This is a genomic window from Roseateles sp. Mitsp63 (assembly GCF_059491535.1).
Window position 1 is genome coordinate 2,248,003 of sequence record NZ_CP168509.1, and the last position, 113,260, is coordinate 2,361,262.

The window sequence follows — 113,260 nt, forward strand, 5'->3', positions numbered from 1 at the left end:
GTCTACGACCACCCCTTCCAGTGGGGAAGCAAGCGCACGGGGCCGGACCTGGCGCGTGTCGGCGGCAAGTACAGCGATGAATGGCACCGCCTGCATCTGACCAATCCGCGCGACCTCGTGCCCGAGTCCAACATGCCCGCCTACGCGTGGCTGGCCGGCGCGGCGCTCGACCCGAAGGAGCTCGCGCCGAAGATGCGCGCGCTGCGGACCGTCGGCGTGCCCTACACCGATGCGCAGATCGCCGCCGCCGGTGACGAGGTGAAGGGCAGGTCCGAGATGGACGCCGTCATCGCCTACCTGCAGGTGCTGGGCACCGCGCTGAAGAAGTGAGCGGAGGTCGACATGCCCGACATGGATCTGAACCTCCTGCGCGCCGCGGTGACGGTGTGCTCGCTGCTGGTGTTCGTGGGGATCGTGGCCTGGGCCTATGCCCGCCGCAATCGCGAACGTTTCGAAGACCTGGGCGCGCTCGTCCTGATGGACGAGGAGCCGGCGCCCCGAGGAGGTCGTCATGAGTGATTTCGTTTCGAACGGCTGGGCGCTGTTCGTCGCCGCGGCGACGGTGCTCGGCCTGGCGCTGTGCCTGGCGCTGCTGATCATCGCCAGCCGGCGCAAGGTGATGGCGGAGGACAACTCCACCGGCCACGTCTGGGACGAGGACATCCGCGAGCTCAACAACCCGCTGCCGCGCTGGTGGATGGTGCTGTTCGTGCTGACCGTGGTGTTCGCGGGCCTGTATCTCGCGCTCTATCCGGGCCTCGGGAGCTTCGGCGGCACGCTGAAGTGGAGCAGTCTCTCGCAGTACCAGGACGAGCAGGCGAAGGCGCGCCAGGCGACGCAGGCGATCTACGCGCACTTCGATGGCAAGCCGGTGGAGGCGCTGGCTGGGGATCCCCAGGCGAGGGCGATCGGCGAGCGCCTCTTCGCCAACAACTGCGCGACCTGCCACGGCTCCGACGCCAAGGGCTCGAAGGGCTTTCCCAACCTCACCGACAACGACTGGCTGTACGGCGGCAGCGGCGACACCATCGTCGAGACCATCACCAAGGGACGCGAAGGCACGATGCCGCCGATGGCCGCGGCCGTCGGCAACGGCGAGGATGTGCGCAACCTCGCCAACTACGTCCTGAGCCTGTCCGGCAGCCCGCACAACTCGGTGGCGGCGGCGCTCGGCAAGTCCAAGTTCTCGGCCTGCGCCGCCTGCCATGGCATGGACGGCAAGGGCAACCAGGCGCTGGGCGCGCCCAACCTCACCGACAAGATCTGGCTGCACGGATGGGGCGAGGCCGCGATCATCAACATGGTCAACAACGGCAAGCACAGCCACATGCCCGAGCATGGATCGCGCCTGAGCCCCGAGCAGATCCGCGTGCTGGCCGCGTATGTCTGGGGGCTGTCGCATGAGCGGCCCTGAGCTCAAGACGATCTCGCTCTACGCGTCCGAAGCGAAGATCTATCCCCGCGCCGTCCATGGCTGGTTCGCCGTGTGGCGCTGGGTGCTGGTGTGGGCCACGCAGCTGCTGTTCTACGGCCTGCCGTGGCTGTCGTGGAATGGCCGGCAGGCGGTGCTGTTCGATCTCGAGGCCCGGCGCTTCCTGATCTTCGACCTGATCCTGTATCCGCAGGACTTCATCTACCTGACCGCGCTGCTGGTGGTCTCCGCCTTCGGGCTGTTCTTCTTCACGGCCGTGGCGGGCCGGCTGTGGTGCGGGTACGCCTGCCCGCAGACCGTCTACACCGAGATCTTCCTGTGGATCGAGCGTCACACCGAAGGCGATCGCGCCGCGCGGATGCGGCTGGACAAGGCCGGCTGGACGGCGGAGAAGGCCCTGCGCAAGGGTGGCAAGCATGCGGCCTGGCTGGCGGTGTCGCTGTGGACGGGGTTCACCTTCGTCGGCTACTTCGAGCCCATCCGCGCGCTGGGCGCCAGCACCGCGCAATGGACGCTGGGGGGCTGGGAGAGCTTCTGGATCCTGTTCTACGGGCTGGCGACCTACGGCAACGCCGGCTATCTGCGCGAACAGGTCTGCAAGTACATGTGTCCCTATGCGCGGTTCCAGAGCGCGATGATCGACCGGGACACGCTGATCATCAGCTACGACGCCGCGCGCGGGGATCCGCGCGGTCCGCGTTCGAAGAAGGCGGACCCGGCCGCGGCGGGGCTCGGGGCTTGCGTCGACTGCCATCAGTGCGTCCATGTATGTCCCACCGGCATCGACATCCGTCAAGGCTTGCAATACGAATGCATCGGCTGCGCCGCCTGCATCGACGTCTGCAACGACGTGATGGACAAGTTCGGCTATGAGCGCGGTCTGATCCGCTACGCGACGCAGAACGGGATCCAGCAGCAATGGACTTCGGCGCGGCAATGGCGGCGCGTGCTGCGGCCGCGCGTCCTCGTCTATGGCGCGATCCTCCTGGCGGTGTCGACCGCGCTGGTGTGGAGTCTTGCGGTCCGCATGCCGTTCAAGGTGGATGTCGTGCGGGATCGGGCCGCGCTCGCGCGTGAGATCGAGGATGGCGTGGTTGAGAACGTCTACCGCCTCCAGATCATGAATGCCGAGGAATCGAGCCAGCGGTTCGTGCTCGAAGCGCGCGGCCTGGACGGCCTGAGCGTGGCCGCGCCCAGAGCTGGACTGACCCTGGCCCCGGCCGAAGCGCGCTGGGTGACCGTGTCGCTGCGGCTGCCGCCGGACGCGGCGCGCCGGCTCGGCAGTGGCGTGCATCCGATGCAGTTCTCGATCCGCCGCGTTTCACCCGACGGTCATGCGCCGGCGCGGGAACTGGTCGAGCGATCCACCTTCGTCGTGCCGAGATGAATCGTCATCCGGGACCTCAACAGGAGCAGACATGACTTCAACGACGAGCCGCATGGACGGCGACCTGCCTGGCAGCGGTCCCTGGTGGCGGTATCCGATGATGTGGCTGGTGGTCGGCGGGCCCGGCGTCGTCGTGGTCGCGGCGATCGCGACCTTGATGCTTGCCGTGATCCATCCGGATCCGGTGGTGAGCGATGCGAGCGTCTCCGATCGCGCGCGTATCGCGGCCGAGGAGGTGCCCGACCCCGCGATGGCGCCCGCGATGAAGGCGCGCAACCATGCGGCCACCGGCGGCCAGACGCCGTGAGGCCGTGCTAGGACGCGCGCCTCACCAGTTGAAGCAGCAATCGAGGCTTGAGGACGCGGACCTCGCGCGCCCGCACCTCCAGCAGCCCGTCGTCCTGCATCCGCGAGAACGTGCGGCTGACCGTCTCCAGCGTCAGGCCGAGGAAACTGCCGATCTCGTCGCGGGTCATGCGCAGCACGACGCTCGAGGACGAGAAGCCACGCGCTCGCAGCCGCCGCATCAGATTGATGAGGAAGGCGGCGACGCGCTGCTCGGCCCGCATGGCGCCGAGCAGCATCATCACGGATTGGTCGCGCACCAGTTCCCGGCTCATCAGGCGCAGGAACTGACGCCGCAGGCGATCGATCTCGCGGGTCAGGTCCTCCAGCCGGCCGTAGGGCACGACACAGACCTGCGAGTCCTCCAGCGCCACCGCGTCGCAGGCATGGGCCCCGCTGAAGATGCCGTCCATGCCCAGCATCTCGCCCGCCATCTGGAAGCCGGTGACCTGCTCGCGGCCGTCCTCGGCGGAGGCGGAGGTCTTGAAGAAGCCGGTGCGCACGAGGTAGATCGCCTCGAAGGCATCGCCCGCCTTGAACAGCACCGTGTTGCGCGCCACCGGCCGGCGCACGGAGACCATGCGTTCCAGCTGTTCGACGTCGGCGGCCGGGAGTCCCGTGGGCAGGCAGACCTGGCGCAGGGCGCAGGTCGAGCAGGCGACCTTGAAGCCTTCTTGCGGCGGAGGGAGAGGAGCGGGAATCGTCGTTCTCGGCATGAGTTCGGCGGGCATGCGAGGAAGCAGCGGATTCTTTGTCGGGCCATCGACGCCAGCAATGACATCAATCAATGACGCTCTGCCAACAAAGGGTGAGGATCGCGCCCCATGAGCCCTGACCCGACCCCGTGGGACTGCAGCATCCCCGATGCCGATCTGCTGCGCCGGTTCGACATCGCGGGACCGCGCTACACCTCATACCCGACCGCGGACCGCTTCCATGCGGGCTTCGATGCCGAGCGTCACGGCGAGATGCTGGCGCTGCGCGCCTTCGGTCCGGCCGCGCCGCTGCCGATGTCGGTCTATGTGCACATCCCGTTCTGCGAATCGGTCTGCTACTACTGCGCCTGCAACAAGGTCGTCACCCGTCATCACGAGCGCGCCGCCGCCTACGTCGACGCGCTCGAGGTCGAGATGAGCCTGGTGCATCGCCGCCTCGGCGCGCGCGCGCCGGTGTCTCAGCTGCATTTCGGCGGCGGCACGCCGACCTTTCTTTCCGATCGTGAGCTGTCGATGCTGATGGCGCTGTTGCATCGGCATTTCCGCCTGACGGCCGATGCGGAGATCTCGATCGAGGTCGATCCGCGCACCATCGACTTCGGGCGCCTGCGCCACCTGCGCGCGCTGGGCTTCAACCGCCTGAGCTTCGGCGTCCAGGACTTCGACCCCGACGTGCAGCGCGCCGTGCATCGCGAGCAGAGCCTGGACAGCGTCGCCACGCTGATCTCGGCCTCGCGCGATCTCGGGTTCAAGTCGATCAACGTCGACCTGATCCATGGCCTTCCGAGGCAGACGCCGGCCTCGTTCGCGCGCACGGTCGAGCAGGTCGCCGCGCTGAGACCGGACCGCATCGCTCTCTACGGCTATGCGCATCTGCCGCACCGATTCAAACCGCAACGCCGCATCGACGCGTCCGCGCTGCCGCCTGCCGCGGACAAGCTCCGCATGCTGTCGGGCGCGATCGCGGGCTTCATCGCGCGCGGCTACAGCTACATCGGCATGGATCACTTCGCGCTCGCGGACGATCCGTTGGCGGTCGCGAAGCGGGAAGGGCGGCTGCACCGCAATTTCCAGGGCTACAGCACCCAGCCGGACTGCGACCTCGTGGCGCTGGGCGTGTCGGCGATCTCGAAGGTCGGGGCCTCGTTCGCGCAGAACGTGAAGACCCTGCCCGAGTACTACGCCGCCTTGCGCGAGGGCCGCCTGCCGGTCGAACGCGGTCTGGCGCTGGATCAGGACGACCTTGTGCGGCGGGACGCGATCATGGCGTTGATGTGCCAGGGCCGGCTGGCCTTCGATCCGATCGAGCGCTCGCATGGCGTCGTGGTTGCCGACTACTTCGCGCCGGAACTGGAGCGGCTGCGCCGCATGGAGGCCGATGGCCTTGTGACCGTCGAGCCGCGCGCCGTCCAGGTCACGCCGACGGGCTGGTTCTTCGTGCGGGCCGTGGCGATGGTGTTCGACCGCTATCTGAAGCTCGCCGGCGCCGCAACGGCATTGCCGGAAGGCGCGGCGGCCGGCGCGGCCGAAACGCCGATCCGCTTCTCCCGCATCCTGTGAGCCTCGACGGGAATCCGGCATGTTGACCCTCGCGCTGGCCGGCTCCGCCTTCCTGATCGGCATCGCCGGCAGCCTGCACTGCACGGCGATGTGCGTGGCGCCTTGCGCCGCCGTGACCGGCGGGCGGCGGCCGGGCGTGCTCCTCTTTCAGGCCGGACGCGTCCTGGGCTACGCCGCGGGCGGTGCCGCGGTCGCGGCGAGTGTCGGAGGGCTCCTGCGTTGGGAACTCGCGTCGGGAGCGCTCCGGCCCCTGTGGCTCGCGCTGCACCTGTCGGTGCTGGCATTGGGCGTCTTCCTGCTCTGGCGGGCCGAAGCGCCGCGCTGGGTGAGCCGCCTGTGGACGGCGCGCGCGCCCGCCGCGGTCGGCATTCCGGTGGCCGCGCTGGGCGGGAGCGCCGTCGCGCTGACGCCCGCGCGTGCCGCCGCGGCCGGCGTCGCCGGCCTGGCCTGGCTCGCCTGGCCCTGCGGCCTGCTGCAGTCCGCATTGACCGTTGCCGCGCTCGCGGAAGGGCCTTGGCAGGGCGCCGGCGTCATGGCGGCGTTCGCGATCGGCTCGTCGCCGGGCCTGCTCGCGGGTCCCTGGCTGCTGCGCAAGGTGAGCGGCGCGGCCGGCGGAGCCGGTGAAGCGGGCGGGGCAGGCGTGCGATTCGCAACCCGGCTGTCCGGCGCGATGCTGGCGGCGGGCGCGCTCTGGGCGCTCGGCCACGGCCTGTGGGCGCAGATCCGCGCGTACTGCGGCTGAAGCCCCCAGGGCCATGGCTGGGGCATCAGCCGATTGAAAGTTTCGCTGTCATAGAATCGGCGCTTCCGGTTTACCCACCCACCTACGCGATTCGCGGAGACGACTCCATGTACCAGCACATCAAGGTGCCCGAGGGCGGGCAGAAGATCACGGTCAACGCCGACTTCTCGCTCAACGTTCCGAACAACCCGATCATCCCGTACATCGAGGGTGATGGCACCGGCTTCGACATCACTCCCGTGATGATCAAGGTGGTGGACGCGGCCGTGGCGAAGGCCTATGGCGGCGCCAAGAAGATCCACTGGATGGAGATCTACGCCGGCGAGAAGTCGACGAAGGTCTACGGCCCCGACGTGTGGCTGCCCGAGGAGACGCTGCAGGTCCTGAAGGACTACGTCGTGTCGATCAAGGGCCCGCTGACGACGCCCGTGGGCGGCGGCATCCGCTCGCTGAACGTCGCGCTGCGCCAGGAACTGGACCTGTACGTCTGCCTGCGCCCGGTGCGCTGGTTCAAGGGCGTGCCTTCGCCGGTCAAGGAACCCGAGAAGACCGACATGGTCATCTTCCGTGAGAACTCGGAAGACATCTACGCCGGCATCGAGTTCGAAGCCCAGAGCGACAAGGCCAAGAAGCTGATCAAGTTCCTGCAGGAGGAATTCGGCGTCAAGAAGATCCGCTTCCCGGAGACCTCGGGCATCGGCGTCAAGCCGGTGTCCAAGGAAGGCACGGAGCGCCTGGTCCGCAAGGCGATCCAGTACGCGATCGACAACGACAAGCCCAGCGTCACGATCGTGCACAAGGGCAACATCATGAAGTTCACCGAAGGTGGCTTCCGTGACTGGGCCTATGCGCTGGCGCAGAAGGAATTCGGCGCCGAGCTGATCGACGGCGGCCCGTGGTGCAAGTTCAAGAACCCGAAGACCGGCAAGGACATCGTGGTCAAGGACAGCATCGCCGACGCGTTCCTGCAGCAGATCCTGCTGCGCCCGGCCGAGTACTCGGTCGTCGCGACGCTGAACCTGAACGGCGACTACATCTCCGACGCGCTGGCTGCCCAGGTCGGTGGCATCGGCATCGCCCCGGGCGCGAACCTGAGCGACTCCGTCGCGATGTTCGAAGCCACCCATGGCACCGCGCCGAAGTACGCCGGCAAGGATTACGTGAACCCGGGTTCCGAAATCCTGTCGGCTGAAATGATGCTGCGCCACATGGGCTGGACCGAAGCGGCCGACCTGATCATCTCGTCGATCGAGAAGTCGATCCTGTCGAAGAAGGTCACGTACGACTTCGCCCGCCTGCTGGACGGCGCGACGCAAGTGTCGTGCTCGGGCTTCGGTCAGGTGATGATCGAACACATGTGATCGCGCGCCGGCCGAGTGCCGGCTCCGGACACCAGGAACCCCGGCCTCACCCGCCGGGGTTTTTCTTTTCCGGCCGGGGAATCCCCGGGGACTCCAGGGGGGAGGTGCGGCCCCAATGCGAAAGGCCCGCTTGCGCGGGCCTTCCTGAGGGCGGGCCGGATCAGTTGGCGGGCGTCAAGCCGCTGCCTGCTGTCCCGCCTGGGCGTCCACGATCAGCGGCATGCCCACGCCCGCCTGGATCGTGTCGCCGCCGTCCAGCGGACGGATGTCCTGGGCCAGTTGCCCCTTGGGCCCCTGCACCAGCTCGTAGCTCACCCTGGAGCCCTGCTTGAGCGTGCGGAAGCCGTCCATCTGAATGGCCGAGAAGTGGGCGAAAACGTCCCCTCCGCCTTGTTCGGGTTCAATAAAGCCAAACCCCTTGGCATCGTTGAACCACTTGACCGTGCCTGTTGCCATGTTCTTCTCCATCCCGGTGTCTTTTTCGCACCGGGGCGGATTCTCAAATCCGTGTCAAGTCAGTGTCAATTGAGGAACTCCCCGGGGTGTTGCGGCGCGATGGTGACAAACTCGGGGCATTGACAGGCTCTGACCCGTCCCCATGTAGGGTGCTCCCGCTGTTTATAGAATTGGCTCATGCCTTTGTTTGCCCAACAGTCCCCCCCACCGGCGGGTCCGCCTGGCGCTTCGCCGCCGGGCACGGAGGATGGAGGGAACTCCACCACACTGGAGCGTGTCGCTCAGAAGACGGAGCCGCCTCGCCTGTATCAGGTGTTGATGCTCAACGACGACTTCACGCCCATGGAGTTCGTGGTGATGGTCTTGCAGGAATACTTCCGCCATGACCTGGATACGGCCACCCAGATCATGTTGAAGATCCATCACGAGGGCCGCGGCGTCTGCGGTGTTTTCACCAAGGACGTGGCGGCCACCAAGGTCGAAATGGTGTCGGCGGCCGCACGGCGCGCCGGCCACCCCCTGCAGTGCATTATGGAGGCCGCATGATTGCGCAAGAGCTTGAAGTCAGCCTGCACATGGCGTTTGTCGAAGCGCGCCAGCAGCGCCACGAATTCATCACCGTGGAACACCTGCTGATGGCGCTGCTGGACAACCCGTCCGCGGCCGAGGTGCTGCGCGCCTGCGCAGCGAACATCGAGGACCTGCGCAAGTCGCTTGCGCAGTTCATCAAGGAAAACACGCCGACGGTCGGCGGCACCGACGAGGTCGACACGCAGCCCACGCTGGGATTCCAGCGGGTGATCCAGCGCGCGATCATGCATGTGCAGTCCACCGGCAACGGCAAGAAGGAAGTGACCGGCGCGAACGTGCTGGTCGCGATCTTCGGCGAGAAGGACTCGCACGCCGTCTACTACCTGCACCAGCAGGGCGTGACGCGGCTGGACGTCGTCAACTTCATCGCCCACGGCATCAAGAAGAGCGAGCCGCCCGAGCCCCCGAAGGGCCCGGAAGGCAACGGTGCCGAGTCCGAGCGCGAGGAAGGCGAGGGCGGCCAGGGCCAGGGCGGCGGCAAGGGCAGCCCGCTCGAGCAGTTCACCCAGAACCTCAACCAGCATGCCCGCGACGGCAAGATCGATCCGCTGATCGGCCGCGAGCTGGAGGTCGAGCGCGTGGTGCAGGTGCTGTGCCGCCGCCGCAAGAACAACCCGCTGCTGGTGGGCGAGGCCGGCGTGGGCAAGACCGCGATCGCCGAAGGACTGGCCTGGCGCATCACCGAGGGCCAGGTGCCCGACGTGCTGGCCGAGGCGGTGGTCTATTCGCTGGACATGGGCGCGCTGCTGGCGGGCACCAAGTACCGCGGCGACTTCGAGCAGCGCCTCAAGGCGGTGATCAAGCAGCTGAAGGACCAGCCCGGCGCGATCCTGTTCATCGACGAGATCCACACGCTGATCGGCGCCGGCGCGGCGTCGGGCGGCACGCTGGACGCGAGCAACCTGCTGAAGCCGGCGCTGTCGTCGGGCCAGCTCAAGTGCATCGGCGCGACCACCTTCAGCGAGTACCGCGGCATCTTCGAGAAGGACGCGGCGCTGTCGCGGCGCTTCCAGAAGATCGACGTGGTCGAGCCGACCGTGGACCAGACCGTCGAGATCCTGAAGGGCCTGAAGTCGCGTTTCGAGGAGCACCACAGCGTCAAGTACGCGCTGGGCGCGCTGCAGGCGGCGGCGGAGCTGTCGGCCAAGTACATCAATGACCGTCATCTGCCCGACAAGGCGATCGACGTCATCGACGAGGCCGGCGCCGCGCAGCGCGTGCTGCCCAAGAGCAAGCAGAAGAAGACCATCACCCGGGCAGAGGTCGAGGACATCGTCGCCAAGATCGCGCGCATTCCGCCGGCCTCGGTGTCGTCGGACGACCGCGGCAAGCTCAAGAGCCTGGACCGCGATCTCAAGAGCGTGGTCTTCGGCCAGGATCCGGCGATCGACGCGCTGGCCGCGGCCATCAAGATGGCGCGCTCGGGCCTGGGCAAGCCGGACAAGCCGATCGGCTCGTTCCTGTTCAGCGGTCCGACCGGCGTGGGCAAGACCGAAGTCGCCAAGCAGCTCGCCTACATCCTGGGCATCGAGCTGATCCGCTTCGACATGTCCGAGTACATGGAGCGCCACGCGGTCAGCCGCCTGATCGGCGCGCCCCCGGGCTATGTCGGCTTCGACCAGGGCGGGCTGCTGACCGAGGCGATCACGAAGAAGCCGCACGCGGTGCTGCTGCTCGACGAGATCGAGAAGGCGCATCCGGACGTCTTCAACGTGCTGCTGCAGGTGATGGACCACGGCACGCTGACCGACAACAACGGACGCAAGGCCGACTTCCGCAACGTGATCATCATCATGACCACGAACGCGGGCGCGGAGGCGATGAACAAGTCGACGATCGGCTTCACGACCAAGCGCGAGCAGGGCGACGAGATGGCCGACATCAAGCGGCTGTTCACGCCGGAGTTCCGCAACCGGCTGGATGCGATCGTGAACTTCGGCGGCCTGAACGAGGACATCATCCTGCGCGTGGTGGACAAGTTCCTGCTGCAGCTCGAGAGCCAGCTGGCCGAGAAGAAGGTCGAGGTGACGTTCAGCGACGCGCTGCGCAAGCACCTGGCGGCCAAGGGCTTCGATCCGCAGATGGGCGCGCGTCCGATGCAGCGCCTGATCCAGGACACGATCCGGCGCGCGCTGGCGGACGAGCTGCTGTTCGGCCGCCTGGTCGAGGGCGGCCGCCTGAGCGTGGACGTGGACGACAAGGGCGAGGTCCAGCTCGACATCACGCCGACGAAGAAGGACAACAAGCCCAAGGCTGAGCCGGCGACGGCCGACTGACACCCGGACTTGGCCCGACGAACGAAAGCCCGCGAAAGCGGGCTTTCTGCTTTCTGGCCGGGTTCCCGGCGGTCGGTCAGGCGTGCGCCGGATCCTGCAGGAAGAACCCGGCGAGGAGCCGATACAGGCGCGGCTGCTCCGCGAGCAGCTCGCGCGGCGCGACGAAGAAGGCCTCGACCGCGACCGCGAAGAACTCCTCCGGCGCCTCGGCGCCATAGGGGTCGATCAGCGTCGCGGCGCCGGCGTCGACCTGGTCGCAGAACCAGTGCCACTCGGCTTCCATCGTCGCCGACCACTGCAGCCGCAGTGCCGCGTCGGCGATGGCGGGCGCGCCATCGGGCTGCCCATCGCGCATGTCGAGCACATGCGCGAATTCATGGATGACGACGTTGTAGACCGGGTCGTGGCCCTCGACGCGCTCGGTCGCCTCGGGCGCGATCTCGCTCCAGGCGAGCATCAGCGGGCCGCCTTCCATCGCCTCGCCGGCCAGCGTCTCGTCGTACTCGTGGACGACGCCGTCCTCGTCCATCGTCTCGCGCGCGGCGACGACCTCGCCCTCGTGCATCACGATGCCGACGAAGCCGTCGTACCACTCGAGCCCCAGCCGCAGCACCGGCAGGCAGGCCTGCGCGGCGACCGCGACGGCCACCTCGTCGGTGACCTCGAAGCCGCCCGCCCCGTGGAACTCCTTCGACGCCAGGAACAGCGAGCACAGCCGGCGCAGCTCGGCGCGATCGGCCTCGCTGCGGCGCGCGATGAACGGGTACTGCGTCAGCGTCAGCTGCCACAGCGGCTCCGAGATCGCGAAGGCCTCGAGCAGCTTGCGCTCGCGGCGTTCGCGCCAGCGCTGGAGCAGGCCGCCGATCATGGCGACGGGATCGGGGAAGGCGCCGTCATCGGCGCGATGCGGCGCAGGCCGCCGGGCTCGAGCACCAGCACGTCGCCGCGGCCGGGGCCATGGTCATAGTCCCAGTCGGACAGCACCGCGCGCGTGAGTCCGCCGCCCAGGTCATGGGTTGCCGGCCGATGGGTGTGGCCGTGGATCAACGTGTCGCAGCCCGACGCGCGCAGCCAGGCGCGCGCCGCGTCGTCGTCCACGTCGGCCCAGGTGGACGGATCGGATTGATGCTGACGGCTCTTCGCCCGCAGATGGCGTGCCAGCGCGCGCCGCGCGAAGAGCGGCATCGCACGCAGCGCCGCCAGCACGGCGGGCCGGCGCACCACGGCGCGCGCGCGCAGGTAGCCGGCGTCGCCCAGGCAGAGCTGGTCGCCATGGCTCAGCAGCCATGAGCGCCCGAACGCATCCAGCCGCGCCGGATCGCTGAGCAGCGTCATGCCGGCATCGGCCGCCATCGGCTCGCCGAGCGCGAAGTCGCGGTTGCCATGCATGAAGAAGAGGGGTTTGCGCGCGGAGACCTCGCGCAGCAGCCCGAGCGCGAAGTGCTCGAAGGTGCCGGCCTGCCAGCGCGCGTCGTCGCCGATCCAGGCCTCGAAGATGTCGCCGAGCAGGACCACGGCGTCGGCGGGCGTGGCCGCCAGATGGGCGCGAAAGCGCGCCAGCGTCGCCGGCATGTCCGGCGACAGGTGCAGGTCGGACAGCAGGTCGATCCGCCGCCAGCCGGGCGCCGCGCGCAGCGGTGCCAGCGGCACCACCGCCCGGGGCAGCGGGAAGGCGGCGGAACCGGGACTCACTCGACCGCGACGGCGCGCTCGATCACGACGGCCTCGACCGGCACGTCATCATGGAAGCCCGAGCGGCCAGTCTTCACCTTCTCGATCTTGTCGACGATGTCCTGGCCGCCGACGACCTTGCCGAACACCGCGTAGCCCCAGCCCGACGGGCTCTCGCTCTTGAAGTTCAGGAAGTCGTTGTCGACCGTGTTGATGAAGAACTGCGCGCTGGCCGAGTGCGGCGCGTTCGTGCGCGCCATCGCGACCGTGTACTTGTCGTTCTTCAGGCCGTTGTTGGCCTCGTTCTGGATCGGGGCGTCGGTCGGCTTCTGCTTCATGCCGGCCTCGAAGCCGCCGCCCTGGGCCATGAAGCCCTTGATGACGCGGTGGAAGATCGTGCCGTCGTAGTGGCCCTTGGCGACGTACGCCAGGAAGTTCTCGACGGTCTTGGGGGCCTTCGCGTCATCCAGCTCCAGCGTGATCAGACCCTGGTTGGTGTGCAGTTCGACTTTCTTGCTCATGTCGGTGACTCCTTATTTCTCGACGGTGGCCTTGTTGATGAGGATGGGGGTGGCGGGCAGGTTCTGGAACGCGAAGTTCTTCTTCACCGTTTCCGCCGCCTTGATCTTGTCGACGACCTCCATGCCTTCGGTCACGTAGCCGAAGACCGCGTAGCCGCGGCCGTCGGCGGCGTAGCCGGGATCCAGGCCCGGGTTGTCGACGACATTGATGAAGAACTGCGAGGTCGCCGAGTTCGGATCGTTGGTGCGCGCCATCGCGACGCTGCCGCGGATGTTCATCAGGCCGTTGCCGGCCTCCAGCGGGATCGGCGCCTTGGTCGGGCGCTGTTTCAGGTCGGGCGTGTAGCCGCCGGTCTGGATCATGAAGTCGCCGATGACGCGATGGAAGATCAGGCCGTTGTAATGGCCGGCCTTCACGTAGGCGACGAAGTTGGCGACCGTCTTGGGCGCCTTCTCCGCGTCCAGCTGGATCTTGATGTCGCCCGCGGTGGTGCTCAGCTTGACGACCTGCGCCTGCGCGAAGGTGCTGGCCAGGCTCAGCAATGCGGCGCCGGCGGCGAGCAGCAGTGGGGATGTCCTCATGGTCGGATGGCGGTGTGGGGTGGAGGAGGGGCGGCGGGCCGTGGGCGCGCCGGGCAGGAGGCTCAGCGCGCCGGGTTGACCCGGGCGTTGTTGAACGCGGTGACGCGCTGCAGCTTGACCTTCAGCGCCGTGTCGTCGCCCAGCGCCTGCTTGAGCGCGCGCTCGTAGGACTGCTGGGCCAGGCGCATCAGCACGTCGCCCATGTTCTCCTGGGCCTGCGAATGGTCGGGCTGCAGTTCCAGCGCGCGCGTCAGCGCCTGGCGGGCGGCTTCGTACTCGCCGCGCGCGGCGTGGATGACGGCCAGGTTGTTGTAGGGGTCGGCCAGGTCGGGGAAGTCCTCGGTCAGGCTGACGAAGATGGCCCGCGCGCGCTCGAGCTGCTGCTGTTCCATCAGCATCGTGCCGAGCGCGAAGCGCAGGCGGGGGTCGTCGGGCGAGGCCTTCAGGCCCGCCTCGGCGGCCTGGATGGCCTGGTCGCGCTTGCCGGAGGCCCACAGGGCCTGCGCGTCGTCGAGCGCGGCGGCATGCGTCAGGGTCGCGCCGGTCATCGCCAGGGCGATGCAGCAGGCGCGGATCAGGGCGGGGAGTCTTGGCATAAGGGGGGCGGGAGGGGGCCGCTATACTGCCGGGCATTCTAGAGCGAGCTTTCGTCTCCCGCTCGCCTCCCGGCCGGCCTCCCGCCCCACCCGCACCGCACCGTCGAACGCGCCGACGCTCGCGACTCGTCGCCAGCCCGGCGATGGCGGCGTCGGCATGCGCGCGGGGCCCGGCGCGAGGGGCACGCGGCGCGACACACGTATGTCCTCCTTGCGCATCTACAACACGCTGACCCGTCAGCAGCAGCCCTTCCAACCGATCGAGCCGGGCCGTGTCCGCATGTACGTCTGCGGCATCACCGTCTACGACCTGTGTCACATGGGCCACGCACGGATGAACCTCGCGTTCGACGTCGTCTACCGCTGGCTCAAGGCCAGCGGCTACGACGTCACCTTCGTGCGCAACATCACCGACATCGAGGACAAGATCATCCGCCGCGCGCTGGAGCGCGGCCTCACGATCCGCCAGCTGACCGACGAGATGATCGCCGCCATGCACCGCGACTTCGCGGCGCTGGGCATCGCGACGCCGACGCATGAGCCGCGCGCCACCGACTATGTCCCGCAGATGCTGGACATCATCGGCAAGCTCGAGGAGAAGGGCCTGGCCTACCAGGCCGAGGGCGGCGACGTGAACTACGCGGTGCGCAAGTTCGACGGCTACGGCAAGCTGAGCGGCAAGTCGCCGGACCAGCTGCGCGCCGGCGAGCGCGTCGCCGTCGACGACGGCAAGCGCGATCCGCTGGACTTCGTGCTGTGGAAGTCCGCCAAGGCCGGCGAGCCCGTGGAAGCCAAGTGGGCCAGCCCCTGGGGCGAAGGCCGCCCGGGCTGGCACATCGAGTGCTCGGCGATGAGCTGCGCGCTGCTGGGCGAGCGCTTCGACATCCACGGCGGCGGCATGGACCTGCAGTTCCCGCACCATGAGAACGAGATCGCCCAGAGCGAGGGCGCGCTGGGTCATCCGTTCGTGAACACGTGGATGCACAACGGCTTCCTGAACGTCGACGGCGAGAAGATGTCCAAGAGCCTGGGCAACTTCTTCACCATCCAGGAAGTGCTGGAGAAGTTCGACGGCGAGTCGATCCGCTTCTTCATGCTGCGCACGCAGTACCGCAGCCCGTTCAATTTCAGCGACGTCAGCCTGGACGACGCGCGCACCGCGCTGCGCCGTCTCTACACCGCGCTGGACGCGGTGGCGCCGGCGGACGTGGCGATCGACTGGACGCAGGGTCCGGCGGCGGCCTTCAAGGCCGCGATGGACGACGACTTCAACACGCCGGGCGCGCTGGCGGTGCTGTTCGACTTGGCGAACCAGGTCAACCGCGACCGCTCCGCGCAGGACGCTGGCCTGCTGAAGGCACTGGGCGGCGTGCTGGGCGTGCTGCAGCAGGCGCCGAAGGCCTTCCTGCAAGCCGGCGCGGGCCTGGACGAGGCCGCCATCGAGGCCCAGATCGCCGCGCGCGCCGCGGCCAAGGCCGGGCGCGACTTCGCCGAGGCCGACCGCATCCGCAAGGCGCTGGCCGAGCAGGGCATCGAGCTGAAGGACTCCGCGGCCGGCACGACCTGGGTCCGCGCGGCCAAGGCGGGAGAGCAGGCCTGATGGCGCGTGTGGCGACTGCCGGGGTGACCCCGGACTATTGGGATGAAGCCTGCCGTCACCTGGTCAAGCGCGACCGGGTGATGAAGAAGCTGATTCCGCAATTCGGCGAGGCGCGGCTGCAGAGCCGCGGTGACGCGTTCACGACGCTGGCCAGATCGATCGTCGGCCAGCAGATCTCGGTGAAGGCGGCGCAGGGCGTGTGGGACAAGTTCGCCGAACTGACCTCGGGGCCGTCCAACCGCATCAAGCCGGTGGAGGTGCTGGGCCTGGAGAAGGACACGCTGCGCGGCGTGGGCCTGTCGGCCCGCAAGGTCGAGTACCTGAGCGACCTGGCGCAGCATTTCGAATCGGGCCAGGTCCATGTGCGCCAGTGGGCGCAGATGGAGGACGAGGCCATCATCGAGGAGCTGGTCGCGATCCGCGGCATCGGCCGCTGGACGGCGGAGATGTTCCTGATCTTCCACCTGATGCGGCCCAACGTGCTGCCGCTGGACGACCTGGGCCTGCTCAAGGGCATCAGCCAGCACTACTTCAGCGACGAGCCGGTGTCGCGCGCGGAAGCCCGCGAGCTGGGCGAGGGCTGGGCCCCGTACCGCTCGGTGGCCACATGGTACATTTGGCGGAGCCTCGATCCGCTACCCGTGGATTACTGAGAATGAGCAAGAAACACTTCCTCGAATTCGAGCAGCCCATCGCTGAGCTCGAAACCAAGATCGATGAGCTCCGCTACGTGCAGAGCGAGTCCGCGGTCGACATCTCCGAGGAGATCGACCGCCTGGGCAAGAAGAGCCACCAGCTGACCAAGGACATCTACGCGAATGTCCTGCCCTGGCAGGTGTACCAGGTGGCCCGCCACCCGCAGCGTCCGCAGACGCTGGACTACTGCGGCGAAGTCTTCACCGAATTCCAGGAGCTGCACGGCGACCGCCACTTCGCGGACGATGCCGCGATCGTCGGCGGCCTGGCGCGCTTCAACGGTCAGGCCTGCATGGTCATCGGCCACCAGCGCGGCTCGGACGCCAAGGAGCGCACGCTGCGCAACTTCGGCATGCCGCGCCCGGAGGGCTACCGCAAGGCGCTGCGCCTGATGAAGCTGGCCGAGAAGTTCGGCCTCCCGGTCTTCACGTTCATCGACACGATGGGCGCGTACCCCGGCATCGGCGCGGAAGAGCGCGGCCAGTCCGAGGCGATCGGCCGCAACATCTTCGAGATGGCCCAGCTGGAAGTCCCGATCGTCGCGACGGTGATCGGCGAAGGCGGCTCCGGCGGCGCGCTGGCGATCGGCGTGGCCGATCAGGTGCTGATGCTGCAGTTCTCCGCCTACTCGGTGATCTCGCCGGAAGGCTGCGCCTCGATCCTGTGGAAGACCGCCGCGCGCGCGTCCGAGGCGGCCGAGGCGCTGGGCATCACCGCGCACCGCCTGAAGGCGCTGGGCCTGATCGACAAGATCGTCAGCGAGCCGGTGGGCGGCGCGCATCGCGATCCCAAGCAGATGGCCTCCAACCTGAAGCGCGCCCTGGGCGACGCGCTGCGCCAGGTCTCCGACCTGAAGACCAAGGATCTGCTGGAGCGCCGCTACGAGCGCCTGCAGGCCTATGGCCGATTCGGCGACACCAAGAGCCGCTGATCCCGCCGGTTCCGGCGAGTCCTCCTCGCGCCACGTGATCGCGGTCGCCGCCAGCGGCGGCCGGGATTCGACGGCGCTCCTTCACGCCACCGCTGTCGCGGCCCGATCGCTTGGGCTGCGCGTGGTGGCGTTGCACATCCATCACGGACTGAGCGCGCATGCCGACGCGTGGCTGGCGCAGCTGCGGGCGCAGGTCGACGGCTGGGCGGCCGAGGGCCTGCCGGTCGCGCTGGTTCATGAGCGCTTGAGCGGCGCGCCCGGCCCCGGCGACAGCATCGAGGCCTGGGCCCGCGCGGGCCGTCATGCCGCGCTGCAACGCCTGACCCTCGCGGCTGGCGCCGACCTGCTGCTGCTGGCGCATCACCGGCGCGACCAGGCGGAGACCTTCCTGCTGCAGGCGCTGCGAGGCGCGGGAGCCGCCGGACTGTCCGCGATGCCGCGCGCCCAATGGCGTGACGGCGTCTGCTGGGCGCGCCCCTGGCTGGACCATCCGCGCGAGGCGATCGAGGCCTATGTCGCGGCGCATGGCCTGCGTTTCGTCGATGACGACAGCAATGCCGACGCCCGCTATGCCCGCAACCGGCTGCGCCTGGCCCTTTGGCCGGCGCTTGCCGTGCAATCCGCGGGCGCCGAATCCGCGCTCGCGCAGTCGGCCGAGTGGGCGCAGCAGGCCGCCGATCTTCAGCGCGAGATCGCCGACGAAGACCTCGCGCGCTGGAGTGATGCCAGCGGACTCTCGCAGGAGGCGCTGCGGGCGCTCAGTTCAGCCCGCGCCACGAATCTGCTGCGCGCATGGCTGCATCGGGAGACCGGCCGCGCCGCGCCGGCGACGCTGATCCGTCGCCTCCAGTCCGAGGCGCCCGGCGCGTCCTCGGCGCAATGGCCGCTCGGCGGCCACACGCTGCATCTCTATCGCGGACGATTCCTCGTGCGTGGCACGGGCCCCGCGGCAATCGCGCGCGACGCCCCGCTCGCGACCGCGCCGCCATCCCTGTTCGTCGACCTCTCGCGTCCTGGGCGGCACGCGCTGCCGCGGTGGCGTGGCGCTTTCCATGTCGAACCCGTGACCGTGGGAGGCATCGCGCTTTCTGCGCTCAGCAATGTCGAGTTGCGCCGGCGCGAAGGCGGGGAGCAGTTCCAGGCGCACGCGAAGGGGATGCCGCGCGCGCTGAAGAAATGCTGGCAGACGGCGGGAATCCCCGCTGTACAGAGGGAAGGGCCGCTGCTCCACGTCGCCGGGCAGCTGGTGTTCGTGCCCGGACTGGGGATCGACGCGCGCTGGATCGCGCCGGCCGGTGAAGCACAGATGACGCTGCGATGGGTGCCGGATGCATGCGGATCGCGCATGGGCAGCGACGTTGCGGGCAGGGGCGCGTCTTAGAATCGCCCGTCTCCCCCTGCAGTCATCTGACACTCCCATGGCATTGATCGTTCACAAGTACGGCGGCACCTCGATGGGGTCCACCGACCGTATCCGCAATGTGGCCAAGCGCGTCGCCAAGTGGGCGCGGGCGGGTCACCAGATGGTGGTGGTCCCCTCGGCGATGAGCGGCGAGACCAATCGCCTGCTCGGCCTGGCCAAGGACCTGTCGCCCGCGAGTTCGTCGCCGTCGCTGATGCGCGAGCTCGACATGATCGCCTCGACCGGCGAGCAGGTGTCGGTCGGCCTGCTCGCGATCGCGCTGCAGGCCGAGGGCCTGGATGCCGTCAGCTACACCGGCTGGCAGGTCGGCGTGGCGACGGACAGCTCGTACACCAAGGCGCGCATCGAGAGCATCGACGACGCGAAGGTGAAGGCGGATCTCGACGCCGGCCGTGTCGTCGTCATCACCGGCTTCCAGGGCGTGGACGAGGACCGCAACATCACGACGCTGGGGCGCGGTGGTTCGGACACGTCGGCCGTGGCGATCGCCGCGGCGATCAAGGCGGACGAATGCCTGATCTACACCGACGTGGACGGTGTCTACACGACCGATCCGCGCGTGGTGCCCGAGGCGCGCCGCATGAGCACCATCAGCTTCGAGGAGATGCTGGAGATGGCATCGCTGGGCTCGAAGGTGCTGCAGATCCGCTCGGTGGAATTCGCGGGCAAGTACCGTGTGCCGATGCGCGTGCTGAGCAGCTTCACGCCGTGGGACATCGACATCAACGAAGAAGCCAAGTCCGGCACCCTGATCACTTTTGAAGAGGACGAACAAATGGAACAAGCCGTCGTCTCCGGCATTGCATTCAACCGCGACGAGGCCAAGGTGACGCTGCTGGGCGTGCCGGACAAGCCGGGCATCGCGTTCCAGATCCTGGGCCCGGTGGCCGACGCCAACATCGACGTCGACGTGATCATCCAGAACGTGTCGCAGGACGGGAAGACGGACTTCTCGTTCACGGTGCACCGCAACGACTACCAGCGCGCGATGGAGCTGCTGGAGAAGACGGTGGGGCCGGCGGTGCAGGCCGCCAAGGTGACCGGCGACCAGCGCATCTGCAAGGTGTCCATCGTGGGCATCGGCATGCGCTCGCACGTGGGCGTGGCGTCGAAGATGTTCCGCGCGCTGTCGGAAGAGGGCATCAACATCCAGATGATCACGACCAGCGAGATCAAGACCTCGGTGGTGATCGACGAGAAGTACATGGAGCTGGCGGTGCGCGCGCTGCATCGCGCGTTCGACCTGGACCAGGAAATCGAAGCCTGATCGAGAGGGTCAGGCGGCGATTTGGTTGAGGGCTCGGAAAGCCATGCTATAGTCGCTGCTTCTTCGGTTGGAGACGTGACCGAGTGGCCGAAGGTGCTCCCCTGCTAAGGGAGTATGTGGGCAAAACCTGCATCGAGGGTTCGAATCCCTCCGTCTCCGCCAACCAGATGCGAACCCCCGCAGCGAAAGCTGCGGGGGTTTTTGCATTGGGGCGATGACTTTGATGCGACGTATGTGGGCGGCGGCGGTGGCTTATGTTGGCGACGTACGCACCGCAATACGCAGGCCGCGATGGCTTCGCGAAGCGGCGTTACAAGGCGACAACCTACCGTTGCGGACTTGCGAGCGGATGCGCGTGCGAGCCGGAAGGCCATCAGGTCGTTGAAGTTCAGCGGAACGCTGCATGGCTGGGCTTGTGTCATCACTGCCTTCTCACGACAACGGCTGTCGCCCTCGGGCACGAGCCGGTTGATCCGATCACCGTTGCCGAGGCACTTCGCTGGGGTCGAAATGGGTTCAAAGCCCCGAAGGAGTTCCTGGCGATGTCCTTTTCAATCTTTCTTGTTCTCTTGGCAGGCCTGCTTGTCGTGGGACTGCTTCTCGGCGGCATCAAGATGGGTGCTAGCCGTCCAAGGACCACGAACGGAGGCGATCCGATCACGGCCCGCGACCCCCTGACTGCCCGCGAACAGTCCATGTTCTTTCGCCTGCAGACGGCCTTCCCGGAACAGATCGTGTTGGCACAGGTGGCGATGTCGGCGTTGTTGAAGGCGCCGACCGCCCAGAGCAGAGCTACGTTCGACCGCAAAGTCATTGACTTCGTGGTTTGCTCGAAAGCGTTCGTGCCTCTGCTGGTGATCGAACTGGACGATGCCAGCCATGCGAGGAAGGCAGCGAAAGACGCGGCGCGAGATGCGGTGCTGGGGCGGGCCGGATATCGCGTGCTTAGATTCGTGAACATCCCCGACGACAGGGACCTGCGGGCCTCTCTTGAACAGGCGTCGGCGAGCGAAGCTGAGGGGGCTTTTTCATCGGGGCGATGTCGTGAGGCTGGTGGGCTCAGCCGCTCACCTCCATCACCATCATGAGACCGCCACCACCCTGATGCTCGACGTTGTTGTTGGTCGTGTGGTGGGGGATGTGGCAGTGCACCAGCCACTTGCCTGGCCGGCGCGCCTTCCAGATCACGTCGTAGCGCTGACCCGGCCCGACGTTGACCGTGTCCGCGTCGAAACGCGCGCCCGCCGGCAGCGCCATGCCATCGCGCGCCACCACCGTGAACGGCCCGCCGTGCACGTGCATCGGGTGCACGAAGCCGTTGTTGGTGCCGATGAAGCGCAGCTTGATGGTCTCTCCCACCTTCATGCGCACCGTGTCGGTGGCGGGGTAGGCCTTGCCGTTGATGGTGAAGTAGTTCGGCAGCCCGCCCTCCATCGGCATCGCCGGATAGGTCAGCCCCTCGCGCGCCAGCCATTCCTGCAGCTGCAGCACGTACTCGTGGTCGGCCCCCGGCTCGGCGGCCGGGTCCTTGGGATCGATGATCAGCGCCCCGTACAGCCCGAGCGCCTGTTGCCGGTCGGCATGGTCATGGGAGTGATAGAAGAAGGTTCCAGCCTGCTCCGCGGTGAACTCATAGACATGGCTGCCGCCCGGCGGAATCGGCGCCTGGGTGATGTTCGCCGGCCCATCCATCGCGTTGGGCAGGATCAGGCCGTGCCAGTGCACCGTGGTGGACTCCGGCAGCCGGTTCGTCACCTTGATGCGCACGCGGTCCCCTTCGGTGAAGCGCAAGCGCGGCCCCGGGATCTGGCCGTTGAACGCGTAACCCTCGACCCGCTGGTCCGGCAGGATGTGCCATCGCACCACCGCGGTGTCGAGCTCGAACACCTTGACGCCTTGCTCGAGCCGCGGCTGCAGCATCCGGTCGCCCCGCGCGTCGGGCGATGCGACCGCACGCACGTCGCGCGGATGCACGGCCGCCATGTCGCGCATGGCCTCGCCCGGCGTGTCCCATCCCATGATCATTCCCGGCGGCATGATGGCGCCGCCCACCTCCCGCGCGGACAGGCGCATGTTGACGAACAGCGAGGGCATCGTCATGCCGGCCATCAGCATCAACGCGGTGGTGATCGTCACCGCGGCCACCTGCGGGCGGGTGACGTCGGGCCGCATGCCGTGGCCGGCCTGTCCATGATGAGCTCCGTGAGCCTCGTGAGCGCCGTGCGCCCCATGGCCGCGCTGCCCGGCGCGCTCGGTCATCAACCCGTGCTTCATGCCGCGCGACACCATCCAGACGTTGACCGGATAGGCGACGGCGAAGCCGGCGATCACGCCGAAGGACATCACGCCCCAGAACAGCAGTTCCGCGGGGTCCATCGCGCGCATGTCGCGGCCCATCATCAGCAGCGTCATCACCGGCGCCATGCCGGCCATCATCGCGTTCATGCTGATGAACTCGGGCATGAAGGACTGGCGCACGTTCTGCCAGTAGCTGCCGCCCATCATGTTCTTCATGAACAGGGACTGGAAGATGAACAGGCCGAACGCGAAGCCCGCGAGGTACTCGACGATCAGGTCCAGCCACATCGGCAGGCCCAGCGAGGCCGTGACCGCCGCCGCGAGGATGATGCCGGTGGCGTCCCCGGCCACGCAGTGGATGGTCGAGCCGGCGCCTTGCTTCCACAGCGGCTGGATGAACGCCTCGTGTTCGCCGGGGCGAGGCTCCTTGTCGGCCATCACGTACAGCAGCAGCCCGATCGGGCCCATGTATGCGGTGACCAGCACGAAGCCCCATTTCATGACCACCGGTTCCGGGTTGTGGCGGAACTGGTCCCAGGCGACGTAGCCGGTGGAAAGCGCCGCCACCGCGAACCAGGCGACGAGGAAATGGTCGATCGGCTGCACGAGCATCGTCGTTCTCCCTGACGGCAGAAGACGGCACTGTCGACCTTGCCACTGGGGCAAGGTCAATGGCAACGCGCAGCGACCCTGCGTGCCGCGCGGATTTGAGCCGGGCCTTGCTTGCCCTCGGCGGTCAGGAGGCTGGTCGAATCGAAGGCGTCCGAGGTCGGCGCGTGAGGCGCGCGGCGCTCAAGAAGCAGTGCCGGGTTCCGCCCGCGGGCGGGGGACCGCCGCCGCGGGCGGCAAGGCCCTGAGCAGCGCCGCGACGCAGGCGGCATTGAGCGTCGCCCCGGCGTCGTTGGTGTGGGTGTTGGCATCGGCGAAGAGCCGGTCGACCTCGGCCTCGCCGAGCGCCCGGTAGGCCGTGGTGACGGCCCGGGTGAGATCGATGAACAGGCCACCCTCGCGCCGCGTCACCTCCCGGCCCCAGGCACCAACGTCGGCGAAGTCGACGCCGTCCCGCCAGCGGTCGCGGTGCGGCACCGGCGAGACGATGACAGGCACCGCGCCGGCGGCCCGCGCGTCGCGCAGGTACTCCGTGAGATAGGCGCCGAAGCTGCGCACCTGCTCGACGCCGCCTTCGGGCAGCGCTTCCTCCGCGGTCTCGTCACCGATCCCCGGCAGCACGCCGCGCTGCTTGGCGGCGGGATCGCCGACGCGGCCGACGTCGTTGTGGCCGAACTGGATCAGCACCGTGTCGCCCGGCCGCAGCAGCGAGCGCACCGCGGCCCAGCGTCCTTCGCGCAGGAAGCTGCGGCTGCTTCGTCCGGCCATCGCATGATTGGCCACCGCCACCTCGCCGGGATCGAACCATGGCGCGAGCCGCTCGCCCCATCCCCATTGACCGTTGCGGCCGGCGCTTCGCACGGTGGAATCGCCGACGACGAACACCGTGGTCTTGCGATCGGGCGCGATACCCGGCCCGGCGGCGGGTCCGGGCGATCCGCCCGCCAGAAGCGAGCGCCATGACGCCGGCCCCAGCAGCGCCGCCAGCGCCAGCAGGGTCCGCCGCCGCGGCCCGAGGGATCGCGCGCTCATTGGAGGAAGTCGATCGCGTCGACCGCGAACGAGGGGCTCAGATAACCAGTGGCCGAGCCGCCGCCGGCGACGTTGATCGTCAGCGTGTTGGTGCCGGCGACCAGCGCGCTCGCGGGGATCGCGAAGCGGTAGGTGGTGTTGTTGCCGCGATAGGTCCCGACCGTGAGCGTGCGCGTCGTCGGCTGCGTCGAGGCCGCCGGCGTGTCCGAGCTCCAGCTGTTGACGCTGATCGCGGGCCGACCGTTGGCCTTCGCCGTCGTGATGCCGATGCGCAGCGTCGCGTCCTTGAGCTGGGCGCTGGTCAGGTTGAAGCGCACGACCTGGCCGCTGTTCACGTCACGCCAGAGATACGCCGGGAACGCCGTGTCGGCCGAGCCCCCCACGGTGAAGACCCCGGGCGACCAACTCGCCAGCCGCGTATCGGAGGGATGCATCGACGTGACCTTGTCGCCGTTGCGCAGCTCAGTGGGCGCGCCGTCCCAGCGGCCGATGCGCCACACCGCGGCAGCGGCCTGCGGATCGTCGTCGATCGCGATGGTGTTCAGCGAGGCGGTGCTCCCGGCGGCGACCTGCACGCTGGTGCTGTAGACCGCCAGCTCGTTCTTGTAGACGGTGAGCGTGTAGGCGCCGGGCAGCATGCCGGTGGACTTGAAGAAGCCGCGGTTGGCCAGGTCGGCCGAGGTCCAGTACTGCGCCTGGCCGTTGGCGAATCCGACGGTGTAGGCATTGCCCGCGACGGTGCCCGTCAAGCCCACGCCGGCGATGCCGCCGCGGCCGGACGGCGGCACGTAGCCTTGCAGCCCTGCCACGGAGAACCAGCTGGTGTCGGGCGCGGCCGGGGCGCTGCCGTCGGTGAAGATCAGCGTGTAGGCATTGAGCACGCCAAGCCGGAAGGCCTCGGTCTGGCTCTCGCCGTAGTTGACGATGTAGGTCAGCTCGTTGGTGGTGGCGGTGATCTGGTTGAGCAGGCTGCGATAGAACGGGCCGCCCGAGCCGCCTTCCTGGCCGTCGCGGTAGATCCACAGGCCGACGGTGCCGGCGCTGTTGCGGCCGCCGAAGTAGGACCAGTCCTTCAGCCGCTGATTGGCGTAATGCTTGGAGCGCGTCTGGCCCGCCGAGGCGCTGCTCGCGGAGAAGCCGAACACGTCACCGGACTCCACCGTGGTGTCGGTGCCGCGCAGGTCCTGCGGCCACGTGCCGTCGCTGGTCTGCCCGCCCGGAACGCCGGCCGGCGGCCCGCTGGACAGCGCGCCGATGGGCACGCGCACGATGTAGCGCACCATGCCCAGCGTGTCGGGCTCCTCGCTGAAATAGGTGGCCATGTAGACGCGGGGCTCGCCCGCCTTGATCAGGTAGTAGTGCTTGAGCCACCCGCCCTTGCTGCTGTTGCTGGTGACCGTGATCCTGATGTACGCCCCGCCCGTGAGCGTGCCGTCCCGCGCCGTCGAGGCCGGCGTCGGAGCGCCGCTGGCGGACAGCATCTCGGCCGAGACGCTCACCGCCGAGACATTGCTGTACAGCGCGTCGAAGCCCGAGTTGAGCTGGGAGCCGCGCGTCTGGTCCTGGTACTGGACGCCGCGGTAGACGAGGCTGGAGATGTCGCCCGCGGACTGCGTGCTGGCGCCGTTGTCATAGGCCATGACCCGCAGGACCAGGCCGGCATCGGTGTCCACCTCGTACTGCACCTTGGACGCGTTGCCGCTGTCCCAGCGCGTGGTGAGGCTGAACGCGGCCATCGCCGCATGGGGCAGGGCGAGCGCGCTCGCGGCGACGGCGGCGCGCGCCAGCCAGGCGCGCCAGGATCGGGGATTCAACATGCTTGCTCCTTCAGGAAGACGCCTCGGGAAGGGCCTCGCCGATCAGGGCGAGGTTCTGGATCGCGGCCAGCGCCCATTGCGCGGCCTCGTTGGTGCTGAGCCCGGGTGCCTCGACGACCGGCCGCAGCGCGGCGGCCCCGGCGACGCGCCGGGTCTCCAGCGGGCCGCGGCGCGAATCGCCCAGGAACTCGCGCCAGGCGCGCCGGGCCAGCGCCGGATCACGGCGGCGCCAGGCGGCATAGGCGGTCAGGCGCGAGTGCCCCACGCGGAGCGCGCCGCCGCCGCCATGCGGCGCGCCGAGCGCGCGGCGCTGTTCCTCGACCGGCGCGTTGAAGAGCACGCAGTACCGCAGCCACGCGTCCTCGAAGCCCGGCACGTCGACCAGCGCGATCAGGTCGGCGGCCATCTCCGCCAGCCCGAACACCGCGCTCAGGTGGCTCGCGCCGACGCGCCCGCCCGACACGTCGATCAGCGCGCCGGTCTCGAGTTCGTAGCCCGCCGTGGCGGCGCTGAAGAAGCCCTGCGGCATCGCGGCCACGCTGGCCATGCCGCGGCGGATGCGGTCGCGCCAGCGCGGGTCGCCGCTGCGTTCCCATTCGGTGAGCCAGTTGGCCAGCAGCGCGCCCCAGTCGGTGCCCACGCCCAGCAGGCCGTCGCCGGCGTCCACCGGGCGCTTGCCCAGCTTGCGGCCGGGGTCGAGCGTGATCAGCGTGCGATCGGCCTCGCGCAGGGCGTGCAGCACGTCGCCGATGCGCTCGTCGGCGGTGAGGTAGTGGTAGTGGCGCCGGTACGCGGCGGTGCTGATGCGCAGCTGCTTGGCGCTGTCGCTCCAGTGCAGCACGCCGTGCCGCGTGCCCAGGCCCTGGAAGCGGCCGAGGTGGTAGGTGTCGACCTCGCTGGTGTGGCGCACCATCGCCTCGGCGAAGCGGAAGATGTCGGCCCGCCCGCTGCGCAGGAAGGCGTACCAGAGCCACAGGTCGGGCGAGAGCTCCGAGTTGTCCCAGGCGAAGCCGCCCACGTCGTAGCGCCACTCGTGGCGATCCTCGTCGTAGGTGTGGCGGATGTCGCCGTGGTCCCAGAAGCCGGTCCAGCGGCGCTGCTCCGCCTCGCGCCGGTAGAAATCGAAGAGGCTGTCGAGCCGGTCCTCGATCGCGGCCTTGGCCGGCGTGCCGCGGTCGGGCAGGGACCACAGCGGGCCGAAGACCTGCGTGTCCAGGTAGCGGCGCGGGGCGGCGGCCGGTTGCGGCGGCGTCTGCACCAGCCAGGCCAACTGCAGCAGGCGCTCGCGCGCCGGTGTCGCGGCCAGCGCGAAGAGCGTGATCTCGTGGCTGCGGCCCACGCCGACGGCGCTGTCGAAGCCGGGTTCGTAGTCCTCGTAGGTCACCTCCAGGCCCTGGCGCTGCTGCTCGAAGGTGTCCTGGCCGAGGCCATCGTGATACGGCCGCAGGTCCATCGCCGGCGCGTCGGGGCTGTGCCACCACAGCCGCACCTGGGCCACGCCGGTGTGGGCGCCGCGCACCTCCAGCTGGGTGGGATGGCGCTGCCAGAAGTCGCGCAGGCCGAAGGCCAGGCCGCCGCCCGGGCCGCCCACGTAGCCAAGCCCGGCGGCGCGCGCACCGTCGGCGGCATGGATCCAGGTGTGGCCCGGCCGCGTGCGCTTGCGGATCTGGAAGGCATCGGGCGAGCGCTGCGTGAGGCTGAAGTCGCCCCAGGCGGGAATGTGGTCCTGGAGCTCGCGCACCGTCCGCTGCCAGGTGCTGTCGGGCGGACAGGCGCGGCCCTCGAGCTGCGCGGCGCGCACCTCGGCGCCGGGATCGCGGCGCAGGCCGGTGAGGCCGCGCACGGCCTCGGCCCACAGGCCCGCGTCCGGGCCCTCGGCCGCGCCGGCGAAGCGCAGGTGGCGGTCGTGCAGCGGGTCGCGCAGCGGCACGTCGGCGATCAGGCCGAGGCCGCGCGGGAAGTCGCGCTGCGGATCGCCGTCGAAGACCCAGCTGTGCATGATCCGCAGCGCGTCGCCGCCGGCGTGCAGGTAGAGCCGCAGGTCGAAAGGCAGCCACGCGCGCGCGCCGGCATCGGCAGCGGGGTCGGTCTCCGTGGCGGCGTCCGCGAGCGCGCGGTGACGGCCGCGCAGCCGCAGCACCGCGCGGTGCGGCCCGCGCTGCTCGATGTCGACGGTCTCCACCTCGCCGCGGCTGCGCCGCGTGCGGCGCGCCGGTCCTTCGTCATCAGGCGCGTCGTCGGCATCGGCGACCAGGCGCAGCTCGCGCAGGATCTCCACGCCGCCGCGCGTGATCGAGGCCACCAGCGTGTCGCCGCGGCGCGGCACGGTGCAGCGGATGACGCCGGTATCGACGATCACCGCGCCGGCGGTCTCTTCCACGCGCAGCGGCGCGATGGACGAGGGCGCCGTCTGGCCGGGCGGCAGCGCGACGACGCGCCAGGCCTTGGCGGCCTCGCCCGGCGGCCTCAGGGCGGGCGGCAGCGCATGGCCGGACCACTTCACCGTGCCGTCGGGCCACCAGGCCAGCGGCCAGGCCTGCAGGGCGTGGAGCCGGCCTTCGCCGTCGCGCAGCGCGAAGGCCTGGCCGCGCCGGACCTGGCCGCGCGGCCACGGCCAGCCCCAGGCGACGCCGGCGTGCCCGGGCGGCGCCGGGCCGTCCAGCCAGCGCAGCGCCAGGGGATCGAGATCGAGGGGCAAAGGCTCAGACGCGGAGGGCCCCCCCTCGGCGTCCCTGTCGGTGGACGAGCCCCGGGCCGCGGCGAGCTCGGCGGGCGCGGCTGCGGCGCTCGCGGCACTCGCGGCGCTGGACAGCGCCAGCGCGGCGGGCACCTGCAGCAGATGGCGTCGGCGGATCTGCATGGCTCAGCGGAAGGCGTAGCCCAGCGTGACGCCGACGGTGCGCGGATCGCCGACATAGCCGATCACCGTGCTGCCGCCGTTCAGCCGGGTGTAGTACAGCTTGTTGAAGGCGTTCGTGATCCACAGCGCCGCATCCCAGTCGCCGCTGGCGCCAGGGCGCTTCACGCCGAGCGTGAAGGCCGCCAGGCCATAGCCCGGCACGCGCGCGGACGCCGAGTTGTCGACCGAGCCGTAGGTCCAGCCGCGGTAGGTGTAGCGCGCGGAGGCATAGGGCTTGAAATCGCCCTGCGACCAGTTGTAGCGCGCCGACAGCGCGACGACCTGCTTGGGCGCGTTGAAGACGCGCTGGCCGGTGAGGTCGCAGAAGCTGGCGGTGACCTCGGGCGGGCACAGCGCGCGGCGGTAGTCGGTGTAGCGCGCATCGTTGACGATACCGCTCAGCACCACGTCCAGCCGCTCCAGCGGCTGCGCCCGCAGCGCCACTTCCACGCCCTGGCTGCGGTAGTCGCCCGCGTTCATCAGGTAGCTGGTCGCGTTGGCGTCGTCCCAGGCCTGGGTCTGGAAATCGCTCACCTGGGTGCGGAACACGTCGGCCTGCAGCGTCAGCCGGTCCGGCACCAGCGCGCCGATCACGCCGATCTCCAGGTTGCGCGTGGTCTCGGGCTTGAGCAGCAGCGTGTCGAGACCGGCCTTCTTCGCGGCGCCCGCGGACACGTTGATGCCGCCGGCCTTGCGGCCGTAGCCGTAGGACAGATAGCTGCTCCAGTCGTCGTTGATCTGGAGCTTCAGGCTCGCGGACGCCGAGGGCAGCACCTTGTGCACGCGCAGGTCGCCGGAGTCGAAGGCGGCGCGGTTGCGCCGCACGAAGCTCGCGTCCCGATCGCTGTAGGTGGCGCGCGCGCCGAACTGCAGGTCCAGGCGCTCGTTCAGATGGACGGTGGCGCGGCCGTAGGCCGAGCTCATCTCATCCTCCAGGTGGCCGTTGCGGACGATGTCCAGCCCCTTGAAGCCGTTGCCCGCATAGGTGTTGACGATGTCGGTGCTGGCGTAGCGGGTGTGGGCCTCGGTGTCCTGGTTGTCGCGGAAGTAGCTCAGGCCGAGGACGTAGTCGAAGAACTCGCCGCGCGGCGATTCCAGCCGCAGGTCCTGGGTGAAGGTCGAATCGTCCACCGCCGTGCCGCTGTCGGCGTAGATGCGCACGCTCAGCTCGTCGGCGTAATGGGGCACGTAACGGTAGTGGCGCCAGGCGGTGACCGACCGGAGCTTGTAGCCGCCGTCCAGCTTCCAGTTGGCCTCGGCGGACACGCCGCCCTGCTCGGCGGCGGTGGTGGTGACGTCGTCGACGATGGTCTCGCGGCCGCCGGCCACGTAGCTCGCGCCGATCTTGCGCGCCGTCGCCGGGAAGCTGTCCGCCACCGATTTGTAGACGCGGGCCGGCGTGGCCGATTCGGCGCCGTAGTCCGCGGTCAGCTTCAGTTCGAAGCTGGCGCTGGGCCGCAACAGGACCTGCGCGCGCAGGCCCTTGCGCTCGTAGCCATTGATGTGGCCGCCGTCGGCGAGGTTCTTCACCGCGCCGTCGCTGTGCGCGTACAGCGCCGTGACGCGGTAGGCGGCGGTGTCGCTGAGCGGCGCCGACAGCGCGGCGGTCAGCTTGGACGTGTTGCGCTCCGCGTACGAGACGCTGACCGCGCCCTCGCGCTGGAAGGAGGGCCCCTTGGTGTGGATGTCGATCGCGCCGCCGGTCGCGTTCTGGCCGAACACGGTGCCGCTGGGGCCCTTGAACACATCGACGTAGTCGATGTCGGTCAGCGAGCGGATGATGCCCGGCCGCGGGAAGTAGACGTTGTCGACATAGGTCGCGACGCTGCTGGGCATGCCGATGTTCTGGTCGCCGCTGGTCTGGCCGCCGCCGTCGCCCACGCCGCGGATCGTGAGCTGCGTGTCGTTCGAGTCCGTGCTCTGGATGTAGAGGCCGGGCACCACGTACTGCAGGTCCTGGATGTCCTCGACGTGCAGCTCGGCCAGCGACTCGCCGCGCACGCGCGAGACGGCCGTGGCGGGGCGCTGCGGATGCTGTTCCTTCTTGGCGCGGCCGGTGACCTGCACCGCGTCGAGTTCGGTGACGTTGGCGGAGTTGGTCGCCGCGCCGTTGGCGGCGCTGCTGGCGGTGCTGTTGGCGGTGTTGTTGGCGCCGGCCTTGGCGTTGTCATCGGACGCGGCGGCGTGCGCGGCGGGGCCGCCCAGCAGCAGGCCGGCGGCGCAGAGGGCCGCGCCCAGCGGGGGACGCGAAAGGGAGGGGACGGGAATCATCGGTGCCTGGGTTCTTGTTGTGGAAAGGAGAGAAAGGGGAGAAAGGAGAGAGGGGCGACAGCGTTGTCAAAGCGGCGCGAAGAATTCGGGAGGAGGCCGTTCAGAGCCGCAGCACGCGGAAATCCTTGATCCGCAGATGGCTGGCCGTGGTGCGCAGCGCCAGCCAGCCGTGGCGGTATGGCGCGGGATCGGTCCAGGCGAACACCAGCTGGTCATCGGCGAAGACGCGCAGCTCGGCCGTGTGCCCCGGCGACGCGCGCGACTGGATGCGCAGGCGCACCGCCTGGCCATCCTTCAAACGGGCGAAGGCGGGCGGCGCGCCGAGCCGGTCGTCGGCGGTGGCCAGCGACGGTTCGGCATAGCCGGCGACCAGGGGCCGGGCGGCGGTGCCGTCATAGCGGCGCAGCCGCGTGCTGCGGTTGCCGTTGGCGCCGAAGCCGAGGTAGTAGAGATGCAGCGCGTCGTAGGCGCCGAGCGCGCCATCGGCCTGCCGCGCGCCTGGATCGCCGCCCTCGGCGGTGGTGGCGTTCCAGAACAGGTTGAGGTCGGAGAGCCGGTCCGGCAGGCCCGGGAACGACGCCGTGAGCGGCGTCGCGGTGAGTTGGATCTCGTAGTCGCCGGCGAAGGCCTCGCGGTACCAGAGCGTCAGGCCGGCCGGCGCGAGCAGGTCCAGCTCGCCATCAGCGGTCTGGATCCGGGTCTGCGGCGACTGCTGCTCGATGCGCCATGCGCCGGTGCCGTGGCGGAAGTCGTCGGAGGCCAGGACGGTGCCGGGCAGGTCCGCGCCGTGGGCGGCGGTGGCAAGCAGGCCGGACAGGCCGGCCACGACCCCGGCGACGTGGCGCAACAGGCGTTTCGATGGCAGGGCCGCTCGGGGGGGACGGCGGGCGCGCGGGCTCGCGCTCAAGAGGGACATCGGCGGTTCGGGAATCAGCAACACGAGGGTGCCGACTATCGTGGCCGGTCCCGGCCGCGGACAAATGCGGAATCCCGCGAGCCACATGCCGATTTCGCGCTTGCCCCGCACGGCTTTCATCACGCGAACGCCGATGTGGCCTACATTCGGCGGGATGTACACGCCCAAGCACTTCGACCTTCCGGATCTCTCGCACGCACGGCTGATGATCCAGGAACATCCGCTCGCCACGCTGATGCTGATCGACCCGGCGCAGGGGTTGTCGGCCACGCCGGTGCCGATGATCTGGGGCGCGCCGGCCGGCGCCTCCGCCGAGGAGGGCTGGTGGCTGGAGGGCCACCTCGCGCGCGCCAATCCGCATGCGGCGTCGCTGGCGTCGCCGGACCTGGGCGAGGTGCTCGTGCAGTTCAACGGCCCCGGCGCCTACATCTCGCCCAGCCACTACGACACGCCGCTGTCGGTGCCCACGTGGAACTACCTGACGCTGCAGGTCCATGGGCGCGTGCAGGTCGTCGACGACGAGGCCGGCAAGGACGCGCTGCTCAAGCGCCTGATCGCGACGCAGGAGCCGGACTACGCCGCGCAATGGCGCGGCCTGCCCGAGGATTTCCAGCGCAAGCTGCTGGGCGCGATCGTCGGCTTCCGCATCCCGGTCGCGCGCTGGACGATGAAGGCCAAGATCAGCCAGAACCGCAGCCCTGCCGAGCGCGAACGCATCCTCGCGCACCAGGAGCACCATGGCTCGCTCGAGGAGCAGATGCTGGCGCGCTGGGTGAGGGAGCTTTCCCCGCGCTGATCCCGCGCTGATCGCGCGCCGGCTTCACGCCGCGCGCCGCAACGGCGGCGCGCCGTCGCTCACATGCTCACGTAGTTCGGCCCGCCGCCGCCTTCCGGCGTGACCCAGACGATGTTCTGCGTCGGGTCCTTGATGTCGCAGGTCTTGCAGTGCACGCAGTTCTGCGCGTTGATCTGCAGCCGCTCGGTGTTGTCGTCGTTCTTCACGAACTCGTAGACGCCGGCCGGGCAGTAGCGGCTCTCCGGGCCCGCGTACTTGGCCAGGTTCACGTTCACCGGGATGCTCGCGTCCTTGAGCGTCAGATGCGCGGGCTGGTTCTCCTCGTGGTTCGTGTTGGACACGAACACCGACGACAGCCGGTCGAAGGTCAGCTTGCCGTCGGGCTTCGGATAGTCGATCTTCGGCATCTCCGACGCGGGACGCAGGTAGGCGTGATCGGGCTTGTCGCGGTGGACCGTCCACGGCGGGCGCTTCATGCCGAGCTTGGGCAGCAGCCACTGCTCGATGCCGGTCATCAGCGTGCCGACCGCCGTGCCCTTCTTGAACCAGGTCTTGAAGTTGCGCGATTGATCGAGTTCCTCGCGCAGCCAGCTGCGCTCGAAGGCGGCGGGATAGGCGCTCAGCTCGTCGAGCTGGCGGCCCGCGGCGAGCGCCTCGGCGATCGCGTCGGCGCACATCATCCCGGACTTGATCGCCGCATGGCTGCCCTTGATGCGCGCGGCGTTCAGGTAGCCGGCGTCGTCGCCGACCAGCGCGCCGCCCGGGAACACCTGCTTCGGAAGGCTCAGCAGGCCGCCGGCGGTGATCGCGCGGGCGCCGTAGCCCAGCCGCTTGCCGCCCTCGATGTGTTTGCGGATCGCGGGGTGCGTCTTCCAGCGCTGCATCTCCTCGAAGGGCGACAGCCACGGGTTCTTGTAGTCGAGCCCGACCACGAAGCCCAGCGTCACCTTGTTGCCCTCGAGGTGGTACAGGAAGCCGCCGCCGTAGGTCTCGCCGTCCATCGGCCAGCCGGCGGTGTGCACCACCAGGCCGGGCTGCGCCTGGCCGGCCGGCACTTCCCACAGCTCCTTGATGCCGATGCCGTAGGCCTGCGGATCCTTGCCGGCGTCGAGCTGGAACTTCGCGATCAGCTGCTTGCCCAGATGGCCGCGCGCGCCCTCCGCGAAGATCGTGTACTTGCCATGCAGCTCCATGCCGAGCTGGAAGCCCTCATGCGGCTCGCCGTCCTTGCCCAGGCCGACATTGCCGGTGGCCACGCCCTTGACGCGGCCCTGCTCGTCGTAGACCACCTCGGCGGCGGCGAAGCCGGCGAAGATCTCCACGCCCAGCGCCTCGGCCTGCTGCGCCAGCCACTTCGTGACGTTGCCCAGCGAGATGACGTAGTTGCCCTCGTTGTGGAAGCAGTCCGGGATCAGGAACTGCGGCGTGTCGGTGTGCCCGGACTCGCTCAGGAACAGCACCTGGTCGGCGGTGACGGGCTGGCTCAGCGGGGCGCCGAGCTCCTTCCAGTTGGGGAACAGCTCGGTCAGCGCGCGCGGGTCCATGACCGCGCCGGACAGGATGTGGGCGCCGGCCTCCGAGCCCTTCTCGAGCACCACCACCGAGATCTCGTGGCCCTTTTCCGCGGCGATCTGCTTGAGCCGGATCGCGGTCGACAGGCCCGCGGGGCCGCCGCCGACGACCACGACGTCGTATTCCATGCTGTCGCGCGGACCGTACTGGGCAACAAGTTCTTCGGAGGTCATGGTCATCCTTGCTCGTTCTAGTCAGGGGCCTGGCCTCGGCGCGGGGCGGCACGGGGCCGGCTCGCGGTGTGGCTGGGGCGGTTTGCGGCGCATTCTAGCCGTGTGAATCAAAAAAAGAACGGTCGTGCTTTTTATGAAATAGAGAGGGGCGTCGAGGCCGGACGGGCGTGCGCACGGCCGACCCGAAGGGGGCTCCCGCGGGGCTGGCGGGCGCCGTAGGATGGCCCGCGTTCAACGACGAGAGGATTCCCATGAGCATTCACGTGCAACGCGACAAGACCGGCCCGATGCGGCAGACGGTGAGCATCCGCGACCACCGGCTGACGGCGGACCAGCCGGTGGCCGGCGGCGGCGAGGATGCCGGCCCCGATCCGCACGAGCTCTACGACAGCGCGCTGGGCGCGTGCAAGGCGCTGACGGTGCTGTGGTACGCGCAGCGCAAGGGCATGGCGCTGGAGGACGTGCTGGTGGAGGTGGAGCGCGACGGGTCGCAGGAGCGGCAGGGCGTGTACAAGCTCAAGACCTCGCTGACCTTCGTCGGCGACCTGAGCGACGACGAACGGCAGCAGCTGCTGGCGGTGGCGGCGAAATGTCCGGTGCACAAGCTGATGACGCAGGTGACGACGGAGATCGAGACGGTGATGGCCGGCTGAGCCGGCTCAGCCAGCGGGCCCGGCGCGGGGTGGTGCGGGGCGGAGCGGGATGCGAAGGCGCGGGCTTGATCGCGGGCCGGGTCTTGCGTGCTATCGTGGCCGGCACCTTGTCCGGTCACACGAGAAGTTTTGCGAGAGACCTTGCCATGAGCTACAGCATCGATCTGGAGGGCCGCGTGGCCCTCGTCACGGGCGCGTCCAGTGGACTGGGCGCGCAGTTCGCCAGGACGCTGGCCAAGTCGGGCGCCTGCGTGGTGCTGGCGGCCAGACGCGTGGAGCGGCTCAAGGCGCTGCGCGCGGAGATCGAGGCCGGCGGCGGCGACGCGCACGTGGTGCAGATGGACGTCACCGACCTGGAGAGCATCGCGGCCGCGGTGGCGCGGGCGGAGACGGAGGTCGGGACGCTGGACATCCTGATCAACAACTCGGGCGTGAGCACGACGCAGAAGCTGGTCGACGTGTCGCCGGAGGACTTCGACTACGTGATGGACACCAACGTGCGCGGCGCGTTCTTCGTCGCGCAGGAGGTGGGCAAGCGGATGCTGGCGCGGGCGCGGGGCGCGGCGCCGGGGACCTACACCGGCGGGCGCATCGTCAACATCGCGTCGATGGCGGGGCTGCGGGTGCTGTCGCAGATCGGCGTGTACGCGATGAGCAAGGCGGCGGTGGTGCACATGACCAAGGCGATGGCGCTGGAATGGGGCAAGTACGACATCAACGTCAACGCGATCTGCCCGGGCTACATCGACACCGAGATCAACCACCACCACTGGACCACGGACCAGGGCCGCAAGCTGGTGGAACTGCTGCCGCGCAAGCGCGTGGGCACGCCGCAGGACCTGGACACGACGCTGCTGATGCTGTGCGCCAAGGAAAGCCGTTTCATCAACGGCGCGATCATCCAGGCGGACGACGGCTTCGGGGTGTGAGCGCGGCGCGCGGGATTCGACGGATTCGACGGATTCGAGATCAGAGAGAGTAGAGAGACCCGATGGCGGTGAGAGAACTGAGCGCGCTGGAAGCGCGGGTGCTGGCGGTGCTGGTGGAGAAGGAATCCACCGTGCCGGACAGCTATCCGATGTCGCTGAACAGCCTGACGCTGGGCGTGAACCAGAAGACCGCGCGCGATCCGGTGATGAACGCGAGCGAATCGGACGTCGCGGCGGTGCTGGACGAGCTCAAGGCGATGAGCCTGGTGAACAGCGTGAGCGGCAGCCGGGTGGCGCGCTTCGAGCACAACATGCGGCGGGTGCTGGGCATCCCGGGGCAGGCGGAGGCGCTGCTGGCGGTGCTGATGCTGCGCGGGCCGCAGACCTCGGCGGAGCTGCGGATCAACTGCGAGCGTCTGCATCGTTTCGCGGACGTGTCGTCGGTGGAGGGTTTCCTCGACGAGCTGGCGGCGCGCGAGCCGGCGCTGGCGGTGAAGCTGGCGAAGGCGCCGGGCGCGCGCGAGGCGCGTTGGGCCCATCTGCTGAGCGGCGAGCCGGCGCTGCCGGTGGCTGCGGCGTCCACCTCTTCGTCGTCGATGCCGCCGGTGTCGCCGGGCAGCAGTGCGCGCGACGAGGAGATCGCCGCGCTGCGCGCCGAGCTCGAGCAGCTGAAGGCCGCGGTGGCGCGGATCCAGCAGGAGCTCGGCATCGCGTGATCGCCGGCTAGGGCGATGGCGGGGTCATCAGCATCTCGCTGAGCGGGCGCGCGTGGCGCCAGCCGGTCTCCTCGAGCATCGGCTGGTCGTAGAACCGGGGCACGGGCCCCAGGCACAGCAGGCCGAGCGGCTCGGCGCCCGCGGGCAGCGCGAGCGCGCGGGCGAGTTCCGCGGGCTCGAACATCGACACCCATCCCAGGCCGAGGTTCTCGGCGCGTGCCGCGAGCCAGAGGTTCTGGACCGCGCAGGCGGCGGAGCACCAGGCCATCTCGCGCGGCTGGCTCAGCCGGCCGAAGACCGTGCCGTCATCGGGCGCGAGCACCACGCCGAGCAGCTCGGCGCAATCGCGCAGGCCTTCGACCTTCAGGCGCAGGAATTCCGCGCCGCGCTCGCCGAGCGCCTCGGCGGTGCGGCGGCGTTCGGCCTCGACGATGGCGATCAGCCGTTCACGCCAGGCGGGCGTGCTCAGGCGCATGAAGCGCCAGGGTTGCATCAGGCCGACCGAGGGCGCGGCGTGCGCGGCCTGGAGCAGCCGTTCCAGCTGGTCGTCGGGGAGGGGCGGGGAGGGCGTGAAATGCCGCATGTCCCGGCGCAGCGCGATCGCGCGGTAGACGGCGGCGCGTTCGGTGTCGTCGAAGCAATGCTCAGAGGTCGTCATCCCCGCATTGTCGGCGCCGCCTTCAGGTCTTGCGCTTGATCAGTCCCCAGACGAACAGCAGCGCGATGGCGCCGATCACCGAGGCGATGAAGCCCGCCCCTTGCCCGGCGGTGTACCAGCCCATGAACTGGCCCACGTAGGTGGCGATCAGCGACCCGGCGATGCCGATGAGGGTCGTGACGATGAAGCCGGCGGAGTCGTCGCCGGGCTTGAGGGCGCGGGCGATCAGGCCCGCGACGAAGCCGATCAGGATGGTCCAGACGATGCTCATGGAGGCGCCCTCGTGAATGGTCGATCTCGTGGGTGGTCCGCGCCCTGCATGGGCGCGGCGGTCGCGATCGATGATAGGCGCCGGGGTCATGGGCTCAAGGGGGGAACCCCCTGCGTGGGGGAGCCGGGCGTCGTCAGGGCTTCCTGAACTCGTTCTCGACCCACGCGCTGGCGCTGGTCTCGCTGAGCCGGAAGTTGGCGGGCACGCGCACCTGGGCGACCTGCTCGCCGTTCTCGTCCCTGGCGCTCAACAGCGCGTAGGGGTTGTCCTCGTCGGGGACGATGTCGAGCAGGACCTCGAGCCGGCCGGCGGGCGTGTCCAGCTTGAGGCTCTTGTGCAGCTGCGCGTGCAGCTGCTGCTCATGCCGGCGCAGCACCTCGGACGCGGTCTTCACCAGCGTGTGGAAGGCGGCGGCATCCAGCGGCTTGGGGTTCTTCTTGTCGCGGCCCATGGTCCACGGGCCCACGAGCGCGGGTTCGGACTCGCCGGCCAGCGTCATCGCGACGGCCCAGCCGTCGTCGTCCTCGTTCTTGATCACCGTCGCGGTCCAGCGCTCGTCGCGCCACAGGCGCGGCTCTTGAATGATCGTGTGTTCTTCGTCAGGGAAATCGGTGCTCATGCGGATGAAGGTATCACGGCCGGCGGGGGGCGCTCGCGATGGCGATGCCGCCTGCCGCGCCCGGCTGATGGTCCAGCTGATGGTCCGGCTTCAGCGCGCCCGTTCCATCGCCACCCTGATGCCGAGCCCGATCAGCGCGGCGCCGGCGAACTGCTGGAAGCGCTGGAACAGCGACGGCCGGCTGGCCAGCCAGCGCCTGGCGCGGCCGCCGAGCGCGGCCGTGCAGAGATTCACCGCCGTGCCCGACACGATGGAGACGACGCCCAGGATCGCCGCCTGCAGCCCGGCATGCCCTTGCGCCGGATCGATGAACTGCGGCATGACCGCCAGGAAGAAGAGCGCGATCTTCGGGTTGAGCAGATTGGACACGGCGCCCTGCGCGAACGGTGAGGACCATCGGCCGCGGGACACCTGGACATCCAGGGACAAGGGGCTGCGCAGCATCTGCCAGCCGAGCCACGCCAGGTAGGCGGCGCCCACCGCCTTGACGAAGAGGAAGGCCGTGGGCACGGCCGCGAAGAAGGCGGTCAGCCCGAGCGAAGCGGCCGCCACGTGGACCAGCGCCGCGCAGGCGATCCCGGCGCACACGAGCGCGCCGGCGCGCGTGCCGCGCGACACGGCATTGGTCAGGATGCACATCACGTCCGGCCCCGGGATGAGGGCGAAGCTCATGTTGAGCAGCGTGAAGGCCAGCAGCGTGGTCGGCTCGATCATGGGAATCCTTGGCGGCGCGTGGGTGGGGGGAGCACATGCGGATGACGGGCCGCATTCTGGGATGACGCGGCGTCCGGACGTGGCAGCAGACAGGCATCGCATTTGCCAATGCCAACGCATGTTCGATCTACAGGTCAATGGCTGGGAGCTGCTCGCGCGGGCGGCGCTGATCTACTTCGCGCTCTTCGTCATGGTGCGCGTCTCGGGCAAGCGGACGGTCGGGCAGTTCACGCCCTTCGACCTGCTCGTCGTGATGCTGCTGAGCGAGGCCGTCAGCAATGCGCTCAGCGGCGGGGACGATTCGGTGCTCGGGGCCTGGATCCTGGCGGCGGCCCTGATCTTCATGAACGGGCTGCTCGGCTTCATCAGCTCGCGCAGCAAGCGGCTGGAGCGGCTGCTCGAAGGCCACCCGGTGCTGATCGGGCGCGACGGCCAGTGGTTCCCGGAAGTGCTGAGCCGTCATCGCCTGGGGCCGTCCGATGCGGAGAAGGCCTTGCGCGAGGCCGATTGCGCCTTGAGCGAGCTCAAGCTCGCCGTGCTCGAGACGGACGGCAGCATCAGCATCGTCAAGCGGTGACGCGCCGGCGCGGCGCGACGCGCCCCTTGCCTGACGCCGCTGGCTCGATGCGTGCCTTCAAGGTGTCCTTCATCCATTGGAGCGCGGTCTCCTTGCGCTGCGGCGACTCGGCCGCGGTGCAATCGCCGGGCACCCACACGCGGTGGCCGCGCACGTAGGCGTCCATCGCCGTGCACTGGACGCAGTAGTCGGCGGCGAGTCCGGTGATCACGAGGTCCTTGGCCTTGAGCTCGTCGAGCAGCAGCGCCAGCGGCGTCTGATAGAAGCCCGAATGCCGCGGCTTGAGCACGAACAGGTCGCCCTTCGCTGGCGGAAGCAGCCGCGCGAGCTGCGCCGCGTAGCCGCCGGAGCGCCGGCATTCGCGCATCAGCACGGACTCGTCGGAGCGCCACTGGCCGAAGTTGTCGTTGACGTAGACGGTGGTCCAGCCCTCGGCGCGGAACTGGCGCTTGAGCGCGGCGGTGGCGCGCGCGGCCTCGACCGCGGCGGGAGCGAGCGCCTCGGCGCCGTCGAAGCGCAGAGGATTGATGAAGTCCACCAGCAGCAGCACGCGGCGGGAGGTCGCGAGGGTGGACGTGCGGACGCGGTCATTGGCGGCGGTGGTCATGGCGTCACGGAGCAAGCGCCATACCCAGTCAGCGGCCTCGCCCGCTTGCGGGAGAGCAACCGAGTCAAGCGCTGCTGCTTGCCAACTCCCTCGCCCCCGCAACCGGGCGTGGCCGTCCGCACTGGCCTTGCGCAAGAACTCCCTCGCCCCCCGCGAGGGGGGAGAGGGCAGGGGAGAGGGGGCGCTTCGAAGGGCAGCGGCGCTGTGGCACGAGCCCCCTCTCCCCTCCCTCTCCCCGCTGGGGCGAGGGTGTAGGAACGAGCGAGCGCTGCCGGCAAGAACTCCCTCGCCCCCCGCGAGGGGGAGAGGGCAGGGGAGAGGGGGTGCTTCGAAGGGCAGCAGCGCTGTGGCACGAGCCCCCTCTCCCCTCCCTCTCCCCGTTGGGGCGAGGGGGTTTACTACGACGACGTCCGGCTCTTACCCCCTCGCCTGCTTGCGGGAGAGGGGGGCGGGCCAGCGGCGGAGGAAGTACGGAGGCCGTCTTCTCCTCCAGCGACAATCGCGCGATGACCGACGCCTCCTCTCCGCCCCCGGCGCAGCCGCGCAATCCCTTGCACGGACTGACGCTCGAAGCCATCGTCACTGCGCTGGTGGACGAGTACGGCTGGGCGGGCCTGGACGAGCGCATCCCGCTGCGCTGTTTCGCCTTCGAGCCCAGCATCAAGTCCAGCCTGAAGTTCCTGCGCAAGACGCCGTGGGCGCGGGAGAAGGTCGAGGGGCTCTACCTGTTCATGCTGCGCGAGCGGCGGCGCAACGCGGGTGGCTGAGCGCGGCGCGTGGATCAGGCGGGCTTCGCGCCGGTCTTCTTCCTGGCGGCCTTCTTCGTTTTCGTCTTGCCGGTCTTCGTGGTCTTCGCGACCGTCGCGGCCTTCATCGCCTTCATCGCCTTCGGCGCATCGTCCATGACTGCCGTGATCCCGGCGGTCGCGCCCGTCGTCCACGCCTGCGCGCGCGCCTGCAACGTCGGATTGCATCTCGACTTCGCGAGCTTCCGATAGCCTGCCGCCGTCAGGTGTATTTCATTGGCCCAGTCGTTGCTGATGCCGGTCGAGCCCGGGTCGGCGGGCGTGCTGCCGCCGCGCGTGTCCAGCACGACGAAGCCGCCGATGCGCGTCTTCACGCGGTGCTCGAGGAAGTCGAAGAACCAGTCCACCAGCGCGCGCGCGACCGCTGGCCAGTCGCCGTCCGGAATGCCGGCGGCGAGGAAGCTTGGCGCCAGCCACGGTCCTGCCACGCCGTTCACCGCGGGCGCGAAGCGCGGGGTCATGTAGTCGTAGACGTGGGTCACGATGTCCATGCCGGCGAAGTTCTGGTCACGCAGCGCGCCCAGCGCCACGTAGGCCTGGAGCAGCTCGTCGCACAGGCTGGCCCAGCCTGGCTGCGACAGGTAGCGCGTCGGGCCCTGATCGGGCGGGAGCCACTCCTTCGGGAAGCGCAGGATGCGCTGCGCGATGTCGTGGCCTTCGCCGCGGCGGACCCATTCGATGAGGTCGTTGCCGCCGCCGGAGATCAGCATCGCGCGCCAGTCGGGCATGCCGCGCAGCGTCATCGCGAGGTTGAACTTGGAGAACTTGCGCGGATCGGGCAGGTCGCGCAGCTGCTGGCCCGGCATCGCGTAGTTCACGACGGCCACGTCCTTGCCGAAGTCCAGCGCATTGAACAGGCTGCCCGTGATCCACGGCGGCAATGAGCCGAAGGAGCCCCACGAGTCGCCATGGGCGATGACGGGCACGCATTGGTTGAAGTCGGTGCGGTCCTCCATCAGGTCCTGATGGGTGTAGATGGTCGTCGTCATGCGCGCCTCCCGATGCCGCTCACGCGAGCGTTGCAGCGTAGGAGAGGAGCAGGGCAATCGCCATCCCCAGGTTCGAAATCGAAGGCGGCTTGCCGCGGGAGGAAACGCCCTTGGCCCGTTTGCCGGGAAAGGAAGGGGGCGAAGGAGCGTTCACCAGGACTGGCGCACCGGGTGCGCGAGACACGGTGTCACGGAACGGTGTTGAAATCGCTGCCCTGGAGGAAACGACCATGAGCGAACGCAACAAGCAACTGGACGCGATCTACGCCGAGGCGGCGCCCGAGATCGCGGAGTTCTGGAATGGCTGCCGCGAGGCGGGCCTCGAAGCCCACACCGAAGAGGCGACCGGCGCGGTCGATGCGCAGATCCGCGCCTTCTTCGAGCGGCTGAAGGCGCTGCCGGATCCCTCGACCGACGAGCAGGTGCTGACGGAGATGAAGCAGCTCTACGAAGCGCTCGATCGGATCAACGCCGACGCGGAGCATGGCCTGCTCGAGACCGATGAGCGGGAGCTGCTGGTGCCGCTGTTCATCGCCGCGGCCCAGGCCTGCGGGGTGGATCCGGAGGCGTATGACGGGGAGCCGGGCGGGGAGTATCGGGAGTTCTGAGCAGCAAGCCGCCGCCACAGTGAACGAGCGATCCAGGCAGCCCAAGCCGCTGCGAGACATCCGGTACTTCGAGAGCGCCGAGGTCCCGCCTGCGGGGGCGCCGATGCCGCGCTACGCGTCCGAGCTGTTCAAGCTTCCGAAGGAGGCCGTGGCGCTCGGGCAGCGCGTTGCCCGGAAATGCGAAGAGCTCGGGGTCTCGATCGGCAGCGCGGATCACCTGTATGTCTGCTTCACGCCTTCCTTGGAGGAGGGCGCCTTGAGCTTCACGGACCATGCGGTCGAGCCTTGGCACAGATTCGTGCTGTGCGGCCTGGACCGCGGGTTCAACGAACGCAGTGCCCAGGAGCAGCTCCAGGCGGTCTGTGGCGCGACATTCGATGCCATCGCGGCGCTGGCGCAGGCCGGGGCGGATCAGTTGCCTTCGCTGCAGCGGGACGTCGTCGCCAAGGGTGACGCGCTGCGCGTGACCTTGCGGACCAAGCAGACGAAGAAGTATCGAGTCGCCGTCGAGCAGACCGTGCTCGTCCCTCCGTCTCCAAGCCAGGTGTTCGTGCGAGTGGAGGAGATCGGGACTTCGAAGGTGTTGGAAGTCGAAGTTGCGGAAGTGCGGTTTCATGACGATGCACCCGCTTTGGTGGATCGCCTGGCCATCGTTGACGAGGTGCTGGTGATCCACCCGCGGAAGTCCTTCCGCGCGGAGCTGGTCCAGCGCAAGTACGAGGTGCCGTTGCGAGTCAGTCTTCGAGGGCGTTTTGATGCCACGGAGCCGTCGACCTGCCTTTGAGTGTGCTGGAAGCCGCATCTCTCGATCCGCACCCACGCGATCCAGTGGACTGGTCCGTTAACGAAGCAGAGACAATTCGCGCCCATCAGACAAGGACAGCGTAGGGAGAACCGTGATGGACTGGCGGTTGAAAGTGGCGCGGCAGGCCGTTCTGGCGCGTCTCCCGTTTGGATATGGATTGCGCCGGATCAAGCGCAAGGTCTTCGGGTACCAGCCGAATCTGGGCAACCTCAGAGAGACGCTGGCCTGCTGGCGCCAGATGCGCGACGGGCTCGAACGGGCTGGCGGGTCGGTGGCGGGCGCCACGGTGCTTGAGATCGGAACCGGCTGGTTTCCGACGATTCCCGTCATGCAGTGCCTCGCGGGAGCGAAACATGTCTACATGTCGGATCTCAATGTCCATCTGGACGACGTGAGCTTCGCCGCGACCATTGACTTCCTGCGCCGCGAGCTGCCGGATGAACCGCGCCTGCGCGAGATCCAATCCCGCCGTGACGTTCCGGTCAGCTACCTGGCACCGTTCGACGTCAATGCCATCCCTGATGGATCCATCGATATCGTGACCTCGCGCACGGTGCTCGAGCACATTCCCCCCGAGGACCTGATCCAGCTGTTCGCGGCCCTGCGTCCGAAGCTGTCGCCGCGCGCGCGAATGGTCCATCTGGTGGACCACTCGGATCACCTTGAGCATTCGGACAAGTCGATCAGCAAGATCAACTTCCTGACCTGGCCGGAGCACAAGCACGCGTGGATCAATCGGCTGACCCGCGAGGGCGAGAACCGCCTGCGACATCACGAGTACGCAGCCGTCTTCGCCGCCGCTGGATTCGAAGTTCTGATCGACGACGCGCAGGTGCATGAGCCGACGCGCGCATTGGCACAGTCGCTGGCGCTTCAGCCGCACTATGCGGCGATGACGCCGGAGCAACTGGCGACGATGTCGTCGCTGTACGTATGCAAGATGGCGGTTCGCCAAGCAGGCGCGGCCCCTGTCGGCCACCCGGCGACCGGCGCGCGTCAAGGTGTCGGTGCGGGAGCCGTTGAACTCGTCAACGCCGAGTGACCGCGGCGCGGGATTGAACCGGCCTCACATCGCCAACCTCTTCCCCAGCCGATACAGGAATTCCTGGAATTCCTCCAGCGACTTCACCCGCACGTGCTCGTTGAGCCCATGCACGCCGCTGGGTTCCGTCCCCGTGAACGCCCCGACCCCATAGGTCCAGATCCCGGCGTTGTTGAGGAACCGGCCATCCGTCGTCGCCACCAGCATCGTCGGGATCACCGGCACGCCGGGCCAGAACTCCGCGGCGGTCCCTTCCACCGCCTCGATCACCGCCGGCGCCATCGGCGGCTGCGGTGACGCCACCGCCTCGTTGCTCGCCTTGACCGCGATCTTGTCGTCGGCCAGCACGCTCACCAGCGTCTTGCGCACCTCCTCCGCCGGCTGCCCCGGCAGGATGCGGCAGTTCACCGTCGCGCGCGCCCGCTGCGGCAACGCGTTCGTCGCATGCCCGGCCTCGACCATCGTCGCCACGCAGGTCGTCCGCACGCTCGAGTTGTACAGCGGCGACTTCGCCCACAACCGCTCCAGCGCCGCCGTGTCCGTCGGCCTGGCCAGCAGCGCGCGAAGGTCCGCCGCCTCGTCCTTGTTGCCCTCCAGCGCCGCCACCCGCTCGAAATACGCGCGCGTCGTGTCGTTGAACTGGATCGGGAAGTCGAACTTCGCCAGCCGCGCCAGCCCCTCCGCCAGGTGATAGATCGCGTTGTCCCGCACCGGCCGCGCGCTGTGACCGCCCGGATTCGTCACCTCGAGCTCATAGGTGACGAAGACCTTCTCGCCGATCTGCAGGCTGTACGACACCGGCCGGTCCTGCTTGTCGAGCACGCCGCCGCCGCCTTCGTTCAGCGCCAGCTCCGCGTCGATCAGCGGCCGGTGATGCTTGAGCAGGTAGTCCACGCCATCCCACTTCGAGGGGACGATCTCCTCGTCGCAGGTGAGGGCCAGGATGATGTCCCGCTTCGGAAGGAGCTTCTCCTCCTTGTAGCGGATCATGTTGCTCACATGCGAGGCCGCATGCGACTTGTCGTCCAGCGTGCCGCGCCCGTAGTACACGCCGTTCTCCTCGACCAGCTTGAACGGGTCGCGGACCCAGTCCTCCCGCTTGGCCTCCACGACGTCCAGATGCGCCACCAGCAGCAGCGGCCGCTTCTCGCCACTGCCCTTGAGCCGCAGCACCAGGTTGCCCTTGGCGGGTCCGTCCGGCGGCACCACGAGCCGCATGTCGCCCTCGGCGTACCCCGCCTGCCGCAAGCGCCTGGCCATCGCCTCCGCCGCCACGGTGCAACTGCCCGCGGACTGCGTCGTGTTGGTCTCGACCAGCTCCTTGAAGATGTCGTGGAAGCGGCGCAACTCGCGCGGCGGCGTGGCATCCGCGGCGAGCGCCGCGGCATGGGGAACCAGGATCGTCAGCGCGACGGCGAGCGTCGACCAGGCACGGGTCATGGAGGCCTCCCTTGGGGTGTGGCGCCTGCGCTGGCCCAGCGCGGCGCCGAGGGATGCTCCTACGAATGCGCCGGAGCAGCGCTACCGGCAAACCCTGATGACGATCCTGGCCAGGCGATCACTTCGCCGAATCGACGATCGCGCTCACGATCCCCGGATACACCGTCGCGCCGCTGTTGCGGTCGAACAGCCCCATGCTGTGGTTGCTCGACGCCCCGCCCGCGTCCCAGTACACCGGCACCGCGCCATGCGTCCACGCCGAGCGCGCCACATACCGGTCCCACGCCGTCCGGTACGTCTCCGCGCCCGGGAACTCCGTCCGCCGGATCGCGCCGAACTCACCCAGGATCACGGGAATGCCCTGGTCCACGAAGCGCGTCTTCATCTTCTGGAACTGCCCGTCGATGTAGGCCTCGTTCGCCCAGGTCTCCGTGTTGGCCGCGCTCGTCGCCCCCGCGCCCCATTGCCAGATGCTGCTGTTCTCGTTCAGCGTGAAGTTGTACGGGTCGTAGAAGTGCACCTCCATCATCAGCCGCCGGCTCGCCGAATCCGTCGGCATCGTCGCGAAGTTCACCGCGTGATCGATGTTGGTGTTGAAGCCCTGGACCACCAGGTGCCGCGCCAGATTTCCGCCCCCGGTCGCGCGCACCGCGTTCACGAAGGTCTGGTTGAAGCTGTTCTGCACCGTGTAGTACTCGACCGTCGGCGTGCCGTAATCACCATCCACCATCACCTCGTTGGTGCCGGCGAACAGCAGCGTGTCGTCATAGCCCTTGAAGGCGTTGGCGATCTGCGTCCAGAACTTGGTGATGCGCGCGTTCACCGCCGACTGCTGCGCATAGGTCGGCTGCATCCAGCCGCCATCCCAGTGGATGTTGATCATCGTGTACAGGCCGGCGTTGTGCGCGTAGTCCACCACCTGCTTCACCCGCGCCATCCAGGTCGCGCTGATGTTGTCGCTCGCATCGGCGTACTGCTTCCAGGACACCGGGATGCGCACCGTCTTGAAGCCCGCCGCCTTCACCGCGTTGAACATCGATTGCGTCACCGCCGGATTGCCCCACGCGGTCTCTCCTCCGATGGCCTCCAGCGAGTTGCCCAGGTTCCAGCCCGCGCCCATCAGCTGGGACAGCTGCAGGCTGGTCAGGTCCCGCATGCCGGGCACGGTGATCGCGAAGTCCCGCGTCGACTTCGCGCCGCAGCTGTTGGTGTACGTGGCCACCGCCGTGCAGCTCGCCTTGGCGGTCAGCCCCAACTCGCGCGTGCTCGCCGACGCGCCGCAGCCCGACCAGGCCCAGGACCCGCCGCTGGTGGGCTGCGGTCCGAGCGTCAGCGTGCCGCCCGCGGCCACCGTCGCCGACGAGGTGTTGCTCCAGGCGCCGCCGCCGACCTTGACGTAAGGATTGATCGCCGTCGGCGAGCAGCTCTGCGCGCCCGCCTCCAGACCGCTCGTCAGGCCGGTCGCCGCCATCAGCAGCGCGGCCAGGGTTCTTGCCTTCATCGTCTTGTCTCCGTGAGTTGTGGTGGGCATGCGCGCCGTCGCGCGCATGGTCCGGTGAGGACCCTGGAAAACTCGATGGACGGCAGCGCGGCCGGCGCGCCTTCAGACGGTGCCGCGTTGCGCCTCCAGGCGCTCGCGGATCTCGGCCATGCCGCGCTCGGTGAGCTCGAAGCGCGACACCGAGATCAGCGCCAGCAGCAGCCCCAGCACCGGAATGCCGGACAGCAGGATGCGGATCATGAAGATGGCGTGGTCGCTCTGCACCGGCAGCTTCGAATCGAACCCGGTGAACTGCAGGATCCAGCCCGACGCGCCGACGCCCAGCGCGATGCCGACCTTGGAGATCCACGACTGGCAGGCCGCGAACGAGCCCTCGCGGCGCTGGCCGGTCTGCAGTTCGTCGTAGTCGATGACGTCGGCCACCGTCGAGCCATACAGCGTCCAGAAGCCCGCGCCGGTGAAGGCCACGAAGCCGCAGGCCAGCAGCTGCAGCGCCGGACGCTCCGGGTCGTAGAGCCACCAGTCGCCGATGAAGGCGCAGATCGCCAGCGACAGCACCAGCGCCAGCGCCGCGCGCTTGCCATGCCGCCGCGCGACGTAGTTGAAGAACGGGATGCCGATGAAGCCGAACACCATGCCGGCCACGCCCATCGCGGTGTTCCACTTGGTGGCCAGCGCGATGTCGCCCTTGCACACGTAGTAGACGGTGGCGTAGTAGCCCAGCGCCGACACCATCGCCGTGCCGATGCCGTAGGCCAGCATCATCCCCAGGATGTGCCGGAACGGCCGGCAGCGCAGCGTGCGCCACAGCGTGTCGGCGAAGGGGATGTGGGACTGCGAATGCGCGACCAGCTTCTCGTAGTAGCGCTCGCGCACCGTCATGAACATCACGATGGACACGGCCACCATCACCGCGCCCAGCAGCGCGCAGTAGGTCTGCGCGCCGCGCAGGATGTCGGGCTTGCCGTCCGCCCCATGGAACCACGCCAGCGTCGTGAACTGCGCGGCGAAGAACATCGCCAGCTCCGGCGCCTTCTGGATCGCGTTCTTGATGGACATCACGTTGGTGCGCTCGTGATAGTCCGGCGTCATCTCCGAGCCCAGGCTCAGCCACGGCATGTTGAAGCAGCTCATCACCGGCACGTAGATGACCGTGGAGATGACCATGAACACGAAGTACTGCATGTCCGTCCACCCGCGGCCGACGGCGAACATCAGCGGCAGCCCGATGCCCGCCAGGATCCCGCCCACCAGGATGAAGGGCCGGCGCCGACCGTAGCGCGTGCGCGTGTTGTCGGAGATCCAGCCGAAGATCGCGTCGGACGCGGCGTCGACGAAGATCTTGATCATCTGCGCCGTCGAGATCAGCCCCGGCGCGACGCCCAGGAACACGTTGAAGACGTGGAAGGCGAGCGACGCGTAGAGCCAGTGGCCCCACAGGTCGATCATCGAGCCGAGCCCGTAGCCGACCTTCTGCGGCATCGGCACGCGGTCGGCGGGACGGATCACGTGCGGCGCCGGCGCGGCGCCGGAGTCGGAGGAGGTCAGGCTGGTGGCGCTCATGGCGGGCCTCAGAGGATGCGGCGTTCCTGGACGATCCGCGCGTAGTAGCGCGCCGACAGCTTGGGCGTGCGGACCTGCGTGCCGTAGTCGCAATGCACGATGCCGAAGCGCCGCTGGTAGCCGTCCTCCCATTCGAAGTTGTCGATGAAGGACCACAGGAAGTAGCCGTCCACCGGCACGCCGTCGCCGATGGCGCGATGCAGCTCGCGCAGGTGGCCGCGCAGGAAGTCGCGCCGGTGCAGGTCGTGGCACTCGCCGCCGCTGACCGGCTCGTCGTCGTAGCCGCAGCCGTTCTCGGTGATGTAGATCGAGCGGTGGCCGTAGAGCTCGGCCACCATCCGCGGCGCCCAGTACATCGACTGCGGCACCAGGTGCAGCCACGGCGGATCGGCGCGCGGATAGTTCTTCGGCAGCGCCAGCTGCTCATAGCCGGCGTCGTTGCCCGCGGCGCGCACGTAGTGCCCGGTGTAGATGTTCAGCCCGAGGAAATCGGTCGGCTGGCTGATCAGGTCGAAGTCGCCGGGCAGCACGGCCGGCGCGGCGTCGCCGACGCGCTTCAGGTAGGACTCGGGATAGTGGCCCGCGTGGATCGCGCCCAGGATGTGGGCATTGCGGTCGCGGAACCAGGCGGTCGCGGCGGCGATGTCCTCGGGGCTTTCGCTGACCGGCACGCTGACGTCGCAGTTGTCGGTCAGGCCGACCTTCGCTGCCGGTCCGCCGTGCAGGCGCACCGCGCGCACCGCATGGCCGTGGGCGACGATCGCGTGGTGGTAGGTCTGGTTGACGACCGCCTCCGGCTCGCGGCGGCCGGGCGCCTTGGTGCCGAAGCCGTAGGCCAGCATCGTGAAGCAGCGGATCTCGTTGAGCGTGATCCAGTGCTTCACGTCATCGGCGAAGGCCTTCACGACCACCTCGGCGTAACGCGCGAACGCGTCGACCGTCTCGCGCGAGGTCCAGCCGCCGCGCTCCTCCAGCGCCATCGGCAGGTCCCAGTGGAACAGCGTCACCCATGGCGTGATGCCGTGCTTGCGCAGGCTGGCGAAGAGCCGGCGGTAGAAGGCGATGCCTTCCTCGTTCACCGCGCCGGTGCCGTCCGGAATGATGCGCGGCCAGGCGATCGACATCCGGTAGTCCTTCAGGCCCAGCGAGGCCATCAGCGCGAAGTCCTCGTCGAAGCGGTGGTAGTGGTCGACGGCCACGTCCAGGGTGTCGCCGTCGTGCACCGCGCCGGGCTGGCGGCAGAAGCGGTCCCAGTTGGACTCGCCCTTGCCGCCCTCGAAGGCGGCGCCCTCGATCTGCGGCGCGGAGGCGGACACCCCGAACACGAAGGTGTCGGGGAAGGGCGTGGCGTAACCGAACGCCGGCAGCGGCGTGAGGGTCGTCAGCGAGGGCAGGGAGGAGGCGGTGGTGGAACTCAAGGGACTGCTCGTGATGTCAGGGTGGATGGGGGGCGGCGCGTCGGGGCGGGCTGCTCAGCGGGATTCGTCCAGGAGGCGCGTGAGCGCCGGGTGCATCGCTTCCGCCCAGAGGCGGTAGCCACGCTCGTTCGGGTGCAGCCAGTCGGGCATGACCTCGGGCGAGAGCGTGCCGTCGGGGTTCGTCAGCGACGCGCCGATGTCCAGGAAGTGCACGGCCTGCCCGTCGGCGAAGCCGCGGATCAGCGCATTGATCTCGTTGTTGAGGACGCGGCCCCGGCCGTCGGGCCGGGGATCGCGCGGGAAGATCGCCAGCAGCAGGATCTTGCTGGCGGGCTGCCGCATGCGGATCTCGTCGATCAGGCGGCGGATGCCGGCGGCGGTCGCGGCAGGCGCGTCCTGCCGGTCGCCGGTGTTGTTGGTGCCGATCATCAGCACGGTGACCTTGGGCGCGATGCCGTCGATCTCCCCATGCTGCAGGCGCCACAGCACGTTCTCGGTGTGGTCGCCGCCGAAGCCCAGCGCCAGCGCGTCGTAGCGCGCGAAGTGCTCGGCCCAGACCGCCTTGCCGGCGTCTTCCCAGCCCTGGGTGATGGAGTCGCCGATGAAGACGACCTCCGGGTTCCGGCCCGCCGCGCGCATCGCGCGGATCTCCGCCAGCTTCTGCTCGTGGCGCGGCATCCACCAGTCCAGCGACCAGGACTGCAGCAGCGGCGAGGGCGTGACCGGCTCGGTGCGGTAGTCCGCGCAGACCGCGTTGGCCTGCCCGCGCCGCACCACGCGCACGTTGGCGATCGACAGTTCGCCGCGTCCACCGGTCTCGACCGAGAACGGCAGCGTGACGCGGCTGAAGTCGTCGCCATCGCGATGGAAGCACGACAGCGAGAACGACAGCCGCTGCCATCCCTTGCCCTCGAGCGCGCGGCCCGGCATCAGGTAGTTGAGCTTGCGCTCGCACCCGTCGCCGCAGGACAGCTTGAACGAGAGCCCGCCCTGGCTCAGGTCCTTGACGTCGATGTCGAACTCCAGCGTGCCGTGCGCGAGGTAGGGGCGCAGGTCGACGGGCGCGCCGCCGGTCACGCGCAGGCTCGCGTACCAGGTGTCCTGCCAGGTCATCGTGACCGCGTCGCGCGCGCCCTCCTTGCCGCTGCGCCGGGCGGAGATCCGGGTGGTCGCGGCCTGGGGTTTGGGCGCCGGCGGCGCGTCGGCGCGGTCGCCGGTCAGCGGCGCGCTGCGCTCGAAGTCGCCGATCGTCAGCTGGTAGCCCGTCATCGGCTGGCCGGCGAAGACGCGCAACTCGTCGGCGGGCGCGGCCGGTGGCGCATCGGCGGCTCGCGCGCCGCTGGCCACGCAGGACAGGGCGGCGGTGGACGCGGACAGGAGGAGGGGGCTCAACTTCATGGTGTCGGGGGCAAGGGAGTCGGAACGATGGGGCGCCGGAATCATCGGACCCGCCGGAGCCGGGCGTCGAGGCGGCGCGTCTCTCCGGGCTTGAGCTGAAGCGTCGCGCGGTGCGCGCCGGCGCGCACGGTGACGCGCCGCGTGCCATTGAAACCGTCCGCCGATGCCGCCGGCGCGCGCAGCGTGACCGCGGTCAGGCGGCCGGCGGACCAGGCGAGATCGACCTCGATGCCGCCGCGCGCGCGCAGGCCGCTGGCGTGGCCCTCGCGCCAGGCGGCGGGCAGGGCGGGCAGCAGCTGGAGCTCGCCGGCATGGGACTGCAGCAGCATCTCGATGACCGCGGCCGTGTAGCCGAAGTTGCCGTCGATCTGGAACGGCGGATGCGCGTCGAGCAGGTTGGGATAGGTGCCGCCGGCGTTGTTGGACTCGGTGCCCGGGCCCGCCTGCTCGGCGGCGCGCGCGCCGGGCGTGGCCAGCAGGCCGCGCAGCATGCGATAGGCATGGTCGCCGTCGCCCAGCCGCGCCCAGAACGCCATCTTCCAGGCCATCGACCAGCCGGTGCCGGCATCGCCCCGGGCCTCGAGCGTGCGGCGCGCCGCCGCCGCCAGCGCGGGCGTGCGCACCGGCGAGATCTGCCGCCCCGGGAACAGCGCGAACAGATGGGACACGTGGCGGTGCGTGTCGCCCGGCGTATCGAGCACCGGATCGCGTTTCTCGTCCAGCCATTCGAGCAACTGGCCCCAGCTGCCGATCTTCGGACCGGCGAGCCGGTCGCGCAGCGCGGCGACGTGATCGCGCCACGCGCGTTCGTTGCCCACCGCATCGGCCGCCGCGACCGCGTTGTTGAACAGGTCCCACAGGATCTGCTGGTCGTAGCTGACGCCGTCCTCGACCGGGCCGTGCTCCGGCGACCAGCCCAGGGGCGCGACCAGCCGGCCGCCGGGCAGCGGCTTGAGCTGGTCCTCCCAGAAGGCAACGACCTCCTTCATCAGCGGCAGCGTGACCTCGCGCAGGGTGCGCGCGTCACCGCCGAAGGCGTAGTGCTCCCAGAAGTGCTGCAGGTACCAGGCGTTGCCGGTCTTGTTCCAGAGGTAGCCCATGCCGCCGAAGGGATTCGACTCGGTGCGCACGGTCCAGCCGCGCACCGGGCGGCCTTGCGCGGTCAGGAAGCGTTCCTCGGGCGGCCGGGCCTCGCCGGCATTCGCGCCGATGGGGATGGGCTCGCTCGACGCCGCGCCGCTCGCCGCGCCCGAGGCGGCCGTGGCCAGCGCTCGCTGGGCGGTCTCCGCGACCACGCGGCGGTACATCGGGATCTGGCTCTGGACGAAGCCGAGGAAGGGCCGCGCCATCTCCGCCAGGTTGGCCGTTTCCGCCGGCCAGTAGTTCATCTGGACGTTGATGTTGGTGTGGTAGTCCGAGCTCCACGGCGGCGTGAGGCTGTCGTTCCACAGGCCCTGCAGGTTGGCCGGCAGCGAGTCGCGCGAGCTGGCGATCAGCAGGTAGCGGCCGTACTGCGCGTGCAGCGCCTCCAGCTCGGGATCGCCGCCCTCGGCGGTGTAGCGGCGCAGGCGCTCGCCGGTGGGCAGCGCGCGGCGATCGTCGCCGCTGCGGCCCAGGTCCAGCGCCAGCCGCGCGAAGAAGCCTTGATGGTCGGCGAGGTGCTGCGCGCGCAGCGTGGTCCAGGGCTGCGCAGCCGCCGCCTCCACCTGCGCGGCGACGCGCGGCAGCGGATCGATCCCGCTGTCGAAGGCCTTGGCCGCGTCGGGCAGGTAGCTGGTGCCGGCGCCGAGCACCACGGTCAGCGCGTCACAGCCGTCGAAGACGAGGTGATCGCCTTCGGCGCGCACCGAGCCGCCTTCCGCGATCACGCGCGCCTGCGCCGCGTAGCGCATGCCGTTCGGAAGCGCGCCGGCCGACGTCAGGCGCGCGCCGGCCTCGGCCTCGGCGCTGACGCGCGCGCCGTGGCGGTCGCTCAGCGCGAGCGCGCCGCTGTACTGCCCGGGCCGGTCCGCGCTCAAGCGCAGCACGATGGCTTGCGCCGGATGACTCGCGAGGGCCTCGCGCGTGAAGCGGACGCCGCCGCGCGTGTAGCTGACGCGATGGACCGCGTCGCCGATGTCGAGCTCGCGCCGATAGGCGCCGGCCTCGAGCTCGGACCCGGCGTCATGTCCCGGCAGCGTCAGCACCAGGTCGCCGAAGGGCTGATAGGCGCCCATCGTGCGGCTGTCGCCGGTCCACAGCGTGTTCTCGTTGAATTGGACGCGGTCGCGCGCGAGCCCGCCGAACAGCATCGCGCCGAGCCGCCCGTTGCCGATGGGCAGCGCGCGGCGCTCCCAGCCTTCCGGCGTATCGGGCGCGGGCGCGCGCTCGAACAGGCGCAGCTCCGACGCCATCGCCGCCATCGGCGCCATCGGCGCGAGCGCGGCCATGGCCATCGCGGCCACGGCCACCAGCCGCGCGAGCGGCTGGGCGATCCGGCCGATGACGCGCGGTCCGGTCATGTGGCGGTCCTCGGCTTGCCGACCACCACGCCGCGCCCATGCGGCGCGAGGAACACCGTGCCGTGCTCGAGCGGATCGGCGGCCATCGCCAGCAGCCGGCCGTAGCGATGCAGGTCGTCGCCGATGCGCACGAAGCTCTGGCCCGCGTCGTCGCTGCGGAAGAAGCCCTCGGCCGGCGAGGCGCCGCCCACCGACACGCGGCCCCAGACGTAGATCGCGTGGTACGAGGCGCCCGCGGCGGCCTTGCCCAGCGCGATCATCCAGGCCTCGGCGACCGGCTTGGCCGGCTGCATCGGCTGGTCCACGGCCGGCAGGTGGAAGAGGCCGTTGGGCAGCGCGACCCACAGGTCGCGGCCGCGTCCCGGCGCGCACAGCAGCTGCGCGTACTGCCAGTCTCCGACGCGCGGCAGCCCTTCGACGGCCGGCTGGAAACGCTGGCCGCCATCGACGCTCGTCAGCACGCGGCCCTGGGCGCGGTCGAGCACGTAGAACACGCCCTCGATCGCGCGGTCCGCGATGGGGGCCAGCAGCGGGTCGCGATCCTCGGGCCAGCCTTCGCAGCGGACCCAGCTGCGGCCCTTGTCCCTGGACCACATCGCGGGCTGGCGCTCCGGGGCCCACAGCAGGAAGCCGCCCTTGGCGCTGACGGCCACCAGGCCGGTCGGCGCGCGATGGCCTTGCGCGTTCTTCGCGTCCCGCGGCGAGGGGCCGAAGGCGCGCCAGTTCACGCCGCCATCGACCGACACGTAGCCGCCGGTGGGCACGTGATCGGAGGTGCGCGCCAGCACGCGCGGCTCCAGCTCCGCCGCGTCGATGGAGCGGTTGGTCTCGTTGCTCGGCGAGAAGAGGCCGGCCGACGGGTTCTTCGCCAGGTCGTCCCACGCGGCGCCGGACACGTCGCCCATGGCCGCCAGCAGCGTCGCGCCGCCGGACGGGCTCTTGATCTCCAGCGTCGCGGTCTCCTCGAGGTTCTCGACCTCGAAGCGCCAGGCGACGGTGCCGGCCGGCGCGCTCGTCGCCGCGGCCAGCGTGTCGGTCATCCACACGCCGTAGCCGGTGCCGTAGACCGCGCGGCCGCCGTCGTGCGGATCGAGCTTCACGTCGGCGATCCAGTGGCCCATCGGATCGGGCCGGCGCGTCGCGCGCGTGTAGTTGGCGAGCCAGGGACGCGACGCGACGTCGTGCCTGGAGCGCGCGCCGATCGCCGTCCAGGTCGCGCCGGCGTCCTCGCTGAGGAACAGGTCGTCGCCATCGCGCCAGCGCTCGATCGTCGAGACGATCAGCCGGCCGGGCCGGCGCCGGTCGACGTCCAGGCCGGAGTAGCCGAAGCCGTTCACGCCCTGGCCGGGTTTCACCGGCGTGATCTCGGTCCAGACGGCCTTGCCGCCGCGCGGCTCGCGCTTCCACACGCCGCCGCGCGAGGCGTAGCTCGGGTTGACCGCCTGCGGCGCGTCGCTGCCGGCGAAGCTGACGTAGAGCACGCCATCGGGCCCGATGGCCGCGCGCTGCGGCGCCATCGCGGGCGTGCCGGGCTCGCGCGCGAAGCTGCGGCCGCCGTCCTCGGAGACGTACAGCCCCGGCTGATCGTGGCTGCCGGCGTAGATCCGCGAGGCCGCCTTGCCGGCCGCGCCGCTTGCCGGATCGACGAGCACCAGCGACACATGCCTGGCCGGGAAGGCCAGCGGCTGGAAGCTGCGGCCGCGGTCGGTGCTCTTGAGCAGGCCGTCCTGCGAGCTGCCCAGGTAGAGCACCTCGCCGGCCCACGGGTCCACCTGCAGCCGCTCGCCGCTGCCGCGGCCGGGCGAGTTGCCGCCGATCTTCAGGCCCAGTTCGTGTTTGCTCCAGCTGCGGCCGCGGTCGCTCGAGGCCAGCAGCGCGCCATCGCGCATCTCCTTGGACAGGTAGAGGCCGCAGGCCAGGTAGACGCGGTCGGCATCGTTCGGATCGACCGCGACACTCAGCACGCCCATCAGATCGGCATCGGCCTTGTCGAGATGGTCCAGCAGCGGCCACCAGCGCCGCGCCTTCGGATCGAAGCGGTAGGCGCCGCCGATGTCGGTGCGGCAGTAGAGCAGCCCGGCCTCGCGCGGATGGAAGACGAAGCCGTCGACGAAGCCGCCGCCGCCGAAGGGCACGCTGCGCCAGTCGTAGGGCACGGCGCCGGTGCCGGCCGCCACGGTCGCGGCGAGCGCGCCCGGCAGCGCGGGCACGGCGGGCAGGGCGCCGCTCAGGGCGGCGAGGCCGGCGGAGCGGGCGATGAAGCGGCGGCGTTGCATGCGCGGTTCCCGAGGATCAGTAGCGGCCGAGTTTGACGCGCAGCACCGTGGGCGTCGCCGGCAGGTTGAGGCCCCAGTCGACCTGATCGCCATTCCAATTGCGCAGCGTGGTCCAGCGGCCGTCGGCGCCGAAGCGGCCTTCCTGCGCGTGGATCAGCATCGTGCCCAGGCCCTTGAACGAGGCGTCGGCGTCGAAGCGCACGCGGGCGCGCTGGCCGGTGACGATGAACTCGTCATCGCCGATCTGCGCGATGGCGACGCCGCCGCCCGGCTTCGCGGCCATGGGCGGCGCGTCGTTCTTCAGCTGCGGCCAGCTGCGCTCGCCGAACTGCCACTCGCCGAAGCTGACCTTGGCGGTCCAGCCCTTGAGCGCCAGGGTCTGGGGCTGGCGGTCGTCGCCCTCGGCGGCGCCGTGCGTGCGGCCCTCCAGCGCCCATTGCGCCCACTGCGAGGCCATCGGCGCGAAGCTGCCGTAGACCGCGGTGATCGGCGCCGTCATGCGCGCGTCGGTGTGCGGCGATCCCAGCGGGTAGTTGCTGTAGTCGGCGTAGTCGACGCCGAAGGGCGCCACCCCGATCGCGCCGCGGCCGAGGATGGCGTAGTGGTAGCGGGCGTAGGTCTCGGCGTTGCCGATCTCCGGCACCCACAGCGCGTTGTCGCGGCGCTGGAACTGGGCCAGCACCGCCTCGACCTTGGCCGACTCCGGCAGGTAGATGTCGGGGCCGACGATGTCGATCTTCGGTGCCGCGGCCTTGTAGATGCCGATCACGTCGTGGGTCGGGCCGCCGCTGGCGAAGTCCGATTTCCACGGCGCCAACGGCGCGAGCGGGTCGCGCAGCGCGTTGTTGACGAACATCGGCAGGTCGTAGGCCTGGCGGCCCGCCGCCGCGATCTCGCCGATGTAGCGCGCGATCGCCCAGCTGTGGAAGTACTGCTCGGCGTAGTCGCCATAGACCTCGGTCCAGGTGCCCGCCGCCTTGCGCCCCGCGCCGGCCGGCGGCTTCTGGAGCCGCAGCACCTCGGCCGGCACGGCCGCGGCGAAGGCGCGGTTCGCGGCCGCGCCGTGGTCGCGCGCCAGGCCGTAGGTGCCGACCTCGTTCTGCACCTGGACCATGATCACCGTACGGGCCTCGTCGACCTGCTTCAGGTGGCTCATCAGCGCGGTGAACGCGCGCTTGTCCGCCGCCAGCGTGTCGGCGCCGAACGGCGACAGGCAGTAGCTGGGCTTGCCCTGTTCATCGAGCATGCGCGGGAAGCGCGCGTTGTCCAGCTTGACCCAGGCGGGCGCGTACTGCGGGCTGGTGTTCTTCCAGGTCGCGAACCACAACAGGACGACGCGCACGCCGCGCTCCCTCGCCTGGGCCAGCAGCGTGTCGATGAAGCTGAAATCGAAGCGGCCTTCGGCCGGCTCGATCTGCTCCCACGCCGCGGGCACGACGACGGTGTTGGCCTTCGCGTCGGCGACGGCCGGCCACACCTGCTTGAGGGCATCCACCGAGTTGCTCGAGTTGTGCACCTGCGCGCCCAGCACGAGATACGGCTTGCCATCGACGAGCAGCGCGTGACGGCCGTCGCGCTCGACCAGGCGCGGCGGCTCGGCCGCCGCCGCGGCGCCGGCCAGCGAGGCCGACAGCGACGTCGACAGCGCGGCGATGGCGGTCATCGACGCGATCGCGGCATGGAGCCGCGACCGGACGGGAGAGCGGGGACGTGGCGTCATCCAGGACCTCAGAAGCTCATGCGGGCCGTGAGCGTGTAGCGGCGGCCGGTGTCGAACCAGGCGCGGCCCATCGTGCCGATGTGCTGCTGCATCAGCTGCTTGTAGGTCGCGTTGGTCAGGTTCTGGCCCTCCAGACCGAAGGTCACGTGGTCGTTGAACTTGTAGTACACGCCCGCATCCAGCTGTCCGTACGAGTCGGCCCATACCGGCAGGCCCCAGGCGACGTTGCGCTGGTTCGCCGGAACGCTGGCCGGATTGGTGTCCGTGCCGTCGCCGCCCTGCGTGCCGTTGACGTTGACCGCCTGCAGGTACTTCGAGCGCCAGCTGTAGGCCAGCCGCGCCGAGATGTCGCCGCGGTCATACAGCAGCGCCAGGTTGTATGCGTTCTTCGACAGGTTCTGCAGCGGCAGGTTGCCGAAGGTGCGTCCGTCCGTGTCGCAGCCGTTCAGGTTGAGGTTGAGGTTGGCCGCCGTGTTGCCGCCCGAGCAGTAGGGGCTGTTCACCGGGTTGTACAGCTTGGTCTTGCTGTCGACGTAGGTGTAGTTGGCCTGGATGCCGAAGCCCGCCAGCCAGCCCGGCAGATTGTCGAAGTAGGTCTGGAACGCGAGCTCGAAGCCCGTGGCGCGGCCGCGGGCGCCGTTGATCGGGCCGGTGACGGTGAAGTCCTGCAGCTGCCCCGTCGCGTCGGGGATCTGCTTCAGGTAGGTCTGGTTGATGATGATGTCGCTCAGGCGCTTGTGGAAGGCCGCGAAGGTCAGCGAGCCGGTGCGGCTGAAGTACCACTCGGCCGTGACGTCACCCTGCGTGGACTTGATCGGCTTGAGCATCGGGTTGCCCGAGGCCGTGCCGGTCTGCGTCACGTTGCTCACCACCGTCTGGCCATTCGTCGTCGTCGAGGTGAAGTCCTGCGACATCGTCGTGTAGGCCTGCAGCTGGGTGAAGTCGGGGCGCGAAATGCCCTTGCCCAGCGCGAAGCGGAACTGCAGCTTCTCGCTCGCCTTCATCCGCAGGTTCAGGCTGGGCAGCGCGTCGGTGTAGCTGTTGTTGAAGGTGCCGGCTTCCGAGAAGTTCGGGATCACCGGCACCGGCACGCCGGTCGCGCCGGTGGGCACGTCCTTGCTGGTGAACACGGTGTAGCCCTCGGCGCGCGACTCGGTGCGCACCACGCGCAGGCCGATGTTGCCGTCCACCGGGTACTTCCAGTCGTCCATGCCGAAGCGCAGCTGCGCGAAGGCGGCCTGCGTGCGCTCGCGCTGCTTGTTGGTGCCGGACGGGTCGGTGCCGAAGGAGGCCGGCGTCCAGGTGCCGCAGGACGAGGCGTCGCCGCCGTTCTTCTCTGCGCACAGGATGTCGTGGTACTTGTGCAGCGCCGCGTAGCTGTCCGGATAGCCGGAGGTGGTCGCCACCGTCGGGAAGATCAGCGACGGCACCGAGGCCTTGCCGCTGAAGAAGTTGTTGAAGCTGTGGAGGTAGGTGTTGGCGCTGAAGCGCGGATCGTTCAGGAAGGCCAGGTGGTTGATGTCCCCCTGCCACGGCTGGGTGATCGCGGACCAGTTGTAGCCCGGCACCGTGTTGGTGGTGACCGCGTCACGCTCGGTGAAGCGCACGCCGAAGCGCAGGTCCTGGAGGAAGCCTTCCTTGAACTTGTAGCGGGCGTCGCCCTTCCAGGCCTTCTCGGTGGCCTTGGACTTGTCCTGGTGCTCCATCGTGAAGGCCCAGTAGTAGTTGGCCGGATCGGCCAGCGCCGCGCGCTGCGCGTCGCTGAAGATCAGTTGCGGCCGGCCGCTGCGCAGGTCGATGGTCTCCTCGGGCATCTGCACGCCCGTGGCGACGGTGGAGTCGAAGCTGTCGGTGGTCGCGCGGATGTACTGCAGGTCCGACGAGAAGGACCACTGGTCGTTGGCGCGCCAGTTCAGCTTCCAGGCCAGGTCCTGGGTCTCGGAATTGCGGAAGGCGCTGCGGGTGTCGGCGCCGAAGTTGATGCCCGAGCCATCGTTGTTGCTCAGCGTGCCGTAGAGCAACTGGCCGTTCTTGCCGAACTCGCCGTTGGCGACCTGCAGCTTGTAGGGATCCGACTGCGCGAAGATGGCGCGCTCGTCCCACTGCATCCGGTACTTGCTGCGGAAGTAGGTGATGTTGGAGTCGACGTCGTCCTTCTTCCATTGCAGCGCGCCATACAGGCCCTGGCGCTTGCGGTCGAACTCCAGCGTGCGCCACTGCGAGCCCTTGGGCACCCACAGCGTGGTGCCGGCGGGCTGGCCGGCCACCGCGTCGGTGCGCGGGTAGTAGGGCTCGACCTGGAAGGCATCGGTGCGCGTGCCGCTGCGCGAGCTGGCGATGTTGACCAGCGCGCCGAATTCGCCCAGGTCGGTCTTCCAGCGGTTGCTGACCATGCCGGACAGGCTGGGCGAGGACTTCTCCTTCAGGTCCGAGTAGGTGGTCTGTGCTGACAACGCTGTCTTGAGGCCGTCGAAATCGAAGGGCAGGGCGGTGCGGAGGTTGACCAGCCCGCCGATGGCGCCTTCGATCTGCTCGGCCGAGGGGTTCTTGTAGACGTCGACCGCGGCCATCAGTTCGGGCGGGACATCCTCGAAGTTGAGCGAGCGGCCGCCGTTGGCGGAGAACGAGTCGCGGCCGTTCATCTCGGAACGGACATAGGTCAGGCCGCGGACGGAGATGCCGGAGCCTTCGACCGAGAAGTGCTCGGGGTCGCCCTTGGCCATGGTGCGGTCCATGGTGACGCCGACGATGCGCTGCAGCACCTCGGTGACCGAGCGGTCGGGCAGTTTCCCGATGTCGTCGGCGACGATGGAGTCGACGATCTCGTCCGAGTTCTGCTTGATCTTTTGCGCCGAGCTGAGCGCGGCGCGCTTGCCCGAGACGACGACGGTCTCGATCTGCGTGGTGGGTTCCGGCTTGGGCTCGGGCTTGGGCGCGGGGACCGCCTGGGCGAAGGCGATACCGGCGGCCATGCCGCCAAGGAGGACGGCCGCCTGCGCGGCTGCGAGGGACACGGCGGTCCGCTGGCAAGTGCTCATGATGTCTCCAGTCTGTTAGGTGCGGGTCCGCTCTGACGGCGTGACCTCTGGCGGGGAGGCGTACTGTTCTGGCTCGGGGATCGGTACTGCGGAAAGAGGGATGGGACAGGGATCGGCGGGCCGCTGGACGACGCGGTCCGCCGGGCTTGGGGGCTTCAGGCGTTGAAGCGGTTGACGAGGTTCTCGAGGTATTCCTGCCGGCCGGAGCGCGGCGCCACATCGGTGTTGCGGGCCAGCACGCGGTCGGCGAGCTGGTCCAGCGCGACGCGGCCTTCGAGCACGTCGCGCGCGGGCGCGGCGTCCCAGCCGGCATAGCGGTCGGCGACGTGGCGCGCCAGGCGGCCGTCGGTGATCATCTGCTCGGCCATCAGCAGCGCGCGGGCGCACACGTCCATGCCGCCGACGTGGCCGTGGAAGAGGTCCTCGGCGTCGATGGACTGGCGGCGCACCTTGGCGTCGAAGTTGAAGCCGCCGCTGCCCAGGCCGCCGGCCTGCAGGATGTGATAGACCGCGACGGCCAGTTCCGGCACGTTGTGCGGGAACTGGTCGGTGTCCCAGCCCAGCTGCGCGTCGCCGCGGTTCATGTCGATGCTGCCCAGGATGCCCAGCGCCGCGGCGGTGGCGATCTCGTGCTCGAAGCTGTGGCCCGACAGCGTGGCGTGGTTGGCCTCGATGTTGACCTTGACTTCCTTCTCCAGGCCGTAGCGCGTCAGGAAGCCGTAGACGGTGGCGGTGTCGAAGTCGTACTGGTGCTTGGAGGGCTCGCGCGGCTTGGGCTCGAGCAGGATGGTGCCCTTGAAGCCCTTGCGGTGCTTGTACTCGACGACCATGTTGAGGAAGCGGCCCATCTGGTCGAACTCGCGGCCCATGTCGGTGTTGAGCAGGGTCTCGTAGCCCTCGCGGCCGCCCCACAGCACGTAGTTCTCGCCGCCCAGGCGCATGGTGGCGTCCATCGCGTCGCGCACCTGCAGCGCGGCCAGGCCGAAGATCTCGGGGTCCGGGTTGGTGGCCGCGCCGGACATGAAGCGGCGGTGGCTGAACAGGTTGGCGGTGCCCCACAGCAGCTTCATGCCGGTGCGCTGCTGGTGCTCGCCCAGCACGTCGACCAGGCGCAGCAGGTTCTCGTGGCTTTCCTTGGGCGTGGCGCCCTCGGGGGCGACGTCGCGGTCATGGAAGCAGTAGTAGGGCGCGCCCAGCTTCTCGAAGAATTCGAAGGCGGCATCGGCCTTCTGGCGCGCCAGCTCCATCGGCGAGCCGCCCTGGAACCAGGGGCGCTCGAAGGTGCCGCCGCCGAACGGGTCCAGGCCGGTCCAGCAGAAGGTGTGCCAGTAGCAGACCGCGAAGCGCAGGTGCTCGGCCATGGTCTTGCCCAGGAGGATGCGGTCCTTGTCGTAGTGGCGGAAGGCGAGCGCCTCGTCGGAGGCGGGGCCCTGGTAGCGGATCGGAGCGATGTGCGAGAAGTAGCTGGTCATGGCGGAACTGCGATGTCGAAACGTGGCAGGGGCCGGCGTCAGGCCTGTGGGGGCCGGACGCGCGGGCGGGGGCGCTCAGGGCCGGATCGGCGGCAGCGCGCGCAGCGGCGCGTACAAGGCGCGGAAGACGGCGAGCCGTCGGGCGAGCACGTCCTGCCGCGCGGGCGCGGGCGTGCAACGGTCGGTGATCGGAGGCGGCGGGCAGGATTCGTCGACGCCCGCGCCGGCGGCCATGCGGCCCAGCCGCGCGGCGCCCAGCGCGCCGCCCGCGTCGGCATCGGCGTGGCGGACGATCTCGACGCCGAGCGCGTCCGCCATCAGCTGGGCCCAGAAGCCGCTGCGCGCGCCGCCGCCGACGATGGACAGGCGCTCCACCGCGGTGCCCGCGGCGCGCAGCGCGGCCAGGCCGTCGGCCATGCCGAAGGCGACGCCTTCCAGCACCGCGTAGCCGGCGTGCGCGCGGCGGGTCTCGTGCGTCAGGCCGTGGAAGGCGCCGGTGGCGAACGGGTCGTTGTGGGGCGTGCGCTCGCCGGCGAGGTAGGGCAGGAACAGCGGCGCGGCGGCGAGGTCGGCCGGGCTCAGCGCCTCGATCTCCTCGAGCAGCGCGGTCTCGGTGGTGCCGCTGAGCTGGCAGAACCAGCGCAGCGCGCTCGCGGCGGTGAGCATCACGCTCATCTGGTGCCAGCGCTGCGGCAGCGCATGGCAGAAGGCATGCACCGCGGAGGCGGGGTTGGGGCGGAAGCGGTCGTTGACGACGAACAGCACGCCCGAGGTGCCCATGGACACGAAGCCGGTGCCCGGCGCGGTGGCGCCGATGCCGATGGCGCTCGCGGCGTTGTCGCCGGCGCCGCCGGCCACGACGACGTCGCCGGCCAGGCCCCAGGCGGCGGCCAGCTCGCCGCGCAGCACGCCGGAGGGCGCGTTGCTTTCGACCAGGCGCGGCATGTGGGCGCGCGTCAGACCGGTGGCGGCGAGCAGCTCATCGGACCAGTCGCGGCGGGCCACGTCCAGCCAGAGCGTGCCGGCGGCGTCGGACGGGTCGCTGACCTTCTCGCCGGTGAGCAGCAGCCGCAGGTAGTCCTTGGGCAGCAGCACGGTGCGGACGCGGTCGAAGATCTCCGGCTCGTGCGCGCGCACCCACAGCAGCTTGGGCGCGGTGAAGCCGGGCATCGCGAGGTTGCCGGCGATCTCGTGCAGGCGCGGCGCGGCGGCGGTGAGCGCCTCGCATTCGGCGTGGCTGCGGCCGTCGTTCCAGAGGATGGCCGGGCGCAGCACGCGGTCCTGCGCGTCCAGCAGCACGGCGCCGTGCATCTGGCCCGACAGGCCGATGGCGCGCAGGCGGGAGAAGGCCTCGGGCGCGGCGGTGCGCAGCTGCTCGACGGCGCGCGTCGTGGCGGTGGACCAGTCGGCCGGATCCTGCTCGGACCACAGCGGCTGAGGGCGCGAGACGGTCAGCGGCGAGGACGCGCGGCCGACCACGGCGCCGGTGGCGTCGATCAGCAGCAGCTTGACTTCGGAGGTGCCCAGGTCGATGCCCAGGAAGGTGGCGGTCTGGCTCACAGCGAGGCCTCCTCGCCCTGGCCTTCGGAGTCGGCGGGCGCGGCGGCGTTGGCGCGCGCGCCGCTGGCCAGCGGCAGCTGCGGACGGGTGACGCGGTAGCGCGCCAGCGCGGCCGCACCGGCGGCGACCGCGTCGGCGCCGAAGCGCGAGGTGCGGACCGGCGTCGGCGCCAGGCCGGCGGCCGAGGCGTAGTCGTTGAGCGTCGTCAGCGCGGGGTCGAGGAAGGCCTCGCCCAGCTCGACCACGCTGCCGCCGAGCACGATGCAGGCGGGGTCGTAGGCGGTCGCCAGGTTCTGCAGCAGCACGCCGAGGTAGCGGCCGGCGGAGTCCACCGCCTTGGCGGTCTTGCGGTCGCCGTCGATGAGGCGGCCGCGGATGTCGGGCAGCGAATGCGGGCCGAGCTCGAGGGCCTCGTCGGGGCGCAGCATCGCGCGCATGCCGATCAGCGCCTCGGCGCAGCCGCGGCGGCCGCAGGAGCACAGCGGGCCGTCGATCTGCAGCACCATGTGGCCGACCTCGCCGGCGAAGCCGCGCGCGCCGGTCAGCAGCCGGTCGCCGACGATCACGCCCGCGCCCACGCCCTGGTTGATCGAGACGTAGAGCAGCGGGTCGGCGGGGGAGCCGGCGTTGAATTCCATCTCGCCCAGCGCGGCGACGTCGGCCTCGTTCTGCAGGTAGAGGGGGATGCCGGAGAGCGGGCTGCCATCGAGCTTCTCGGTGAGCAGCTGGCCCACGGCGAGGTCGTGCCAGCCGAGGTTGGGCGCGAAGTTCAGCACTCCGCGCTCCTCGTCGACGCCGCCGGGCAGGCCGACGCCGATGCCGATGATCTGCTGCGAGGGGTCGAGCTGGGCGCGCACCTTCAGCAGCACGGTGGCGAGCACGCCGATGCAGGCCTTGGCGCTGCGGCTGGTGCCGTAGCCTGAGACCGCGCGGGCCCGGACCTCGCCGGTGAGCGAGGTGGCGACGACACGCACGCCGTCGATGCCGACTTCGGCGCCCAGCATTAGGAGGCGGTCCGGGCTGATGAACAGAGGGGTGGGGCGGCGGCCGAGATCGCCGGTGGCGACGACGCTGCTCTCCATCAGCCAGCCTTCGGCGATGAGTTCGCGAACGAGGCTGGTGATCGTGGACTTGGTCAGGCCGACATCGTTCGCGAGATCGGCGCGTGACAGGCCGGGATGCGCGCACAGGTGACGCACCAACGCCATCCGGTTGATGGACTTCAATAGTTGCTGGCCACCGCCGGCGTCGGGTTGCATGCGCGTTGTCTCCTGCTTGTCTTGTTGTGTACGGTCCGCGCAGCCTGCGCGTCCATGACAAGGATATTAGTTGGGGCGCCGAACTAATAAATAGGAGGAAAACACCTAGGCCCCGGTTTCGGAACTCCCTCGCCCCCCGCGAGGGGGGAGAGGGCAGGGGAGAGGGGGTGCCTCGAAGGGCAGCAGCGCTGTGGCACGAGCCCCTCTCCCCTCCCTCTCCCCGGAGGGGCGAGGGGGAAGGACTGCCGAGGACTTCTCCCCGGAGGGGCCGGGGGCAATGACTGGCGAGCGCTGCCGCTGACTCGCGCTTGTCTTACTTGCGCTTGTTGTAGACGTCGATGAACACCGCCGCCAGGAGCACGAGTCCCTTGATGACCTGCTGGTAGTCGATGCCGACGCCGAGGATGGACATGCCGTTGTTCATCACGCCCATGACGAACGCCCCGATGACCGCGCCCATGATCTTCCCGACCCCGCCCGACGCCGACGCCCCGCCGACGAAGCAGGCGGCGATGACGTCGAGCTCGAACCCCAGCCCCGCCTTCGGCGTCGCCGTATTGAGCCGCGCCGCGAAGACCAGCCCCGCGAGCGCCGCCAGCGCGCCCATGTTGACGAAGGTGAGGAACGCGATGCGCTGCGTCCGCACGCCCGACAGGCGTGCCGCCTTCTCGTTCCCGCCGACCGCGTACACCCGGCGCCCCAGCGTCGTGCGTCCCGCCACGAAGTCATAGAGCAGCGTCAGCCCGACCATCACCACCATCACCGTCGGCAGCCCCTTGTACGAGGCCATCAGCCAGCTCATCGCCAGCACCGCGCCGGCCAGCAGCGCCTGCCGCAGCCAGAAGACCGGACCGGGTTCGGTCTCCATGCCGTGCCGCAGCGCCGCGCCGCGATGCCGCCACGACACGAAGACCGCCACCGCCGTCAGCAACAGCCCCAGCCCCAGCGTCGTCGGGCGCGGATCCTCCTGGCCGAAGAGCTCCGGCAGGAAGCCCGCGCTCAGCGCCTGGAAGCTGTCCGGGAACGGTCCCAGCGACTGCCCTTGCAGCAGCGCCAGCGCCAGCCCCTTGAACACCAGCATCCCGGCCAGCGTCACGATGAACGACGGAATCCCGAGGTAGGCCACGAACCAGCCCTGCGCCGCGCCGATCACGGCGCCCGCCAGCAGGCACACCAGCCCCGCCGGCAGCGCCCCCCAGCCGTACTGCACCATCAGCACCGCCGCCAGCGCGCCGATGAAGCCGCACACCGAGCCCACCGACAGGTCGATGTGCCCCGCCACGATCACCAGCAGCATGCCCAGCGCCATGATGACGATGTAGCTGTTCTGCAGGACCAGGTTGGTGAGGTTCAGCGGCTCCAGCAGCGTCCCGTCGGTCAGGTACTCGAAGAGCGCCATGATCGCCACCAGCGACAGCAGCATCCCGTAGTCGCGCAGATGGCGCTTGAGGAAGTGGCCGATGCCGGAGGCCGGCGAGGACGGGGAGGGGCGGGCGGTCGCCGTGGCGCCCGCCGCGATCGGTTCAGACATACGCGGTCTCTCCGGCGCCGACGATGGCGCCCATGATCATTTCCTGGGTCGTTCCGGCAGCGGGGAACTCCGCCACCATCCGCCCTTCATTCATCACATACAGCCGGTCGCACAGGCCCAGCAGCTCCGGCATCTCCGACGAGATCAGCAGGATGCCGCAGCCCTGCTCGGCCAGCCCGGCGATCAGGCTGTAGATCTCGAACTTGGCGCCGACGTCGATGCCCCGGGTCGGCTCGTCCAGGATCAGCAATCGCGGCTGCGAGAACAGCCACTTGGCCAGCACCACCTTCTGCTGGTTGCCGCCCGAGAGGTGCATCACGCTCTGGTCGACGCCCGCGCAGCGCGTGGCCAGCCGGCGCCGGTAATCCTGCGCGACCTGGTGCTCGCGTCCGCGGTCCAGCACGCCCGCGCGCGAGACCGCGCGCAGGTTGGCCAGCGACGTGTTCACCGCGATCGACTCGTCCAGCAGCAGCCCCAGCGACTTGCGGTCCTCCGTCACGTAGGCCAGCCCCGCGGCGATCGCCTTGGGCACCGTCGACAGATCGACCTCGCGGCCGTCCATCCGCGCGCTGCCGGTGATGCGCCGGCCATAGCTGCGGCCGAACACGCTCATCGCGAGCTCGGTCCGCCCGGCCCCCATCAGCCCGGCGATGCCGACGATCTCGCCGCGGCGCACCGTCAGGTCCACGCCCTTGACGACCTCGCGGCCCGCCTGCACCGGATGCTGGGCGCGCCAGTCGCGCAGCTCGAACAGCAGCTCGCCGATCTTGGGCGTGCGCTTGGGATACCGGTCCGCCAGGTCGCGGCCCACCATCGCCTGGATGATGCGCGACTCGCTGATCGGCTCGTCCGCGCAGTCCAGGCTCAGGATCGAGCGCCCGTCGCGCAGCACCGTCAGCCCGTCGGCCACGCGCGTGACCTCCTTGAGCTTGTGCGAGATCAGGATGCAGGCGATGCCCTGCGCGCGCAGCTCCATCAGCAGCGCGAGCAGCGCGTCGCTGTCCGACTCGTTGAGGCTGGCGGTGGGCTCGTCCAGGATCAGCAGCCGCACCCGCTTGGCCAGCGCCTTGGCGATCTCCACGAGTTGCTGCTGCCCCACGCCGAGCTCGCCCACCGGCGTGTCCGGCGAGGCGCGCAGCCCCACCCGCGCCAGCAGCTCGACCGCGCGGCGGTGCATCTCCACGCGGTCGATGACGCCCAGGCGCGCCGGCTCGTGGCAGAGGAACAGGTTCTCCGCGATCGAGAGCTGCGGCACCAGCGCCAGCTCCTGGTGGATGATGATGATGCCCAGCCGTTCGCTGTCGGCGATGCCGGCGAAGCGCCGCATCTCGCCGTCGAAGCAGAGCTCGCCGCCGTAGTCGCCGCCGTGGTCGGGATGCGGGTAGACGCCCGACACCACCTTCATCAGCGTCGACTTGCCGGCGCCGTTCTCGCCGCACAGCGCGTGGATCTCGCCGGCGCGCACGCGCAGCCGCACCTCCTCGAGGGCCGCGACACCGTGGAAGCGCTTGGTGATGCCGCGCAGTTCCAGCAGCGGGCCGGGGCCCGCGCCGTTCTGAGGAATCGCGTTCATGACTGCAGGCCCTTGGATCAACGCAGCTGCGTTTCCTTGTAGTAGCCGCTGTCGACCAGCACCGGCTTGACGTTGCTCGCGTCGACCGAGACCGGCTTGAGCAGCACGCTGGGCACGACCTTCACGCCGTTGTTGTAGGTCTTGGTGTCGTTGATCTCGGAGGGCGTCTTGCCCGCCAGCATCTCGTCGCTGACCGAGGCGGCGGCCTGCGCCAGCTGGCGCGTGTCCTTGAAGACGGTGCTGGCCTGCTCGTGCTTGAGGATGGACTTGACCGACGGCAGTTCCGCGTCCTGGCCGCTCACGACCGGGCAGGGCAGCTTGGCGCTGCAGTAGCCCGCGCCCTTGAGCGAGGACAGGATGCCCAGGCTGATGCCGTCATACGGCGACAGCACCGCGTGCAGCCGCTCCTTGCCGTAGAAGGCCGACAGCAGGTTGTCCATGCGGGCCTGCGCGGTGGCCGCGTCCCAGCGCAGCGTGCCGACCTTGGCGATGCCGAACTGCTTGCTGCGCACCACCAGCTTGCCGCTGTCCAGGTAGGGCTTGAGCACCGACATCGCGCCGTCGTAGAAGAAGGTGGCGTTGTTGTCGTCCGGCGAGCCGCCGAACAGCTCGATGTTGAACGGCCCCTTGCCCTGCGCCAGGCCCAGCTTGTCGACCAGGCTCTGCGCCTGCATCACGCCGACCTGGAAGTTGTCGAAGGTGACGTAGTAGTCGACGTTCTTCGTGCCCTTGATGAGCCGGTCGTAGGCCACGACCTTGATGCCGCGGTCCGCGGCCTTCTGCAGCACCGGCGACAGCGCCGAGCCGTCGATCGACGCGATCACCAGCACCTTCACCTTGCGGGTGATCAGGTTCTCGATCTGCGCGAGCTGGTTGGGGATGTCGTCCTCGGCGTACTGCAGGTCGGTCTTGTAGCCCTTGGCCTGGAAGGCCTTGACCATGTTCTCGCCGTCGGCGATCCAGCGCGCGGAACTCTTGGTGGGCATCGCGATGCCCACCAGGCCCTTGTCCTGGGCCCGCGCGCCGCCGGACAGCAGGCCCAGCGTGGCGCCTCCAGCGATCAGCAGCGTCTTGATGATCGAGGCACGGCGATTCAAACCTGTATGAAACATTTTTGTCTCCTGAATGATTTATGAACGCGGGCCGTTTGTACTGCGGGGCGGCGCGCTTGTCGATCTCAGTTTGTGTATCGGTGGCGGGTGGACGGTTATCGGGAATCAGCGCGCGCCGCCGGCGCCAAGCGCCACCGACACATAGACGAGCGGCGCGTTCCAGTTGATCGCGATCTCGTTGCTGGCGTAACTGCAGAAATGGTCGAGGTAGGACAGCGCCGCCAGCCTGGACGGGTAGGGCACCGGGCAGCCCTTGAGGTCCTGCTGGCCCGCGTTGGCGCCGCCGACCACGAAGCCCGGCACCGGCGCGGTCACGCCGTCGGCCTCGGAGGGCCGGTGATGCGGATGCATGGGCGAGCGCGCGCCGAAGCCCGTCACCATCGACAGGCCCAGCGGATTGCGGCCCAGCACGTAGTCGAAGAGGTCCTGCGCCGCCTGGCGATATGGGCCTGGCTGGGGCCGTGGATGGGCCCGCGCGCCGCCGGACCCGGCACCCGGGCTGGCGGCGAGACGATCGGCCTGCAGCAGCACCATCGCCGCGTTCAGCGCGTTGGAGTTGCTGCCCCAGTTGAAGTCCTTCTCCTCGAGCGCCACGCCCCACGCGGACGGCCTGCCCTTGGCGACCAGCGCATCGGCCAGGCCGAGGATGCGGCGCTCGATCAGCGCGCGATCGGCGGCGGCGGTCAGCCGCTCGCGGTGCGCCGCCAGCGACATCCACGCCAGGCCGCGCACGTCGCCCCAGGACGGGACCGTCATCGGGGTCTGCGCCGGCTTCATCGCGGCGTAGAACGTGTCGTCGCCGGTCGTGATGTAGAGCTCGGCGGCGGCCCACGCGAACTCGTCGTCGAGCGTCGCGTCGCCGTAGTCGCCGGTGTGGATGTCCGGCGGCTGGCGGTAGATCGCGTCGGGATGGGCCTGGGCCCAGGCCCAGGCCGCGCGCGCGGCCTCGAGCATGCGCGCCGACAGGCCGGGGCGCTCCTTCTCGAAGTCCTTGAACACGCGGCTGCCGACGGCCATCACCGCGGCGAAGTCCAGCGCCGCGGCGGTGCTCTTCTGCACGACGACGCGCTCGCCGGAGGCCGTCGCCGCGTCCGGCATCACGACGCCGTCGAAGCCCGGATTGGTGAGCTTGTGATAGACGCCCCCATCGTCCGGATCCTGCATGGTCAGCATCCAGTCGAGGTTCCAGAGCGCCTCGTCGAGCACGTCGGGCAGGCCGTTGCCGCTTTCGGGCAGGCCGACCTTGAGCGCGCGCATCCGGCCCGGCATCTGCTCGTAGGTCGCCAGCAGCGTGTAGACGGTGATGCCGGAGTTGACGATGTACTTGTTGTAGTCGCCGGCGTCATACCAGCCCTTGGGGCTGCTGATGACATCGCCGGCCTGGCGCTTCGGTCCGGCGGCCGAGGCATGGATCAGCACGCGCGTGTCGGGATGCCCGGCGGGACGGGCGAAGGGGCCGGCCAGCTCCGGCGTCAGCGCGATGCCGGCGCGATTGAAATAGAACGCGCGGATCGACGCCGCGGCCAGCGCGTCGTAGGCGCCCGCGCCGATGGTGAACGGATCGGAGTCCGGCAGGCCGGCGACCCGCAGCCGGTAGGTGCCCGACCGCGTCAGCGCGCTGAAATCGGCGATCCGGACCCGCGCGCGCGCCGGCGCCCACAGCGCGGCGGGGCCGAGCCTGCCGGTCCAGGCTGCCTTGCCGGTCGCGGCATCGATGAGCTGGAAGCGCGACGCCGCGCCGGCGGGCACCGTGGCCCGCTTGGCGGAGGACGGCAGGTAGCCCAGCTGGTTGAGCGCAATACCGGCGATACCGCCGATACCGGCGCCGGGCGCCTGCTCCTGCGCATGGGCGGCGGTCGCGCCCATGGCCAGGATCGCGAGGCTGGCCAGCACGGCCACGGTCCGGGTGCGCATCAGCGGCCCTTCCAGCTCAGCGTCCCGCCGCTCTGCGCGGGGCTGCGCTCGCCGTCGACCTCGAGCATCCAGTCGCGCAGCGCGCCTTGCGCGATCTCGACGCGGTACTCGCCGCCAGAGCGGCTGACCGTGCCGCGCGCCGCGATCGTGCCGTCCGGCGACGCGACCGCGAAGGCGGCGCTCGCGCCGTCGTCCAGCGCGAACACCCGCAGCACCACGCCGCGCGCGTAGTCGTAGTCGGGGCGCTCGGTCTCCAGGCCCCAGGGCAGCACGGTGTTCGGCGCGACATAGAGCGGCAGGCTCATGAAGTCGTGCGTCTCGCGCCGCCAGCGGCTGCCCTCGACGACCTCGCCGCTGAGCAGGTGGGTCCAGCGGCCGGCCGGCAGGTAGACGTCGACCTCGCCGCTGTCGCTGAACACCGGCGCCACCAGCAGCGCGCCGCCCAGGTGGTACTGGCGGTCCAGCGTCGCGCAGGCCGGGTCGTCGGGGAACTCGATCACCGGCGCGCGCATCATCGGCACGCCGGTCTCGGTCGCCTCGATCGCGGTCGCGTAGAGGTAGGGCATCAGCTGGTGCTTCAGGCGCGTGAAGCGTTGCAGCACCACGCAGCTTTCCTCGTCGACCAGCCAGGGCACGCGGTAGAAGCTGCTGCCGTGCAGCCGGCTGTGCGAGGACAGCAGCCCGAACTGGATCCAGCGCTTGTAGACGGCCGGCGGCGGGTTGCCCTCGAAGCCGCCGATGTCATGGCTCCAGAACGCGAAGCCGCAGGCGGTCAGCGACAGGCCGCCGCGCAGGCTCTCGGCCATCGACTCGAAGTTGGACCAGCAGTCGCCGCCCCAGTGCACCGGGAAGCGCTGGCCCGAGGCGTAGGTCGAGCGCGCGAAGACCACCGCGTCGCTGCCCTGCACCTCCCGCAGCAGCTCGAAGACCGCCTCGTTGTACTGCAGCGCGTAGAGGTTGTGCATCTCCACGGGATCGGAGCCGTCGAAGTAGACGACGCCCTGGTCGGGGATGCGCTCGCCGAAGTCGGTCTTGAAGCAGTCCACGCCCATCGCCAGCAGCCGGCGCAGATGGCCCTGGTACCAGGCCTTGGCGGCCGGGTTGGTGAAGTCCACGATCGCCATGCCGGGCTGCCACAGGTCGGTCTGCCAGGTCAGGCCGTTGGCGCGCTTGATGAAGTAGCCCTCGCGCACGCCTTCGGCGAACAGCGGCGAGCGCTGCGCGACGTAGGGGTTGATCCAGAGGCTGATCTTCAGGCCCTTGGCGCGCAGCCGCGCCAGCATGCCCTCGGGATCGGGGAAGCCGCGGCGGTCCCATTCGAAGTCGCACCACTGGAACTCGCGCATCCAGAAGCAGTCGAAGTGGAAGACGCTGAGCGGCAGCTCGCGGCGCGCCATCTCGTCGATGAAGTGCGTGGCGGTGGCCTCGTCGTACTGGGTCGTGAAGGAGGTCGTCATCCACAGCCCGAAGGTCCAGGCCGGCGGCAGCGGCGCGCGGCCGGTCAGCTCGGTCAGGCGCGCGACCGCCGCCTTGGGCGTGGGGCCGGCGACGACGCAGTAGTCCAGGGTCTCGCCCTCGCGGCTGAACTGCACGCGCGAGGTCTTCTCCGACGCGACCTCGAAGGACACCGGGCCCGCCTCGTTGACCAGCACGCCATAGCCGCGGCTGCTCAGGTAGAAGGGCACGCTCTTGTAGGCCTGCTCGCAGGCGGTGCCGCCGTCCTTGTTGGTGTTCTCGACGGTCTGGCCGTTCTTGACCCAGGGCGTGAAGCGCTCGCCCAGGCCGTAGACGTACTCGCCCACCGCCAGTGTCAGCTGCTCGTGCACGTGGCTGCCCTTGCCGGCCATCTGCAGGTAGCCGAGCGAGCGCCAGTCGCTGCGCGTCAGCACCTTGTCGCCTTCGCGGAAGACCAGGCCGTAGCCTTCGCCCTTCTTGACGTCGACGGACAGCGGGCCGGAGGTGATCGTGACGAGCTTGTCGGTCTGGGCGACCTGCAGCGCCGGGGAGGTCGCGCCGACCATGGGCACGTGCAGCCGCGGCGGCTGCGAGGCGCTGAAGTGCTCGACGCTGACGCGGATCACGCCCGGCAGCGGCGAGCGCAGCGTCACCGTCAGCGTCGGACCTTGCAGCGTGTCGCCGCGGTGCTTGATGGGCCGTGTGGTGACCAGCAGCACGACGCGGTCGTCATGCACGTCCACGGCATAGGTTTCGGTCGCGTAGTGCGCCGTGACGCCCGGCTGCAGCAGCCATTGCCCGTCGGTGAACTTCATGGGGGTCCTTCTCGTTTCCTTGTCGATTCAACTTGTCGATTCACTATCGGCGCCTCGGGCCCGTCGCGGCAAGTCAGCGCGCGGCCGGCTCGAGCGTGACCAGCACGACATCGTGCGAGCGCATCGGCACCGTCTCGCGGTGCCGCCCGTCGCGGCCGACGCGCACGCTGCGCACGCGCTGCGGCTTGTCGGCCGTCAGCGCGTGCAGCCTGGCGAGCTGCTCCGCGGACAGCGTGCCCGGCTTGCCCAGCTTCAGCCAGGCGGTGTAGGCGTCGTTGACCTCGAAGCCGACGCGGTACTGGCGCAGCGTGTAGACGCCGGGCTTGAGGCCCTGCCAGCGCAGCGTGGCCGGGGCGAGCTTCGCGGCCGGGAGCACCTGGGTGAAATAAGGCCGGTTGCTGCTCTGCTGACCGGGCAGCCGCCAGTCCCAGACCAGCGCGGCGACCTGGCCGCCGTCGACCGCCGCGAGCGCGCCGGTGTCGGTGACCGGGATCTCCTGGCCGCGCAGCTGCTTCAGGTACTTGTAGGCGAAGTAGGCGGGCTTGCGCACGCCTTCGCGCGTCAGCAGGCCGAAGCCGCCGTGGAAGGGCGTGGGCGGCGGGCCGGGCTCCTCGAACAGGTCGCTGTAGGTCCAGTAGCTCATCGCCTGCGCCAGGCCGCGCGTGCGGCGCAGCTTCTCCAGGATGTAGGGCGCGCTCAGGTAGGCGTCATGGACGGGGTCGCGCGGGTTGTAGCTGGCGCTCCACTCGGTGATGTAGAGCGGCAGGCCGGGGAAGGGCGAGGCCTGGATCTCGGCGCGCACGCGCGTCACGTCGCCCACGATCGCGTCGGGCGAGCGCGACAGCTTGTTGTCGTCCTGGCCGAACTCGTCGAGGAAGCCGCCGTCCACGCCGTAGGTGTGCGTGGTGATGAAGTCCACCGGCACGCCCTGGTCCTTGCAGTAGGCGAGGAAGGGCACGACCCAGGCCGCGCCGGCCGTGGAGGGACCGCCGACCTGGAGCTGCGGATCGACCGCCTTCAGTGCGCGGGCGCTGCGGGCGTAGAGCTCGAAGTAGGCGGTCTGGTCGGCGCGTTCCCAGAAGCCATCGAGGTTGGGCTCGTTCCAGACCTCGAAGTTCCAGCGCCGCACCTCCTCGGCGCCGTAGCGCGCGATCAGGTGGCGCGCGAAGGCGTCGACCAGCGCGACCCAGGGCTCGGCCTGCGGGTGCGAGGTGTTGCCCTTCCAGTAGAAGATGGTCTGCGGCGATGTCGCCATCGCCTCCGGCGTGAAGCCCAGTTCGACGAAGGGCTTGATGCCCTTGGCCAGCAGCGCGTCGTAGAGCGTGTCGATGCGGCTGAAGTCGAACTGGAGGCGGCCGTCGGCGCCCTTGGTCACGGTCTTCAGCGCGTCGTGGAAGATCGCGTGGAAGCGGATCGTGCGGAAGCCCAGCTCGTCGACGGCGGTCTTGAGCTGCGCCTGGCTGTCGTCGCGGATCAGCGTGCCGGGGAAGTCGGCGCCGACGGCGTAGTCGAAGCTGCGATCGACCGGGCCGGCGGCCTGGCGCAGGTCGATGTCGATGGCGCGCGGCGCCGGCGAGGCCGATCCGGCGGACCAGGACGCGGCGGGCGTCAGCAGGAGGGGGAGCGCGGCTGTCAGCGCTGTCAGCGCGGCGCGGCGGAAGGTCGGGAGGTGTGTGGGCATGAGGGGGATTCCAGGCGGCGGGGCGCTCAGGCCGGCAGGCCGCGGTAGCGGAAACGGCGGAAGCGCACCTCGCCCTGGCCCGCGCTGAACAGCGCGAGCTTCAGGCTCAGGAAGCCGCCGAAGACGTTGTGATGGAAGCCGGAGACCTCCATCTGCCAGGGGTGCTGCGTCCAGGCCTTGCCGTCGGGCGAGGTGTGGAAGGTGACGACGTTCTCGCGGTTCACGAGCCGCAGGTGCATCACGCGCGGCCCGGCCTGGGCGGGCAGCGGCTGCCGCATCCAGGTGATCTCCTGGCCGTAGTTGTAGGTGAGCATCTCGCGCGCGTTGGCGCCGACGCCGGCGAAGCCGCGGCCGTCGTAGAACAGCGCCAGGCCGCCGTGGGCATCGCCGCCGATCTCGAGCTCGACGCTTGCTTCATAGCTGCGGTCGCCGACCAGGCAGGTCAGCGGCGAGCAGTCCGCGAGCGAGCTGCCCTTGGCCTTCAGCACCAGGCTGCGATCGCGCAGCGCCACGCGCGGCGGGTCCTCGGCCTCGGGCGCGAAGAGCGACCACTGGAGGCCCATGCGGTCCTGGCTGAAGTCGTCGGACAGGTCGAAGCCGGCCGGGGAGGGCACGCCGCCGCGGGGCTTGGGCAGGGCGCGCGCGAGCGTGCCGCCGCGCGCCTTCAGCCAGCCGTCCGGGGTCCATTCGACCGGCTCCAGCAGCGTCTGCCGGCCCAGCGTCCGCATGCCGTTCTCGTAGCCGTGATAGACCATCCACCAGTCGCCGGCAGGGCCTTCGACGACGCTGGCATGGCCGCGCGACCACCAGGGCTCGTCGGCGCTGCGCGTGCGCACGATGGGGTTGTGCGGGCAGTCTTCCCAGGGGCCATGGATGGAGCGCGAGCGGGCCAGCGTGACCATGTGGCTGGTCGGCGGGCCGGAGGTGCCGCCCACCGCGGCGATCAGGTAGAACCACTCGCCGCGGCGGAAGAGCTTGGGGCCTTCGGGCGCGAACATCTCGACGACCCAGTCCTTGGGGTACTGCCAGGGCGTGTAGGCGGGCGCCAGTTCGCCGATGGTGGACAGGCCGTCATCGCTCAGGCGGATGCGGCGCACGCCGTTGACGAAGAGATAGCGCTTGCCGTCCTCGCCGACCGCGTGGCCGGGGTCGATGCAGCCGGGCAGGCGCAGGTCGATGGGGTCGCTCCAGGGGCCGCGGATGTCGTCGGCGTGGATGACATGGATCGTCGAGCCGTTCTCCTGCATCGCGGGGATGTAGATGAAGTAGCGGCTGCCGTGCTTGATCAGGTCCATCGCCCACACGGTGCCGATCGGCTGGCGCAGCGCGGCGGTGATTGGCGTCCAGTTCACGAGATCGGTGGAATGCCAGATCACCGCGCCGGGGTAGGACGTGAAGGACGAGAAGGTCAGGTAGTAGTCGCGGCCGTCCTTGAGCAGCGTGGGGTCGGGGCGGTCGCCGGGGACGATGGGGTTGCGGTAGGTGCCATTGCCGAGGTCGGCCTTGCGCTGGCCTTCGCGGCCGGCGCCGAACGAGGGCGCGCGCGCGGGCGCGCTGACGCCAGGCGGCGCCGGGCGGGGGGCGGCGGAGGCCGCGACGCCCAATCCGGCGCCCGCGGCGGAGGCGAGCGCCCGGACGGCGCCACGCCTGGTGAGAGTCGACATTCGTTTTGTCTCCTTGCCGGCGGCCGCCCTCCGGGGCGATCTCTTTCGAGCCGGCTTGGGGAAGGATGTTAGTTCGCGCGCTGCACTAATTAATCAGAATTAACCCTGTGGCGGATGGCATCGCCCGTCGTAGTAAACCCCCTCACCCCAACGGGGAGAGGGAGGGGAGAGGGGGCTCGTGCCACAGCGCTGCTGCCCTTCGAAGCACCCCCTCTCCCCTGCCCTCTCCCCCCTCGCGGGGGGCGAGGGAGTTCTTGCGCAAGGCAAGTGCGGGCTGTCCTGTCTTACTCCCTCGCCCGCTTGCGGGAGAGAGGTATTGCATCGGCGATGCGCGGTCGAACCCCCTCGCCCGCTTGCGGGAGAGGGGCGTTGCATCGGCGATGCTCGGTAGAACACCGCGAAGTGGGAGAGGGGAGTCGCATCGGCGATGCTCGGTAGAACACCCTCTCCCGCGAAGTGGGAGAGGGAGGGGTGAGGGCCAGCGGCCGTCGCAGGAACGCGGTCTTTCGCGGGATGCCGCGCCTGCGCGATTACTGCACCGTGACGAAGAAGTTCGTGGCGTCCTGGCCGATGGTCACTGTCGCGCCGTTGCTGACGACGGAACTGAACGCGCCGCTGAAACCGCCGGCCGCGCTGATCAACACGAGCTTCTGGCCTCTCGCGATATTGCCGCTGAAGTTCAGCGTCAAGCTGCCCCCGAGCACCGCCGCGCCGGCGATGCTGAGGTGATCCTGGTCGACGCCCGGCGTGGCGCCGGCGATGGAAAGCGTGAGTTGCCCGGTGGCGCCTTGCTGGAAGCTGCCGCCCACCGTGAGTTCGCGCTGCCCGCTGGCCAGCGCCAGCGCCGCGTTGTTCACGACCTTGCCCGTGCCCATCGCGTTCGCGCTCCCCGCCAGGGTCGTGCCGCCGCTGAGCGTGGTCGCGCCGCTGTAGCTGTTGTTGCGCAGCGTGAGCGCCGCGGCGCCGCTGTGCGTGAGGCTGCCGCCGCCGCTGATGTTGGACAGCGTGATGGCCGTCGTCGTGTTCTGCACGATGAGCTGCCCGTCATTGACGATCGCATTGCTGGCCACGCCATTGGCCGACTCTGCCGTCAGCAGGCTGGCATCACCGCTGTAGGTGGCCTGCAGCACGGTCGACTTGCCGCTGGTCGCGTTGACGGTGATGTAGCGCAGCGGCACTGGCGTGCCGGTGCCCAGGCGCAGGATCGCGCCGGCGCCGATGGTCGTGATGCCGTTGTAGTTCTGCGGCTGCGCGAAGGTCACGTCGTTGCCGGGCGTCGCCATGATCTTGACGTTGCCCGTGCCGACCGAGCCGTCCCGGTGCGGACCACCGCCGCCGCCGGTGATGCCCACATGCAGCGTCACCGGCCCGTTGTAGTTGAAGGCCAGCGTGCCGCCGCGCAGGTTGATGTAGGCGTTCTTCTTGCCCAGCGGCGGATCCACCTCGGCGGGCGAGGGCGCCGAGGGCAGGAAGAACCGCGCATGCGTGCCGTCGCCCCACTGGACCGTGCCCGCGCCGCGTTCGATGTTGATGCCGCGGTAGCTCGCATCGTTGCCGTTGGGCGAATTGGCGCCGCCGCGGTAGATCGTCTTGGCGAAGTTCAGCTCCGGGTCGCTCAGCCCCGGATTGACCGTGTTGGGCACGTTGTGCGGGCTGTTGTCGGTGTGGCTGTACACGCCGGACATCACGATGGTCGACGGACCGATCGCATGGAAGTTGATGTCGTTGCCGAAGGCCGCCTCGTAGATGTTCTGCGTCACCGTGACCACGCTGCCCGGCGGGCTCCAGACCAGCCACGAGCCCTCATTCAGGACCGCCTTGGCCCCCGACAGCGAGGCGGCGACATGGTTGCTGCCGAAGTCCTGCCCCGCGGCCAGCGACAGCACGCCCGAATACGCGCTCACCCCGCCCGACGAGTTGCCGCCCCAGACGCCGGGCGCCTGCAGGATGCTGCCGCTGCCGCTCACCTGGCCCAGCAGCACGAACTGCGCGCTGCTGATGACGATGGTCCCGTTGTTCAGGATGTTGTTGAGGTTGATCTCGCCGTTGAGGGTGCCCGCGCTGTTCTTGCTGTCCGAGGTGGCGATGAAGTTGGGCGAGTTGTCCGCGCTGGTGTTGGTGCCGATCTGCAGCGTGATGCCCGGGTCGATGGTCAGCGCCGGCGGATTGATGCCGGCGATGGTGAGCGCGTAGCCGGCGCCGGGGTAGGTGGTCTTGGTGACGACCTGGACCTGGCGCGCGACGGGCAGCGTGAAGGTGCTGGCGCGGGTGATGACCAGCGTGGCGCCGCTGGCGCCGGTCAGGCGCAGCGTGCCCAGGCCGCTGATGACGCCGGTGTAGGTCGTGGCGCCCGCCGGCAGCGTGAGGACCGAGTCGCCGGTGAGCGTGATGTCGCGATTGGCGAGCACATCCGCGGTGATGTCGGCCGCGCCGGCGGAGGCGCCCGAGCCGTCCGCCGAGGCGGTCGCGTTGTCAGACCCGCCCCCGCCGCAGGCGGAGGTGAGGACCGCGCACCCGACCATCAGGAAATCGCGCCGGCTGGCGCCTTGGAGGAATGAACTCAAGCGGGCTCCTGCGTCGGGGCTGTGAAGTGGGGGCATTCTGTCGCAAGGGCGTCGCGGAGATATCACCAAGTTCTCACCGGCCATGTATCACAACGTCGCTTCATCGGCGATCCCTTGCTCCGGATCCCCTGTTCCCGGGAGAAGCTGATTCAAATCCTGGGGCGGCTGTGCCAGATTGGCCGCATGACTCCGTCCAGCCCGCCGTCCAGCCCGCTTCGGTCGCTGCTTCGCCGCCATCCGGCCTGGTGCCGCGCCGCGCTGGCGCTGCTCGCCCTCTGCCTGGCCGGCGCCGCGCGCGCCCAGACCGCGATCGTCATCGGCGGCGCGCTGCGCATGGACAACGACGCCGTCTGGCAGCGCATCGTCGATGAAGCCGGCGGGCCCGGCCGCGCGCGCTTCGCCGTGCTGGCCACCGCCGCGGCCAATCCCGAGCTCTCCGCGCAGTTGATCGTGGACGTGCTGCAGCGCCACGGCGCGCGCGCCGAGCACATCCCGGTCGCGCCGCGCCTGGAGGGCGCCGACCTGCAGAAGAACCTCCACGACCCCGCGCTGATCGCCAGGATCCGCGCCTCCAATGCGGTGTTCTTCTCGGGCGGCGCCCAGGGCTTCATCGTCGACACGCTGCAGCCCGGCGGCCGGCGCACCGAGATGCTCGACGCGATCTGGGAGGTCTACCGCCGCGGCGGCGTCGTCGCGGGCACCAGCGCCGGCGCGGCCATCATGAGCCGCGTGATGTTCCGCGACGCGCTCAACGTCATGGAGGTGATGCGCGGCACCCTGCGCGAGGGCCACGAGATCGACCAGGGCCTGGGCTTCGTCGGCAGCGAGCTGTTCGTCGACCAGCACTTCCTCAAGCGCGGCCGCATCGGCCGCATGCTGCCGCTGATGCTGGCCAAGGGCTATCGGCTCGGGCTGGGCGTCGAGGAGAACAGCGCCGCCGTCATCCGCGGCTCGCGCGTGGACATCATCGGCGGCCGTGGCGCGCTGCTGGTGGACCTGCGCGACGCGCGCAGCGATCCGTCTCTGGGCATGTTCAACCTGCGCGGCGCGCGGCTGAGCTACCTCGACCATGGCGACCGCCACGACCTGCGCACCGGCGTCACCGAGCCCGCGCCGCGCAAGACCGCCGCCGGCGCGCCGGTGCCGATCCGGGCCTCGCTCGGGAGCGACGCGCCCGGCCAGGGCGGGCCGGTGGACACCTTCCAGCGCGACATCCTCGGCGACAACCGCATCGTCCAGGCGATGACCGAGCTGCTGAGCTCTCCCGCCGCCGAGGTGCGCGCGATGGCCGCGCGCATCCGCCCGGACGCCACCGGCGACCGCGATCGCACCGGCTTCGTCTTCCGGCTCTATCGCGGCCGCGACACGCAGGGGTGGATCGACGCCGGCGGCGATGCGCAGGACGTGACGCTGCTGGACGTGCGGCTGGACGTGCGGCCGGTGCGGCTGCCCGATCCCGGCGGCGGCTGAGCGCCGGCGCGTCTCAGCCGTGCAGCGCCTGGGCGATGAACTGGCGCGGCACCTTGGGCTTGGGCACGCGCACGCTGAACCAGCGCCGCACGTCCTGTTCCAGACCGATGCCGTGCATGAAGTTGTAGAGCGCCTTCTTCAGCGCCTCGCCCATCGCGTCGTGGTCGGTGCCGGTGGGATCGACGAAGCCGACGTCGTTCTTGGCGAACGGCGACGGCGGCAGCGGCAGCAGCTCCACGCCGAAGGCCTTCGGGTCCTGGCCCACCGGCGAGTGCACCGTGCAGGCGAAGCGGTGGAAGAAGCCGCTCTGGATGCAGCCGTTCTCGAACAGCTGGCGCACGTACTCGAGCGCATCGACGGTGTCCTGCACCGTCTGCGTCGGGAAGCCGTACATCAGATAGGCATGGACCAGGATGCCGGACTCGGTGAAGGCGCGCGTCACGCGCGCCACCTGCTCGACCGACACGCCCTTCTGCATCAGCGTGAGCAGGCGGTCGGAGGCGACCTCCAGGCCGCCGCTGATCGCGATGCAGCCGCTGTCGGCCAGCAGCTGGCAGAGCTCCGGCGTGAAGGTCTTCTCGAAGCGCACGTTGCCCCACCAGCTGATGGACACGCCGCGCTCGATCAGCTCCAGCGCCAGCGCGCGCAGCACCTTGGGCGGCGCGGCCTCGTCGACGAAGTGGAAACCGGTCTGGCCCGTCTCCGCGACGATCGCCTCGATGCGGTCCACCAGCGTCTTGGCGGACGCCGCCTCGTAGCGCGAGATGTAGTCCAGCGTGATGTCGCAGAAGCTGCACTTCTTCCAGTAGCAGCCATGCGCGATCGTCAGCTTGTTCCAGCGCCCGTCGCTCCACAGCCGGTTCATCGGGTTGAGCATGTCCAGCAGCGACAGGTAGTCGTGCAGCGGCAGGCCATCCCAGGTGGGCGTGCCCACGTCCTCGAAGGGGATGTCGGGCTCGACGAAGTTGATGTAGCGGACCTGGCCCGCGAGCTCGCCGTCATCCTCGCGCACGAAGCAGCGCACCAGCCGCTGCCGGCCGCGCTTGCCGGCGATGTGCTCCAGCAGCGCCAGCAGCGGGCGCTCGCCGGCATCCAGCGTCACGAAGTCGACGTAGTCGAACAGGCGCGGCTCGGTGAGCTCGCGCAGCTCGGTGTTGACGAAGCCGCCGCCGAACAGCACCTTCAGATGCGGCCGCTCGCGCTTGATCGTCTGGCCGATGCGCAGCGCCGCGTAGACCGCGCCGGGGAAGGGCGCCGACAGCAGCACCACGTCGGGGCGCTCCGCGTCGATGGCCTCCAGCGTCAGCTCGCGCAGCAGTTCGTCGACCAGGTTGGGCGGCGCGTCCAGCGCCTGCGCCAGCGGATCGAAGGTGGGCTGGCTGGTGGCCAGCTGCTCGGCGTAGCGGACAAACTCGAAGCGCGGATCGACCGATTCGCGCAGCACGTCGGCCAGGTCGTTCAGGTACAGCGTCGCCAGGTGCCGCGCGCGGTCCTGCAGGCCCAGCGCGCCGAAGGCCCAGGCGAGCGGATCCTCGCCCTCCTCGGCGACGTAGACCTCCAGCGACTGGAAGCGCGCGCCCTCGGGCAGGAAGGCGCGCGAATTGATGCGGTGCGCCAGCGTCGGATCGCGGCCCTGCAGGAAGGCGATGGCCGGGGCGATGGTGGCGAGGTAGCGGTCGAAGGACTCGTCGAACAGGCGCGACGCCAGGCCGCGGTCGGGCAGGGGGATCGCCTGCACGGCGGCGCGCACGCGCCGCAGTCCGTCGCGCGAGAACAGCCGCAGCACCAGGCCCAGCGCCAGGTCGCGCTGCGCCGCGTCAATGCCGCGTGAACGCAGGAAGCCCGTCAGGTAGGCGGTGGACGGGTAGGGCGTGTTGAGCTGCGTCATCGGCGGGATGAGCGACAGCACGCGGGGGACGGACGCGGCGGACATGGACGAACTGTAGGAGCAAAAAAACAAACCCGGCATGGGCCGGGTTTGTTCGGGATCGCGGCGCGCGAGCGCCGCGATCGGCGTGCCAGAAGTGGATTACTTCTTCGAGGCCTTCTTGGCCGGCTTGGCGGCAGCGGCCTTGGGGGCCTTGGCCGGCTTGGCGGCGGCCTTGCGGGCAGCAGCCTTCGGGTCCACGGCGGCCTTGAAGCCGGCGCCCGGGGTGAACTTCGGCAGCTTGGCGGCAGCGATCTTGATCTTGTCGCCGGTGCTGGGGTTCACGCCCGTGCGAGCGGCGCGCGAGTGCTGCTTGAAGGAGCCGAAGCCGGGGATGGACACGGCGCCACCCTTCTTCACCGTGGTGACCACGGCGTCCAGCAGCGTTTCCAGGATGCGGCCGGCTTCGGCCTTGGTCAGTTCGTGCTTGGAAGCCAGGTGTTCGATCAGTTCGGTCTTGTTCATTCGTTGACTCTGCAAGTTAAGGCCCGGCTGGTGGCCGGACGGCGCGTATTGTGCGCGAGAAATCACCCGCGCACCCTCGGGTTGCCCCGCAAATCACCGATGAAATCGCATATCCGGGGTCACGTCTTGCGCGATGGTCCTGTTCATCGGCCACAGCGGCGGCCTTGTGGCAATTTGTCACGGCCTGTGTGGGGCGCAAGCCGGGACCGAATCAGGACACGAGCAGCCGGTGCACCAGGTCGGGCGTGCTCGCCGCGCCGTATTTCTTCATCAGGCGCGCGCGGTAGACATCGACGGTGCGCGGGCTGACGCCGAGCTTCTTGCCGATCAGCTTGCTGGTCAGGCCCTCGATCAGCAGCGCGGCGATCTCGCGCTCGCGCGCGGTCAGGTCGGCCTTGAGCTGGCGCGTCGCGGACAGGTCCTCGAAGCTCCAGATGCCGCTGGCATGCGGGCGCGACGGATCGAGCGCCCGGCCCGACACGTGGCACCAGAACAGCTCGCCCGCGCGCGGCCCGCCGACGCGCTTCATCACGCGCTCATCGGCGTAGTAGCCGGCCGCGTCGAGGCTGGCGACGATGCGCTCGCCGGTGCGCTCGAACTCCACCGGGCTCGGATACAGCAGCGCGAAGCTGTGCCCGATCAACTGCTCGCGCTGCGCGCCGAAAATCTCCAGCACCAGGCGGTTGCAATCGCGGATCAGGCGGTTCTCCGAGATCACCAGCCCGATCGGGGCCTGGTCGAAGGCGGTGCGGTAGTCCAGCGTCACGGCGTCGCTCACAGCAGCGCGCAGGTGGTGGTGGACTGCACCGCGAGCCGGCCCTGCTCGTCCAGCAGGTCGATCTGCCCGAAGGCCAGGTTCCTGCCGCGGCGCAGCAGCCGGGCCTCGAGGGTGCACGTGGCGCCGGAGACCGGGCGGATGAAGGTGGACTGCAATTGCACCGTCGTCATCGGACGAAACTCGCCGAGCTCGCGCATCAGCAGCAGCACCATCGCCGTGTCCGCGGCGGCCATCGAGGCCTGGCCGCACATCACGCCGCCGATGTGGACCAGCGCCGGCGCCACGGGCATGCTCAGCCGCAGCAAGCCCTCCTCGGCGTGGACGGGGTCCAGGCCGAGTGCGACGATCCAGGGGGCGAAGATCTTGGGGATCTGCGCGCGCAACTCGTCCAGGGGCAGGGTCATCGGGCTTCCTTCCGGGGGAGATCGGGGGGGCAGAGAGAACGGCGAGGGGGAGGGGCGGGATCGCCCGGCGGCGGGATGGTGCTTAATCAATTCTACGTAGCGCTTACGTAATGTCTTACGTAGCAGAATGACCGACCGGTTCTGAATCCATCGGGATCAACGGAAGCAGGAGACATCGGATGAACAAGCTTTTCCCCAATGCTGCGGCGGCATTGGACGGCATCGTGGCCGACGGCCAGTTGCTGGCCGTCGGCGGTTTCGGCCTGTGCGGCATCCCCGAGGCGCTGATCGCGGCGCTGCGGGACAGCGGCGTCAAGGGCCTGACCGTCATCAGCAACAACGCGGGCGTGGACGGCTTCGGCCTGGGCCAACTGCTCCAGACGCGGCAGATCAGCAAGATGATCTCCAGCTACGTCGGCGAGAACAAGGAGTTCGAGCGCCAGTACCTGGCCAATGAACTCGAACTCGAATTCACGCCGCAGGGCACGCTGGCCGAGAAGCTGCGCGCCGGCGGCGCCGGCATCCCGGCCTTCTTCACGCGCACCGGCGTCGGCACCCTGGTGGCCGAGGGCAAGGAGATCCGCGAGTTCGACGGCCATCAGTACGTGATGGAACGGGCGCTGAACCCCGACGTCGCCCTGGTCAAGGCGCACATCGCCGACAAGAGCGGCAACCTGGTGTTCCGCCGCACCGCGCGCAACTTCAATCCGGCCTGCGCGATGGCCGGCAAGATCACGATCGTGGAAGTGGAGCAGGTCGTCGAGGTCGGCGCGCTGGATCCCGACGCAATCCACCTGCCCGGGATCTACGTGCACCGCATCGTGCACAACCCGACGCCCGAGAAGCGCATCGAAAAGCGCACCACCCGCCCCGCCGCCTGAGGAGAAAGACATGCCCTGGACCCAAGACCAGATGGCGGCACGCGCCGCGCAGGAGCTGGAGGACGGCTTCTATGTGAACCTCGGCATCGGCATTCCGACCCTGGTCGCGAATTTCGTGCCGGCAGACAAGGAGGTATGGCTGCAGAGCGAGAACGGCATGCTCGGCATCGGCCCGTTCCCGACCGACGACGAGGTCGACGCCGACCTGATCAACGCCGGCAAGCAGACAGTGACGACAATCCCCGGCTCGTCGATCTTCGGCAGCCACGACAGCTTCGCAATGATCCGCGGCGGCAAGATCAACCTCAGCATCCTGGGCGCAATGCAGGTCAGCGAGCACGGTGACCTGGCCAACTGGATGATCCCCGGCAAGATGGTGAAGGGAATGGGCGGCGCAATGGACCTCGTCGCAGGCGTGCCGCGCGTGATCGTGCTGATGGAACACGTCGCCCGCAAGAAGGACGGCACCGAGGACCTCAAAATCATCCCCAAGTGCACACTGCCGCTGACCGGCGTGGGCGTGGTGAACCGCATCATCACCGACCTGGCCGTCATGGACGTCACTCCCCAGGGACTCAAGCTCGTTGAACTCGCGCCTGAGGTCACGCGCGAGTTCGTGCAGAGCAAGACCGGCGTCACGCTGCTCTGACAAGACCCGGCACCTCGCCCGAAACCGGGAGCGCCGGTGCCCCTCTCCGCTCAAACGCCTGCGCACGCTCGGCATTCGCTTCGAGGGGCACCGGCGCTCCCGGTTTCTCCGGACCGAGGACTTCGGTGAGCGCGGGATCGTGTCAGGTTCGTTGCTGACACCTATCCGAGACCGCTGTGCGGCGCGCGTGCAGAAATCACGCGGCAACACGCTGTTTCAGCACCTTGCACCTGTTGTATGAATGACGGTGTAAGCGTCATCACGCTTCGCCAACATCCGGCATCCGCCGCTTCGAGCCGATGCCGCCATGACCGCCGCCGTTCAAGTTCCCTTTGCCGCCCCCGACGACGATCGCGCCGTCGACACGACGCCTGACCTGGGCGCCTCGGCCACCGCGGCCGCCCTCGCGGCGGCCGCCCTGCTGGCCGCTTGCGGCGGCGGAGGCAGCAGCGGCGACGGGGCCGGCGGCCCCGACACCACGCCCCAGACCACCACGCCGCCCACCGACGCGCAAGCCGCGCGCTTCCTCGGCCAGGCCGGCTTCGCGGCGAGCGCCAACGACCTCGCCGCCGTGAAGGCCGCCGGCTACGCGGGTTGGCTCGATCAGCAGTTCGCCGCGCCGCGCACGCAGAGCCACTACGACTGGCTCGTCGCCAAGGGCTATGGCGCCGAGACCTACCGCAACAGCCTTGCCGGCGTCGACGCGACGCTGTGGCGCAAGCTGATCGGCTCGCCCGACCAACTGCGCCAGCGCGTGGTGCTGGCGCTGTCGGAGATCTTCGTGGTGTCGATGAACGGCCTGCCGGTGAGCTGGCCCGGCATGGCCACCGCCGCCTACGTCGACATGCTGGAGGCGCGCTGCTTCGGCAGCTTCCGCGCGCTGCTCGAGGGCGTGACGCTCTCGCCGGCGATGGGCGCGTACCTGGCCATGCGCGGCAATCGCAAGGAAGACCCCAAGACCGGCCGCCAGCCCGACGAGAACTACGCCCGCGAGGTGATGCAGCTGTTCTCCATCGGCCTGAGCCAGCTCAACCCCGACGGCACGCCCAAGACCAGCGGCGGCAAGACCATCGACACCTACACGCTGCAGCAGATCACCGACCTGGCGCGCGTGTTCACCGGCTGGGACTTCGACACCGCCACGCCCGGCGGCGCCGATCCCAGCTACATGCAGCGGCCGATGACGCACAACGCGGCCCGTTTCTCGACCGGCGCGAAGAAGGTGCTGGACGTCACCATCCCCGAGACCGCCGATGGCCCCGCCGCGATGAAGATGGCGCTGGACACGCTGGCCGCGCATCCCAACGTCGGTCCCTTCATCGGCCGCCAACTGATCCAGCGCCTGGTCGCCTCGAATCCGAGCCCCGCCTACGTGCAGCGCATCGCCGCGGTCTTCGACAACAACGGCAAGGGCGAGCGCGGCGATCTGCGCGCGGTGATCCGCGCCATCCTGCTCGACGCCGAGGCGCGCCAGCCCGCGGCCTCGCCGGACGCCGGCAAGCTGCGCGAGCCCATCCAGCGCCTGGTCCAGTGGGCGCGCACCGTGGGGCTGAGCTCGCCGGGCGACCTGTGGGGCGTCGGCGATACCAGCAACCCGGCCTCGCGCCTGGGCCAGAGCCCGATGCGCAGCGGCTCGGTGTTCAATTTCTTCCGGCCGGGCTACGTGCCGCCGAACTCGCAGCTCGGGACCAACGGCGTGACCGCGCCGGAGTTCCAGCTCTGCAACGAGAGCACGGTCGCCGGCTACCTGAACTTCATGCAAAGCCTGATCGGCAACGGCATCGGCGACATGAAGGCGGACTACACCGCCGACCTCGCGCTGGCCGCGGATGCCACCGCGCTGGTCAGCCGCCAGGCGCTGCTGATGGGCGGGGGCACGCTGTCGGAGGCGACGGTGGCCACGATCGCGGCCGCCGTGGCCACCATCAAGGCCGAGACCGACGCGGGCAAGCTGAACCGCGTCAAGGCGTCGTGGCTGATGGTGATGGCCGCGCCCGACTACCAGGTGCAGAAATAACAGCCGTGAGCGGAGTGCCGACCATGCCCCACATCTCCCGTCTCGCGTCGCTGCGCCGCCGCGAATTCCTCAAGCGCGCCTCGGCGCTGTCCGTCGCCGGCACGGCCGCGCCCTGGGCGCTGCAGCTGGCCGCGATCAACGAGGCCGCCGCCGCCGCGAATCCCGGCGACTACAAGGCCATCGTCTGCCTGTTCATGTACGGCGGCAACGACTACGGCAACACGCTGGTGCCCTATGACGCCGCCAGCTACCAGGCCTACGCGACGATCCGCCAGGCGCTGGCGACACCGCGCGATCAGCTCGCCGCCACGGCGCTGACGCCGGCCGCCGCGCTGCCCGGCGGCCGCCAGATGGCGCTGGCGCCGACGATGCTCAAGCTCAAGCCGGTGTTCGACGCGGGCCGGCTGGCGGTGATGCTGAACATCGGCCCGCTGATCCAGCCGACCACGCTGGCGCAGTACAAGGCCGGCAACGTGCCGCTGCCGCCCAAGCTGTTCTCGCACAACGACCAGTCCAGCCTCTGGCAGTCGTCCCGCCCGGAAGGCGCGACCTCGGGCTGGGGCGGACGCCTGGCCGACCAGTTCCTGGCCAGCAACGGCAACGCGACCTTCAGCTGCATCAACGTCTCGGGCAACGCGGTGTTCATGTCCGGCGGCCAGGCGGTGCAATACCAGATGAGCAGCAGCGGCGCCGTCGCCGTCAACGGCGCGACCAAGCCGCTGTTCGGCTCCCCCGCCTGCGCGGATGCGCTCAAGGGCCTGATCACCGGCGAACGCCAGCACTGGATGGAGCAGGAGCTGAACCGCGTCACCGCGCGCTCGATCAACGCGCAGGGCACGGTCTCGGCGGCGCTCGCCAACACAACGGTGCAGACGCCGTTCGAGACCAACGGCCTGGCCGCGCAGCTGCAGATGGTGGCGCGGCTGATCGGCGCGCGCTCGGCGCTGGGCGCGCAGCGGCAGGTGTACTTCGTGTCCATCGGCGGCTTCGACCTGCACGACAACCTGGTGACCGATCACCCGGGCCTGCTGGGCACCGTCGCCAATGCGATGGCCAGCTTCGACGCGGCGCTGGCCGAGCTCGGCGTGTCGCAGAACGTCACGACCTTCACCGCGTCGGACTTCGGCCGCACGCTGAGTTCCAACGGCGACGGCTCCGACCACGGCTGGGGCAGCCATCACCTGGTCATGGGCGGCGCGGTCAAGGGCGGGCGCTTCTACGGCCAACTGCCGTCGGTGAGCGTCAATGGCCCCGACGACGTCGGCCAGGGCCGGCTGCTGCCGACGACCTCGGTGGATCAACTGGCGGCGACGCTGGCCACCTGGATGGGCGTGTCGCCGACCGACCTGCCGGCGGTGCTGCCGGGGATCGTGAACTTCAGCCAGAAAGACCTCGGTCTCTTCGCGGCTTGATTCCGGGCTCGATCGCCGGGATTGGCGGGTTTGTTCCCGCCAATTACACCGGCGCGGACGGGGCCTCGCGCGATGGCCGAGGTCCACGGCATCGGCGCGCGGCCCGCGTGGGCGGCGCGCCGTGAGAACCCTCACGGGCACGGCGGCAGGGCAGGGAAAAATACCGGTCGATCGTCGACAGCCCCGATGATCACGGGGCAAACGCGCGTGCGTCGAGGTCGAAAGCCACGGTAACCGAATGCGTTTCCGAGGCTTTCCGCTGTTGCGGTTGCGATGCTGAAAGCGGGGGTGTAACTCCCTAGAGTGCCAGGCGTCAGTAGTACCGACGCCCACGCCATGTTCCGATTCCCCTGGTCTTCCGCCGCCGTGACGGCCGCCGCAGCAGCCGCGTTGAGCGCCTGTGGCGGCGGTGGAGGTGGCGGCGATTCGCCCGCCGCGCCGTCGGGCGCCGCGCCCGCGCCGGATGGCACGGGCGGCGCCGCACCGGCACCGGCACCGGCTCCCGCTCCAGCTCCCGCACCGAGCCCCGCGCCCAGTCCAGCCCCTGCGCCAGAACCCGCGCCGGCCCCGGCCCCTGCGCCGGCCGCGACCCTGCCGCTGCCCAGCGACGCCCAGGCGGCGCGCTTCCTCGCGCAGGCCGGCTTCGGCGCGAACGAGGCCGACATCGCCACGCTCAAGACCGTCGGCTACTCGTCCTGGCTGGACCTGCAATTCCTGGCGCCGCGCACCGAGTCGCACTGGGACTGGGTCACGCGCAACGGCTACGCCACCGAGGCGAACAAGTACGCCTACTTCGACGGCTTCCCGAACAGCGTGTGGTGCAAGTTCATCACCTCGCCGGACCAGCTGCGCCAGCGCATGGTGCTGGCGCTGTCGGAGATCTTCGTGGTCTCCGCGGTGGGCTGCACGCTGCCGTGGCGCACGATGATGATGGCCGCCTACGCCGACCTGCTCGAGGACAACGCCTTCGGCACCTTCCGCGGCCTGCTCGAGGCGGTGGCGCTGTCGCCGGCGATGGGGTCCTTCCTCGCGATGCGCGGCAGCAAGAAGGAGGACGGCAAGGGCCGTCAACCCGACGAGAACTTCGCCCGCGAGGTGATGCAGCTCTTCACCATCGGGCTGGTGCAGCTGAACCAGGACGGCAGCGTGCAGACCGCGGGCGGCCGTCCGGTCGAGACCTACGACCTGACGACGGTGACGCAGCTCGCGCGCGCCTTCACCGGCTGGGACTTCGACACGGCGGCGCCCAGCGGCGCCGATCCCTCCTTCATGCGCCGGCCGATGAAGCACAACGCGGCCGATTTCGCCGCAGGGGCGAAGACGGTGCTCGGCGCGACCATTCCCGCCAGCGCCGACGGCCCGGCCGCGCTGCGCCAGGCGCTGGACATCCTGGCGAACCATCCGAACACCGGGCCGTTCTTCGGCCGCCAGCTGATCCAGCGCTTCGTCTGCTCGAACCCGAGCGCGGCCTACGTGCAGCGCGTGGCGCAGGCCTTCAACAACAACGGGCAAGGCGTGCGCGGCGACCTGAAGGCGGTGCTGCGCGCGGTGCTGCTGGATCCGGAGGCGCGCCTGATCGATGCCGGCGCGGGCAACTCCGGCAAGCTGCGCGAGCCGGTGCTGCGCTTCGTGCAGGTGGCGCGCGCCATCCGCCTGAGCTCGGCCGGCCAATGGACCATTCCCGAGACCAGCGACGCGGAGACCCGTCTCGGCCAGAGCCCGTTCTTCAGCCCGTCGGTCTTCAACTTCTACCGGCCGGGCTATGTGCCGCCGAACTCGTCGATGACGGCGGCCGGCGTCACCGCGCCGGAGTTCCAGCTGCTCAACGAGGTGACGGTCACCGGCTACCTGAACTTCATGCAGACGCTGTTGACGACGGGGCAGGGCGACGCCAAGCCGGACCTGTCGGCGGACATGGCGCTCTCGGCCGATACGCGCGCGATGGTGGCGCGCCAGGCGCTGCTGCTGGGCGGCGGCTCGATCTCGGACGCGACGCAGCAGCGCATCGCGGCGGCGGCGGCCACGATCGGCGCTGCCACCGACGACGGCCGCATCAACCGCGCCCGCGCCGGCTGGATGCTGCTGCTGGCCTGCCCCGAGTACCAGATCCAGAAATGACGCGGTCGCATCGAGCGACCTTCACCGGAGACTTCCCCGTGGCCCATGTGTCCAAGCTGTCCTCGCTGCATCGCCGCGAGTTCCTCAAGCGCGCCTCGGCCGTGTCCGTGGCCGGCGCCGCCGCGCCCTGGGCGCTGCAGCTCGCCGCGATCGGCGACGCCGCCGCCGCGACGGCCGGCGGCGACTACAAGGCGCTGGTGTGCGTGTTCCTGCAGGGCGGCAACGACTACGGCAACACGGTGATCCCGTACGACGGCGTCAACCACCAGGCCTACACGGCGATCCGGCCGACCCTGGCGATCGGCCGCGACGCGCTGGCGGCGACGGCGCTGTCGCCGGTGGTGGCGCTGCCCGATGGCCGCCAGATGGCGCTGGCGCCGGGCCTGTCGGCGATCAAGCCGGTGTTCGATGCCGGCCGCCTGGGCGTGATGCTGAACATCGGCACGCTGATGGCGCCGATGACGCTGGCGCAGTACAAGTCCGGCGCGGTGCCGGCGCCGCCCAAGCTGTTCTCGCACAACGACCAGTCCAGCCTCTGGCAGTCCTCCAACGTGGAGGGGGCGCGCACCGGCTGGGGCGGCCGCATGGCCGACCTGATGCTGTCGGCCAACGGCCGCGCGGGGTTGACCTGCATCAATGTCTCGGGCAACGCGATCTTCCAGGCCGGCGACGCCGCCTTCCAGTACCTGACCGGGCCCGGCGGCAAGAAGCCGATCACGGGCATCGGCAGCCAGATGTTCGGCTCCAGTGCCTGCGCGACGCTGCTCAAGACGCTGATCACCGAGCAGCGCCCCCATGCGATGGAGGCGGAGCTCAACCGCGTGACGGCGCGCTCGATCGAGCTGCAGTCCACGCTGAGCACCGCGCTGGCGGGCGGCGCGACGCTGTCGACCGCCTTCGCGGCCGATTCGCTGGCGCGGCAGCTGAAGATGGTCGCGAGCCTGATCGCGGCGCGCTCGGCGCTGGGCATGACGCGCCAGGTCTATTTCGTCGCGATGGGCGGCTTCGACCTGCACGACGCGCTGAGCTCGCGCCATCCGGCGCTGATGCAGCAGGTGGGCGGCGCGCTGGCCAGCTTCGACGCGGCGCTGCAGGAGCTGGGCGTGGCCGACCAGGTCACGGCCTTCACCGCATCGGACTTCGGCCGCACGCTGAGCAGCAATGGCGACGGCACCGATCATGGTTGGGGCTCGCATCACTTCGTGATGGGCGGCGCGGTACGCGGCGGCCGCTTCTACGGCACGGCGCCGTCGGTGAGCGTGAACGGCCCGGACGACGTCGGCCAGGGACGGCTGTTGCCGACGACCTCGGTGGACCAGCTGGCCGCGACGCTCGCGCTGTGGATGGGGGTGTCCGCCTCGGACCTGCGCACGGTGCTGCCCAACATCGGCAACTTCGCCACGCCCGATCTCGGCTTCATGCGCTGAGGGCAGGGAGCGGCGCGGCGGACGCCGCTCCCGGTATATCGGCGCGCAACCCGACATGCGGCGCCCCCTAGGGCTGGGGGGCGCCGCGGGCCATGTTCCGCTACGCAAGTGGGCGGCCTTCTCCTAACATCATTGACGGACCCCAGGCATTTCCAACGGCATGAAGACCGTGCGTGCCCCGCGGGTCGCGTTCCACGCACGCCGATCAGGGAGGCCGAGATGGACGGATTGCTGGGGAGGACCCCGGAACTGGGGCGGTTCTTGAGCTATCGCGGGCCGGAGCGCCGGCGAGGCTCGCCGGACCGGTGGTGGCGCCATGCGCTGGAGGAAATCGATCTCGGCGTCTGCCTGGTTGCTGGCGACGGGGGCTTGCTCTACGCCAACAGCACCGCGCGGCGGCAGCTCGATGAGCGCTCACCGCTGCAACTGACCGACGGCCAGTTGGTGGCGCCACAGCGCGACGACCAGTTGCGGCTGGAGAGCGCGCTCGCCGACGTGCAGCGCGGGCTGCGTCACCTGATCTGCCTGGGACGCGGCGCGGGCCGGCTCTCGCTGTCGGTGCTGCCGCTGCAGGACGGGCAGGGGCGGGCGACGCAGGCGCTGCTGGTGCTCGGAAAGCGCAACCTGTGCGGCGAGCTGCCGATGCTGGCCTTCGCGCGGGAGCATCAATTGACGGCCGCGGAGCAGCAGGTGCTGCAGTCGCTGTGCGCCGGGCTGCAACCGCAGGAGATCGCGCAGCGCCATGGGGTGGCGATCTCGACGGTGCGCACGCAGATCGCGAGCGTGCGCGCGAAGACCGCCACCGAGAGCATCCGCGACCTGGTCGCGATGGTGGCGCAGCTGCCGCCGATGCAAGGCGTGCTGCGCGTGGTGGAGCTGCGCTGACGCCTTTCTCGCGCCGAGGACTCCCGCAAGAACTCCCTCGCCCCGCTTGCGGGGAGAGGGGAGGGGAGAGGGGGCGTCGAAGTATGGCGGTGTTGCCCTGCGGCGAACCCCCTCTCCCCCCCTCTCCCCCTGGCGGGGGCGAGGGAGTGCCGACGGCGCAGGCTTGGTGGTCACGCCCGCAACGCGCCGAAGAACCGGCGCAGGTCGTCGATGACGAGCTGCGGATCCGTTTCATTGGCGAAATGACCACCGCGCGGCATCTCGGTCCACTGCACCAACCGGGTATGCGAGCGCTGCGCGAACTTGCGCACCGAGCGGAAGTCGTCCGGGAACACCGCCACCGCCGTCGGCGTGTGGTTGGGCAGATCGCGATAGCCCGCGCCGCTGGCCGCGTTGGCGAGGTACATCTCCGCCGCCTGGCCGCCCGTGCCGGTGAACCAGTAGAGCGACACATGCGTCAGGAAGCGGTCGCGATCGACCTCGCCGGCGTGCTCGCCCTCGAAGCCGAAGAACAGCTCGGCATTCCAGGCCAGCAGCGCGGCCGGCGAGTCCACCAGGCCGAAGGCCAGCGTGCCGGGACGCTTGGACTGGATGTCCACATAGCCGGCGTACTTGCGGAAATTGTCCAGGTGCTTGAAACCCTCCCTCTCGAAGGGCGACAGGCCGTCCGTCTCGCCGGGCTCGCCCTTGGGGAACGCGAAGATCTGCAGGACATGCACGCCCGCCAGCCCCTTCGGGGCGAGCACGCCCAGCTCGCGCGTCACCAGGGCGCCGACGTCGCCGCCGTGCGCGCCGTAGCGCTCATAACCCAGGCGCTTCATCAGCGTGTCCCAGGCGGCCGCCATGCGGGCGGCGTCCCACCCCGCCGCCGCGAGCGGCGACGACAACCCCATGCCCGGCACCGACGGGATGACGAGGTCGAAGGCCGGCGCGTCCGCCTGGCCATGCGCCCGCGGGGCCGTCAGCGGGCCGATGAGATCGAGGAACTCGGCTGGCGAACTCGGCCAGCCATGCGTCAGGATCAGCGGGAAGGCGTCCGCCTCGGGCGACTTCACGTGGATGAAGTGGAGAGTCTGGCCGTCGATCTCGGTCATGAACTGCGGCAGCGCGTTGAGGCGGGCCTCCTGCGCGCGCCAGTCGAAGCCGTCGCGCCAGTACCCGGCCAGCTCGCGCACCAGCGACACCGCCTGGCCGTGGCTGAAGTCCTCGACGACCGGCCGCGGCCAGCGCGTGGCCGCCAGGCGGGCGCGCAGGTCCTCGAGCTGGTCCTGGGGGATCTCGATGCGGAAGGGGCGGATGGCGGTGTTCATGGAATCCTCCTTGCGGGTGGGGATGACCGGCCTGTCGGCCAAGGCCGCGCGCCGGTCCTGCAGAAAACCGACGCCACGTCGGGGGAGCGGGCAACCCGTTCTCCCGCGCCGCTGCCGCGGTGACGATTCGCGCCGGCCTGCTCCACTACACTTCTCCGCCTTCGTCCCCGACCTCCGTCTCACTGCCCCCGCCATGGACAACCATCCGCTGATCGACTGGCATTCGATGTTCATGGGCGTGGCCCTGCTGGCCAGCGCCCGTTCCAAGGACAGCCGCAAGCGCAACGGCGCGTGCATCGCGAGCGCGGACTACAAGATCGTCGGCGTGGGCTACAACGGCCTGCCGCGCGGCTGTGACGACCACGACCCGGCCTACTGGTCCGACGATGACAGCGACCCGGCCAACTCGCGGCACAGCTACATCGTCCATGCCGAGGTCAACGCGATCCTCAACTGCGTCGTGCTGCCGTTGACCGGCAGCACCATCTACACGACGCAATACCCCTGCCCGCGCTGCGTGCAATCCATCATCCAGGTCGGCATCCAACGGGTCGTCTACCTGGAGAAGAAGGACCACCAGATCGGCCTGAACGCCGCCTCGGCCAAGATGCTGACCAATGCCCGCATCGACGTGCTGTCGCTCAACGAGCTCGAGGTCCCCGCCGCGGCCTGGTGCAACGAGCTGTCCAGCTTCATCGCCAAGCCGCGTCCCTGACGGCCGATCGCCGGAACTGGGCCGGAAAGCTCCCGCTTTTCCGGCTCAAGTTTCGGGCGCTCGAATTCATGATCCGTCCCACGCCGACATGAATCGTTCCGAGGCCGCCATGCTGACCACCATCCCGCCGCACCTGATGCCCGAAACCGCCCAGGCTCCCTGGGGACTGGTGCCGGATCTGGGCCTGACCGTGGCCGGCACGGCCAACATGGATGAGCTGCTCGCGCTGCAGGACCTGATGGCCGAGCACGGTCTGGCGCTGCAGCCGACCCGCATGCTCTACGACCGTCTCTACGCGCTGGAGCGCCTGTCCGCTGCGCACGCGCGTGGTGATGCCCGCCTGCAGGCGGCCGCGCAGGAGCTTTTCGACGCCTGCCAGCGCCGCGGCGAATGGATCGGCCTGGTGCATTGACGGCACTGAACGGGCGAGATCGGACCGGTCCCGTTCCTGAATCCTGAACAAAGGCGCCGCGAGGCGCCTTTGTCGCTTGTGCCGGGCTGATGGCGATGGCGATGGCGAGCAGCAGCCGCGGTCGCGGCTGGCTAAGATCGAGGCGCCTCATTTCACTCAGGAGGAATCGCATGAAGATCCCGCGCCCTTCCCGTGATTTCCCGCCCGGCCTGCATGGCGGGCTCGAGCATGACGACGAGGACCACCGCGTCGGCGAAACCGGCCAGAAGGGGCCGGAAGGCGATGGCGACATCGACCGGGCCCACCATGAGCAACGCGATCGCGACGGCGAACGTCCGCGGAACAAGCCTCCGATCCCGGGGCGTTGATCCCTTCGAACCTCGTCGACTCCAGCCAGGGGCCCGAAGCCCCTGGCGTTCAATTCCCGCCCGATGCCCCTGACGCCGGCGTCGTCCCCGTCGCCTTGCGCCAGCTCGCCAGCGTGCTGGCGAACTCGATGACCGCCATCGCGTAATAGCTGCTCTGGTTGTAGCGGGTCACCGTGTAGAAGTTCTGCGTGCCCGCCACGTACACCGGCGCCGCGCCGCCCATCTGCAGCTCGATCAGCGCCAGCGGCCCGTTGTGCGCGCGGCCCTGCGGCGAGAGCTGCGCGCCGACCGACTCGAACTGCTTCGCGTCCAGCTGCGGCAGCACGTCGCTGATCAGCAGCTGCGCCCGCGCCGCCGTGTCGTTGGGGACCTGCACCTCGTAATGCGTCGGCATGCCGCGCTGCCAGCCATGCTCACGCAGGAAGTTGGCCACCGAGCCGATCGCGTCGACCGGGCTGTTGATCAGGTCCACGTGGCCGTCGCCGTCGAAGTCGATCGCGTAGCGCCGCCAGCTGCCCGGCATGAACTGGCCCCAGCCGATCGCGCCCGCGTACGAGCCCTTCATCGCCATCGGGTCCAGGCCGTTCTCGCGCGCCAGGATCAGGAACTGGCGCAGTTCCTCGCGGAAGAACGGACTGCGGTCGCGCGCCCCAGGCGGCAGCGGGGACGGGTAGTCGAAACTCAGCGTCGCCAGCGCGTCCAGCACCCGGAAGCTGCCCATGATGCGGCCGTAGAAGGTCTCCACGCCGATCACCGACGCGATGATCTCGGCCGGCACGCCGTAGGTGGCCTCGGCGCGCGCGAGCGCCGCCTCGTTCGCCGCCCAGAAGGCCAGTCCCGCCTGCAGCCGCTGCGGCTCGACGAAGCGCAGGCGGTACGAGCCCCAATCCTTCGCCTGTCCCGGCGGTCCCGGCAGGATCAGCCGCTGCACCGCCGGCTGCGGCCGCGCCAGCGCCAGCAGCGCGCGCAGCTCCTCGCGGCGGTAGCCGAGCGACTCGGCCTGCGCGTCGGCGAAGGCCATCACGTCGGCGCGCTCGCCGTACTCGGGCAGCGCGGCGGGCTTCTTCGGCGGCTTTTTCGCCGGCTTCTTCGCGGCCTTGGCTTCGGCGGACGGATGCGGCTTGTGCGCGGTCTCGGCCAGGGCCGGCGCCGCGGCCACCGCCGCCATCAGCGGCGCGGCGGCCAGCGAGGCCTGCAGCAGGGAACGGAGGAAGGCACGGCGGGGAGAAGGTCGGCGGAGGACGGTCATGCGGGCGAGGGCGCTGCGCCGCGTCGGCGGCGCCGGTCGGCGGGAAGGACGGTGGATGGTGCGGCCGCTCAACGGGCCAGGACTTGCCTCAACGCGGCGCACTGCGCGGCGAACAGGCGTTGCCATTGTGACGTGGCCGCGGCGAGGTCCTGCCGGTAGCGCTGCGCTTCCAATTGCAACAGCGCCGCCGCCACCGCCTCGGCCGCCGCGCCATGGCGCTCGACCAGCCGCTGGGCCCAGCGGCGCGGGGTCTCGTCCTCGCGCGTGGTCAGGCCCAGCCGCTCCAGCTCGCGCCGCACGCGGGCGCGCTGGCGCGACCAGGGGTCATGCGGCCGGCGCTGCCACGCCGCCACGGCGGCGCCGGCCAGCGCGACCAGCGCCAGCAGCCCGCCGGCGACCTGTCCCAGCGTGGTCCAGTCCGGATCGTCGAAGCCCAGCCGCTTGAGCAGGCTCATCTGGTCGCCGCTGGAGAAGTTCAGCACCGTCTGTTGCCAGCGGTTGTTCAGGCGCTCCCAGGCCTCGCGCAGGTCCGCCAGCATGCCGGGCCGCAATTGGTCGAGCGTGCCGGCCAGCAGTCCTGGCGGCTGGCGCAGCGGGCGGCCCTCGATGCGGTCGGGGGAAACGGCGGCCGTCGGGTCGGCGCGCTGCCAGCCGCGCGATGGCGTCCAGTACTCGGCCCAGGCATGGGCCTGGCTCATGCGGACGATCAGGTCGCCGTCCTGCAGCCGCGGATCGGCGCCCTGGAAACCGGTGACGATGCGCGCCGGCACCCCCGCCGCGCGCATCAGCACGACGTACGCGGACGCGAAGTGCTCGCAGAAGCCGAGCTTGCGGTCGAACCAGAACTCGTCGATCGAATGGATCGTGTCCTCGCCGTAGATGCCCGGCGCCAGCGTGTAGCCGAAGCCGCCCTGGCGGATATGCGTCATCAGCTCGCGGTGGACGGCGAGGGCGCGCGCGTCGTCGTCCAGCGCGGCGAAGCGCTCGCGCAGCGACGCGCCGAATGCCACCGCGCGCGGATTCATGCCGGGCGGCAGGCTGAGCGCCTCCGCCGCCTCCGCGCGCCCGAACGGCACGCCCCATTCGGCCACCGGCCAGGCCTCGTGCCGGAAACGCAGGACCTCCGCCACCGGCATCGGCACCAGCCACTGGCCCTGCGGCGTCCGCGTCGCGGTGAGCCGGCCCACGCTCAGGCGCGCGCCGGTGCCGCCCGGGCTGTATTCGAGCAGCGGGATCGCATTCACCCGCAGCGGCTCGATCGTGGCCTCGTAGCGGAACGCCGGGCCGGAGAGCCGCGGCTCGGCCTCGCCCGAGGACCAGTTCACCCGCGAGGCGGTCCAGGTGCGGCCGTCGAAGCGCGTCAGCACCTGCGCGCGGAAGTAGAGCTGCGGCTGGCGCGGCGGCGGCCCGTCGAAGCGCAGCCGCATCGCGATCGCGTCGTCGGTGGCGATGTCGGCGAAGGCGCCGAAGGTGATGGAGTCGCCCAGACCGGTGCGCGCGCCCGAGTCCTTCGGCAGCCCCCACAAGGGCGGGAAGCGCGGGAACAGCACGAACAGCGCGGCCATCAGCGGCAGTCCGACGAGGGTGTTGCGCGCGGCGATGCGCGCGGCCAGCTTCAGGCTGGGCACGCCCTGCGGCATCTGCGCCAGCACCAGCGCCGACAGCAGCGCCCACACGCAGCCCAGCATCCACAGCGCCACCAGCGGCGACTGCGAGTACAGGAACTGCGTCAGCACCAGGAAGAAGCCCAGGAAGAAGATGACCAGCGCGTCGCGCCGGGCGCGCAGCTCCAGCGTCTTGAGCGCCATCAGCATCGCCAGCATGGTGATGCCGGCCTCGCGGCCCAGGATGGTCTTGTGCGTGATCAGCGTCAGGCCGATGACCACGGCCAGCACGGCCAGCAGGCTCCACCGGCCGGGCAGCGCCTCGCTGCGCCAGGCCAGCCGCGCGCGCCAGCCGAGCATGCCGGCGGTGAGCACGCTGCACCACCAGGGCAGGTGGCCGGCGTGCGGCAGCAGCGTCGCCAGGCTGATGGCCAGCAGGAACAGCGTGTCGCGCGCCTCGCGGGGCAGCGCGCCGCGGCCGCCGCGAGCGGTCAGGGGCAGGGCGCTCATGGCTGCTCCTGCGCCAGCGCCAGCGCTTCCATGCAGGCGCGCAAGTGCTCCGGCCCCAGGTCGGGCGCCAAGGCCACGCCGCGCAGCCGCAGGCCGTAGGGCAGGCCTTCCTCCTCGGCCCGCAGCACCCAGGCCGCCAGGCGTGAGACGCGCTGCTCGAACGGCAGGCCGCGGGTGGCGGCGATGTCCAGCCACTGCTCGCTGGCGCGGCTGCCCAGGCGTTCGCGCACCAGCAGCGCCGCGCCGCCGCCGCGGCCGCCACTGCCGCCACTGCCTGATGGCGGCCGCGGCTGGGCCAGCGCGAGCGCCGATTTCTTCCACAGGATCTGCCGCGGCGAGTCGCCGTGCCGGTAGGGCCGCAGGCCCGGGTCGTCGCCCAGGCCGGGCTGGCCCTGGCCCTGCGGCAGGCCTTCCTCGACCGCCGCGGCCGGCGGCGCGTCGACCTCCGGCGCCGGATAGACCCAGGCCTGGGCGGCCGGGCGCCAGTAGCTCCAGGTCACGAACAGGCCCAGCGGGAATTGCGATTCGATGCGCAGCCGCGGCAGCGCGTGCCGGCCGCGCGCCGGGAAGCTGAGCTGCAGGTGGAGCTGCGCGTGGCCCTGCGCCGGCACGTCGGCGAAGGCGGTGTCCGCGGCCTTGGCCTGCGGCGGCCGCAGGCCCACGCCGAAGCGCGCCGAGCCCGGGTTGTGCAGCCGGATGTCGAGCGTCAGCGGCTGGCCGGCCGTCGTCGGCGCCGGCGTCTTCAGGTCGAGCTTGAGCCCGCGCAGGTTGCCGTGCGTCGCATGCATCGAGGCCAGCCCGGCGCCCGCCAGCAGGAAGGTCAGCAGGTAACCGAGGCTCAACTGGTCGTTGATCGACGCCAGCAGCAGCACGCCCAGCGTGGCGACGAAGGCGGCGCCCGGGCGGCTCGGCACGATGTAGAGGTTGCGCTGCGTCAGCGCGGTCGTGTCGCTGGCCGGGTGGCGCTTCTGCCACCAGGCATCCCAGCGCCGCTGCCAGGGCCGGTGCAGGGCGGGCAGCTTCAGCGAGGGGCGCTTCCAGGCGGGGCGGGCCATGGGCGGACTCCGGTCGGCGGGGGATGAACGGCCGCGCTCAGGGCAGCGGCACGGCGGCCATCATCGCCCGCACCTGCTCGCGCGCGCCGCGCGCGCTGGCGCCGCGCGGCCGCAGCCGGTGCGCGATCGTCTGCGGCAGGATCGCCTGCACGTCGTCCGGCGACACGTAGTCGCGTCCGCTCAGCAGCGCCTTGGCCCGCGCCGCCCGCAGCAGTGCCAGGCCGGCGCGCGGGCTCAGGCCTTCCTGGAACCATTCCCCGGAACGCGTCGCCTCCAGCAGCGCCTGCAGGTAGTCCAGCAGCGCCGGCGAGACATGGATGCGCAGGACCTGGCGCTGCAGCTCGCGCAGCTGGTCCGGTGACATCACCGGCTTGAGCGCGCGCAGCAGCTCGCGGCTGTCCTGGCCCATCAGCAGTTCGCGCTCGGCTTGGCGGTCCGGATAGCCCAGGCTGATGCACATCAGGAAGCGGTCCAGCTGCGACTCCGGCAGCGGATGCGTGCCCAGCTGCTCGCTGGGGTTCTGCGTCGCGATCACGAAGAAGGGCAGCGGCAGCGGATGGGTCGTGCCGTCGACGCTGACCTGGTACTCCTCCATCGCCTCGAGCAGCGCGCTCTGCGTCTTCGGGCCGGCGCGGTTGATCTCGTCGGCCAGCAGCACCTGGCTGAAGACCGGTCCCGGATGGAACTGGAACGCGCTGCCGCCGGCCGCCTGCGCGCCCGGCTGGTAGATGTTGACGCCCAGCAGGTCGGACGGCATCAGGTCGGTGGTGAACTGCACGCGCGAGAAGCGCAGCCCCAGCGAGATCGCCAGCACATGCGCCAGCGTGGTCTTGCCCACGCCCGGCAGGTCCTCGATGAGCAGGTGGCCGCCGGCCAGCAGGCAGGCCAGGCAGTCCTCGGTCTGCGCCTGTTTGCCCTTGATGATCGTGCTAATCTGCCGCCGCAGATCGGCCAGTGGCTGGGAGGCGAGGGTCGGGGCGTCGGAGCTCATCGGCGCACGATATCCCAGATCCCGTTCGGTCCGCCGACGCCACGCGCATGCCCCGACCATGTCCACCGCCTTCATCAGCCACCCCGACTGCCATCGACACGACATGGGCGCCGGCCATCCGGAATGCCCGCAGCGCCTGGCCGCCATCGAGGACTGGCTGATCGCGCACGGCGTCGATGTCGCGCTCGACCGCCATGACGCGCCGCGCGCCGAACTCCAGGCCATCGCGCGCGCGCACTCGGCCCGCTACATCGCCGAGCTGAAGGCCGAGCTCGAAGCGCTGGAGGAACGGGCGCGGCAGGGCGAGGCCCATCCGATGAAGGCGCTCGACCCCGACACCAGCGCCAACGCGCATACCTGGGCCGCGGCGCTGCGCGCCGCCGGCGCCGCCGTGCGGGCGACCGACCTGGTGCTGGACGGCGCGGCCGAGAACGCCTTCTGCGCGGTGCGCCCTCCCGGCCACCATGCGACCCGCGACCAGGCCATGGGCTTCTGCTTCTTCAACAACGTGGCCATCGCGGCGCGGCATGCGCTGGATGCGCGCGGCCTGGAGCGCGTCGCGGTGATCGACTTCGACGTCCACCACGGCAACGGCACCGAGGACATCCTGGCCGGCGACGACCGCGTGCTGATGGTCAGCATCTTCCAGGACCCGCTGTACCCGTACTGCGGCAGCGAGCCCAAGGGCGCGAACATGCTCAACCTGCCGGTGCCTCCCTACACCCGCGGCGCCGAGGTGCGCGAGATGATCGAGGCGCTCTGGATGCCCGCGCTGGAGCGCTTCAAGCCGCAGATGATCTTCGTCTCGGCCGGTTTCGACGCGCACCGCGACGACGAACTCGCGCAGCTCGGCCTGGTCGAGGCCGACTACGAATGGATCACGCTGCGCATCATGGACGTGGCCAGGCGCCATGCCGGCGGCCGCATCGTGTCCTGCCTGGAGGGCGGCTACGACCTCGGCGCGCTGGCGCGCAGCGTCGGCGTGCACCTGCGCGCGCTGGCCGGCATCTGAGCCTGTTTTCGATTCCCAAGGATTTCCCCCTGACTGCCTCCCTCAGCCACACCCTCAGCCTCGCGGAACTGCGCGCCCTGGTGGGGTCACTCGCGAGCGTGAACGCGCTCATCGAACTCGGCCTGCTGCTGGCCTGCCTCGGCCTGTCCTGGCTGATCGTCCACAACGTCGGCAAGCGGGTCCACAGCGTGGACCAGCAGCGCTCGGTGCTGCTGGGCCGGCGCGTCTTCGACGGCCTGCTGTTCCCGGTGGTGGCGCTGCTGCTGGCGCTGGGCGCGCGGCGGCTGATGCCGCTGATCGACCTGCCCGCGGCGCTGTTCAAGGTCGTGATCCCGGTGCTGATGTCGCTGGTGCTGATCCGCTTCGTCGCCCGGGTGTTGCGCGCGGCCTTCCCGAACTCGCTCGGCACGCGGCTGCTGGAGCGCAGCGTCTCGTGGATCGCCTGGCTGGGCTCCATCCTCTGGATCATCGGCCTGCTGCCGGTGGTGCTGGACGAGCTCGACAGCTACCGCCTGCCCTGGATCGCGGCCAAGGGCGCCAAGCCCTCGGAGATCCCGACGGTGCTGGACGTGCTGCAGGCCGCGCTGCAGATCGGCCTGCTGATGATCGTGGTGCTGTGGCTGTCGTCGGCGATCGAGTCGCGCATGCTGCGCGGCAAGTCGGTCGACCTGTCGATGCGCAAGATCGTCGTCAACATCACCCGCACCGCGCTGCTGGCGGTGGGCGCGCTGCTGGCGCTCAACATGCTGGGCCTGAACCTGAGCGCGCTGTCCTGGCTGGGCGGCGCGGTCGGCGTGGGCCTGGGCTTCGGGCTGCAGAAGATCACCTCGAACTATGTCTCCGGCTTCATGATCCTGGCCGAGCGCTCGCTGCGCATCGGCGACATGGTGAAGGTCGACAACTTCGAGGGCCGCATCAGCGACATCAAGACCCGCTACACCGTGATCCGCGCGCTCAACGGCCGCGAGGCCATCGTGCCCAACGAGTCGCTGATCACCACGCGGGTGGAGAACCTCTCGCTCGCCGACCCGCAGGTCTACGTGTCGACGATGGTGCAGGTGGCCTATGGCACCGACCTGGACGCGCTGTTCCCGCAACTGGTCGAGGACATCAAGCGCGTGCCGCGCGTGCTGTCCGAGCCGGCGCCGTCGGTGACGCTGAGCAACTTCGCCGCCGATGGGCTGGAACTGACGATCGGCTTCTGGATCTCCGATCCGCACAACGGCCAGGGCGGCGTGCGCTCCGAGGTGAACCTCGCGATCCTGCGCCTGCTGAACCGGCTGAACATCGACATCCCGTTCCCGCAGCGCGTGGTGCGGACCGTGGAGGCGCCCGCCGCCGCCGCACCCGCCGCGCCAGGACTCCCCATTGCGTCGAGGGACCAAACAGAGGCGTGAAAACTGCGCATCTGATCGCTTCACGTTCCAGCAAACTTGCTTAACCTTCCTGGCATGACAGCGCCTCGATAAGGCGCATCGACCAGGGAGGATTCCATGGGAATCAGTTCGACCGGATTGGGCAGCAACCTCAATGTGGAGGCCATCGTCCAGAAGCTGGTTGCGGTGGAGCGCACGCCCATCGACAACCTCAACGCGGCCAGCGACAAGATCAAGACCAAGATCTCGGTCTTCGGGAAGATCCAGGCCTCGCTCAGCGCGCTGCGCGACGCGGCGGCCAAGCTGACCAAGCCGGAGACCTGGCAAGGCGTGACGGCCACCTCGTCCGACCCGACCATCGTCGCGGTGACCGGTGGATCGGGTGCGGCCGAGGGCAGCTATGCGATGAACGTCGAGCGGCTGGCCGCGGCGCAGAGCCTGTCCAGCCCGATGTTCAAGAAGGGCGACAAGCTCGGCGGCGGCTCGCTGACCTTCGAGCTCGGCGAGTGGAACACCGACCACTCGGGCTTCACCGCCAAGGCCGGCAGCGCGCTCAAGACCATCACCATCGATCCGCCGCGCGACTCGCTCGAGGACGTGCGCGACAAGATCAATGGCTCGGGCGCCGGGGTCATCGCCTCGCTGGTGACGGACGTCAGCGGGTCGCGGCTGGTGCTGCGCTCGCGCGAAACGGGCGCCGAGAACGGCTTCCGCCTGACGACGACGCCGCCCACGCCGCCGGAAGAGGGCAAGGCCTCGCTGGCGGACCTGTCCTTCGGCGGCGCGGGCAAGCCCTCGCGGATGGTCGAGGACCTGCGCGCGGCCAACGCCAAGCTGACGGTGAACGGCCTGGCGATCACGTCCGCGACCAACACCATCGAGTCGGCCATCGACGGCGTGACCTTCACGCTGCAGAAGGCGGGCGCGGCCTCGGTGACGGCCAGCCAGGACAAGGAGGCGCTGAAGAAGGTCGTCAGCGAGTTCGTCACCGCCTACAACGCCTCCATCGGGCTGCTGCGCGACAACACCAAGTACGACGCCGAGTCCAAGAGCGCCGCCGCGCTGCAGGGCGACGGCACCGCGGTGAACCTGTCCAACCGGCTGCGCGGCGCGGTGAGCTCGGGGACGACGCTGCCGGGCGCGTTCGCGCATCTGCCCGACATCGGGCTGACGATGGGCGTGAACGGCGCCATCACGATCAACGACAGCAAGTTCAGCAAGGCGCTGGGTCAGCGGACCGACCTGAAGCAGCTGTTCATGGGCATCGACAAGGACCACCCCGAGAACAGCGGCATCGCGGTGAAGCTGCGCACGATGACGGACCAGATCCTGGGCATGGACGGCGCGCTGACCACGCGCACCAAGGGCCTGCAGGAGAACCTGAAGTCCAACGGCAAGCGCGCCGACGCGCTCGAGGACCGCGTGGCCAGCTATGAGAAACGGATCCGGCGGCAGTACACCTCGCTCGACAAGTCCATGTCCGAGCTCGGCCAGAAGCAGGGCATGGTCGACAAGCTGTCGAGGATGTACGGGTGAAGGGCGGTGGATCGACGCTGCCGCGCTGCGGCGACCCCTCTCCCCCGCCCTCTCCCCGCAAAGCGGGGCGAGGGAGTTGATGGAGGCACTCGCCTGGAAATCCCCTCGCCCCCGCGAGGGGGAGAGGGTGAGGGAGAGGGGGCTCCGCGCAGTGGCAGTGCCCCTTTGCGGGATCAGCCCGCGGCGACCGGGATGCCGATCGGCTTGCCGGAGGCGATGCGCTGCTGCCACTCGGCCGGGCCGGTGATGTGGGCGCTGGTGCCGCCGGCGTCGACGGCCACGGTCACCGGCATGTCGACCACGTCGAACTCATAGATCGCTTCCATGCCCAGGTCCTCGAAGCCGACCACCTTGGCCGCCTTGATCGCCTTGGACACCAGGTACGCCGACCCCCCGACCGCCATCAGGTAGGCCGACTTGTGGTTCTTGATCGACTCGATCGCGACCGGGCCGCGCTCGGCCTTGCCGATCATCGCGATCAGGCCGGTCTTCTCCAGCATCATGTCGGTGAACTTGTCCATGCGGGTGGCGGTCGTCGGACCGGCCGGGCCCACCACCTCGCCGCGCACCGGATCGACCGGGCCGACGTAGTAGATGACGCGGTTGGTGAAGTCCACCGGCAGCGGCTCGCCCTTGGCCAGCATGTCCTGGATGCGCTTGTGCGCGGCATCGCGGCCGGTCAGCATCCTGCCGTTGAGCAGCAGCGTGTCGCCCGGCTTCCAGCTGGCCACCTCGGCCTTGGTCAGCGTGTTCAGGTCGACGCGCTTGCTCTTGTTGTAGTCCGGCGCCCACTTCACGTCGGGCCACAGATCCAGGCTGGGCGGCTCGAGGTAGCTCGGGCCCGAGCCGTCCAGCACGAAGTGCGCGTGGCGCGTGGCGGCGCAGTTCGGGATCATCGCGATCGGCTTGGAGGCCGCGTGCGTCGGATAGGTCTTGATCTTGACGTCCAGCACCGTGGTCAGGCCGCCCAGGCCCTGGGCGCCGATGCCCAGCGCGTTGACCTTCTCGTACAGCTCGATGCGCAGCTCCTCCAGCTTGTTCCGGGGGCCGCGCTCCAGCAGCTCGTACATGTCGATGTCGTCCATCAGGGCTTCCTTGGCCAGCAGCGCGGCCTTCTCGGCCGTGCCGCCGACGCCGATGCCCAGCATGCCCGGCGGGCACCAGCCCGCGCCCATGGTCGGCACGGTCTTGAGCACCCAGTCGACGATGTTCTCGCTCGGGTTGAGCATGTAGACCTTGCTCTTGTTCTCCGAGCCGCCGCCCTTGGCCGCGACGATCACGTCGACGGTGCTGCCCGGCACGACCTCCATGAAGATCACCGCCGGCGTGTTGTCCTTGGTGTTCTTGCGCTCGAAGATCGGATCGCTGAGCACCGAGGCGCGCAGCTTGTTGTCCGGGTGGTTGTAGGCGCGGCGCACGCCCTCGTTGACGGCGTCCTGGATGGAGCCGGGGAAATCGGCCCAGCGCACGTCCATGCCGATCTTCAGGAACACGTTGACGATGCCGGTGTCCTGGCAGATCGGACGGCGGCCTTCGGCGCACATCTTCGAGTTGGTCAGGATCTGGGCGATCGCGTCCTTGGCGGCCGGGCTCTGTTCGCGCTCGTAGGCGCGGGCCAGATGCTGGATGTAGTCGGCCGGGTGGTAGTAGCTGATGTACTGCAGCGCGGCGGCGACGCTCTCGACAAGGTCGGCGTAGCGGATCGTGGTGGTCATGGTCGTGGACAGGCTGGTCACGGTAGCCGGCCATTATCCGTTAGCCGGTGGAATCCACGCGGCCAGCGGCCATTGGCGAACGGGCAACGCACGCTTGTGCGAAAGCCGGGAAAGCCGCGGCCCTGGGGCTGTGCAGGCGGCGCGCCGGCGGACCGGCCGCGCCAGTGCTTCGTCAAGGGCGGGCGCCGGAACGGCGATGATCGGAGGTTTCGGAACCGCGACCGGGAGGACCTTTCTTGACCCCAGGACTGAAACGCTTCTTCGCCAGCGAGTCGGCCGGCGGCATCGTGCTCGCGATCGCCGCCGTCGCCGCGCTGATCCTGTCCAACTCGCCCTGGCGCGAGGTCTACGCCGCCTTCGCCCGCATCCCGGGCGAGGTCCGCATCGGCGGCGATTGGCTGGTGCTCGCCAAGCCGCTGCTGGTCTGGGTCAACGATCTGTGGATGGCGGTGTTCTTCTTCCTCGTCGGCCTGGAGATCAAGCGCGAGTTCGTCAGCGGCGAGCTCGCGCAGCGCTCTCAGGCGGTGCTGCCGATGGTGGCGGCGCTCGGCGGCATGGCCGCCCCGGCGCTGATCTACGCCGCCATCAACGCCGGCGATCCGGTCAGCCTGCACGGCTGGGCCATCCCCGCGGCCACCGACATCGCGTTCGCGATCGGCATCGTGATGCTGCTGGGCAGCCGCGTGCCGGCGTCGCTCAAGGTCTTCCTGACGGCGGTCGCGATCATCGACGACCTGGGCGCCATCGTCGTCATCGCGCTCTTCTACACGAGCCAGCTGTCGCTGACGATGCTGGGCGCGGCGGCGGCCTGTCTGGTGGTGCTGTTCGCGCTCAACCGCGCCAGGGTCACGCGTGCCGACCTCTACCTCGTCGCCGGCCTGGTGCTGTGGACCTGCGTGCTGAAGTCGGGCGTGCACGCGACGCTCGCGGGCGTCGCGACCGCGCTGTTCATCCCGTCCAGCGACGGGAAGGGCGGCTCGCCGGCCGAGGACCTCGAGCACGGCCTGCATCCGTGGGTGGCCTTCCTGATCCTGCCGATGTTCGCGTTCGCCAATGCCGGCGTGTCGCTGATCGGCCTGAACGCGGGCGACCTGCTGCATCCGGTCTCGCTGGGCATCGCCGCGGGCTTGCTCTTCGGCAAGGCGATCGGCGTGTTCGGCAGCTCGTGGCTGATGATCCGCGCCGGCCTGGCGCGGCAGCCGGGTGGCGCCAGCTGGGGGCAGTTCTTCGGCGTCTGCGTGCTGTGCGGCATCGGCTTCACGATGAGCCTGTTCATCGGCGGCCTCGCGTTCGAAGGACTCGGCGCGGACTATGACACCCGCGTCAAGCTCGGCGTGCTGGGTGGCTCAATCCTGTCGGGCATCGCGGGGACGCTGATCCTGCTGCGCCAGCGGCGCTGAGGCCGCGGCGGCCCGCCGGCGCGCGCCGTGCCGCTCAGTGACGCTCAGTGCTTTGCGGGCGGATGCGACAGCAGCCGGTCGGTCAGCGCGATCGCGAGCGCCGACAGCAGGAAGGCCAAGTGGATCGCCGTCTGCCACATCAGCGTCTTCTCCTCGAGGTTCTGGACGTTGATGAAGGTCTTGAGCAGGTGGATGGACGAGATGCCGATGATCGCCGTCGCGAGCTTGACCTTCAGCACCGAGGCGTTGACGTGGTCCAGCCATTCGGGCTGGTCCGGATGGCCTTCCAGGTGCAGGCGCGACACGAAGGTCTCGTAGCCGCCGACGATCACCATGATCAGCAGGTTGGAGATCATCACCACGTCGATCAGCGCCAGCACGGCCAGCATGATGATGGTCTCGTTGAGCTTGTTGACGTCGGCGTCGGCCTTGTAGCCGACGCTCTTGATCAACAGCTGCAGCGCCTCCTGGTTGCCGAAGGCGGCCTCGACCAGGTGCACGAGCTCGGTCCAGAACTGGAAGACGTAGACGCCCTGGGCGACGATCAGTCCGAGGTAGAGCGGCAACTGGAGCCAGCGGCTGCCGAACATGATGGTGGCCATGGGATTGAGCCGCCGGGGCTTCGGATCGGTCATCGGGGAGGGTCCTTCGGGTCGAAACTGGCGGGAACCGCCAAACCGGCGGATTTTAGTGAGAGCATCCTTCCCACGATCCGCACCGCGCTACTCTTCTACAAGAGTAAGCACATCGTCAGTGTGAAAGCGGAGAGTTCGCCCGCATCCGGTTCCCAGTTCGAAGATCCCTGCCTGTACGGAGACAAAGGCCATGAGCGACAAGATCAGCGACAAGATCTACAACCCCCCCGCATCCGCCGTCCAGGGCGCGCATGTGTCCGGCATGGCCGCCTACGAGGCGCTGTGCAAGGAAGCCGAGACCGACTACGAGGGCTACTGGGCGCGCCTGGCGCGCGAGCTGCTGAGCTGGAAGCAGCCCTTCACGACGGTGCTGAACGACGCCGGCGCGCCGTTCTTCAAGTGGTTCGAGGATGGCCGGCTCAATGTCTCCTACAACTGCCTGGACCGCCATGTCGAGGCTGGCCGCGGCGATCGCGTCGCGATCATCTTCGAGGCCGACGATGGCGCCGTCACCCGCGTCACCTACGCCGAGCTGCTGGCCAGGACCGCGCAGCTGGCCAACGCGCTGAAGGCGCGCGGCGTGAAGAAGGGCGACCGCGTCGTCATCTACATGCCGATGTCGGTGGAGGGCGTGGTCGCGATGCAGGCCTGCGCGCGCATCGGCGCGACGCACTCGGTGGTGTTCGGCGGCTTCTCGGCGCAGTCGCTGCGCGACCGCGTGCAGGACGCCGGCGCCGTGATGGTGCTGACGGCCGACGAGCAGGCGCGCGGCGGCAAGTCGCTGCCGCTCAAGGCCATCGTCGACGAGGCGCTCGCCGGCGGCAGCTGCCCGACCATCAGACAGGTGCTCGTCTACCAGCGCACCGGCGGCGCGATCGCCTGGGTCGACGGCCGCGACGAATGGCTGCACGACGCCGTCGCCGGCCAGCCGGCGAGCTGCGAGCCCGAGTGGGTCGAGGCCGAGCATCCGCTGTTCCTGCTCTACACCTCGGGTTCCACCGGCAAGCCCAAGGGTGTGCAGCACAGCACCGGCGGCTACCTGCTGCACGCGGCGCTGACGACCAAGTGGACCTTCGACCTGAAGGACTCCGACATCTTCTGGTGCACCGCCGACATCGGCTGGGTGACCGGCCACACCTACATCACCTACGGCCCGCTGGCGCTGGGCGGCACCGAGATCGTCTTCGAGGGCATCCCCACCTTCCCGGACGCCGGCCGCTTCTGGCAGATGATCCAGAAGCACAAGGTCACGATCTTCTACACGGCGCCGACGGCGATCCGCTCGCTGATCAAGGCCGCCGAGACCAACGAGACGGTCCATCCCAAGAACTACGACCTGGGCTCGCTGCGCATCCTGGGCTCGGTGGGCGAGCCCATCAACCCGGCCGCCTGGGAGTGGTACCACCAGCACGTGGGCGGCGGCCGCTGCCCGATCGTCGACACCTTCTGGCAGACGGAGACCGGCGGCCACATGATCACGCCGCTGCCGGGCGCGACGCCGCTGGTGCCGGGTTCCTGCACGCTGCCGTTCCCCGGCATCACCGCCGCGATCGTCGACGAGACCGGCAATGACGTGCCCAACGGCCAGGGCGGCATCCTGGTCGTCAAGAAGCCGTGGCCGTCGATGATCCGCACGATCTACGGCGATCCGGAGCGCTTCAAGAAGAGCTACTACCCGCCCGAGCTCAAGGGCTACTACCTGGCCGGCGACGGCGCCATCCGCGACGCGGACAACGGCTACTTCACCATCACCGGCCGCATCGACGACGTGCTGAACGTCTCGGGCCACCGCATGGGCACGATGGAGATCGAGTCCGCGCTGGTCGGCTGCACCGAGCTGGTGGCCGAGGCCGCGGTGGTCGGGCGTCCCGACGACACCACCGGCGAGGCGATCTGCGCCTTCGTCGTGCTCAAGCGCCCGCGTCCGAGCGGCGACGAGGCCAAGGCCATCGCCAAGCAGCTGCGCGACTGGGTCGCCAAGGAGATCGGCCCGATCGCCAAGCCCAAGGACATCCGCTTCGGCGACAACCTGCCCAAGACCCGCAGCGGCAAGATCATGCGCCGCCTGCTGCGCTCGGTCGCCAAGGGCGAGAGCGTCACGCAGGACACCTCGACGCTGGAGAACCCGGCGATCCTGGAACAGCTGGGCCAGGCCTATTGAGGGCCGGCGGCCGGTAGCCGGGACGGGCCCGCGCGGCATGCGCGGCATGCGCGTGGCATCCCGGTTGTCGCCGGTTCGACGGCCCCTTCTCCTCTGGAGACTCCCTCAGCCTCGCTTCGGCGGGGCTTTTTCTTGCGTATAAGCAAGCTGACAACCGGCATCCCCTGATCGAAATCCGGGAGCTGCTGACCTCCTCAGGGAGGAAAGCGCGGCTGGCTTACTTGCCAGGGTTGTGGAGCGCCGACCTGCTCAGGCGAAGAATCCGCTCCGTTCCGTCGAGGGCGGAGCGGGATTCATAAAAGGAGTCACTTGTGGAATACGTGTTCACGCTCAAGTACCAGATGCCGCCGCAGGACTGCGAGGAGGAGCCGCTGATGCAGCGGCTGGCATCGATCGGCTGCAGGGATGCGCGGATCGCCGTGGGGTTGAGAGGCCGGCTGATGCTCAGCTTCACCCGGATCGCCGAACGGGCCGAGCAGGCCCTGCTGGGCGCGCTGCGCGATGTCCGCAAGGCGCTGCCGGGGGCGCGGCTGATCGAGGCGGGGCCGGACATGGTCGGGCTGACCGATGTCGCGTCGCTGGTGGGCGTGTCGCGCCAGAACATGCGCAAGCTGATGCTGACGCACCCGATGAGCTTCCCGTCGCCGATCCATGAGGGCAACTCGTCCTCGGTCTGGCATCTGTGGGACGTGCTGCGGTGGATGCAGGGGCGCGGCGGCTACAAGATCGACGAGGCGGTGCTGGAGCTGTCGACGGTGGCCAAGGCCATCAACCTCGCCCGCGAAAGCCGCCA

General features: G+C 69.8%; 93 protein-coding genes and 1 tRNA gene (2 of these 94 running past the window's edge). 43 read left to right on the forward strand and 51 right to left on the reverse strand.

What is annotated here, in order from left to right; all coding sequences use genetic code 11:
- The 5 genes in view from ccoO to ACEN96_RS09955 are tightly spaced (at most 31 nt apart) and all read left to right on the forward strand, a layout consistent with a single transcriptional unit that may run on beyond the window.
- Positions 1 to 330, forward strand: the 3' portion of a protein-coding gene (gene ccoO / locus ACEN96_RS09935) for a cytochrome-c oxidase, cbb3-type subunit II (RefSeq protein WP_495587854.1). Its footprint begins 297 nt before the window's first position; the window shows 330 of its 627 coding nt (coding positions 298-627); its start codon lies off the left edge, out of view; it ends in the stop codon at positions 328 to 330.
- A 12-nt stretch (positions 331 to 342) separates the two neighbouring features.
- Positions 343 to 519 (forward strand): cbb3-type cytochrome oxidase subunit 3, encoded by a 177-nt coding sequence (locus tag ACEN96_RS09940; protein ID WP_495587855.1) that lies wholly within the window; start codon positions 343 to 345, stop codon positions 517 to 519.
- A complete protein-coding gene (gene ccoP / locus ACEN96_RS09945; protein ID WP_495587856.1) occupies positions 512 to 1,414 on the forward strand; it encodes a cytochrome-c oxidase, cbb3-type subunit III in 903 nt (300 codons plus the stop codon). Before ACEN96_RS09940 ends, ccoP begins: the two co-directional genes overlap by 8 nt.
- Positions 1,401 to 2,819: a cytochrome c oxidase accessory protein CcoG gene (gene ccoG / locus ACEN96_RS09950; protein WP_495587857.1), complete on the forward strand. Its 1,419-nt coding sequence runs from the start codon at positions 1,401 to 1,403 to the stop codon at positions 2,817 to 2,819. The genes ccoP and ccoG overlap by 14 nt, the downstream gene beginning before the upstream one ends.
- A gap of 31 nt (positions 2,820 to 2,850) precedes the next feature.
- Entirely contained in the window at positions 2,851 to 3,126 is a 276-nt protein-coding gene (locus tag ACEN96_RS09955; protein ID WP_495587858.1) for a hypothetical protein, read from the forward strand.
- 7 nt (positions 3,127 to 3,133) lie between these two features.
- Here ACEN96_RS09955 and fnr read toward each other — a convergent pair whose 3' ends face one another.
- Positions 3,134 to 3,895, reverse strand: coding sequence for a fumarate/nitrate reduction transcriptional regulator Fnr (gene fnr, locus ACEN96_RS09960; RefSeq protein ID WP_495587859.1), 762 nt, complete (start codon positions 3,893 to 3,895; stop codon positions 3,134 to 3,136).
- A gap of 93 nt (positions 3,896 to 3,988) precedes the next feature.
- Here fnr and hemN point away from each other — a divergent pair, with 93 nt between their 5' ends.
- The 3 genes from hemN to icd all read left to right on the forward strand — a co-directional run bounded on the left by hemN (position 3,989) and on the right by icd (position 7,543).
- A complete protein-coding gene (hemN, locus tag ACEN96_RS09965; protein WP_495587860.1) occupies positions 3,989 to 5,440 on the forward strand; it encodes an oxygen-independent coproporphyrinogen III oxidase in 1,452 nt (483 codons plus the stop codon).
- Positions 5,441 to 5,459: 19 nt separating this feature from the next.
- Positions 5,460 to 6,182 carry an urease accessory protein UreH domain-containing protein gene (locus ACEN96_RS09970; protein ID WP_495587861.1) on the forward strand — a complete coding sequence of 241 codons (723 nt, stop codon included), beginning with the start codon at positions 5,460 to 5,462 and terminating at the stop codon, positions 6,180 to 6,182.
- A 107-nt stretch (positions 6,183 to 6,289) separates the two neighbouring features.
- A complete protein-coding gene (icd, locus tag ACEN96_RS09975) occupies positions 6,290 to 7,543 on the forward strand; it encodes an NADP-dependent isocitrate dehydrogenase (protein ID WP_495587862.1) in 1,254 nt (417 codons plus the stop codon).
- 174 nt (positions 7,544 to 7,717) lie between these two features.
- On the opposite strand, the gene ACEN96_RS09980 is transcribed toward icd, so the two are convergent.
- Positions 7,718 to 8,011, reverse strand: a complete 294-nt coding sequence (locus tag ACEN96_RS09980) for a cold-shock protein (RefSeq protein ID WP_495587863.1) — start codon at positions 8,009 to 8,011, stop codon at positions 7,718 to 7,720.
- Between the two features lie 165 nt (positions 8,012 to 8,176).
- Here ACEN96_RS09980 and clpS point away from each other — a divergent pair, with 165 nt between their 5' ends.
- A complete protein-coding gene (gene clpS, locus ACEN96_RS09985) occupies positions 8,177 to 8,545 on the forward strand; it encodes an ATP-dependent Clp protease adapter ClpS (protein WP_343640173.1) in 369 nt (122 codons plus the stop codon).
- The gene (clpA, locus tag ACEN96_RS09990; protein WP_495587864.1) at positions 8,542 to 10,866 is read left to right on the forward strand and encodes an ATP-dependent Clp protease ATP-binding subunit ClpA; all 2,325 of its coding nucleotides are present in this window, start codon (positions 8,542 to 8,544) and stop codon (positions 10,864 to 10,866) included. Before clpS ends, clpA begins: the two co-directional genes overlap by 4 nt.
- Positions 10,867 to 10,942: 76 nt before the next feature.
- On the opposite strand, the gene ACEN96_RS09995 is transcribed toward clpA, so the two are convergent.
- From ACEN96_RS09995 to ACEN96_RS10015, 5 genes are all read right to left on the reverse strand, one after another.
- Entirely contained in the window at positions 10,943 to 11,734 is a 792-nt protein-coding gene (locus ACEN96_RS09995) for a M90 family metallopeptidase (RefSeq protein ID WP_495587865.1), read from the reverse strand.
- Positions 11,731 to 12,558, reverse strand: coding sequence for a UDP-2,3-diacylglucosamine diphosphatase (locus ACEN96_RS10000; protein WP_495587866.1), 828 nt, complete (start codon positions 12,556 to 12,558; stop codon positions 11,731 to 11,733). The genes ACEN96_RS09995 and ACEN96_RS10000 overlap by 4 nt, the downstream gene beginning before the upstream one ends.
- Positions 12,555 to 13,058 (reverse strand): peptidylprolyl isomerase, encoded by a 504-nt coding sequence (locus ACEN96_RS10005; RefSeq protein ID WP_495587867.1) that lies wholly within the window; start codon positions 13,056 to 13,058, stop codon positions 12,555 to 12,557. Before ACEN96_RS10005 ends, ACEN96_RS10000 begins: the two co-directional genes overlap by 4 nt.
- A gap of 12 nt (positions 13,059 to 13,070) precedes the next feature.
- A complete protein-coding gene (locus tag ACEN96_RS10010; RefSeq protein ID WP_495587868.1) occupies positions 13,071 to 13,640 on the reverse strand; it encodes a peptidylprolyl isomerase in 570 nt (189 codons plus the stop codon).
- 62 nt (positions 13,641 to 13,702) lie between these two features.
- Positions 13,703 to 14,236: a tetratricopeptide repeat protein gene (locus tag ACEN96_RS10015; protein ID WP_495587869.1), complete on the reverse strand. Its 534-nt coding sequence runs from the start codon at positions 14,234 to 14,236 to the stop codon at positions 13,703 to 13,705.
- A gap of 202 nt (positions 14,237 to 14,438) precedes the next feature.
- On the opposite strand from ACEN96_RS10015, the gene cysS reads away from it, so the two are divergent.
- The 7 genes from cysS (at position 14,439) to ACEN96_RS10050 (ending at position 21,241) form a co-directional block, all read left to right on the forward strand.
- On the forward strand, positions 14,439 to 15,836 hold the full coding sequence (gene cysS / locus ACEN96_RS10020) for a cysteine--tRNA ligase (RefSeq protein ID WP_495587870.1): 1,398 nt from the start codon (positions 14,439 to 14,441) through the stop codon (positions 15,834 to 15,836).
- Entirely contained in the window at positions 15,836 to 16,489 is a 654-nt protein-coding gene (locus ACEN96_RS10025; protein WP_495587871.1) for a DNA-3-methyladenine glycosylase family protein, read from the forward strand. The genes cysS and ACEN96_RS10025 overlap by 1 nt, the downstream gene beginning before the upstream one ends.
- Before the next feature lie 2 nt (positions 16,490 to 16,491).
- On the forward strand, positions 16,492 to 17,463 hold the full coding sequence (locus ACEN96_RS10030; protein ID WP_495587872.1) for an acetyl-CoA carboxylase carboxyltransferase subunit alpha: 972 nt from the start codon (positions 16,492 to 16,494) through the stop codon (positions 17,461 to 17,463).
- Entirely contained in the window at positions 17,432 to 18,844 is a 1,413-nt protein-coding gene (tilS, locus tag ACEN96_RS10035; protein ID WP_495587873.1) for a tRNA lysidine(34) synthetase TilS, read from the forward strand. Before ACEN96_RS10030 ends, tilS begins: the two co-directional genes overlap by 32 nt.
- A 37-nt stretch (positions 18,845 to 18,881) precedes the next feature.
- Positions 18,882 to 20,153: an aspartate kinase gene (locus ACEN96_RS10040; protein WP_495587874.1), complete on the forward strand. Its 1,272-nt coding sequence runs from the start codon at positions 18,882 to 18,884 to the stop codon at positions 20,151 to 20,153.
- Positions 20,154 to 20,222: 69 nt separating this feature from the next.
- Positions 20,223 to 20,315, forward strand: a tRNA-Ser gene (locus ACEN96_RS10045).
- Between the two features lie 92 nt (positions 20,316 to 20,407).
- Complete coding sequence (locus tag ACEN96_RS10050; RefSeq protein ID WP_495587875.1) at positions 20,408 to 21,241, forward strand: DUF2726 domain-containing protein; 834 nt, start codon at positions 20,408 to 20,410, stop codon at positions 21,239 to 21,241.
- Here the strand turns inward: ACEN96_RS10050 and ACEN96_RS10055 are convergent.
- The 6 genes from ACEN96_RS10055 to ACEN96_RS10080 all read right to left on the reverse strand — a co-directional run bounded on the left by ACEN96_RS10055 (position 21,213) and on the right by ACEN96_RS10080 (position 31,926).
- Positions 21,213 to 23,063 (reverse strand): multicopper oxidase domain-containing protein, encoded by a 1,851-nt coding sequence (locus tag ACEN96_RS10055; RefSeq protein ID WP_495587876.1) that lies wholly within the window; start codon positions 23,061 to 23,063, stop codon positions 21,213 to 21,215. The two genes, ACEN96_RS10050 and ACEN96_RS10055, sit on opposite strands and share 29 nt — an antisense overlap.
- Positions 23,064 to 23,243: 180 nt before the next feature.
- Positions 23,244 to 24,092 (reverse strand): rhamnogalacturonan acetylesterase, encoded by an 849-nt coding sequence (locus tag ACEN96_RS10060; RefSeq protein ID WP_495587877.1) that lies wholly within the window; start codon positions 24,090 to 24,092, stop codon positions 23,244 to 23,246.
- A complete protein-coding gene (locus ACEN96_RS10065; protein WP_495587878.1) occupies positions 24,089 to 25,909 on the reverse strand; it encodes a rhamnogalacturonan lyase B N-terminal domain-containing protein in 1,821 nt (606 codons plus the stop codon). The genes ACEN96_RS10060 and ACEN96_RS10065 overlap by 4 nt, the downstream gene beginning before the upstream one ends.
- A 10-nt stretch (positions 25,910 to 25,919) precedes the next feature.
- Positions 25,920 to 28,769 (reverse strand): exo-rhamnogalacturonan lyase family protein, encoded by a 2,850-nt coding sequence (locus ACEN96_RS10070; RefSeq protein ID WP_495587879.1) that lies wholly within the window; start codon positions 28,767 to 28,769, stop codon positions 25,920 to 25,922.
- Between the two features lie 3 nt (positions 28,770 to 28,772).
- Complete coding sequence (locus ACEN96_RS10075) at positions 28,773 to 31,079, reverse strand: TonB-dependent receptor (RefSeq protein ID WP_495587880.1); 2,307 nt, start codon at positions 31,077 to 31,079, stop codon at positions 28,773 to 28,775.
- A 100-nt stretch (positions 31,080 to 31,179) separates the two neighbouring features.
- Complete coding sequence (locus ACEN96_RS10080) at positions 31,180 to 31,926, reverse strand: DUF6250 domain-containing protein (protein WP_495587881.1); 747 nt, start codon at positions 31,924 to 31,926, stop codon at positions 31,180 to 31,182.
- A gap of 202 nt (positions 31,927 to 32,128) precedes the next feature.
- On the opposite strand from ACEN96_RS10080, the gene ACEN96_RS10085 reads away from it, so the two are divergent.
- Complete coding sequence (locus tag ACEN96_RS10085; protein ID WP_495587882.1) at positions 32,129 to 32,791, forward strand: FMN-binding negative transcriptional regulator; 663 nt, start codon at positions 32,129 to 32,131, stop codon at positions 32,789 to 32,791.
- A gap of 59 nt (positions 32,792 to 32,850) precedes the next feature.
- Here the strand turns inward: ACEN96_RS10085 and ACEN96_RS10090 are convergent, their stop codons facing one another.
- The gene (locus tag ACEN96_RS10090; RefSeq protein WP_495587883.1) at positions 32,851 to 34,536 is read right to left on the reverse strand and encodes an electron transfer flavoprotein-ubiquinone oxidoreductase; all 1,686 of its coding nucleotides are present in this window, start codon (positions 34,534 to 34,536) and stop codon (positions 32,851 to 32,853) included.
- A gap of 251 nt (positions 34,537 to 34,787) precedes the next feature.
- On the opposite strand from ACEN96_RS10090, the gene ACEN96_RS10095 reads away from it, so the two are divergent.
- The 3 genes from ACEN96_RS10095 (at position 34,788) to ACEN96_RS10105 (ending at position 36,834) form a co-directional block, all read left to right on the forward strand.
- Positions 34,788 to 35,189 (forward strand): OsmC family protein, encoded by a 402-nt coding sequence (locus tag ACEN96_RS10095; protein WP_495587884.1) that lies wholly within the window; start codon positions 34,788 to 34,790, stop codon positions 35,187 to 35,189.
- 146 nt (positions 35,190 to 35,335) lie between these two features.
- Positions 35,336 to 36,118, forward strand: a complete 783-nt coding sequence (locus tag ACEN96_RS10100) for an SDR family oxidoreductase (protein WP_495587885.1) — start codon at positions 35,336 to 35,338, stop codon at positions 36,116 to 36,118.
- A 62-nt stretch (positions 36,119 to 36,180) separates the two neighbouring features.
- A complete protein-coding gene (locus tag ACEN96_RS10105) occupies positions 36,181 to 36,834 on the forward strand; it encodes a YceH family protein (RefSeq protein WP_495587886.1) in 654 nt (217 codons plus the stop codon).
- A 7-nt stretch (positions 36,835 to 36,841) separates the two neighbouring features.
- On the opposite strand, the gene bluB is transcribed toward ACEN96_RS10105, so the two are convergent.
- From bluB to ACEN96_RS10125, 4 genes are all read right to left on the reverse strand, one after another.
- Entirely contained in the window at positions 36,842 to 37,492 is a 651-nt protein-coding gene (gene bluB, locus ACEN96_RS10110) for a 5,6-dimethylbenzimidazole synthase (protein WP_495587887.1), read from the reverse strand.
- Between the two features lie 22 nt (positions 37,493 to 37,514).
- Complete coding sequence (locus tag ACEN96_RS10115; protein ID WP_495587888.1) at positions 37,515 to 37,763, reverse strand: GlsB/YeaQ/YmgE family stress response membrane protein; 249 nt, start codon at positions 37,761 to 37,763, stop codon at positions 37,515 to 37,517.
- 133 nt (positions 37,764 to 37,896) lie between these two features.
- Positions 37,897 to 38,382, reverse strand: a complete 486-nt coding sequence (locus ACEN96_RS10120) for a hypothetical protein (protein ID WP_495587889.1) — start codon at positions 38,380 to 38,382, stop codon at positions 37,897 to 37,899.
- 90 nt (positions 38,383 to 38,472) lie between these two features.
- The gene (locus ACEN96_RS10125; protein ID WP_495587890.1) at positions 38,473 to 39,096 is read right to left on the reverse strand and encodes a LysE family translocator; all 624 of its coding nucleotides are present in this window, start codon (positions 39,094 to 39,096) and stop codon (positions 38,473 to 38,475) included.
- Between the two features lie 118 nt (positions 39,097 to 39,214).
- Here ACEN96_RS10125 and ACEN96_RS10130 point away from each other — a divergent pair, with 118 nt between their 5' ends.
- The gene (locus ACEN96_RS10130) at positions 39,215 to 39,673 is read left to right on the forward strand and encodes a DUF421 domain-containing protein (RefSeq protein ID WP_495587891.1); all 459 of its coding nucleotides are present in this window, start codon (positions 39,215 to 39,217) and stop codon (positions 39,671 to 39,673) included.
- Here ACEN96_RS10130 and ACEN96_RS10135 read toward each other — a convergent pair.
- On the reverse strand, positions 39,663 to 40,280 hold the full coding sequence (locus tag ACEN96_RS10135) for a cysteine hydrolase family protein (protein ID WP_495587892.1): 618 nt from the start codon (positions 40,278 to 40,280) through the stop codon (positions 39,663 to 39,665). The genes ACEN96_RS10130 and ACEN96_RS10135 overlap by 11 nt on opposite strands.
- 506 nt (positions 40,281 to 40,786) lie before the next feature.
- On the opposite strand from ACEN96_RS10135, the gene ACEN96_RS10140 reads away from it, so the two are divergent.
- The gene (locus tag ACEN96_RS10140) at positions 40,787 to 41,047 is read left to right on the forward strand and encodes a VF530 family protein (RefSeq protein ID WP_495587893.1); all 261 of its coding nucleotides are present in this window, start codon (positions 40,787 to 40,789) and stop codon (positions 41,045 to 41,047) included.
- Positions 41,048 to 41,061: 14 nt separating this feature from the next.
- Here the strand turns inward: ACEN96_RS10140 and ACEN96_RS10145 are convergent, their stop codons facing one another.
- Positions 41,062 to 42,075: a hypothetical protein gene (locus ACEN96_RS10145; protein WP_495587894.1), complete on the reverse strand. Its 1,014-nt coding sequence runs from the start codon at positions 42,073 to 42,075 to the stop codon at positions 41,062 to 41,064.
- A 230-nt stretch (positions 42,076 to 42,305) separates the two neighbouring features.
- Between ACEN96_RS10145 and ACEN96_RS10150 the strand changes: the two genes are divergently transcribed.
- The 3 genes from ACEN96_RS10150 to ACEN96_RS10160 all read left to right on the forward strand — a co-directional run bounded on the left by ACEN96_RS10150 (position 42,306) and on the right by ACEN96_RS10160 (position 44,530).
- A complete protein-coding gene (locus ACEN96_RS10150; RefSeq protein ID WP_495587895.1) occupies positions 42,306 to 42,683 on the forward strand; it encodes a hypothetical protein in 378 nt (125 codons plus the stop codon).
- A 19-nt stretch (positions 42,684 to 42,702) separates the two neighbouring features.
- Positions 42,703 to 43,467, forward strand: coding sequence for a hypothetical protein (locus ACEN96_RS10155; RefSeq protein WP_495587896.1), 765 nt, complete (start codon positions 42,703 to 42,705; stop codon positions 43,465 to 43,467).
- A 115-nt stretch (positions 43,468 to 43,582) separates the two neighbouring features.
- Positions 43,583 to 44,530 carry a methyltransferase domain-containing protein gene (locus ACEN96_RS10160; protein WP_495587897.1) on the forward strand — a complete coding sequence of 316 codons (948 nt, stop codon included), beginning with the start codon at positions 43,583 to 43,585 and terminating at the stop codon, positions 44,528 to 44,530.
- Between the two features lie 24 nt (positions 44,531 to 44,554).
- Here the strand turns inward: ACEN96_RS10160 and ACEN96_RS10165 are convergent, their stop codons facing one another.
- The 20 genes from ACEN96_RS10165 to ACEN96_RS10260 all read right to left on the reverse strand — a co-directional run bounded on the left by ACEN96_RS10165 (position 44,555) and on the right by ACEN96_RS10260 (position 79,985).
- On the reverse strand, positions 44,555 to 45,970 hold the full coding sequence (locus ACEN96_RS10165) for a M20/M25/M40 family metallo-hydrolase (RefSeq protein WP_495587898.1): 1,416 nt from the start codon (positions 45,968 to 45,970) through the stop codon (positions 44,555 to 44,557).
- Positions 45,971 to 46,088: 118 nt separating this feature from the next.
- Entirely contained in the window at positions 46,089 to 47,471 is a 1,383-nt protein-coding gene (locus tag ACEN96_RS10170) for a glycoside hydrolase family 5 protein (protein ID WP_495587899.1), read from the reverse strand.
- Between the two features lie 102 nt (positions 47,472 to 47,573).
- The gene (locus tag ACEN96_RS10175) at positions 47,574 to 49,034 is read right to left on the reverse strand and encodes an MFS transporter (RefSeq protein ID WP_495587900.1); all 1,461 of its coding nucleotides are present in this window, start codon (positions 49,032 to 49,034) and stop codon (positions 47,574 to 47,576) included.
- 8 nt (positions 49,035 to 49,042) lie between these two features.
- On the reverse strand, positions 49,043 to 50,452 hold the full coding sequence (locus ACEN96_RS10180) for a GH1 family beta-glucosidase (RefSeq protein WP_495587901.1): 1,410 nt from the start codon (positions 50,450 to 50,452) through the stop codon (positions 49,043 to 49,045).
- 54 nt (positions 50,453 to 50,506) lie between these two features.
- Entirely contained in the window at positions 50,507 to 51,844 is a 1,338-nt protein-coding gene (locus ACEN96_RS10185) for a GDSL-type esterase/lipase family protein (protein WP_495587902.1), read from the reverse strand.
- 47 nt (positions 51,845 to 51,891) lie between these two features.
- Complete coding sequence (locus ACEN96_RS10190) at positions 51,892 to 54,351, reverse strand: glycoside hydrolase family 95 protein (RefSeq protein WP_495587903.1); 2,460 nt, start codon at positions 54,349 to 54,351, stop codon at positions 51,892 to 51,894.
- The gene (locus tag ACEN96_RS10195; protein WP_495587904.1) at positions 54,348 to 56,627 is read right to left on the reverse strand and encodes a WD40/YVTN/BNR-like repeat-containing protein; all 2,280 of its coding nucleotides are present in this window, start codon (positions 56,625 to 56,627) and stop codon (positions 54,348 to 54,350) included. Before ACEN96_RS10195 ends, ACEN96_RS10190 begins: the two co-directional genes overlap by 4 nt.
- A gap of 16 nt (positions 56,628 to 56,643) precedes the next feature.
- A complete protein-coding gene (locus tag ACEN96_RS10200; protein WP_495587905.1) occupies positions 56,644 to 58,290 on the reverse strand; it encodes a DUF5597 domain-containing protein in 1,647 nt (548 codons plus the stop codon).
- A 65-nt stretch (positions 58,291 to 58,355) separates the two neighbouring features.
- Complete coding sequence (locus tag ACEN96_RS10205) at positions 58,356 to 61,385, reverse strand: TonB-dependent receptor (protein WP_495587906.1); 3,030 nt, start codon at positions 61,383 to 61,385, stop codon at positions 58,356 to 58,358.
- A 155-nt stretch (positions 61,386 to 61,540) separates the two neighbouring features.
- The gene (gene xylA, locus ACEN96_RS10210; RefSeq protein ID WP_495587907.1) at positions 61,541 to 62,857 is read right to left on the reverse strand and encodes a xylose isomerase; all 1,317 of its coding nucleotides are present in this window, start codon (positions 62,855 to 62,857) and stop codon (positions 61,541 to 61,543) included.
- 75 nt (positions 62,858 to 62,932) lie between these two features.
- The gene (xylB, locus tag ACEN96_RS10215) at positions 62,933 to 64,417 is read right to left on the reverse strand and encodes a xylulokinase (RefSeq protein WP_495587908.1); all 1,485 of its coding nucleotides are present in this window, start codon (positions 64,415 to 64,417) and stop codon (positions 62,933 to 62,935) included.
- Positions 64,414 to 65,676, reverse strand: a complete 1,263-nt coding sequence (locus ACEN96_RS10220) for an ROK family protein (RefSeq protein ID WP_495587909.1) — start codon at positions 65,674 to 65,676, stop codon at positions 64,414 to 64,416. Before ACEN96_RS10220 ends, xylB begins: the two co-directional genes overlap by 4 nt.
- 313 nt (positions 65,677 to 65,989) lie before the next feature.
- Positions 65,990 to 67,207 carry a multiple monosaccharide ABC transporter permease gene (gene mmsB / locus ACEN96_RS10225; RefSeq protein ID WP_495587910.1) on the reverse strand — a complete coding sequence of 406 codons (1,218 nt, stop codon included), beginning with the start codon at positions 67,205 to 67,207 and terminating at the stop codon, positions 65,990 to 65,992.
- Positions 67,200 to 68,780, reverse strand: a complete 1,581-nt coding sequence (locus ACEN96_RS10230) for an ATP-binding cassette domain-containing protein (protein ID WP_495587911.1) — start codon at positions 68,778 to 68,780, stop codon at positions 67,200 to 67,202. Before ACEN96_RS10230 ends, mmsB begins: the two co-directional genes overlap by 8 nt.
- 17 nt (positions 68,781 to 68,797) lie before the next feature.
- Entirely contained in the window at positions 68,798 to 69,892 is a 1,095-nt protein-coding gene (gene chvE, locus ACEN96_RS10235) for a multiple monosaccharide ABC transporter substrate-binding protein (protein ID WP_495587912.1), read from the reverse strand.
- Between the two features lie 105 nt (positions 69,893 to 69,997).
- On the reverse strand, positions 69,998 to 71,806 hold the full coding sequence (locus ACEN96_RS10240) for a glycoside hydrolase family 9 protein (RefSeq protein ID WP_495587913.1): 1,809 nt from the start codon (positions 71,804 to 71,806) through the stop codon (positions 69,998 to 70,000).
- Positions 71,806 to 74,076, reverse strand: coding sequence for an alpha-xylosidase (yicI, locus tag ACEN96_RS10245; protein ID WP_495587914.1), 2,271 nt, complete (start codon positions 74,074 to 74,076; stop codon positions 71,806 to 71,808). Before yicI ends, ACEN96_RS10240 begins: the two co-directional genes overlap by 1 nt.
- Positions 74,077 to 74,149: 73 nt before the next feature.
- A complete protein-coding gene (locus ACEN96_RS10250) occupies positions 74,150 to 75,757 on the reverse strand; it encodes a GH39 family glycosyl hydrolase (RefSeq protein WP_495587915.1) in 1,608 nt (535 codons plus the stop codon).
- 26 nt (positions 75,758 to 75,783) lie between these two features.
- A complete protein-coding gene (locus ACEN96_RS10255; RefSeq protein WP_495587916.1) occupies positions 75,784 to 77,421 on the reverse strand; it encodes a family 43 glycosylhydrolase in 1,638 nt (545 codons plus the stop codon).
- A gap of 530 nt (positions 77,422 to 77,951) precedes the next feature.
- Positions 77,952 to 79,985, reverse strand: coding sequence for an autotransporter (locus tag ACEN96_RS10260; RefSeq protein WP_495587917.1), 2,034 nt, complete (start codon positions 79,983 to 79,985; stop codon positions 77,952 to 77,954).
- A gap of 183 nt (positions 79,986 to 80,168) precedes the next feature.
- Here ACEN96_RS10260 and ACEN96_RS10265 point away from each other — a divergent pair, with 183 nt between their 5' ends.
- A complete protein-coding gene (locus ACEN96_RS10265; RefSeq protein WP_495587918.1) occupies positions 80,169 to 81,455 on the forward strand; it encodes a cyanophycinase in 1,287 nt (428 codons plus the stop codon).
- A 13-nt stretch (positions 81,456 to 81,468) separates the two neighbouring features.
- Here ACEN96_RS10265 and ACEN96_RS10270 read toward each other — a convergent pair whose 3' ends face one another.
- The 4 genes from ACEN96_RS10270 to ACEN96_RS10285 form a co-directional block, all read right to left on the reverse strand.
- The gene (locus ACEN96_RS10270; protein ID WP_495587919.1) at positions 81,469 to 83,388 is read right to left on the reverse strand and encodes a B12-binding domain-containing radical SAM protein; all 1,920 of its coding nucleotides are present in this window, start codon (positions 83,386 to 83,388) and stop codon (positions 81,469 to 81,471) included.
- 96 nt (positions 83,389 to 83,484) lie between these two features.
- Positions 83,485 to 83,847: an HU family DNA-binding protein gene (locus ACEN96_RS10275; RefSeq protein ID WP_495587920.1), complete on the reverse strand. Its 363-nt coding sequence runs from the start codon at positions 83,845 to 83,847 to the stop codon at positions 83,485 to 83,487.
- A gap of 211 nt (positions 83,848 to 84,058) precedes the next feature.
- Positions 84,059 to 84,625, reverse strand: a complete 567-nt coding sequence (locus tag ACEN96_RS10280; RefSeq protein ID WP_495587921.1) for a helix-turn-helix transcriptional regulator — start codon at positions 84,623 to 84,625, stop codon at positions 84,059 to 84,061.
- Positions 84,622 to 85,029, reverse strand: coding sequence for a PaaI family thioesterase (locus tag ACEN96_RS10285; protein WP_495587922.1), 408 nt, complete (start codon positions 85,027 to 85,029; stop codon positions 84,622 to 84,624). The genes ACEN96_RS10280 and ACEN96_RS10285 overlap by 4 nt, the downstream gene beginning before the upstream one ends.
- 179 nt (positions 85,030 to 85,208) lie before the next feature.
- Between ACEN96_RS10285 and ACEN96_RS10290 the strand changes: the two genes are divergently transcribed.
- The 7 genes from ACEN96_RS10290 (at position 85,209) to ACEN96_RS10320 (ending at position 94,418) form a co-directional block, all read left to right on the forward strand.
- Positions 85,209 to 85,910, forward strand: coding sequence for a CoA transferase subunit A (locus ACEN96_RS10290; protein WP_495587923.1), 702 nt, complete (start codon positions 85,209 to 85,211; stop codon positions 85,908 to 85,910).
- A gap of 10 nt (positions 85,911 to 85,920) precedes the next feature.
- Complete coding sequence (locus ACEN96_RS10295; RefSeq protein WP_495587924.1) at positions 85,921 to 86,559, forward strand: 3-oxoacid CoA-transferase subunit B; 639 nt, start codon at positions 85,921 to 85,923, stop codon at positions 86,557 to 86,559.
- 307 nt (positions 86,560 to 86,866) lie between these two features.
- The gene (locus ACEN96_RS10300) at positions 86,867 to 88,576 is read left to right on the forward strand and encodes a DUF1800 domain-containing protein (RefSeq protein WP_495587925.1); all 1,710 of its coding nucleotides are present in this window, start codon (positions 86,867 to 86,869) and stop codon (positions 88,574 to 88,576) included.
- 23 nt (positions 88,577 to 88,599) lie between these two features.
- A complete protein-coding gene (locus ACEN96_RS10305) occupies positions 88,600 to 89,988 on the forward strand; it encodes a DUF1501 domain-containing protein (protein ID WP_495587926.1) in 1,389 nt (462 codons plus the stop codon).
- A 336-nt stretch (positions 89,989 to 90,324) separates the two neighbouring features.
- Positions 90,325 to 92,106 carry a DUF1800 domain-containing protein gene (locus tag ACEN96_RS10310; RefSeq protein ID WP_495587927.1) on the forward strand — a complete coding sequence of 594 codons (1,782 nt, stop codon included), beginning with the start codon at positions 90,325 to 90,327 and terminating at the stop codon, positions 92,104 to 92,106.
- A 38-nt stretch (positions 92,107 to 92,144) separates the two neighbouring features.
- Complete coding sequence (locus ACEN96_RS10315; RefSeq protein ID WP_495587928.1) at positions 92,145 to 93,533, forward strand: DUF1501 domain-containing protein; 1,389 nt, start codon at positions 92,145 to 92,147, stop codon at positions 93,531 to 93,533.
- Positions 93,534 to 93,752: 219 nt separating this feature from the next.
- On the forward strand, positions 93,753 to 94,418 hold the full coding sequence (locus ACEN96_RS10320; RefSeq protein WP_495587929.1) for a helix-turn-helix transcriptional regulator: 666 nt from the start codon (positions 93,753 to 93,755) through the stop codon (positions 94,416 to 94,418).
- A 170-nt stretch (positions 94,419 to 94,588) separates the two neighbouring features.
- Here ACEN96_RS10320 and ACEN96_RS10325 read toward each other — a convergent pair whose 3' ends face one another.
- A complete protein-coding gene (locus ACEN96_RS10325) occupies positions 94,589 to 95,728 on the reverse strand; it encodes an epoxide hydrolase family protein (RefSeq protein ID WP_495587930.1) in 1,140 nt (379 codons plus the stop codon).
- Positions 95,729 to 95,921: 193 nt separating this feature from the next.
- Between ACEN96_RS10325 and ACEN96_RS10330 the strand changes: the two genes are divergently transcribed.
- From ACEN96_RS10330 to ACEN96_RS10340, 3 genes are all read left to right on the forward strand, one after another.
- The gene (locus ACEN96_RS10330) at positions 95,922 to 96,443 is read left to right on the forward strand and encodes a deoxycytidylate deaminase (RefSeq protein WP_495587931.1); all 522 of its coding nucleotides are present in this window, start codon (positions 95,922 to 95,924) and stop codon (positions 96,441 to 96,443) included.
- Between the two features lie 109 nt (positions 96,444 to 96,552).
- Complete coding sequence (locus tag ACEN96_RS10335) at positions 96,553 to 96,855, forward strand: hypothetical protein (protein ID WP_495587932.1); 303 nt, start codon at positions 96,553 to 96,555, stop codon at positions 96,853 to 96,855.
- Between the two features lie 170 nt (positions 96,856 to 97,025).
- Positions 97,026 to 97,223: a hypothetical protein gene (locus ACEN96_RS10340; protein ID WP_495587933.1), complete on the forward strand. Its 198-nt coding sequence runs from the start codon at positions 97,026 to 97,028 to the stop codon at positions 97,221 to 97,223.
- 49 nt (positions 97,224 to 97,272) lie between these two features.
- On the opposite strand, the gene mltB is transcribed toward ACEN96_RS10340, so the two are convergent.
- From mltB to ACEN96_RS10360, 4 genes are all read right to left on the reverse strand, one after another.
- Positions 97,273 to 98,472: a lytic murein transglycosylase B gene (gene mltB, locus ACEN96_RS10345; protein WP_495587934.1), complete on the reverse strand. Its 1,200-nt coding sequence runs from the start codon at positions 98,470 to 98,472 to the stop codon at positions 97,273 to 97,275.
- 68 nt (positions 98,473 to 98,540) lie between these two features.
- A complete protein-coding gene (locus ACEN96_RS10350; RefSeq protein WP_495587935.1) occupies positions 98,541 to 100,586 on the reverse strand; it encodes a transglutaminase TgpA family protein in 2,046 nt (681 codons plus the stop codon).
- On the reverse strand, positions 100,583 to 101,641 hold the full coding sequence (locus ACEN96_RS10355) for a DUF58 domain-containing protein (RefSeq protein ID WP_495587936.1): 1,059 nt from the start codon (positions 101,639 to 101,641) through the stop codon (positions 100,583 to 100,585). Before ACEN96_RS10355 ends, ACEN96_RS10350 begins: the two co-directional genes overlap by 4 nt.
- A 37-nt stretch (positions 101,642 to 101,678) precedes the next feature.
- The gene (locus ACEN96_RS10360) at positions 101,679 to 102,632 is read right to left on the reverse strand and encodes an AAA family ATPase (protein ID WP_495587937.1); all 954 of its coding nucleotides are present in this window, start codon (positions 102,630 to 102,632) and stop codon (positions 101,679 to 101,681) included.
- A 58-nt stretch (positions 102,633 to 102,690) separates the two neighbouring features.
- Here ACEN96_RS10360 and ACEN96_RS10365 point away from each other — a divergent pair, with 58 nt between their 5' ends.
- The 3 genes from ACEN96_RS10365 (at position 102,691) to fliD (ending at position 106,556) form a co-directional block, all read left to right on the forward strand.
- Complete coding sequence (locus ACEN96_RS10365) at positions 102,691 to 103,644, forward strand: histone deacetylase family protein (RefSeq protein ID WP_495587938.1); 954 nt, start codon at positions 102,691 to 102,693, stop codon at positions 103,642 to 103,644.
- 98 nt (positions 103,645 to 103,742) lie between these two features.
- The gene (locus tag ACEN96_RS10370) at positions 103,743 to 105,041 is read left to right on the forward strand and encodes a mechanosensitive ion channel family protein (RefSeq protein ID WP_495587939.1); all 1,299 of its coding nucleotides are present in this window, start codon (positions 103,743 to 103,745) and stop codon (positions 105,039 to 105,041) included.
- Positions 105,042 to 105,137: 96 nt separating this feature from the next.
- Positions 105,138 to 106,556, forward strand: a complete 1,419-nt coding sequence (gene fliD / locus ACEN96_RS10375; protein ID WP_495587940.1) for a flagellar filament capping protein FliD — start codon at positions 105,138 to 105,140, stop codon at positions 106,554 to 106,556.
- A 173-nt stretch (positions 106,557 to 106,729) separates the two neighbouring features.
- Here fliD and ACEN96_RS10380 read toward each other — a convergent pair whose 3' ends face one another.
- Positions 106,730 to 108,271, reverse strand: coding sequence for a fumarate hydratase (locus tag ACEN96_RS10380; RefSeq protein WP_495588588.1), 1,542 nt, complete (start codon positions 108,269 to 108,271; stop codon positions 106,730 to 106,732).
- Positions 108,272 to 108,507: 236 nt separating this feature from the next.
- Between ACEN96_RS10380 and nhaA the strand changes: the two genes are divergently transcribed.
- Positions 108,508 to 109,671 carry a Na+/H+ antiporter NhaA gene (nhaA, locus tag ACEN96_RS10385; RefSeq protein ID WP_495587941.1) on the forward strand — a complete coding sequence of 388 codons (1,164 nt, stop codon included), beginning with the start codon at positions 108,508 to 108,510 and terminating at the stop codon, positions 109,669 to 109,671.
- A 44-nt stretch (positions 109,672 to 109,715) separates the two neighbouring features.
- On the opposite strand, the gene ACEN96_RS10390 is transcribed toward nhaA, so the two are convergent.
- A complete protein-coding gene (locus ACEN96_RS10390; protein WP_495587942.1) occupies positions 109,716 to 110,306 on the reverse strand; it encodes a TIGR00645 family protein in 591 nt (196 codons plus the stop codon).
- Between the two features lie 190 nt (positions 110,307 to 110,496).
- On the opposite strand from ACEN96_RS10390, the gene acs reads away from it, so the two are divergent.
- Together acs and ACEN96_RS10400 are read left to right on the forward strand one after the other, a co-directional pair.
- On the forward strand, positions 110,497 to 112,467 hold the full coding sequence (gene acs, locus ACEN96_RS10395; protein ID WP_495587943.1) for an acetate--CoA ligase: 1,971 nt from the start codon (positions 110,497 to 110,499) through the stop codon (positions 112,465 to 112,467).
- A 311-nt stretch (positions 112,468 to 112,778) separates the two neighbouring features.
- Positions 112,779 to 113,260, forward strand: the 5' portion of a protein-coding gene (locus ACEN96_RS10400) for a helix-turn-helix transcriptional regulator (RefSeq protein ID WP_495587944.1). Its footprint extends 46 nt past the window's final position; the window shows 482 of its 528 coding nt (coding positions 1-482); it begins with the start codon at positions 112,779 to 112,781; its stop codon lies beyond the right edge, outside the window.

What these genes read in the sequence shown, in the direction of transcription:
- ACEN96_RS09940 (WP_495587855.1), top strand. Translation starts at nt 343, where the DNA reads ATGCCCGACATGGATCTGAACCTCCTGCGCGCCGCGGTGACGGTGTGC.
- ccoP (WP_495587856.1), top strand. Translation starts at nt 512, where the DNA reads ATGAGTGATTTCGTTTCGAACGGCTGGGCGCTGTTCGTCGCCGCGGCG.
- ccoG (WP_495587857.1), top strand. Translation starts at nt 1,401, where the DNA reads ATGAGCGGCCCTGAGCTCAAGACGATCTCGCTCTACGCGTCCGAAGCG.
- ACEN96_RS09955 (WP_495587858.1), top strand. Translation starts at nt 2,851, where the DNA reads ATGACTTCAACGACGAGCCGCATGGACGGCGACCTGCCTGGCAGCGGT.
- fnr (WP_495587859.1), bottom strand. Translation starts at nt 3,895, where the DNA reads ATGCCCGCCGAACTCATGCCGAGAACGACGATTCCCGCTCCTCTCCCT.
- hemN (WP_495587860.1), top strand. Translation starts at nt 3,989, where the DNA reads ATGAGCCCTGACCCGACCCCGTGGGACTGCAGCATCCCCGATGCCGAT.
- ACEN96_RS09970 (WP_495587861.1), top strand. Translation starts at nt 5,460, where the DNA reads ATGTTGACCCTCGCGCTGGCCGGCTCCGCCTTCCTGATCGGCATCGCC.
- icd (WP_495587862.1), top strand. Translation starts at nt 6,290, where the DNA reads ATGTACCAGCACATCAAGGTGCCCGAGGGCGGGCAGAAGATCACGGTC.
- ACEN96_RS09980 (WP_495587863.1), bottom strand. Translation starts at nt 8,011, where the DNA reads ATGGAGAAGAACATGGCAACAGGCACGGTCAAGTGGTTCAACGATGCC.
- clpS (WP_343640173.1), top strand. Translation starts at nt 8,177, where the DNA reads ATGCCTTTGTTTGCCCAACAGTCCCCCCCACCGGCGGGTCCGCCTGGC.
- clpA (WP_495587864.1), top strand. Translation starts at nt 8,542, where the DNA reads ATGATTGCGCAAGAGCTTGAAGTCAGCCTGCACATGGCGTTTGTCGAA.
- ACEN96_RS09995 (WP_495587865.1), bottom strand. Translation starts at nt 11,734, where the DNA reads ATGATCGGCGGCCTGCTCCAGCGCTGGCGCGAACGCCGCGAGCGCAAG.
- ACEN96_RS10005 (WP_495587867.1), bottom strand. Translation starts at nt 13,058, where the DNA reads ATGAGCAAGAAAGTCGAACTGCACACCAACCAGGGTCTGATCACGCTG.
- ACEN96_RS10010 (WP_495587868.1), bottom strand. Translation starts at nt 13,640, where the DNA reads ATGAGGACATCCCCACTGCTGCTCGCCGCCGGCGCCGCATTGCTGAGC.
- ACEN96_RS10015 (WP_495587869.1), bottom strand. Translation starts at nt 14,236, where the DNA reads ATGCCAAGACTCCCCGCCCTGATCCGCGCCTGCTGCATCGCCCTGGCG.
- cysS (WP_495587870.1), top strand. Translation starts at nt 14,439, where the DNA reads ATGTCCTCCTTGCGCATCTACAACACGCTGACCCGTCAGCAGCAGCCC.
- ACEN96_RS10025 (WP_495587871.1), top strand. Translation starts at nt 15,836, where the DNA reads ATGGCGCGTGTGGCGACTGCCGGGGTGACCCCGGACTATTGGGATGAA.
- ACEN96_RS10030 (WP_495587872.1), top strand. Translation starts at nt 16,492, where the DNA reads ATGAGCAAGAAACACTTCCTCGAATTCGAGCAGCCCATCGCTGAGCTC.
- tilS (WP_495587873.1), top strand. Translation starts at nt 17,432, where the DNA reads ATGGCCGATTCGGCGACACCAAGAGCCGCTGATCCCGCCGGTTCCGGC.
- ACEN96_RS10040 (WP_495587874.1), top strand. Translation starts at nt 18,882, where the DNA reads ATGGCATTGATCGTTCACAAGTACGGCGGCACCTCGATGGGGTCCACC.
- ACEN96_RS10050 (WP_495587875.1), top strand. Translation starts at nt 20,408, where the DNA reads ATGTTGGCGACGTACGCACCGCAATACGCAGGCCGCGATGGCTTCGCG.
- ACEN96_RS10055 (WP_495587876.1), bottom strand. Translation starts at nt 23,063, where the DNA reads ATGCTCGTGCAGCCGATCGACCATTTCCTCGTCGCCTGGTTCGCGGTG.
- ACEN96_RS10060 (WP_495587877.1), bottom strand. Translation starts at nt 24,092, where the DNA reads ATGAGCGCGCGATCCCTCGGGCCGCGGCGGCGGACCCTGCTGGCGCTG.
- ACEN96_RS10065 (WP_495587878.1), bottom strand. Translation starts at nt 25,909, where the DNA reads ATGTTGAATCCCCGATCCTGGCGCGCCTGGCTGGCGCGCGCCGCCGTC.
- ACEN96_RS10070 (WP_495587879.1), bottom strand. Translation starts at nt 28,769, where the DNA reads ATGCAGATCCGCCGACGCCATCTGCTGCAGGTGCCCGCCGCGCTGGCG.
- ACEN96_RS10075 (WP_495587880.1), bottom strand. Translation starts at nt 31,079, where the DNA reads ATGATTCCCGTCCCCTCCCTTTCGCGTCCCCCGCTGGGCGCGGCCCTC.
- ACEN96_RS10085 (WP_495587882.1), top strand. Translation starts at nt 32,129, where the DNA reads ATGTGGCCTACATTCGGCGGGATGTACACGCCCAAGCACTTCGACCTT.
- ACEN96_RS10090 (WP_495587883.1), bottom strand. Translation starts at nt 34,536, where the DNA reads ATGACCTCCGAAGAACTTGTTGCCCAGTACGGTCCGCGCGACAGCATG.
- ACEN96_RS10095 (WP_495587884.1), top strand. Translation starts at nt 34,788, where the DNA reads ATGAGCATTCACGTGCAACGCGACAAGACCGGCCCGATGCGGCAGACG.
- ACEN96_RS10100 (WP_495587885.1), top strand. Translation starts at nt 35,336, where the DNA reads ATGAGCTACAGCATCGATCTGGAGGGCCGCGTGGCCCTCGTCACGGGC.
- ACEN96_RS10105 (WP_495587886.1), top strand. Translation starts at nt 36,181, where the DNA reads ATGGCGGTGAGAGAACTGAGCGCGCTGGAAGCGCGGGTGCTGGCGGTG.
- bluB (WP_495587887.1), bottom strand. Translation starts at nt 37,492, where the DNA reads ATGACGACCTCTGAGCATTGCTTCGACGACACCGAACGCGCCGCCGTC.
- ACEN96_RS10115 (WP_495587888.1), bottom strand. Translation starts at nt 37,763, where the DNA reads ATGAGCATCGTCTGGACCATCCTGATCGGCTTCGTCGCGGGCCTGATC.
- ACEN96_RS10120 (WP_495587889.1), bottom strand. Translation starts at nt 38,382, where the DNA reads ATGAGCACCGATTTCCCTGACGAAGAACACACGATCATTCAAGAGCCG.
- ACEN96_RS10125 (WP_495587890.1), bottom strand. Translation starts at nt 39,096, where the DNA reads ATGATCGAGCCGACCACGCTGCTGGCCTTCACGCTGCTCAACATGAGC.
- ACEN96_RS10130 (WP_495587891.1), top strand. Translation starts at nt 39,215, where the DNA reads ATGTTCGATCTACAGGTCAATGGCTGGGAGCTGCTCGCGCGGGCGGCG.
- ACEN96_RS10135 (WP_495587892.1), bottom strand. Translation starts at nt 40,280, where the DNA reads ATGACCACCGCCGCCAATGACCGCGTCCGCACGTCCACCCTCGCGACC.
- ACEN96_RS10140 (WP_495587893.1), top strand. Translation starts at nt 40,787, where the DNA reads ATGACCGACGCCTCCTCTCCGCCCCCGGCGCAGCCGCGCAATCCCTTG.
- ACEN96_RS10145 (WP_495587894.1), bottom strand. Translation starts at nt 42,075, where the DNA reads ATGACGACGACCATCTACACCCATCAGGACCTGATGGAGGACCGCACC.
- ACEN96_RS10150 (WP_495587895.1), top strand. Translation starts at nt 42,306, where the DNA reads ATGAGCGAACGCAACAAGCAACTGGACGCGATCTACGCCGAGGCGGCG.
- ACEN96_RS10160 (WP_495587897.1), top strand. Translation starts at nt 43,583, where the DNA reads ATGGACTGGCGGTTGAAAGTGGCGCGGCAGGCCGTTCTGGCGCGTCTC.
- ACEN96_RS10165 (WP_495587898.1), bottom strand. Translation starts at nt 45,970, where the DNA reads ATGACCCGTGCCTGGTCGACGCTCGCCGTCGCGCTGACGATCCTGGTT.
- ACEN96_RS10170 (WP_495587899.1), bottom strand. Translation starts at nt 47,471, where the DNA reads ATGAAGGCAAGAACCCTGGCCGCGCTGCTGATGGCGGCGACCGGCCTG.
- ACEN96_RS10175 (WP_495587900.1), bottom strand. Translation starts at nt 49,034, where the DNA reads ATGAGCGCCACCAGCCTGACCTCCTCCGACTCCGGCGCCGCGCCGGCG.
- ACEN96_RS10190 (WP_495587903.1), bottom strand. Translation starts at nt 54,351, where the DNA reads ATGACCGGACCGCGCGTCATCGGCCGGATCGCCCAGCCGCTCGCGCGG.
- ACEN96_RS10195 (WP_495587904.1), bottom strand. Translation starts at nt 56,627, where the DNA reads ATGCAACGCCGCCGCTTCATCGCCCGCTCCGCCGGCCTCGCCGCCCTG.
- ACEN96_RS10200 (WP_495587905.1), bottom strand. Translation starts at nt 58,290, where the DNA reads ATGACCGCCATCGCCGCGCTGTCGACGTCGCTGTCGGCCTCGCTGGCC.
- ACEN96_RS10205 (WP_495587906.1), bottom strand. Translation starts at nt 61,385, where the DNA reads ATGAGCACTTGCCAGCGGACCGCCGTGTCCCTCGCAGCCGCGCAGGCG.
- xylA (WP_495587907.1), bottom strand. Translation starts at nt 62,857, where the DNA reads ATGACCAGCTACTTCTCGCACATCGCTCCGATCCGCTACCAGGGCCCC.
- ACEN96_RS10220 (WP_495587909.1), bottom strand. Translation starts at nt 65,676, where the DNA reads ATGCAACCCGACGCCGGCGGTGGCCAGCAACTATTGAAGTCCATCAAC.
- mmsB (WP_495587910.1), bottom strand. Translation starts at nt 67,207, where the DNA reads ATGTCTGAACCGATCGCGGCGGGCGCCACGGCGACCGCCCGCCCCTCC.
- ACEN96_RS10230 (WP_495587911.1), bottom strand. Translation starts at nt 68,780, where the DNA reads ATGAACGCGATTCCTCAGAACGGCGCGGGCCCCGGCCCGCTGCTGGAA.
- chvE (WP_495587912.1), bottom strand. Translation starts at nt 69,892, where the DNA reads ATGTTTCATACAGGTTTGAATCGCCGTGCCTCGATCATCAAGACGCTG.
- ACEN96_RS10240 (WP_495587913.1), bottom strand. Translation starts at nt 71,806, where the DNA reads ATGCGCACCCGGACCGTGGCCGTGCTGGCCAGCCTCGCGATCCTGGCC.
- yicI (WP_495587914.1), bottom strand. Translation starts at nt 74,076, where the DNA reads ATGAAGTTCACCGACGGGCAATGGCTGCTGCAGCCGGGCGTCACGGCG.
- ACEN96_RS10250 (WP_495587915.1), bottom strand. Translation starts at nt 75,757, where the DNA reads ATGCCCACACACCTCCCGACCTTCCGCCGCGCCGCGCTGACAGCGCTG.
- ACEN96_RS10255 (WP_495587916.1), bottom strand. Translation starts at nt 77,421, where the DNA reads ATGTCGACTCTCACCAGGCGTGGCGCCGTCCGGGCGCTCGCCTCCGCC.
- ACEN96_RS10265 (WP_495587918.1), top strand. Translation starts at nt 80,169, where the DNA reads ATGACTCCGTCCAGCCCGCCGTCCAGCCCGCTTCGGTCGCTGCTTCGC.
- ACEN96_RS10270 (WP_495587919.1), bottom strand. Translation starts at nt 83,388, where the DNA reads ATGTCCGCCGCGTCCGTCCCCCGCGTGCTGTCGCTCATCCCGCCGATG.
- ACEN96_RS10275 (WP_495587920.1), bottom strand. Translation starts at nt 83,847, where the DNA reads ATGAACAAGACCGAACTGATCGAACACCTGGCTTCCAAGCACGAACTG.
- ACEN96_RS10285 (WP_495587922.1), bottom strand. Translation starts at nt 85,029, where the DNA reads ATGACCCTGCCCCTGGACGAGTTGCGCGCGCAGATCCCCAAGATCTTC.
- ACEN96_RS10290 (WP_495587923.1), top strand. Translation starts at nt 85,209, where the DNA reads ATGAACAAGCTTTTCCCCAATGCTGCGGCGGCATTGGACGGCATCGTG.
- ACEN96_RS10295 (WP_495587924.1), top strand. Translation starts at nt 85,921, where the DNA reads ATGCCCTGGACCCAAGACCAGATGGCGGCACGCGCCGCGCAGGAGCTG.
- ACEN96_RS10300 (WP_495587925.1), top strand. Translation starts at nt 86,867, where the DNA reads ATGACCGCCGCCGTTCAAGTTCCCTTTGCCGCCCCCGACGACGATCGC.
- ACEN96_RS10305 (WP_495587926.1), top strand. Translation starts at nt 88,600, where the DNA reads ATGCCCCACATCTCCCGTCTCGCGTCGCTGCGCCGCCGCGAATTCCTC.
- ACEN96_RS10310 (WP_495587927.1), top strand. Translation starts at nt 90,325, where the DNA reads ATGTTCCGATTCCCCTGGTCTTCCGCCGCCGTGACGGCCGCCGCAGCA.
- ACEN96_RS10320 (WP_495587929.1), top strand. Translation starts at nt 93,753, where the DNA reads ATGGACGGATTGCTGGGGAGGACCCCGGAACTGGGGCGGTTCTTGAGC.
- ACEN96_RS10325 (WP_495587930.1), bottom strand. Translation starts at nt 95,728, where the DNA reads ATGAACACCGCCATCCGCCCCTTCCGCATCGAGATCCCCCAGGACCAG.
- ACEN96_RS10330 (WP_495587931.1), top strand. Translation starts at nt 95,922, where the DNA reads ATGGACAACCATCCGCTGATCGACTGGCATTCGATGTTCATGGGCGTG.
- ACEN96_RS10335 (WP_495587932.1), top strand. Translation starts at nt 96,553, where the DNA reads ATGCTGACCACCATCCCGCCGCACCTGATGCCCGAAACCGCCCAGGCT.
- ACEN96_RS10340 (WP_495587933.1), top strand. Translation starts at nt 97,026, where the DNA reads ATGAAGATCCCGCGCCCTTCCCGTGATTTCCCGCCCGGCCTGCATGGC.
- mltB (WP_495587934.1), bottom strand. Translation starts at nt 98,472, where the DNA reads ATGACCGTCCTCCGCCGACCTTCTCCCCGCCGTGCCTTCCTCCGTTCC.
- ACEN96_RS10350 (WP_495587935.1), bottom strand. Translation starts at nt 100,586, where the DNA reads ATGAGCGCCCTGCCCCTGACCGCTCGCGGCGGCCGCGGCGCGCTGCCC.
- ACEN96_RS10355 (WP_495587936.1), bottom strand. Translation starts at nt 101,641, where the DNA reads ATGGCCCGCCCCGCCTGGAAGCGCCCCTCGCTGAAGCTGCCCGCCCTG.
- ACEN96_RS10360 (WP_495587937.1), bottom strand. Translation starts at nt 102,632, where the DNA reads ATGAGCTCCGACGCCCCGACCCTCGCCTCCCAGCCACTGGCCGATCTG.
- ACEN96_RS10365 (WP_495587938.1), top strand. Translation starts at nt 102,691, where the DNA reads ATGTCCACCGCCTTCATCAGCCACCCCGACTGCCATCGACACGACATG.
- fliD (WP_495587940.1), top strand. Translation starts at nt 105,138, where the DNA reads ATGGGAATCAGTTCGACCGGATTGGGCAGCAACCTCAATGTGGAGGCC.
- ACEN96_RS10380 (WP_495588588.1), bottom strand. Translation starts at nt 108,271, where the DNA reads ATGACCACCACGATCCGCTACGCCGACCTTGTCGAGAGCGTCGCCGCC.
- ACEN96_RS10390 (WP_495587942.1), bottom strand. Translation starts at nt 110,306, where the DNA reads ATGACCGATCCGAAGCCCCGGCGGCTCAATCCCATGGCCACCATCATG.
- acs (WP_495587943.1), top strand. Translation starts at nt 110,497, where the DNA reads ATGAGCGACAAGATCAGCGACAAGATCTACAACCCCCCCGCATCCGCC.